Below are 115,343 nucleotides of genomic sequence, written 5' to 3' on the forward strand. Positions count from 1 at the left end.
TATCCGCGTGGGAGGCGAAAATCGCCTCGATATAGCCGGGAGTTATGGCTCCCTGGGCCAGCAGCGGACGCGCGCTCAGCTCGACGGCCTCGCGCCAATCGGCTACCCGTTCAACAATGGCAATCCTGTCGGTGGTTAACCATTTAGCCAGCATAAGGGACCTCGATTTGGTGAAGATGTCCGGAGTGTAGGCGAAAAAGTAAACTCAATTCTGTGACATAAATCCCAAAAGTTAGCGCTAACATTATCTGACGGCAAAATAGTGTTAACGCTAACATTACATATTCCTATACTGTTATTATGCCGCTGCTGTAGCGCAAGAAATCATCCACGATGTCGGCCCAGGGGGCAATTTCATTAGACGGTTATGGTAAAATCCGCGGCTGCGCCAACCCCCGCCCCGGCGCCAATGGGGAAGACATGGAGTACAGATGAAGGTAAAGCAGCAATGAAGGTGAAGCAGCGCCGCAACACCGGCAAAAGCACCCTGGCCGACGTGGCCGCCATGGCGGGGGTCAGCACCATGACCGCGTCGCGCGCGCTGCGCGAGCCGGAAAAGGTGTCGCCTAAACTACGCGAAAAAATCGAGGCGGCGGTGAGCGAACTGGGGTATGTCACCAATCTCGCGGCCAGCACCCTGGCGTCGGCGTCCTCCCGGTTGGTGACCATGGTGGTACCGTCGTTGACCACCCCCGGCTGCGCCATTATTTCCGAGTCGCTGCAATCGGTGCTGCGGCCCAGGGGGTATGATGTGATGCTCGCTGAAGATCATTATGCCGCCGCCCGCGGCGCCAATCTGATAGCCATGCTGCTGTCGTATAATCCGGCCGCCATGGTGCAGTATAATTTTGATAACTCGGTGGAGAGCCAGCGCCTGCTGGTGAATGCCGGCATTCCGGTGCTGGAAATCGGCGGCGTCATCCCCTCCCCGATCATGATGAGCGTCGGGGCGAACTACGGCCTGGCCATCAAGCAGTTGATCAACGCCCTCGCCATCCAGGGCTTTCGCCATATCGCCCTGCTGTGCGCCGCCCATGAGCATACCATCCACCAGCAAATCCTCAGCGGCTGGCACTCCGCCATGCTATCGCTCAATCAGTCGCCGCACCGGGTCATCAGTTCCTCGCTGCCGCCGGATTTCAGCACCGGCAAGAAATTATTACCCGAGATTTTATTGACCTGGCCAGAGCTGGATATGCTGATTTGCACCGCCGACGAAGTGGCCTGCGGCGCCATTGCCGCCTGCCACGCCAGCGGTATCTCCGTTCCCGCCCAGCTCGCCGTCGCGGGACTGGGCGGCAGCACCGTCGCCGAGATCTGTTCGCCGGCGTTGACCACCGTGGCCGTGCCCTACCGCGAGATGGGCACCCTGGCGGGCAAACACGTCTGGTCCGCCCTGGAAGGCAAAGACGTCGAAGAGTGCGTTACGCTGGAAACCCGGCTGATGATGCGGGCCAGCACCGCCCGCCGGTAATCATACCGGCCGGGGTCATGGTTTTTTTTCTGCGCCGGCGATAGGGTTAAGCGTATCGGCCAGGATACGATCGGCCAGTGCCGGCCGCGCCGCGCCCACGGCGCGGGCCAGGATCACCGCCCCCACCAGGCTGGACAGCAGCGCAAAGTCCGGCAAGTCCTGCTCTGCGGGCGCCGGCGGCGCGGCGGCGCCTTCGGCTGTCCGCCCCGCGATCTCATGTAATGCCCTGGCCATGGCGATAGCGCCCTTGGCGAACACCTCCTGCAGTTCCGGCGAACCGCGGCCCGCATCCGCCGCCAGAGCCGACAGCGTACAACCCGACCCCGCGCTGGTGCGGTGTTCGGCCGAAAGATAGGCCTCGGCCACCCGGCGCAGGGGGTTGGCCGGCGCCGCGGCCGCCGTGTCATATAACGCGCCGATACTCTGCGCCAGGCCGCGGGAGCACGCCTCGCGGGCCAATGCCTCTTTCGAGTCAAACTGCTTATAGAAGCCGCCGTGGGTCAGTTCGGCGGACTTCATCACATCCGCGATGCTCACGCTGTCGATGCCGTGCTCGCGAAACATTTCCGCCGCCTGATGAAGAACCCGCTCGCGGTTAATGGCCGCCTGTTCACGAGTAACGCGCACAACACACCTCCGTAAAAATCGGCACCGGCTATTGACAAGTTAGATGTCGATCATCATATAATTCAAATTAGATTATGACCAACATCTTAAATCACGGGGCCGGCGGGTGCAAGAGCCGTGCGGCGTTATTGCCGCCGCAGGACTCTCGCGTCCAGGCTTACACAACGCAACTCACTCAAAAGAGACATTCATCATGGGGCTGTTAGACAACAAAGTGATATTGGTTACCGGCGCAACGTCCGGTATCGGCCGGGCAAGCGCCCTCCTGTTCGCCCGCGAAGGCGCCAAGGTGGCGCTGACCGGACGGCAGGCGGACGCCGGGCGCGACGTGGCCGAGCAGATCGGGCAGGCCGGCGGCAGCGCGCTGTTTATCCAGGCGGACCTGACGCAAACCGCCGCCATCACGGGCGTCATCGAGCGGGTGGTGGCCAAATACGGCCGGCTGGACGGAGCATTCAACAATGCCGGCGTAGCCGGTGGCGGCCCCATTGAAACCCTGGATGAAGCCCTATGGGATAAGATAATCGATACCAACCTCAAGGCCGCCTTTTTCTGCCTGCAGGCGGAAGTGGCGCAGATCAAGCGCCAGGGCGGCGGCGGCGCCATTGTGTTCAACGGTTCGGTGCTGGCCAGGATTGCCCTGCCAGGCACCTCCATCTACAGCGCCAGCAAAGGCGGCATCGTCTCGCTGGCGCAGGCCGCGGCCGTCGAGTTCGGCCCCGCCGGCATCCGCGTCAATTCCATTAACCCCTCCATCACCCGCACCCCGATGACCAACTCACGGATCGTCACCGATGACCAGGGCAAGGCGTCGCATCCCTTTGGCGCGGGCATCCCGCTCGGCCGCCTGGCGGAGCCGGAAGAAATGGCCGAGGCGGCGCTGTTCCTGCTATCCGACCGGTCCTCGTATATCACCGGCCAGGCGCTGGTGGTGGACGGCGGCCAAAGCGCGATGTAAACGGGCTGCAGCCAATGCGCCTGGCTTCAGGGCCATTATTGCCTGGACGCCGCCGCGCCGCGCGCGGCCGTATCCCGATGGGGGCGGTAGACATTTACCGCCGCCGCCAGACGCACCGTGCTGTGGGACAGCTCTTCGGCGGATTCGGCATAGCGCTCCACCATTTCCGCATTTTGGTGGGTCATGGTGTCAAGTTGGCCGATGGATTGGCTAATCAGGGTCAGGGCCTTGGTTTGTTCACCGGTCGACGTGCTGATTTCACCGATAAGCGTGGCGACCTGCCCGGCCTGCTGCACGATATTATCCATGGTGGCGCCGGCGTTGCGCACCAATTTGCTACCGTCCGCGATGCGATCCACGCTGGTTTCAATCAAGTCTTTAATTTCTTTGGCCGCCACGGACGAGCGCTGGGCCAAAAGCCGCACCTCGCCGGCCACCACCGCGAATCCGCGCCCCTGCTCGCCCGCGCGGGCCGCTTCCACGGCGGCGTTTAGCGCCAGGATATTGGTCTGGAACGCAATGCCTTCGATCACGGCGATAATATCGACGATGCGGCGGCTGGAATCGCTGATATCGCCCATGGTGGCGATCACCTGGTGCATCCGCGCCAGACCTTCTTCGGCGGCGCTGCTGCTCATCGCGGCCAGCGTGCGGGTTTCATTGACGCTATCGGCGCTGTTGCGCACGGTGGCCACCAGTTCCTCGGTGGCGCTGATAATCTGTTGCAAATTGTCGCCGGCCAGTTCCGTACGCATTTTCAGCTGCCGGTTGCCTACCGCGATTTCACCGCTGGCGGTATTGATTTCATTAATCTGGCCGCTGACGTCATCGGTCAAAGAACGCAGATTCAGTCCCATCTGATTAACGCTGCGCAGCAAATAGCCGATCTCATCCACCCGATTGAAATGCACATAGTCGCCGGCCTGGCACGAAGAGAGTCTTTGCGCCTGCGTCAGGATGGTGGCGACGGGCTTTTCAACCTGCCGGTAAAGCCAAAGCGCGCTCGCCAAAAAACCGCCCAGGGCTACGCCGCCCTGCGCCACAGGTCCCAGACCGAACGCCGCGGCGCTGGCCGGCGGCAGGGCCGCGGCCACCAGCAGCCCGGCGCGCAAGCGCCAGCGCAGCGGTAGTTTTTGCAGCAGCGACAGCGGGGAAAGCAGGCCGGTGCGCACCAACAGGCCGCGATAGAGCGCCAAATGCCGCCGTTTGGCTTTACCGGAATTAATGTCGTTATACAGCGCCGCCGCCTGCTTGATCTCCCCGGGGGTCGGAGCAATGCGCACGGACAGGTAGCCGGTGGCCTGCCCGTTATGGCAGACGGGCGTGGCGTTGGCGCGCACCCAATAAAAATCGCCGTTCCGGCGGCGATTTTTTACCAGCGCCGACCATGAATGCCCGGCGCGCAGCGTTTGCCACATATCCGCAAAGGCCGCGGCGGGCATATCCGGGTGTCGCACAATATTATGGGGCTGATTAACTAAATCCTGATAGTGATAACCGGAGGCATCCACAAATGCCGCGTTGGCATAAAATATATTGCCCTGTAAATCGGTTGCGGATTGTAATGTTGTTTCACTGTCAATCGAATACTCTTTTAGAGTAACCGGATTGTTAATTCTCATCTGCACCTCAATAATTGGCGAAAGAATAACGCGTAGCTTCAGGTCAATCGGCGGGATGAGCGAAAACTTTATTATTATTTGCGCCAATTCGTTTCTTTTGCTGCGGCGCTGAAATAAAAAATTAACTTGTTATTTCTTATTACAAAATAACTACTTTATTACAATAAATAAATAATGACTTCTGGCGACAAATGTTATTGTCATACCTGGTAAAATATAATAAGAAAATACTGAGGCTGCGACCATTATTTTAATGGCTTTATTCTTTTCCCCGTCGGTTTAGCAATAAGCGCATATAGCGCCTTGGCGGCGCGCCCAATAGCCGGCTGAACATGGTGGAAAAATTATTGGCGCGTTGATATCCCAGTTCCAGCGCAATGGCGGTGACGTTATGGCCGCGGGCGAGACGGTCCGCCGCCGTCATCACCCGCACATGATCGCGCCAGCGGGTAAAGGTCATACCGGCTTCCTTGATAAACAGGCGCGCCAGCGTTCTGGCGCTGCATGCCGAAATGGCGGCCAGGGCCTCAAGGGAAGCGTCGCTGCCCGGCTCCCGCTACAATAAGCGGGTAATATGCACCAACCGCCGGTCGCGGCCGGTGGGGATATACAGTGGGAACGCCGCGCCGCCGGCGGTTGGCGCCGCCCGCGGCGATGCCGTGTTGATTGTTACCCCTGAATTCAATCACGGCATTCCAGGCGTCCTGAAAAATACCCTGGACTGGTTATCCCGGCCGGCTTTTACCAGCTGCATGCAAGGTAAACCGGTGCTGTTTATCACCCTTTCGCCGGGCGCCCCTGCCTGAAATCGTTATTCCGCTGGTGGCGGGGAAAATCCAGGATAACCGGCTGACCGATGAAACCATGCGCGTATTCATTAAACGGGTTATGGATCGGTTATCGAACAAATCGACGCGTAAAGACAGGTCCCGGGTTGTATGACAATGGCGGCCCGGTTGTGCCGGCGCGCGGACAGCGGCCCGCCCCGAGGATGATCTGTTCGTCCGGCGCACATAATCCGCGCTGATATCTTTTGCTGCCGGCTGGAAGATGTTATATATCGGCAATGTTGTATGACATCTGATAAGAGCAGGGACCATGGCGATTAAAACCATTCAAAAACAAAATGTCGTTAACGCCGTTTTTGAGCAAATGAAGGGAAAACTGCTGGACGGCAGCTGGCCGCCGGGCTGTAAACTGCCGTCGGAATTGGAACTGACCCGGTCGTTTAACGTCAGCCGCGTGAGTATCCGCAGCGCGGTCCAGCGCCTGCGCGATTTAGGCGTGGTGCTGACCCAGCAGGGTAAAGGCACCTTTGTCGCCCAGAATCTCAACCAGGACAGCCTGCTGGATGCGCAAAAACCGATTATGCATCTCAGTCAGGAAGAATTTCTCGATATGATGGTGTTCAGGCAAACGGTGGAATTCAAATGTATGGAGCTGGCGGTAGTGAACGCCACGGCGGAGGATATACTCGCCCTGGAACAGGCGCTCAACCGTATGCTGATTAATAAAGACGACTATAAAAAATACTCCCAGGCGGATTTCGATTTTCATTTGGCCATCGCCAAGGCCTCGCAAAATAAAGTCTTTTATAAGGTCATGAAGTCGATAAAAGATATTTATTATTATTATCTGGAAGAGCTGAACCGCGCGCTGGGCATTACCCTTGAGAGCGTGGAAGCGCATATCAAGGTGTATATGGCGATTAAAAATCGCGACTCGTCCAAGGCGGTGGCGGTGCTTAATGAAGCCATGTCGGAAAACACGCTGGCCATCGAAAAGCTCAAAAACCGGCCCAGGCCCGTGGGCGCCCAGTGACGGCCGCCAACTTCTCCGCGTTACGCGCCATCCCGTCAGCCGGCAAAGGGTCATTTGCCGGCAATAGTTTGAACTATCCCTCAATTTAGGTCCGATAGACCGACATCCGTTTGAAATGCCGACTAAAATGTCATAACCCAATATATTCAACGGCATAATGATGCTGTAGTCACACCCTCTTATCGACGCCCCGGTGGCGGTTAATAACGATAACCGGCAGCGATGCTGCCTGGACTGAAAGGAGATACCCATGCAGGCGCCTGTTTTTCGCGGATTAAGGAATATACTCTTGCCCCTGGGGCTGGCCCTCGCCGCCAGCCTGACCCTGCCCGCCGTCGCGGCCCCTTTTACCAACGCCCCGGCCGCCAAAGCGGCCGCCGCCGCGCCGCAGCCGCCTGATATTTTATTCGGCGCGCTGTTTGCCGACGTTCAGCAGGCAAAAATTTATCCGGATCAAAAAACGTTTGCCGATGCCGTTCCCCGGCGTGAACCGGCGGCCATCCTGGCGGCCTATCAGCAGCAAAAACAACAGGCCGGTTTTGACCTCAAACGCTTTACCGATGCGGAATTCACTTTGCCCGCGGAAGGCGCCCCCTATCATCCCCCCGCCGGGCAAACCCTGCGCCAGCATATCGACGGGCTGTGGCCGGTCCTGACCCGCAGGTCCGATAGCGTCAAGCCCAATGATTCCCTGCTGCCCCTGCCGCAAAGATATGTCGTGCCCGGCGGCCGGTTCCGCGAAATTTATTATTGGGATAGTTACTTCACCATGCTCGGCCTGGCCGAAAGCGGCAACTGGGCGCTGGTAAAAAATATGACCGATAATTTCGCCCATGAGATCGATACCTATGGCCATATTCCCAACGGCAACCGCACCTATTACCTGAGCCGCTCCCAGCCGCCGTTTTTCGCTTTTATGGTGGCGCTGCTGGCCACCCATGAAGGCGAAAGCACCTATGCCCGCTACCTGCCCCAGTTAACCCGCGAGTACGATTATTGGATGCGCGGCGCCGACGGACTGGCCAAGGGCGCGGCCGCCGAGCGCGTGGTGCGCCTGGACGACGGCGGCCTGCTCAACCGCTACTGGGACGATCGCGACGTGCCGCGCACCGAATCCTATATGGAAGATATCACCACCGCCCGCCGGGCCAAGGGGCGGCCCGCGGCGCAGGTGTATCGCGATCTGCGCGCCGGCGCGGCCTCCGGCTGGGACTTCAGTTCCCGCTGGTTAAAAGATCCGCACGATCTCGCCACTATCCATACCACCGATATCGTGCCGGTGGATCTTAACGCCCTGCTTTACCAGCTGGAGCAGACGCTGTCCCGGGCCAGCAGGGCCGCCAACCGGCCGCGGGAGGCCGATCGTTACAAACGCCTGGCCGATGCGCGCGCCCAGGCGATCAACCGCTATTTATGGAACGCCCAGGACGGCTATTACACCGACTATGATTGGCGGGCGAAAGCCATTACCCGGCCGATTACGGCCGCCGCGGTATTCCCGCTGTTCGTGCGCATCGCCCCGCGCGATCGCGCCGTCAGCACCGCCCAGGCGGTACGCAGCCAGTTGCTCAAAGAGGGCGGCCTGACCACCTCCACCATCAACACCGGGCAGCAGTGGGACGCGCCCAACGGCTGGGCGCCGCTGCAATGGGTGGCGGTGGCGGGCTTGCATAATTACGGCCAGGACGCCCTGGCGCAGTCCATCGGCACCCGTTTTTTGACCAACGTGCAGCGGCTGTATGACGCCCAGCAAAAGCTGGTGGAAAAATACGTGGTTGAAGGCCAGGGGCTGGGGGGCGGCGGCGGCGGCGAATATGCGCTGCAGGACGGCTTCGGCTGGACCAACGGCGTCACCCTCAAGCTGCTGGATCGCTATTGCGGCGCCATGCCGACCTGCAAAATCGCCGATAAAACGGCGGCGCAGCCGGCGGCCGCGCGCTGATAGACCCAGTGGCCGGGGTTACCCGGCCACTGGCGTCCCGGCGGATGCCATCGCCGGGACGCCAGGGCTGCCGCTGATTTTCCCCGCGTCATATTTCCCGGTTCTTCCCGATTATGCGCTAAGCTTCTTCTGGTCCACGATAAACGCGCCGACGCATCGCCGCCGCGGTTCATTCGCCTGGATTTCGCTTTTCGCCCGTATAAGGTTTAGCCATGACTTCACAGCGCCGCCCGCCTACCGTTCCACCCGCCCCCGCGCCGGATTCCGGCCTGCCCGACGCCTCGCCCGCGCCTACGTTCACAGGTTTCGTCAAGGTGCGCGGCGCCCGCGAGCACAACCTGCACAACGTCGACGTGGATATTCCCCGGGATGCGCTGGTGGTATTTACCGGCGTGTCCGGCTCGGGCAAGTCGTCGCTGGCGTTTTCAACCCTTTATGCCGAGGCGCAGCGGCGTTATTTCGAGTCGGTGGCGCCTTATGCGCGGCGGTTGATCGATCAGGCCGGCGCGCCGGACGTGGATTCCATTGACGGACTGCCTCCCGCCGTGGCGCTACAGCAACAGCGCGGCACGCCCAGCACCCGTTCGTCGGTGGGCAGCGTCACCACCTTATCGAGCCTGGTGCGCATGCTCTACTCGCGCGCCGGCCTATACCCGCCGGGCCAGCCGATGCTGTACGCGGAAGATTTTTCGCCGAATTTGCCCCAGGGAGCCTGCCCGCATTGCCACGGACTGGGGCGTATCTACGACGTCACCGAACGGCTGATGGTGCCCGACGATGCGCTGAGCATCCGCCAGCGCGCCGTGGCGGCCTGGCCGCCGGCGTGGCAGGGGCAGAACCTGCGCGATATTCTGGTCACCCTGGGGTATGACGTGGATAAGCCCTGGCGCGATCTGCCCAAACAACAGCGGGATTGGATTTTGTTTACCGAAGAAACCCCTACCGTGCCGGTTTATGCCGGCCTGACGCCGGCGCAAACACGGCGGGCGTTCAAGCAGAAACTGGAACCGAGTTATCAGGGCACCTTTACCGGCGCCCGGCGCTATGTGCTGCATACCTTCGCCAAATCCCAAAGCGCGCTGATGAAAAAGCGCGTATCGCGGTTTATGCGGGGCAGCCCGTGCCCGGAGTGCGACGGCAAACGCTTAAAGCGCGCGGCGCTGGCCGTCACGTTCGCCGGGTTGGATATCGGCGAGCTATCCCGGCTGCCGCTGCTGCGGCTGGCGCAGGTATTGCGGCCGGTGGCTGACGGCCTCCCCGCCGGCGATAACGCCGGGCGGAACCAAGGGGGCGATACGCTGGATCGGCAGCAAAGCCAGGCGGCGCGCCGGCAACGCGCGGCCCTGGGCGGTTCGGCGCATCGGGGCGCGCCGGACGTCAGGCTCACTCCCGCATTATCCATCGAGAAACGTCTCGCCGCCCAGCGCATCGCGCAAAATTTGCTGGCCCGCGTGGCGATCCTGACGGATCTCGGGCTGGGCTATCTGTCCCTGGAGCGCGGCACCCCCACCCTTTCCTCCGGCGAATTGCAGCGGCTGCGGCTGGCCACCCAGCTGGGGTCGCAGCTATTTGGGGTAATCTATGTCCTGGACGAACCGTCCGCCGGCCTGCATCCCGCGGACGGCGAAGCGCTGTTCGCCGCCCTGCAAGGGCTCAAGGCGGCGGGTAATTCCCTGTTTGTGGTCGAGCACGATCTCGATACCATGCGCCGGGCCGACTGGCTGGTGGATGTCGGCCCGGCGGCGGGGGAACACGGCGGCCATATCCTCTACAGCGGCCCCCCCGCCGGACTGGCGGCCATCGAAAACTCGCAAACCCGCCGCTATCTGTTTGCCGCGCCGGCGCCGTCCGCACGAGCGCGACGCACACCGGCCGGCTGGCTGAAGCTTGCCGCCGTGACCCGCAATAATCTGCATAACCTCAGCGCGGAATTTCCGCTGGGTTGTTTTACCGCCGTCACCGGCATTTCCGGGTCGGGCAAATCAAGCCTGGTCAGCCAGGCGCTGCTGGAACTGGTGGGCGAGCGGCTGGGCCGGCCCGTCGACGGCGCCGAGCTGGACGATCCGCTGCCGGATGCGGATTTACCGCCGGCCGCTACCGGTCATATTACCGCCGGGCTGGAATCCATCGCCCGGTTGGTGCAGGTGGATCAAAAACCCATCGGCCGCACCCCGCGCTCCAATCTGGCCACCTATACGGGGTTGTTCGACGGCGTGCGCAAGCTCTTCGCGGCCACGCCGGAGGCCAGGCGGCGGCGCTACGATGCCGGCCAGTTTTCGTTTAACGTCGCCAAAGGGCGCTGCCCCATCTGCGAAGGGGAAGGTTTCGTCAGCGTTGAACTGCTGTTTATGCCCAGCGTCTATGCCCCTTGCCCCACCTGCCACGGCGCGCGTTACCGCCCTGAAACCCTGGCGGTGACCTGGCAGGGACTGACCATTGCCCAGGTTCTGGCCCTTACGGTGGAGGATGCCGTCGAGGTATTTGGCGGCCAGCCGGGCATAATGCGATCCCTGCGGCTGCTGCACGATATCGGGCTGGGCTACCTGCGCCTGGGCCAGCCGGCCACCGAGCTGTCGGGGGGCGAAGCCCAGCGGATCAAACTGGCCACCGAGCTGCAGCGCGCCCAGCGCGGGGCGACGCTATACGTATTGGACGAACCGTCCACCGGTCTGCATCCGGCCGATGTCGATCGGTTGCTGACCCAGCTCAACGCCCTGGTGGACGCGGGCAATAGCGTGATCGTGGTGGAACACGACATGCGCATCGTCGCCCAGAGCGATTGGACCATCGATATCGGACCGGGCGCCGGCGACCAGGGCGGGTCGATTGTGGCCGCCGGCACGCCGGAAAGCGTGGCCCGGGTCCAAAAAAGCCGCACCGCGCCGTTTTTACGCAGGGAGCTGGGCGGCTGACGGCGGGCGCGCCGTATTTGCCAGGGCCGGCGATGCATGACGCGGTAAAAAATGGCCTTAATTTCGTCGCGCCACGGCTCGAAAAACGCTTATTCTGTAGGCCGGTCCCCACCATAAGCGAGCGCATCCATGCTGTTTGATCTACCCGATGACGAAACGCTGTACCACGCTTTACTCGCCCGCGACCCGGCCTATGACGGTTTCGCTTTCGTAGGCGTGACCAGCACCGGCGTATTTTGCCGCCTGACGTGCGCCGCGCGCAAACCCAAACGCGAGCACAGCGTGTTTTTCCCTTCCATCGCCGAAGCGCTGGCGGCGGGCTTCCGGCCCTGCAAACGCTGCCATCCGCTATTGCCCACCGGAGAAAAAGACCCGACGATCGTCAACCTGCTGGCCGCCCTGGATAACGATCCGGATAAGCGCTGGTCGGAAGAGACGCTGGTCGGGATGCAATACGACCCTTCTACGGTGCGCCGCCTGTTCAAGCGCCGCTTCGGCATCACTTTCCTGGATATGGCGCGGATGCGCAGATTGGGCAAGGGGCTGGAGGTCCTGACCGGCGGGGCGAAAATCATCGATGCGCAGCTGGAAGCCCATTATGAATCCGGCAGCGGGTTTCGCGAGGCCATCGCCCGGCATATCGGCATCAACCCCAGCCAGGCCAGATCGCACCGGTTCCTGCGCGCCGACTGGCTGGATACCCCCATTGGATCGATGCTGGCGGTGGCCGACGGCCATGCGCTATGCCTGCTGGAATTTTTTGACCGCAAGGCCCTGCCCGCCGAGCTGACCCGCCTGAAAAACGCCACCGCATCGGAAATCATCATGGGCCGCACGGCGCCCATCGATCGGGTGGAGGGGGAATTGCGCGACTATTTTGCCGGCCGGCGGCAACATTTCACCACGCCGCTGGCCGAATTCGGTTCGGCATTTACCCGCGGCGTCTGGGAAGCGCTCAGGGCCATCCCCTCCGGCGAGGTGCGCAGCTATTCGGCCATCGGCGCGGCGATAGGCCGGCCTACCGCGTCGCGGGCGGTGGCCCGGGCCAACGGCGCCAACCAGATTGCCATCCTGATCCCCTGCCACCGGGTGATTGGCGCCGACGGTTCCCTGACGGGCTACGGCGGCGGGTTATGGCGTAAACAATGGCTGATTGAACACGAGCGGCGCATGGCCGCCGGCGCCGGCGGATTATAACGGCTCCCGCGCATCGCTCCATTTCAGCAGGCTATCGAGCACCGGGCATAATGACTGGCCCCAATCGGTCAGGCGGTATTCCACTTTAGGGGGAACCTGCGGATAAACGGTGCGCATCACCACCCCCTCTTTTTCCAGCTGCCGCAGCTGCTGGATCAGCATTTTTTGCGATACCGCCGGGATCGCCTGTTCCAGTTGCGAAAACCGCAGGATCTTGCCGCCGAACAGCTGGAACAGAATCAATAGCTTCCAGCGCCCCTCCAGGATTTTTAAGGTTTGTTCCACCGCCGCGGCCGCCGCCTCGGGGGTGGAATACTTACTTTCGGGTATGTCGCCGACTTTTTGGTGCGTACTTGTCATTTTATGACCTCAAGATTAAGCTCTGCCCTATTCTAGCCCGGCCTCGGCGCAGGTCACCAAAATTCACCCGTCCGGTGCGGTTTTGCGCGTCCGGCGGCTCCGGCGCCCACCTTCAGGAGATAATCCCATGACATTTCACTTAGGGCTGACGGGCCGCCGCGCCGTGGTCACCGGCGGTACCAAAGGCATCGGCGCGGCGGTGGCGGCGCTTCTGCGCGACAACGGCGTCGACGTATTAACCACCGCCCGCGCGGCGCCCGCGGCCCCCCTGGACGGAGTGCGTTATGTCCCGGCCGATATGACCACGGCCCGGGGCTGCGCCGAAGCGGCGCAGGCGGCGCAACGGCAGCTCGGCGGCGTGGATATCATTGTTAACGTATTGGGGGGGTCGTCGGCGCCCGGGGGCGGATTCGCGGTGCTTGATGACGATATCTGGCAGCAGGAAATCAATCTTAATCTGCTGGCGGCGGTACGGCTCGACCGGGCGTTATTGCCGGCGATGATCGCCCAAGGCCGCGGGGTGATTATCCACGTTACCTCCATCCAGCACGATCTGCCGCTGCCGGAATCCACCACGGCCTATGCCGCGGCCAAAGCGGCGCTGTCCACCTACAGTAAAAGCCTGTCCAAAGAAGTCGCCGGCCAGGGGATACGGGTAGTGCGGGTGTCCCCCGGCTGGGTGGAGACCGAAGCCGCGGTCGCCATGGCGCGGCGGCTGGCGACCCAGGCGGGCACCGATTACGCCGGGGGCAAGAAAATCATTATGGACGCGCTGGGCGGCATCCCCCTGGGACGCCCGGCCAAACCGGCGGAAGTGGCCGATTTGATCGGGTTCCTGGTGTCGGATCGGGCCAGCGCCATTACCGGCACCGAATACATTATCGATGGCGGGACGATCCCGACCGCCTGAGGATCGCGGCGGCCGGCGGCGGCTATTGCCCGCGGCTCAAATAGCGATACACCACGGCGATATCCTGCTCGCCGAGGCCGACGTCCACGGCGCGCCGCCAGACGTCGGCTATGGCGCGCAGTCCCGGCATTTGGCTGGTGCGGGCGGCGTCGAGGGCCAGATTGGCGTCCTTCAGGGCCAACGCGAGCTGCATCTGCGGCTCATAATTATCCGCTTTAATCATCTCCAGCTTGTTTTTCACATACGGGGCCGCCAGCGGGCCGCCGTCCAGCACGTCCCAGAAATCGGCGGGAGAAAAGCCCAACTCCTGAGCCAGCTGAACGCTTTCGGACATGCCCTGCACCATTGAAATCAGCCAGGCGTTGACCACCAGCTTCATGCGCGAACCGCCGCCGGCCCCGCCAAACCATTTAGTGCCTTTGGCAATGGCGCCGAACACCGGCTCGATGGCGGCGGCGCGGGACCGATCGCCGCTGGCCAGCACCGTAATCAGCGCGTTTTCGGCCGGGGCCTTGGTGCCGGAGACCGGCGCGTCCAAAAACACGATATCGGCGCGGGCGGCGGTGATGGCCCCGGCCAGCCGGTCGGTGGCATCCAGGCCGATGGTGCCCATTTGCGCAATTATCGCCCCGCGGTCCAGCGCCGGCACAATACCCTGCGGGCCGGTTATCACCGCCTCGGTAACGGCGGCATCGGGCAGCATCACCAGCACCACCGCGGCGCCGGTTACCGCTTCATTAGGGGTATCGCATAAAATCAAACCGGCCGCGGCCAGGTCTTCGCCCCGCCGGCGGGTGCGGTTCCACCCCCGGACGGTAAAGCCTTTTTTAATCAGATTGGCCGCGAAAGCATGACCCATGGCGCCTAATCCAAGCACCGCGACGACGGGAAGCGTATTCATTAATGTGGTCCTTATATGTGACATATTTAAAGTCATGGGCAATGGGGGCGCCCGGCGTGACAACAGGCCGGACTTTAATTATGCTGCTGTCAACGGGGATAGTCCCCATTATCATGATGCCGAATGAAGCCGCCGCCGATGCCCGAACTGTCCGTACCGTTTATTAATACCTTACTGCTGGCCCTGCTGGGAATCCGCCTGGGTCTCCGGCACCGGCGCAACCTTAGCGACGTGCGCCGGGTGCTGGTATTTATTGCCGCCTGCGCCCTCTGCACGCTGCTGGTGGGATTGCGCTGGCGCGGCGGCGAAGCGCTGGCGGCGCACTGCCAGCCTCTGGCGGCCTCCCTGCTGCCCGTTATCTGCTGGCGCTGCTTCCAGCCGGGTCGCGCTGATACCCGCACATTGCCCGGCTTTAATTATGCGCATTATGCGCATCTGTTACCCCCCGCCATCGCTGGCGTGGTAATGATCGGCGGCAACGCGCTGCCCTGGCCGCTGCTGGATATAACCCTATGGGCCATCTATATGGGTTACGGCCTGGCTCTGCTGTTTCCCTGGCTGCGGCATCCCGCGTTGCGCAAGGGACGGTCCGCGGGCGGCGCAATCGGGCAACAAGCGGCCGCGGGCGGCATTCTGCTGCTGTGCGGATCGCTGGATGCCCTGGTGGCGCTGGATTTTGCCCTGGGCCAGGGCAAACATGCGGTTTACCTGGTGGCCTGCGCCAATCTGCTGTTATTGCTGGCTCTAGCCGCCGTCATAACCCGCGCCGGCGTTGGCGCGCCAGAAATAATCTCCCCCGGCGGGAACGCCGCAGCGCCAGGCCCCTCCCCGGATGCCGATGATTTGCAACGGGCCGGGCGCTTCGATCGGTTGATGCGCGAAGAGCGGCTGTTCGCCGTCCCCGATCTGGACATCATTACGCTGGCAAGACGCCTGGGTCTGCCGGTGCGCCAACTGTCGGCGGCGATCAATCTGGTGCATGGCCGCAATATCTCCCAGATCGTCAACGAATATCGCATTAACGAAGCGGCCAGGCTGCTCAGCACCACCGACGGCAGGATTACCGATATTATGTTCGCCAGCGGCTTCCAGACAAAATCCAACTTTAACCGCGAATTTCGCCGGGTGACCGGCGTCAATCCCAGTGAATACCGTAACACCGCCAGAACGCGGGTTCAACCCGGCCGGCAACCGGATATCAGCGCCATACCCCAGCCAGAAAATCCCTAATAAGCGTAGCCGTTTGCTTATGAATGATCTGCCGGTTACGTATTACCGGCCCGGATGGGGAGTCGGATGGAAGCCCGGAATAACGCGTGCCGCCATCGCGGCAGATTATGCCTTCTCCCGGTTCTTCACGCTCTATCATGTCCGCGCCGCCGGGTTTGCACACCGACATAAAACTGAAATGCGTGGCATCGCTGATTTCCACGTAGCGGGTGGTTGCCGCCGGCAGCCGCTGCGCCAAGGCATGGGATTCCAAAGCGGCAGGGAGGTCCGCCGACGGCGCGCCGGCAGCGATGATCAGCACCGGTAGCGTAATGCCGCCCAGGCTGGCGGCGCTGAACCCGCGGGTTAAGCCTGAATCCAGCGTCACGATCGCCCCTACCCGCTTATCTCGCCAATTCATGGCCAACCGCTGTGTTAGCGTCGCGGAGCCGCCGGCGGCGATTTGCTGATAAACCCGGCAGGAAGCCAGAATCGGATGTAACCGGCAATCTTGCGCGAATAAGCCGGGGTCGAAACGCGCCCCGGCAAGTTCCAGTGCCGTCCACCCCCCCATCGAATGTCCGATTACTGCAATTTTATCTACCGCCACCGCGCCAAAACGATCCGGACGGGTGGTGACCGCGTCGATAACCCGGCTGATATCCCCCGGCCTTCGCCATAATTGCGCGGCCAGCGCCGGGTCGCGATTGTCGGTGGTAGTGCCGGGATGGTTCGGGGCGGCGACGATATAGCCTTGGCTGGCCAGTTCGCCGGCCAGCCAGAGCTGGTTACGCCAGTTGCCGCCAAAGCCGTGGGAAATCACCGCCAGCGGATGTCGTCCGGGACGTGGCCGGGCATCCACCGCCACGGCCATGCCGACAAATACCGCATTATCCCCCACCAGCCGCGGCGTACCTTCGCCGTACGCGGGGTACCAGACCGCCATGTCGATGGCGGGATAACCGTCCTTGGCCGGAAGTACGGACAGATTGAATCCCACCGCGGCCGCGTCGGTTTGCGCCACCGCGCCTAAGGGAATCACGCACAGGGAAAGCGGGATAAGCATTGCATACAACCATCTCATTATTGGCCACTCCGGCAGATGAAAGAACTGCTTTTATAGCGCCAATTACCCGGGCGGGAGACCTATAACGCGATTGAGGTCCTGATTTTATAGCTTTATTTCCGGGGGCGATCCGGCATCGGGCCGCCCCGCGCGGATTAATCCAGGTTTTCGCCGTTGGAGGCGATCACCTTTTGATACCAATAAAAAGATTTCTTGCGGGTGCGGTTAAGGGTGCCGCCGCCCGCATCGTCGCGATCCACATAGATAAATCCGTAGCGTTTACCCATTTCGCCGGTGGACGCGGCCACCAGATCGATACAGCCCCAGGGGGTGTAGCCCATCAGCGGCACGCCGTCGCCGATGGCGTCTTTCATGGCCTTGATATGTTCCCTGAAATAGTCGATGCGGTAGTCGTCATTGATTGAGCCGTCCGACTCCACGGTATCCCTGGCTCCCAGGCCGTTTTCCACTAGGAACAGCGGTTTCTGGTAGCGGTCGTAAAGCGTATTCATGGCGATTCTCAGCCCCAGCGGATCGATGCCCCAGCCCCACTCGCTGGCTTTGATATAGGGATTTTTCAGGGATTTCACCACATTGGCGGCGCTGGTATTGTGCTCATTCATATCCGCCGCCGCGCAGCGGGAGGCATAATAGCTAAACGAAACAAAGTCCACGGTGTGCTTGAGGATCTCGCCGTCGCCCGCGTCCATTTGCACATCCACCCCTTTTTCGCGAAACACCCTGGCGGCATAGGAGGGATAAGCGCCCCTGGATTGCACATCGATAAAAAACAAATTTTCCCGATCTTTTTCCAGGGCGGTCCACACATCTTCCGGCTTGCAGGAGTAAGGATAAAAATTGCCGCCGGCCAGCATGCAGCCCACCTGGTTGGCGGGGTTGATCTCATGGGCCCGCTTGGTCACCAGCGCGCTGGCCACCAGCTCATGGTGGGCGGCCTGATATTTAACCTGGTCGGTATTTTCGCCGGCGCGAAATTGCAGTCCCGCGCCGGAAAACGGGCTGTGCAGCAGAATGTTGATCTCGTTGAAAGTCAGCCAATACTTCACCAGCCCGTCAAAGGCGCGAAAACAGGTAGTGGCGTAGCGTTCGAAAAAACCAATCATTTTACGGCTGCGCCAGGAACCATATTCGTTCACCAGATGCAGCGGAACATCGAAGTGGCACAGGGTCACCAGCGGCTCGATACCGTATTTTTTGCACTCGGTGAACAGATTGCGGTAGAAGCGGATACCCGCTTCGTTGGGCTGCGTTTCGTCGCCCCGGGGAAAAATGCGGCTCCAGGCAATGGAGGTGCGGAACACTTTAAACCCCATCTCCGCCAGCAGCGCGATATCTTCTTTATAACGATGGTAAAAATCGATGGCCTGGTGGCTGGGATAAAATTCGCTGTCATCCAGCCCGACATTGGCCACCAGCCCCAGTTTAACCGGCAGGCGGTTCTTGCCGTGGGGGATCACGTCAACGGTGGTCAGTCCCTTGCCGTCCGCCAGATAAGCGCCCTCGGCCTGATTGGCCGCAATGGCCCCGCCCCATAAAAAATCGGCGGGAAAAGTGATATCGGTCATCTGATCTCCTGACCATTCGGTGCTGAAATAATGGTGGCCGGCGCGGCGGGGGCCGCCATGGTCGCCGCTGCCGGCGCCGTGGCCGGTGTAGCGGCCGGCGCCGTGGCCGGTGTAGCGGCCGGTGTAGTATCCGGTGCGGTGTCCGCGTTCGCGGGCGCCACCGGCAGATCCTCGAACCCAAGCAGCAAGGTCAGGATAAAGGATAACACCACCGACAGGATCATCACCCCCACCACCCAAACGATACTCATGGGATTGCCGGCGTCAAAAAACTGCACGCTGGTAAACAGGCCCGGCGAGGCCATGGAATGGCTGGCCAGTCCGCCGACCCCGGCCACCGCGCCGCAGATGAACCCGCTGATCAAACAGGCAATCAGCGGCCGTTTTAACCGGATGGCCACCCCGTAAAGCGCCGGCTCCGAGATGCCGGCCACGATCGCCGACGCGGCGGCGGCCAGCGCCGTTTGCCGCAGTTCGCTGTTTTTGGTCCGGTACGCCACCGCCAGGGAGGCGCCGCCCAGGGATAAATTGGCCCCGATTTCCGAGGGCATTACCATACCCTCTTTACCGGTTTCGGCAATGGTTTGAATAATGGTGGGGGTAAATACCCGGTGCATGCCGGTCATTACCAGCAGCGGCCACAGCCCGCCCATAATGGCCACCGCCAGCCAGCCGAGGCTGTTATGAATGGTATAGACCAGGGTGGAAATGCCGGTACCGATCCAAATGCCCAGCGGGCCGATAATAATAATCGCCACCGGCGCCGCGATCAGCACGATCAGCATCGGTTTAAGGAAGTTCTTGGTGACCGCCGGCGTAATGCGATCGACCCCGCGCTCGATATACGACAAAATCCAGGTCATGCACAGCGCCGGAATTACCGTATAAGTGTATTTTACCGCCGCCACCGGGATCATGGCGAAGCTGACCGGCGTACCCTGCGCGGCCTTGGCCATCAAATCGATAAAGCTAGGGTGAATCAACACCCCGGCGATGGCGATCGCCAGCGACATATTGGTCTTGAATTTGATCGAGGCCGAGGCCGCCACCATCACCGGCAGGAAGAAAAACGCGCCATCGCCGATGGTATTTAAAATAATAAGCGTCGATGAGCCGGGCTCGAATACGCCCAGCATCGCCAGGATCATCGCCAGCAGTTTAACCATCGAACCGCCGATAATCGCCGGGATCAACGGCGACATCGTGCCGATCAGCGCGTCCAGAATGCCGGCGCCAATGCTTTTCAGGGTGATTTTCCGTTTCTTTTTACCTTGGGCAATCAAGCTTTCATCGCCAAAATTACCCAGTTTCAACACTTCCTGATACGCATATGAGACATTATTGCCGATTATCACCTGGCATTTATCGCCGTTACGCACCACGCCCATTACCCCGGAGATAGTCTTGATGGCGGGTTCGTCTATTTTGCTGTCATCTTTTACCACGAACCGCAGCCTGGTCATGCAGTGCGTGACCGCCGCGATATTGGCCACGCCCCCCAGATTGTCTACGATGGCACGTGAAATCGGCGCATAATCTTTTGCCATTTATCGTTTTCCTATCTCAATGTTTTAGTGCCGGCTTAACGGCGTCGTTTACCCGCGGCATTGCTTGAGGGCGCCAGATGTTACGGGTAACGTGGAAGAAGTAACATTCTGTGTATAAGCGCCGCCGCGAACAATACCGGCGCGAATAAGGAGATGGGAAATGCAGATGTGATCACAATAATTATGCTAATAATTAACATTTCGTACATTTTTAATGTGATCAATATCACTTTTTTAACGTAAAAATCCTCCGGTATCGTTTGCTCCGCGGCATGGCCCATGGGATGTGCGCGTCAAGCCGCCGTCTTGATGATAAGGTTAATCAATAAATCCGGGGTATTTTCGCCAGATTTTCCCCGGCCGGAATATTTTACCGCTGGCTTAATAACGACAATATTTCTCCACCGCTCGCTAGAGATAAATACCTTACTTATTGGCTTAAACGACCGGTCATTGGTTATTTAGCGGATAAATCATTACTGCGTCATTTTAACCAAACGGGCGGGATGAAAATTACAAAAATGCGGCTTCAGCCAGCTTTAACGTATAGAGCGGCGCCGGAAAATAATAAACACGGCGATGCTACTGCGCCATTGATAATATTCCGTATTAGGCGTAAAAATTATTTTTTCCTATTATCGGCCGTGATGATGGCTTACTTAAATTATTGCTAACCTACATCTCCAATTAATTACCCGCTAAAACAGCGCATACCGGTAAAGCGTTATATAACTAATTTTACAACGCTTTTTATGCTTTCACGCTCCTTCTTGCCGGTAAGCGCTATAGGATGACTCTATTAATCCGTCGGGCGGAGATCAAGTAATAACGTTGCGAAATCATTTTTTATGAAGTGCCTCGCAGTTTTTAGGGAAAATATATGAATCTTATTTTAGTTAATAACACTTTTCCTTTTTTCACCTATAACAATTAATTTTTTCATTTAACAATTGTGAAAAACATTTGCAACCCGAAAAAATTAATTGATAATACCCATACTAACAACAAGGCATAGACAAAATCACGTTCTGCCTCAATGAAAATAATAGCTAGCCCGGCCAGCCCCTTTATCGCGCCCGCCGGCTGAAAATACGTAAATTATGTGACTGATGTCGTATTCAGGAGTTTCCATGCAATTCACCAGAAGACAATTCTTCAAAGTTTGCGCGGGCGGAATGGCCGGCACCACGGCCGCCGCGCTGGGTTTCGCCCCCGACATCGCGCTGGCCGAAACCCGGCAATATAAGTTATTGCGCTCGCATGAAACCCGTAATAACTGCACCTACTGCTCGGTCGGCTGCGGCATCTTGATGTACAGCCTGGGCGACGGCGCCAAAAACGCGCGCTCGTCCATTTTCCATATCGAGGGCGACCCGGATCATCCGGTCAGCCGGGGATCGTTATGTCCCAAAGGGGCGGGATTAGTGGATTTTATTCACAGCGACCAGCGCCTGTTATACCCCGAATACCGCGCCCCCGGCTCGGATAAGTGGCAGCGTATCAGCTGGGAGGATGCCTATGAGCGTATCGCCCGCCTGATGAAAACCGACCGGGACGCCAATTTCGTCGAGAAAAACGCCGCGGGCGTCACGGTCAACCGCTGGGTGACCACCGGCATGCTCTGCTCGTCGGCCGCGAGCAACGAAACCGGCATGCTGGACCAGCGCGTCGCGCGCGCCCTGGGCATGCTGGCCATCGATACCCAGGCCAGGCTGTGCCACGCCCCCACCGTCTCGGCCCTGTCGCCCACCTTCGGGCGCGGCGCCATGACCAACAACTGGGTGGATATTAAAAACGCCAATGTGGTGATGGTCATGGGCGGCAACCCGGCCGAAGCGCACCCGGTGGGCTTTAAATGGGCGATGGAAGCCAAAGTGAAAAACGGCGCCAAGCTTATCGTGGTCGATCCGCGCTTTAACCGCACCGCGTCGGTGGCCGATCTGTACGCCCCTATCCGGGCCGGGGCGGATATCGCTTTCCTGCTGGGGGTAATCAACTACCTGCTCGGCCATGAAAAAGTGCAGATGGAATATGTTAAATCCTATACCAACGCCAGCCTGCTGGTAAGCCCCGAATACACCTTTGAAGAGGGGCTGTTCAGCGGCTACGACGCCGCCAAACATGCTTACGACAAGACTTCCTGGCACTATCAGCTGGATGAAAACGGCTTTGCCCGCCGGGACCCGACGCTGACCGACCCGTGGTGCGTATGGAATATGCTTAAGCAACACGTCAGCCGCTACACGCCGGAGATGGTAGCGCGCATCTGCGGTACCCCCCAGTCGGCGTTCCTGCAAATTTGCCAGATCCTGGGGGAAACCAGCGCGCCGGATAAAACCGCCACCTTCCTGTATGCCCTGGGCTGGACGCAGCATACCAGCGGCGCGCAGATTATCCGCTGCGCGGGCATGATCCAATTGCTGCTGGGCAATATCGGCATGGCCGGCGGCGGCGTCAACGCGCTGCGCGGCCACTCCAATATCCAGGGCTACACCGATTTAGGACTGCTCTCCCTGCGCCTGCCCGGTTACCTGGATTTGCCTTCGGAAAAACATACCACGCTGGAAGCGTACCTGGCGCAGGCCACGCCTAAAGCATTGCTGCCCGATCAGGTGAACTACTGGAAGAATACCCCCAAATTTTTTGTCAGCCTGATGAAAAGTTTCTACGGCGACCAGGCGACCCGGGACAATAGCTGGGGATACGACTGGTTGCCGAAGTGGGACCAAAGCTATGACGCGCTTAATGTCACCCAGATGATGAGCGAAGGCAAAATCAACGGCTATATAGCCCAGGGCTTTAACCCGGTGGCGGCGTTCGCCGATAAAAACAAGGCTTCCGCGGCGCTGTCGAAGCTCAAATTCCTGGTGATTATCGATCCGCTGGCGACGGAAACGTCCAGTTTCTGGCAACACCACGGCGAATTTAACGATGTCGACCCGGCGGCCATCCAAACCGAAGTGTTCCGCCTGCCCTCCAGCTGCTTTGCCGAGGAGAACGGCACCATCGTCAACTCGGGCCGCTGGCTGCAATGGCATCATAAAGGCGCCGAGCCGCCCGGAGAAGCCCGTAACGACGGGGTAATCCTGGCGGGCATATTCCTGCGCCTGCGGGAGATGTACGCCCGCGAAGGGGGCGCCAATCCGGCGCCGCTGATGAATATGGCCTGGGATTACCGGGTGCCCGAAGATCCGACGCCGGAAGAACTGGCGCAGGAAAGCAACGGCCGCGCCCTGGCGGACCTGCTGGACGACAAGGGGACGGTGATCCTCAAGAAAGGACAGCTGCTCGCCGATTTTTCCCAGTTGCGCGATGACGGCTCCACCGCCAGTTTTTGCTGGATCTTCGCCGGCAGCTGGACCGAGCAGGGCAACCAGATGGCCCGGCGCGACAATAGCGATCCGTCCGGGCTGGGCAGCACGCTGGGCTGGGCCTGGGCCTGGCCGCAAAACCGCCGTATTCTGTATAACCGCGCTTCGGCGGACGCCCAGGGCAATCCGTGGGACCCGAAGCGCGAGCTGATCCGCTGGGACGGCAGCAAATGGAAAGGCATCGATATTCCTGATTACGGCACCGCCGCGCCGGGCACCGATGTCGGCCCGTTTATCATGCAGGCGGAAGGCATGGGCCGCTTCTACGCCATCGATAAACTGGTGGACGGCCCGTTCCCCGAACATTACGAACCGGCGGAATCCCCCATCGGCACCAACCCGCTGCATCCCGGCGTAATCTTTAATCCGGCGGCGCGGCTATTTGAAGCCGATCGCCTGCGCCTGGGCGTCGCCGCCGATTTCCCGTATGTCGCGACCACCTATTCGATAACCGAACTGTTCCGCCACTGGACCAAACACGCCCGCCTCAATGCCATCGCCCAACCCGAGCAATTTATCGAGATAGGCGAACGGCTGGCGGCCAGCAAAGGCATCCGGGCCGGCGATAGCGTCAGGGTCAGCAGTAAACGCGGCTACATCAAAGCCAAGGCCGTGGTCACCAAGCGTATCCGCACCCTGCTGGTGGACGGCCATGAGATCGAGACTATCGGCATCCCCTGCCACTGGGGCTACGAAGGCACCACCAAAAAAGGATTCCTGGCCAATACCCTGACGCCGCACGTCGGCGAGGCCAATAGTCAGACGCCGGAGTACAAGGCGTTCCTGGTCAATGTGGAAAAGGCATAAGGAGCGCAAGCGATGGCCATGCAATCACAGGATATCATCCGTAAATCCGCCACCAATGGTTTCACCCCGGCGCCGCGCGCCCGCGATTTCCAGGAAGAGGTGGCCAAGCTTATCGACGTGACCACCTGCATCGGCTGCAAGGCCTGCCAGGTGGCCTGTTCGGAGTGGAACGATCTGCGCGACGAGGTGGGCATCAACGTGGGGGTCTATGACAATCCCCTCGATCTGAGCGCCAAGTCCTGGACGGTAATGCGCTTTTCCGAGGTGGAGCAGGACGACCGGCTCGAATGGCTGATCCGCAAGGACGGCTGTATGCACTGCGCCGATCCGGGCTGCCTGAAAGCCTGTCCGGCGGAAGGGGCCATTATCCAGTACGCCAACGGCATCGTCGATTTCCAGTCCGAGCACTGCATCGGCTGCGGCTATTGTATCGCCGGCTGTCCGTTCGACATACCGCGCATTAATAAACAGGATAACCGGGCCTATAAATGCACCCTGTGCGTCGATAGGGTCGGGGTCGGCCAGGAGCCGGCCTGCGTGAAAACCTGCCCCACCGGCGCCATTCATTTCGGCACCAAGGCGGAAATGAAGACGCTGGCGGCGGGGCGGGTGGACGAACTCAATAGCCGCGGGTTCAAGAATGCCGGGCTCTACGATCCCGCCGGCGTGGGCGGCACCCATGTGATGTATGTCTTGCAGCACGCGGATCGGCCGCAGCTCTATCACGGCCTGCCGGATAACCCGACCATCAGCCCGACGGTAACGTTTTGGAAGGGGGTATGGAAACCGCTGGCGGCCGTGGGGTTCGCGGCCATTTTCGCCGCCACGGTGTTCCACTATGTGGGCATCGGTCCCAACCGGGCCGATGACGACGATGACGATAGCGATATCGACCAGGGTCCGGATCATCAACAGGAGGATCGTAAATGAAACAGCGGCGGATTGTGCGTTACAGCGCGCCGGAACGAATCAACCACTGGATCGTGGCGTTCTGCTTTGTGCTGGTTTCCCTCAGCGGCCTGGGATTTTTCTTCCCCTCTTTTAACTGGCTAATGAATATCTTCGGCACCCCGCAGCTGGCGCGCATCCTGCACCCGTTTGCCGGAGTGGTGATGTTTTGCGCGTTTATGCTGATGTTCCTGCGCTATTGGCGGCACAACCTGATCGACCGCGACGATATTTATTGGGCCAAAAATATCTACAAAATCGCGCAAAACCAGGAAGTGGGCGACACCGGACGCTATAACTTCGGTCAAAAATGTGTCTTTTGGGCGGCGATTATTTGTTTGCTGTTATTGCTGGCCACCGGCGTCATGATCTGGCGGCCCTGGTTCGCCGGCTACTTCCCCATCCCGCTGATCCGCCTCGCCCTATTGGTGCATTCGGTGTCGGCGGTGGGGCTGATTATGGTGATCATGGTGCATATCTATGCGGCCCTGTGGGTCAAGGGCACCATTACCGCCATGGTTGAAGGCTGGGTGCCGGCGGCCTGGGCCAAAAAACACCATCCGCGCTGGTATCGCGAACTGTGCGAAAAAAACGCCCTGCCGGCGGAAAACCGTAAGGACAGGAGCTAATGGCGATCCGGATTATTCCCGAAGCGCAGCTGGCCGCATGGCCGCTAGACGCCGTATCGGCCATCCAGCCCCTGCTGCGGGCCGACTTGCCCCGGCTTTACCAGCGCCGGGCCGACCGGCTGCGGCAGTTGGCGGCGGGCCACCCGTTTGGGGACTATTTAACGTTTGCCGCCGGCGTGGTGAGCGCCCAGCTGCGGGTCTTGCATGCCATGCCGCTGGACGCGGATGCCGGCCTGCCGGCCGCCGAAGATGGCGCGCCGCCCCTGGCCGCCGCCGCGCTGCGCCGCGCCCCCCAGTGGCGGCGGATGCTGCGCCGATTGGTCGCCGAACTGCGCCCGGAAGCCTCCCCCACCGTGCGCCAGGCCCTTGATAGCCTGGCGGCGTTAACCGACGATGAGCTGGAGAACCGGGCGCAGTCGCTGCTGGACGGCGATTTGGCGGCGGTGGGCAGCGACCTGGCCGTGTTCTTGTGGGCGGCGCTGTCCTTGTACTGGGCTCAAATGGCGGCCCGGGTGCGCGGCCAGGCCCGCGCCGACGGCGGGCAGCGGCAATTTTGCCCGATTTGCGGCAGCGCGCCGGTGGCCAGCGTAATCCAGGGCAAAGGCACCGTGCCCGGACTGCGCTACCTGCACTGCGCGCTATGCGAAAGCGAATGGCATATGGTGCGGGCGGTATGCAGCAACTGCGAGCAAAGCGACGATCTGGTCTATTGGTCCCTGGACGATCGGCAGGCGGCGGTGAAAGCGGAGAGCTGCGGCCATTGCGACAGCTATCTTAAAATCCTGTTTCAGGACCGGGACGCGGCGGTGGATGCCGTGGCCGATGATTTGGCGTCGATTATCCTGGACGCCAAACTGGAGGCGCAGGGATTTAGCCGCAGCAGTATCAATCCGTTTTTATTCCCCGCCGGTTAAGCGCGCCGCCGCCGTCCCCCGCCGCGCCGTGGGGGCCGGCGGCGCCGGGTTGCGTACGCCACGCAACTGTCATATTGGTGCTATAAAACCGTCATTTTCCCTCCCTATGCTGATTCCAGTTGTTCATCGCCCGGTTTCGTATCGCCCGTTTCTTATCGTCCATGGATAGATAGCCGACATCATCATATGACCTATTTAGCGCTGCACTCGATTACCAAGGCCTGGGGCACTAAACGGGCTTTGGACGACATCAGCTTCACCGTCGCGGAAGGGGATTTCGTCGCCTTGCTGGGGCCGTCCGGGTGCGGCAAAACCACCCTGCTGCGCATTATCGCCGGCCTGGAACAGGCCGACAGCGGACTGCTGGAGATACAGCGGGCGGACGTAACCGACCTGCCGCCATCGCGGCGCCGCCTCGCCATGGTGTTTCAGTCCTATGCGCTGTTCCCCCATCTGAGCGTGCGGGAAAACCTGCTGTTCGGGCTGCGGGCCCGGGGGGAAGATAAACGCGGCTTCGCGGCGCGGCTGGCGGAAGTGAGCGCCCTGATGGAGCTTGATACGCTGCTCGATCGGCTGCCGGCCCTGCTGTCCGGCGGGCAGCAGCAGCGGGTGGCGTTGGGACGGGCGGTGATAGCCAATCACAAGCTGTGCCTGATGGACGAGCCGCTGTCCAACCTGGATGCCAAGCTGCGCCAGAGTATGCGGCGCGAGATTTGCGCGCTGCAAAAAAAACTCGGCCTGACCATGATCTATGTTACCCACGATCAAACCGAAGCCATGAGCATGGCGGACCGGATTATTTTGTTGCGGGACGGCCGCATCGTGCAGCAGGGCACGCCGGACAATTTATATAACTGCCCGGCGGATATTTTTACCGCGCAGTTTATCGGTTCACCGTCGATGAATATTATTCCGCTCTTCCAGCAGGGCGGATTTATCCCGGCGCCCGGCGATGCGCCGCACGCGCCGGCGCAGCTCTGCCTGGGCATCCGGGCCGAGGATATTACCATCACCCCCGCGGACCGGGGCATGCTGGCCTGCCAAATCGTCAATTATGAATATATGGGCGCGTATACCCTGATGATCTGCGCGCTACCGGGCATGGCGGACACCATCACCATCAAGGTGGCGGGCATGAAGCGCTTTACCCCGCGCGATACGATTGGCCTGAGCTGGCCCGCGGCGGCGCAGTACCTATTTTCGGCGTCCACCGGCAAACGATTGCCGGCCGGGGATCGGCCGGACCGGCAGGCTGGATACCTTGAACGTTTTTCGGCGGGTTAAGCGCGACTGCGCCGCCGCCCGGCATGGCGCGTTTACCCTTTCCATTACCTCTGATGTCAAAGGAAAAAACATGGCTCTCGTTATCCGTTTGTCCCGGCGGCTCACCGCCGCGGCCGTGGTGCTGGCGATCCTGTCCACGCAGGCCCTGGCCAATGATCCCGTGCGGCTGCAAATGTACTACCCCATCGCCGTCGGGGGAAAAGTGAGCCATACCGTCGAGGAATTGGTGGGCGATTTTGAGAAAGTATATCCCGATATCAGCATCCAGCCCGTCTATACCGGCGACTACGCCACGACGGTGACCAAGGCCCTGACCGCTTTTCGCGGCGGCAACGCGCCGCAGATCGCGGTGATTGGCGATATCGAAGTTTACTCCCTGATCGATGCCGGCGCGATTATGCCGGTAAGCGACCTGGTGAACGACGAGGCGGGTAAAACCTGGCTGAACGGTTTTTATCCGGCGTTTATCCGCAAGATCGACAATAAGATCTGGAGCATACCCTTCCAGCGTTCCACCGTGGTGCTGTACTGGAATAAACAGGCCTTCCAGGCCGCCGGCCTGGATGCGGACACCCCGCCGGCCAATTGGCAGCAAGTGGTGGATTTCGGCCAAAAACTGGTGGTGCGCGGCGGCGGCGAGGTGAAGCAATGGGGCATTGAAATCCCCTCCACTCCCAATGGCTACTGGAATTTCCAGGGCATCGCGGCCACGAACGGCAGCCGGCTGGATAATGGCCAGGGCACCGCGGTGAATTTTAATACCCCCGCCAATGTCGAAGCCCTGACCTGGTTGACCGATCTGGCGCAAAAATATGCCGTATCCCCCAAGGGCGCCATCGCCTGGGGCACCACGCCGCAGGATTTTATTGACGGCAAGACCGCCATGATGGTGACCACCACCGGCAACCTGGCGACGGTACGCGACAATGCCAAATTCCCGTTCGGCATCGCCATGCTGCCGGAAAAAACCCAGCGCGGCAGCCCCACCGGCGGCGGCAATCTCTATCTGTTTAAAAATACCACGCCGGAACAGCAGCAGGCGGCCATCACCTTTATGCGCTGGGTATCGGCGCCCGAACAGGCCGCCAGATGGAGCATTGCCACCGGTTATGTAGCCACCTCCCCCGCCGCCTGGGAAACTCCTGCAATGAAAGCCTATGCCGTTAAAGTGCCGCAGGCCCTGGTGGCGCGCGAGCAGCTTGACTACTCCCAGCCCGAACTCTCCACGTACAACAGCGTGCAAATCCAGGATCTGTTAAACCGCGCGGTGGAATCGGCGGTAACCGGGGGTAAAACCCCGCAAGAGGGCCTGGCTGCCGCCCAGCAGCAGGCCGATCGTCTGTTAAAACGCTACCAATAGGCGGACGGCGATGGCACTTTGGCCGATATCAGGCGGCGTAGCCGGCCGCGTTTCCCGGCGCGCCTGGCGTAATGGCGGCATCAACCGGCAGCTCTATGGTTATCTGCTACTGCTGCCGGCGGGGGCGTTTTTGCTGGCGTTTACCCATTATCCGGCCGTGGCGACCCTGTGGCAGAGCGTATTCAGCGCCGGGCGCAACGGCGCGCCGGACCCTTTCGCCGGCCTGGATAACTACCGGGCGCTGCTTGATGACGACACTTTTATGCTGGCCCTGCGCAACAACCTGCTCTACGCGGCCGTTACCATCCCCCTGGCGGTCGGCCTGGCCCTGCTGATGGCCCTGGCGGTTAATCGCCGCCTGCGCGGCGGCGCCATGGCGCGCGCCGCTTTTTTTATTCCCTCGCTGCTGCCCATGGTGGCCATCGCCAATTTATGGCTATTTTTCTATAGCCCGCAAATCGGCCTGCTTAATCAGTTTCTCGCCTGGTTTTCGCTGCCGGCGGTCAATTGGCTGGGGAACCCCGATACCGCGCTTTATTGTCTGATGGCGGTATCGGTCTGGCGCGAAGCGGGATTTTTTATGATTTTTTATTTGGCGGCGCTGCAACAAATCGACCCGCGCCTGGGGGAGGCCGCCGATATCGAAGGGGCATCGCGGTGCTACTTCTTCCGGCGGATTCAATGGCCGCTGTTGATGCCCACCACGCTGTTTATCTTAATCAATGCGTCGATGAACGCGTTTCGCATCGTCGATCAGGTAGTGACCATGACCAACGGCGGCCCGGACAACAGCACGCATTTATTGCTGTTTTATATTTACCGCACGGCGTTCAGCTATTGGGATCTGCATTATGCGGCCGCCATGACGTCGGTGTTGCTGGCGATCCTGGCGGCCATCGCGCTGATAAAATTCACCCTGCTGGACAAACGGACGTTTTATCAATGAATCCTACCCTGGATCTGACCGCCGTAACGCGTACCGCCAGGCGTGGCCGCTGGGTCTGGACCCTGGCGACCTGGGCCGGGGCGTTGGTATGGGTATTGCCGATCCTGGTATCCCTATGGGTCGCCGTCCACCCCGCCGCTGAGCAAGGCAGTTTCACCCTGTTCTCGCCGCTGACCGGCCGCAATTTTATCCAGGCCTGGCAGGCCGCGCCTTTCGGACGCTACTTTATCAATACCATCGCCCTGGTATTGATGATCGTGGTATGCCAGTTGATCCTGGCGACGCTGGCGGCCTATGCGCTGGTGCGCTTTCGCCTGAAGGGGGCGGGAGTGATTTTTTCGCTGATCCTGCTGCAACTGATGATTAGCCCGGACGTCCTGATCCTGAATAATTACCAGACCATCGGGGCGCTGGGACTGCGCGATACGCTTCTGGGCATCGCTTTGCCCTATTTCGCGTCAGCCTTTGCCATCTTCTTGCTGCGCCAGACCTTTAAAAGCATCCCGCTCGTGCTGGAAGAGGCGGCGATTATCGAGGGGGCCAGCCGCGCTTATATCCTGTGGCGGATCTATATACCGCTGGCGAAACCGGTTTATATTGCCTTTACCCTGGTCTCTATCAGCTTTCACTGGAACGACTTCCTGTGGCCGCTGGTGATTACCGATTCGGTGCGGGTTCGTCCGCTGACGGTAGGGTTGCAGCTGTTTTCCGCGCCGGAACAGGGCGTGCAGTGGGCATTGATCAGCGCCGCCACCCTGATGACCTCCCTGCCCTTGCTGGGCCTGTTCCTGCTTTTCCAGCGCCGGTTCGTGCAATCCTTTATGCGCGCCGGCATTCGTTAACGCCATTCGGAGCCCGATTAATGATCCCCTCACTGATGCCCGCGCAGCGGCTTGCGCTGGGCGAGGTAAGCGAATTTTACCGCGTACCGGCGATCGCCGGCGGCAACCAGCCCCGGCGGGTGCGTTTCGGGCTGCTGGCCGATCCGCAATATGCCGACGCCGAACCCGATGCGCGCAATAACCGCCACTATCGCCGCAGCCTGGACAAACTCGCCGACGCCGTGGCCGAGCTTAACCGGCGCGATCTGGATTTTGTCGTCACGCTCGGGGATCTGGTGGACCGGGATTGGTCGGCTTTCGCCGACATTTTGCCGCTGTATCGCCAACTGCGGCATCCCCATCTGACGGTAATGGGCAATCATGACGCGGATGTTGTCTCGCGCCATCTTTACGCCCAGCGGCCCCCGCTGGGCCTGCCCAAACACTATTTCCAGTTCGCCGTGGCCGGCTATCGCTTTATCGCCATCGACGGCAACGACCTCAGCTTGTACTGCAACCCGGCCAACGGCGACGAATACCAGCAGGCGCAGCGTATGCTGGCCGAGACGCTGGCCGCGGGCCAACCCCAGGCGCAGCCCTGGAACGGCGCGCTGGGCGCTGCGCAGCTGCGCTGGCTGGAGCAGGCGCTGCAAGGAGCCGCCGACCGGCAGGAGATCATTATCGTATTGGGGCATTATCCCCTGGCGCCGCGGAACAAACATAATCTGTGGAATAATGAGCCGGTGGTGCAGTTGCTGCGCCGCTATCGGGCGCGCGCGTATTTTGGCGGCCATCAGCACGGGGGAGGCTACCAGCGCATCGACCATACCGATTTCATCACGCTCAAAGGCATGGTGGACGGCGCCGACGGGGTACCGTTCGCGGTGGCGGAACTCAGCGGCGCCGAACTTATCCTCACCGGTTTCGGGCCGCAGGAGAGCCTGGCGCTGAAATAACCCGCGCGGGTTGGCGAAAGCGTGCTCTGGATTGATTTTTCCCTCTGGTTTATCCCTCCCCAGACGAGTAATGTTAAAACATTCAATTATTCGCACGGGAGAATACAAGACATGACGGGAAAAAAAGCCACGCTCACGCTCGACCAGCACCAAGCCGTGGAACTGGATCTGCATCCGGCGACGGTAGGCCCCGCCGCCGTGGATATCCGGCCGTTCGCCGCGCAAGAGCTGTATACCTTTGATCCGGGATTCGCCAATACCGCGAGCTGCGAATCCGCCATCACCTATATTGACGGGCGCAACAGCGTATTGCTGCACCGCGGCTTTCCGGTCGATCAACTGGCGGAGCGCTGCTCCTTCCCCGAGGTCTGTTATATCCTGCTGCACGGCGACGCCCCCTCCCGTGAAGAGTACGACCGTTTCACCGATGCGATCACCCGCCACACGCTGATTAACCAGCAAATGACCCGGATGCTCAGCGGATTTCGCCGCGACTCCCATCCCATGGCGCTGATGTGCGCGGTGGTGGGCGCCCTGGCGGCGTTTTATCACGATGCGCTGCACGTGGATAACGCCGAGCACCGGGAGCTGGCGGCGGTCAGGCTGCTATCAAAAATGCCCACCGTGGCGGCCATGTGTTATAAATACTCCATTGAGCAGCCGTCGGTCTATCCGCGCAATTCGCTCTCCTATGCCGGTAATTTCCTGCATATGCTGTTTGCGATCCCGGCGGAAAAATACGAAGTCAACCCGGTGCTGGAACGCGCCATGAATCGCATCCTGATTTTGCATGCCGATCACGGACAATGCCCGTCCACCACCACGGTCAGGACCGCCGGGTCCTCCGGCGCCAATCCGTTCGCCTGCATCGCCGCCGGCCTGGCGTCCATGTGGGGTCCGAAGCACGGCGGGGCCAACGAGGCCTGCATGCTGATGCTCGAAGAGATCAGCACCGTCGATCGCATCCCGGCCTTTGTCAACCGGGTCAAGGACCGCCACGACTCGTTCCGCCTGCTGGGGTTCGGCAATTCCGTGTACCATCATGTCGATCCGCGCGCGGCCATCCTGCGCAAGACCTGCCACGAGGTGCTCAACGAGCTGGGCATGGAAAACAACCTGCTGAAGGTGGCCCTGGAGCTGGAGCATATCGCGCTGACCGACCCGTATTTCCTGGAGAATAAGCTCTACCCCAGCGTGGATTTCTACACCGCGCTGATTCTCAAGGCCATGGGGTTGCCGCCGTCCATGTTTACGGTCATCTCCGCCGTCGGGCGCACCATCGGCTGGATCGCCCATTGGAACGAAATGCACACCCAGCAATTGAAGATTTGCCGCCCGCGCCAGGTCTATACCGGCAAGGCGCGGCGCGATTTCACCTCGAACCTTTAGCGCCGAACCTTTAGCGCCGGGCGCGCCGGCCCCCGGTCGATCGACGGCTACGGAGAACCATCAATCTGTCTGATATCATGAATACCGAGCAGCGGCAGGCGGTGTCCACCACCGAGGGACCGCTGCGCGTCATCGCCGGCGCGGGCACCGGAAAAACCCGCACGCTGACGCTGCGCTACTGCTATCTGGTCTCACAGTTGGGCATCGCGCCCAGAAATATTATGTGCGTGACCTTTACCAACCGGGCGGCCAATGAAATGAAGCGCCGCGTACGCGCCGTGCTGGGGGACCGGGATCTGGGCATGATTTGCACTTTCCATGCCTTTTGCGTGCAGTTGCTCAAGGAAGAGATTCATCTGCTGCATTATCCGCGCAATTTTATCATTCTGGATATGGAGGATTTAAAACAGATCCTGTTGAAAATATTTGGCGATATGGGCCTGACGCTGCGCGATACCACCATCAAACGCACCCTGGACGAGGTGCTCGAAGCCAAAAAGCTGCACGCCGCCACCTATATCGACGACATCTACCAGCTCGACAACGAACAGCTCAAAGCCCGCTTCGCCACCGCCCGCGACCGGGACGAGGAAATCTTTCTGCGCTATATCTACGAGCAGAAGAAATGTTTTGGCTGCGACTTCAACGATCTGATCAATTTCGCCACCTGGATTTTGACCAAATTTCCCGCGGTGCTGCAAAAATGGCAGGATCGCATGCAGTACGTGATGGTGGATGAATTCCAGGATGTCAGCAAAAAGCAGTATCAGCTGGCCCGCCTGCTGTCGGGCAAACACGGCAATTTGTTTATCGTCGGCGACCCCGATCAGACCATCTATTCCTGGCGCGGGTCCCACCTGCGGCTGTTTTTGGATTTCGATCGGGTTTACCCCGCCGCCAAGACCATCGCGTTGACCACCAACTACCGTTCCACCCCGGAAATCCTGATCGCATCCAATTGCCTGATAGAAAAAAACGAGGTACGGTTTCCCAAAACCCTCCAGGCGGTGAAACCGCCCGGCGGGAAACCGCGCTATTTCCATGCCAAAAACGATAAGCTGGAAGCGGACTGGATTGTCGACCAGATTGGCCGCCTGCGTGAAAGCGGCGTGCCGGCGGATCGTATCGCCGTGATTTACCGCGCGCATTACCTGACCCGCGCGCTGGAAGAGCGGTTTATCGAACGCGGCGTGCCCTATAAAATCTTCAGCGGCATCGAATTTTACGGCCGCCGGGAGATCAAGGATGTTATCTGCTATTTGCGCATGGTGACCGCCGGCGACGACGTGGCGTTTTTGCGCACCGTTAACGTGCCGGCGCGCAAATTCGGCAAAAAACGCCTGGATGCGCTGAGCGCTTATGCCGGGCAGCGCAATCTCCCGTTGTACCAGGCGCTGAAGGAAAACCTGGACTCCGATCTGCTCAAAGGCACCCAGGTCAGGCGTTACGTGGACGCCATAGAATATGTGCGCGGGCAGCGCGCCGGCATGACCCTGGGCAACGCCATGCAGAGCCTGCTGGATTTAAGCGGTTACGAAGCCTTTTTGCGCCTGCAGGGCGACCAGGAGCGCCTGGATAACGTGGCGGAACTTAAACGCACGGTACAAAACGAGGACGATGATGGGGACGCCACCCTGGAGGATTTTCTCGCCAGGATCGCCCTTTTCACCCGTTTGGACCATGACGAACCCGCCGCGGCGGTTAAACTATTGACCATCCACGGCGCCAAAGGCATGGAGTTTCCGTATGTGTTTATCTGCGGGATGAACGAAGGGGTATTTCCCAGCCGCAAAATCGGCTCCGCCGAAGAGATGGAAGAAGAACGCCGCCTGGCCTACGTGGCGATGACGCGCGCCATGGACGGGCTGTATCTCAGCGATTCCGAGGGCGTGGCCAACGACGGGCTGGTGAAATATCCGTCGCGCTTTATTTTCGATGCGGGCAGCGACCATATCGCGTTCGAGACGCCGCTGCCCGATGAGATGATCATGGGCGCCAGGCGGGCGGCCGCGGACCGCGATGCGGCCTTTACCGACATTGAATCACGGTTTCAGCCCGGGGATCGCGTGAGCCACCCGGTTTTTGGCAGCGGCACTATCCAGGCGGTGCATGGGCATGAAAGCGCGTATGCGGTGAAATTCGACGGGCTGCCCACCGAACGCAATATGCAGTTCAGCGCGCCCCTGAGCGCCATGGAATAACGCGCAGCAGGTTATTGCCGCGCCGGCCGCGTCCCGCGGCGGGCAAATGGTCTAGGCTATCTTGTTAGCCTTGAATTAGCCCTGGAACCCTCTTTAAGGAAGGAGATTTTTGTTGGAAAAATGTGCTGATATGTTTCCACAACGCCATATTCAACCGGTGGCGGACGACGAACGGGTCTGGAACTGGGCGCAAAATGCCACCCTCGGCGCGCGGCGGCAGGTGCGCAGGCCCGCGGAGCGGGCACAGCTGCAGGCGCTGGTGGCCGGGCATCCCGGTAAAATCACGATGATGGGCAGCCGGCTTTCGCCGGGCGAGCTGATGCGCACCGACGGCCCCGATGAACTCCTGCTGGACGTCGGCGCCCTGAGCGGCGTGATAACCTCCACCGCCGACACCGTGACCTTCGCCGCCGGCACCCCGCTCCAGCAGGTCTACCAGACCCTGACGGAAATGGGACGCATGTTGCCCGCCTCGCCCGGCGTCATCGCGCTGCAAACCCTGGCGGGCGCCATGGCCACCGGTACCCACGGCCAGGGGTTGGGGCAAAGTTCCATCGCCGACGAAGCGGTGCTGATCCGCATGATCCTGGCCGACGGCAGTACGGCGGAGTTCGATCGCCATCATCCCTGGTTCGGCGCCATCCAGCTGGCCCTGGGCACGCTGGGGATCTTAACCGAAGTGACGCTGAGAACCCTGCCCGCGCGCATTTTTACCTGCGTTAAAAGCGCCGTCAAGGATACGGATCTTGAGTCGTCCCTGTATGACTGGAACGAAAATTTCCCCTTCAGCAAGGCCTGGTGGTTTCCGGAAGAGCACCAGGTCCACGTCTGGTGCGCGGGGGAGGCCACGCCCGCCGAAGCCGAGCGATACCGCTTGAATAACCGGCAACCCCTGTCGCAGTCCGCCGGCGATAAGTCGATGAATGCCACGGTGGATCGCACCCTGGTGCATATGCAAAACGATATCCGCAGCGCCAAGGGGGACAAACCGTTTAAAACCGTCGAGCGCTTTAAAGATTTCTCCGACGTGACCGGGGATATCTACCAGCTGTTTTGCCGGGGTATCGCCACGCCGCAAATCAATATCGAAATCGGCATTCCCCTGCGGCGCGCCGGCGAGATGATCCGCAAGATAAAAACCTGGTATGCCGCTACCCATCCGCATATGCATTACCCCATTATTCTGCGCTGCACCGGCCCTTCGTCCGCCTGGCTCAGCCCGGCGTACGGCGAAGCCACCTGCTTTTTCGGTTTTGTGGTCTATTACGGCGCGGACGGCACGCTCTCTCCGGAGGGCGTGCGGTTCCTCGCCGATGTGGAGGCCATGCTGGCCAGTGAAGGGGGACGGCCGCACTGGGGGAAATATTTTAACCCCGACCTCTATCACTGGCGCGACATCTATCCGCAGTGGCAAGCCTTCGGGGATGCGCGCGCGGCCCTGGACCCCGCCGGCAAATTCGCCAACGCGTTCACCACGGCGCTATTTGGCTGAGACCTTCGCTGATACGCTCGCTGAAGCGGCGCCGACACAGGAGATACCCCATGCAAGCCTGGATCACCTTATTAACCCAACCGGCCTATCTGCTCGGGGTCAGGACGCTGCATCAATCGCTGCGGGAAGTGCAGAGCCGTTACCCGCTGGTGGTGATGGTCACCGACGATATCGATGCCCAAACGCGCGCGGCCCTGGCCGCCGAGGGATGCCTGGTGCGTACCGTCGCGCCGCTGCGGCCCGCGCCCGGAGTGACGGAAAATTATGCCTACGCCCGTTTCGCCGAGGTATGGACCAAACTGTGCGCCTGGAGCCTGACGGAATTTTCACGGCTGGTATTGCTGGACGCCGATATGCTGATCGTGAAAAACATGGATGAACTATTTGATCTGCCGCTGGCGCCGGATCGGATCGCCGCCTGCCATGCCTGCCGCTGCAACCCCAACCATATCGATACTTATCCGCAAGACTGGGTGCCCGGCAACTGTTATTACACCTACGGCGCCGGCGGCGATGCCCCCGACCTGCCGGACGGTTTTGTGCCCTATTTCAATTCCGGCACCATTGTGCTGACACCTGACGGAGACCTGTTCGCCGAACTGGCCGGCGGCCTGGCGGCGATTACCGACCTCGCCGCGTTCCCGTTCCCCGAACAGGACCTGCTGAACCGCTATTTCCAGGGACGCTGGCAGCCGCTCTCTTATCAATACAATGGGCTCAAAACCCTGTCGGTGCATCACCGCAATATTTGGCGTCCCGACCAGGTTAAAAATATTCATTTTATCCTGACCAAGCCGTGGCAATACGACCCGGCCCGGCCGGAAAACCGCCAAGACCCCTATTTCGGGCTGGTCAAACGCTGGTGGGATACCGCCGGCACGCTGGCCTGAGGGTCAGCCGGCCGCTTCCCGGCTGGCGGCGTTGATGGCAATGGTAATATCGATTTTATCGGCCGCGGCGCCGAGCAGCTTGGTCATGCCAAACGCCGAGCGGTAGATGGCGGTCACCGCGCTGAACGCCACGCGGCCCGACGCCGGTCCGGGAGAGGCCTGCGGCTTGAGCGTGGCCAGCAGGATCACCGGACGGACGACATCCCTGATTTGCAGGCTGCCGAACACCCGGTAATTCCCTCCGCCGGCGGGCACCACCCGACTGCTGGTAAAGGTCACCCGGGGATAGACCGGCTGGTTAAAAAAGCCGGCGCTTTTAAGCATCGTGGTCAGCAGCGGATTGTCCGCCTCCAGGCTGCTGACCGGGATATTCACCACGATCCGGTCGTGCAAGGCATTTTGCTCGTCAAGCTGGATATCGCCGGACACCTGGGAAAAACCGGCCTGGGACGTGGATATGCCCAGCATCCGCCACGACAGGTTGACGCTGGCGGCGGCGGGGTCGATGGCGTAATGCCGTGCCTGGGCGAATGCGCTTGGCCCGCCGAAGGCGCCGGACAATATAATGGCCATGATAAAGGCTCTGGCGCGTTGCATGGTTATCTCCCGTGAGGTGGCTTATGGAGATAACGTTTCAACCGGCTTTTTTATTCGACCGCGCTGTTTTATTCGACGCCGCCCTCCGTTTGTTCCATGGCGCCTCCGGCCGGTGATTCGCCCGCGGCGCGGTCGTTTCCCCGCGCCGCGGGCTCATCATCTTGCAGCGGCCGCTTGAACCACGGCGCCAAAAAAGTTTTCAGCCGGCCGCTCGCCGGCCGGCGAAACAGGCTCTCCGGCGCCCCGCTTTCCACAATCGATCCCCCGGCCATAAAAATCACCCGGGTGGAAATGGCGGCGGCAAAGCACATTTCATGGGTCGCCATCACCATGGTCATTCCCTGCCGGGCCAGCGCGTTAATCACGTCCAGCACCTCTTCCACCCGCTCGGGGTCCAGGGCGGAGGTGGGTTCGTCAAGCAGCAAAAGTTCCGGTTCCAGCGCCAGGGCGCGCGCAATGGCCACCCGTTGCTGCTGGCCGCCGGACAGCCGGCTGGGCCAGGCGGCGGCCCGGTCCGCCATGCCCACCTGCGCCAGGGCGGCGGCGGCGCGGCGCCTGGCCTCGTGACGGGGCAGCCGTTTCCCCAGGATCAGCGGCGCGGCGACATTTTCCAGCACCGATAGATGCGGCCAGAGGTTGAACTGCTGGAACACCATGGCCAGGGGGCGGCGCACCTCGGCGATATGCGCGGCGCGATCCCGGTCCCGCGGCTGCCGGCCCTGGCCGCGGTAGCCCAGCAGCCGCCCTTTAATCAGCACCTCCCCTTCGTCGTAGGCATCAAGGAAAGTCATGCAGCGCAGGACGGTGGTTTTGCCCGACCCCGACGGGCCGATCAGGGTAACCCTCTCGCCGACGCGCACCGCCAGATCCAGGCGGTTCAGCACGCGCTGGCCGCCAAACGACTTGCCGACCCCGCGCAACTCGATAATGGGTTGCCCGGTCATATTACTCTCCTCCCCGGAGGGAACGGCGGCCGATCCAGCCGATGCACAGGCTGACCCCCTGCGCCAACAGCCAGTAGCCCAGGATGAGCAGGCCATAGGGCACGATATAGCTATAGGTGTCGGCGACGATTTGCCCGGCGGTCATGGTCAGTTCGGGGACGGTGATCACGCACGCCGCGGCGCTCTCTTTGATGGTCGCGATAATCTGGTTGCCCAGCAGCGGCAGGCTGAAACGCAATGCCTGCGGGGTTTGGATAAACCAGAAGCTTTGCCAGGGCGGGATGGCGTGGACCAGGGCGGCCTCCAGCTGCCCGCGGCCGATGCTGTGCCAGGCGGCGCGGAATATTTCGCCGAAATAGGCGGCGCTGTAGAGCGCCAGGGACAAGATGGCGGCCTGCACCGCGCCGAGCATCACCCCCAGCGCGGGCAGGCCGAAATAAATCACCGCCAGCTGCGCCAGAAAAGGGGTGCCGCGAATCGCCCACACATAACACCGCCAGGATCGGCGCAGCAGCCGGTTGCGGCCGCATACGGCCTGCAGAACAAACCCCGCGAGCGCGCCGGCCCCTGCCGCGCACAGGCTGATACCGAGCGTGACGCCCATGGCGCGGGCAAAATCGGGCAGATACAGCGCCATATCGTTCACGATGCGTCCTGGCGCCAGCGCCGTTCAATATAACGCCCCAGCAGGGACAACAGGCTGGTCAACGCCAGATAGGCCAGGGCGGTGGCGCCATACGCCGCCAGCGGGCGGCAGGTGGCGGCGGCCATTTGCTGGCCTACCCGCATTACATCGGTGATGGCGATCACCGATACCACCGCCGAGGCCTTGACCACGTCGATCAGCTCGCTGACCAGCGACGGCAGGACCAGCCTGAGCACCTGCGGAATCTGGATATGCCAGAGCATGCGGCGCGGGCTGATACCGCTGACGACGGCGGCCTCCATTTGACCTGGGGGGATCGCCATGAAACCGCTGCGCAGGATTTGCGCCTGGTAGGCGGCGGTATTGAGGGTCAGCGCCAGCGCGGCGGCGATATGGCCGTTGAGGTCCAGCCCTAATTCACCGGGCGCATAGAAGCACAGCAGTACCTGGGCCAGCACCGGGGTACCGCGGAACAGGCTGATATAGGCCCCCGCGGCCCGGCGGCAGGGCGGCCAGCGGCTCGCCTGCAACCGGTAAACGGCCACCCCGACCCCAAAACCGGCGGCGATGGCCGCCGCGCACAGGGCGGCGGTGGTCATGGCCCCGTAGGCCAGCATGGGAAGCCAGGAGATCGGCAGCGGGATAAAATCGCGCATCGCTACCCCGTCTACAGGCCAGGGAGCGGCATGGCGTCGGCCGGCACGGCCATCTCGAAGCCAAACCATTTGCGCTGCAACCTGGCCATGGTGCCGTCGCGGTTGGCCTCGGCCAGGCCGTCGTTGAACAGCTCCACCAGGCTGGCGCTGTCCGCGTCCTTGCGCCCCATCCAGCCATAATAGCCGGTCGGGCCGAGCATCGGTTCAAGAACGGCGAACATGCCGGGCCGGCTGCTCATGACCGGTCCGAGATTGGAGAGGGACTGCGCGACGCCGTCCAGGCGCCGGTTGGCCAAATCCGCATAGGCTTCTTCAAAGCTGATATACTGTTTGACGGCTTTCAGGCCGGGTTTGCCGCTGGCGATTAGCCGCTGGTCGAAGTTCTGTAATATCCGCAACTGGCCCGATCCCGCCTGGGAGCCGATCGTTTTCCCGCTTAGGTCGTCCAGGGCCGCCAGGGAAGGATCATCCCGGCGTTTAAGCAGCGCCACGGTGGATTCGGCCACCGGCACGGTAATCGCGAAGCGCGCCATGCGCGGCTTGTTCACCGCGATCGCCGTCGCCGCGAAGTCGAATTTTTTGGCGTCCAGCCCCGGCAGCAGCCCCTGAAACGGTATATCGAGCTGTTTAACCCGTACGTCCGGCAGATGTTTCTCCATGACATAATTCAGCAGATCCACGTCATAACCGACGATTTTCCCGTCCCTGACAAACTCGAACGGCGCAAAGCGCGCTTCCGTCGCGATGGTCATGGTTTTGCCCGTTTTGATCCGCGCGAGCAGATCCGCATTCTGGGCCCGCGCGGCCGGGATGGCGGCGAACCCCATAACCGCCCAACAAAAGCAAAGAGTCTGTATGCGAAATTTCATAACCGCTCCGATTAACGTTGCCGCGCCGGCCACATCGGCGGACCTGGTCAGCAATATTAACCCGCTGTATTTCAACGGTTAATTAATTGAACGCCGAAAACCCCGCCGCGCGGCCAAGACGCCCGGTTTCAGGGGGGTTTACGGAAAATGCGCGATAACCGCGGCGGCGGGAGAATGCATCGGGTTGTGGAATGGTTTAACAGCAGCTACACTTTTTTAGTCTTTTTGCAACTAATGTTAGGCATTTGCATCTGTTCATTTTATTATCGACACCGTGCCAGCACCTCGTCTCGCAGCTAAGACTGTCGGATATTTTTCAACCTGATTGAACGTTAAACCAATCGATCGTAATTATATAGCCTGCTGATTTCCATGGATAATGTAGAAGTTTCCCGCTCGACCGCCTGGATGAGGGTCATTACCCTCGCTTTTGCCGCGTTTATCTTTAATACCTCCGAATTCGTCCCCGTCGGCCTGCTGACCGATATCGGCGAGAGTTTTTCGATGGCGACCGCCCAGGTCGGCCTGATGCTGACCATCTACGCCTGGATCGTGGCGCTGATGTCGCTGCCGTTCATGCTGCTGACCAGCAACGTTGAGCGGCGCGGGTTGCTGGTCAGTATTTTTATCCTGTTTATCGCCAGCCATATTCTGTCTTTCGTGGCCTGGAATTTCTGGGTGCTGGTTTTGTCGCGGATCGGCATCGCCATGGCCCACGCCATTTTCTGGTCGATTACCGCGTCCCTGGCGATCCGCGTGGCGCCCATGGGCAAAAAAACCCAGGCGCTCAGCATGCTGGCCACCGGCACCGCCCTGGCCATGGTGCTGGGATTGCCGCTGGGGCGGATTATCGGCCAGCTCTTGGGATGGCGGGTCACCTTCCTGATAATCGGCATCTTCGCCCTGGGTACGCTGATTTTCATCATGCGCCTGCTGCCCCGGCTGCCCAGCGAACATTCGGGTTCGCTGAAAAGCGTGCCGTTATTGCTCAAGCGCCCGGCGCTGGTGTCGCTCTATCTGCTGGCGGTGCTGATCGTGACGTCCCACTACAGCGTCTATAGCTATATCGAACCCTTTATCCGCAGCGCCGCGGCGATGGGGGATGATTACACCACCTTTTTACTGCTGGTGTTCGGCGGTTCCGGCATTATCGGCAGCGTGATATTCGGCATGTGCAGCAATAAATACCCCACCACGCTGCTGATAGCGTCCATTGTTTGCGTGGCGCTCTGCCTGCTGGTATTGCAGCTGGCGGCCGGCAGCAAACTGAGTTTTGCCCTGCTCAGCATTATCTGGGGCATGGCCTTTATGGCCATCGGCCTGAGCATGCAGGTGAAAGTCCTGTCCCTGGCGCCGGACGCCACGGACGTGGCCATGTCGCTGTTTTCGGGCATTTTCAATCTGGGCATCGGCGCCGGCGCGCTGCTGGGCAACCAATTTATCCTGCGTGCCGATATCGGCTATATCGGTTATATGGGCGCCGTGCTGGGCGCCCTCTCCCTGGGCTGGTGTCTGTTTATCTTCCGGCGCTACCAGCAACTGCGCCGCGAGTAATCCCCGCGCGGGCGGCTCCCCAGCCAGGCTCCCCGCGCGTCGGCCGATAGCAAAAAATCGTCAAGCCCGGCAGAGTGTGATGGGCTTCTCGTTTCGACGCAGCGTATTTTGTTAATTCTAAGCGCGGCAGCGGCGCGCAGTCGCCCTTTGCCATGGACGTGATTTGGCCATGGGACCGGCGGCGCGGCGACCGGAACAGACGTATTGGCAGCAGGGCGTGAGCGGGTATCATGAGCATTTTTGTGTCGAAAAAGCTGGTTAACTTTATCGTATTGGCCCAAACCAATAATATCGCCAAAGCCGCCGAAAAATTACATATGACCGCCTCCCCGTTTGGCAAAAGCATCGCCGCGCTGGAGGAGATGGTGGGGTACGAACTGTTCGCGCGCACCGACAACAGCATCAGCCTCAATAAAGCCGGCCAGGAGCTCTACCAGATGCTGTATCCCATCTACCAGCGGCTGGCGGGTATTGATACGGATATCATGCTGGCGGTCAACCATCACCAGAAAAACTGCGTTATCGGTATCGATACCGCCTACCCCACCATGATTTTCGATCAGCTGATAAGCTTTGGCGACAAGTTTGACGGTTTTACCACCAAACCTTTTGACTTCAACGAGAACGACCTGGTGTCCGGCCTGCTCGATCATGACGTGGATATGATTATTTCGCCCCAGCAGACGTCCACCCGCATCGCGGAAATCTCCAGTATGCTGATTACCGCGCTGCCGCCGCTGCGCCTGGGTTTCCTGGTATCGCGCATCCATGATAATGTGCCGGCCAGCGAGCTGTTGCACACCCTTCCCTGGCTGCAAATGCGCTTCCAGCACCGGGCCAATTTCGAATCCCTTATCGACTCCCACTTTCGTTATGCCGGCATTACGCCGACCATTATTTACCGTCCCTACAGCTTCCTGGCTAAAATCAGCGCCGTCAGCCGCGGGCAATTCCTGACGGTGGTGCCCCATTTCGCCTACCGGTTCGTGAATCCGGCCAGCCTGAAATATTTCGACGCCCCCAACCAGCCCATGTATATGCCGGAATACCTCTATTCGCTGAAAAACTGCAAAATGATCGGCCGGCTGGTGGAGGCCATCGAACATGACCGTAACGGCACCGCCGCCGGGCCGGACGCCTTATAACGCCAACATGCTGCCGTGTTCGAGCAGGTTTTGATGCAGGTCGAAGGCATGGGCCAGATCGTGATGGATATGGCCGCTTTTGCCCCGGGCCAGATACTGGTAGAGATACTCCTGGTACATCGGGTGCGCGCAGTTTTTAATTATGGTTTCCGCCCGCTGGAGCGGCGACAATCCGCGCAGGTCGGCCACGCCGTTTTCGGTGATAATCACCTTGACGCTGTGTTCGCTGTGGTCCACATGGGAACACATGGGCACAATGGTGGAAATTTTGCCGCCGCGGGCAATGGACGGCGCCATAAAGATCGACAGATACGCGTTGCGTTCAAAATCCCCGCTGCCGCCGATGCCGTTCATTAAATTGACCCCGGCCACGTGGGTGGAGTTGGCGTGGCCGTAGATATCGAACTCCAGGCCGACGTTGAGGGCTATCACGCCCAGCCGGCGAATAATTTCCGGATTATTGGAGATCTCCTGCGGCCGGAGCACGATGCGTTCGCTGAAAAAATCCATGTTGCCGTAAATATGTTGCAGCATGTCCGGCGGCACGGTCAGGCTGGACGCGCTGGCGCCGAGGATTTTACCCTGTTCAAGCAGGTCGATGACCGAGGACTGCAATACTTCCGAATACATCATAAACGGCGGGATTTCGGGGTTTTTCCCCAAGGCCTTGAGCACCGCGTTATTAATATTGCCCACCCCGCTTTGCAGGGGCAAAAAACCCGCCGGAATGCGCTGGGCGTGCAGCTCCGCCAGCAAAAACCGCTCCACGTTGCTGGCTATCGCCGTGCACAGCGGGTTTTCGACGCCGAACTCGGTAATTTGATCCGGCAGGTGGGTGTGCACCACCGCGACGATTTTCCGCGGGTCGATTTGCACAAAGTTTTCGCCGACCCGATCCAGGGTATGGAACACCGGCACCATGGTGCGCAGCGGCGGCGCGCCGAGGGAAACAATATCGCTCATCTCCCTGATGCGCGGGGAGTGGTAATCGTTTAATTCAATAATCACCCGCTGCGCCCGCTGCAAATAAACCGGCGCGTTGCCGATGCCGCTGGTCAGGTAAATCCGTCCTTCGGGGGTCACCGCCGACGCCTCGATGACGGCGATATCGATGGGGCCGAAAAAGCCGTAATTGACCATTTGCGCCACTTCGCTCAAGTGCAAATCAACGAAATTGACTTCGCCCTGATTGATCTTATCGCGCAGCACCGGCGCGGTCTGGTAAGGCGCGCGCCATTCAATGGCGTCGGCCTCGGCCAGCTGATTGTCCGCCAGCGCGCCGATGGACGCGCCGGTCAGCAATTTTATCTTGAAGGGCTGCTCCCGCCGGTGCAGGTCGGTGGCCCGCCGTGCCAGCGCCTCGGGCAGCGCCTTGGGCGCTCCGGCGGGAGTAAAGCCGCTGAACGCCACCATATTGCCGTGGGAAATCAATTGCGCGGCTTCGTCCGCCGTCATTACCGTATAATCCTGATTCATCTTGCACTCCCTTCGCCGGATCGCCGGGCTGCGTTAGTGGCCGAGAAAATTGGCTTTGCGTTTTTCCAGGAAAGCCGCCATCCCTTCCTGATAGTCCTGGCTGTCGTACACCACGCGCCGCAGGCCCTGGATGCGTTCGAACTCGTCGGAATTCAGCGTGTGCGCTTCGCCCAGCACCCGCAGTTCCTCTTTGATCACCGCCACCGCCAGCGGCGCCTTTTCAGCGATGGTGCAGGCCATCTTCATGGTGAAAGCTTCCAGCTCCTGCGGATCGACGATATGGTTGAGTATGCCGACGTTAAGCGCCCGCTGGGCGCTAATCGGCGCGGCGGTGAAAATCAGTTCCTTGACGATATGGAAGCCGGCGTCGCGGATCAGGTTGTGGATACCCACCAGGTTATAGGGCACCCCCAGATTGACCGGGGTCATGGAGAAGGTGGAAAGGTTGCTGGAGATAATAATGTCCGAACTCATGATCAGTTCAAACGCGCCGCCCCAGACGCTGCCCTCCACCATGGAGATAATCGGCTTGGGGAATTTCTGGATGGCGCGGGTAATCTGGCGCAGCGGATCGTCATAAGCCAGCGGATCGCGCCGGGTTTTCGGCAATTCATGAATATCATGCCCGGCGGAAAAAACCTTGGCCCCTTTTTGCGCGCGCAGAATCACGCAGCGGATATCGATATTATTCAAATCTTCCAGCGCCTGGAGGATATCGCGGATAAAAACCGCGCTCAGCGCATTGAGCTTTTTGGCATAATTAAATTCAATGATACCCACGCGGTTTTCTATCAGCACCTTAACAAATTCGTACGCCATAATTCATTTCCCTTAATGGTTTAACTTTTCGACGATAAATTGGGTGACGTTATTCACCCCGGCCCGCGGCGAGATGCGGTGGGTTTCCACCTGTTGCAGCGCTTGCCGGTATCGATCCTGGATATCATCGCGGGCAAACAGGGCCTGCAGGGTGTTTTCCTCTATTTGCTTGCGCATGGAATCCAGATGTTGTTGTTTACGCACCGCCGCCAGCCGATCGCCGCCCGCCATGTGCCGATAGAAGTCCCCGATGCCCTGCCAGATGGTATCGATACCCTGTTGATGCAGCGCGCTGCAGGTCAGCACCAGGGGCGCCCATTGCGGGTATTTTCGGCGCATGATATTGAGCGAGGACTGGTACATCTGGCGGGTGAGCATTACCTGGGGGCGGTTATCGCCATCATCTTTATTGATCACGATAATATCGGCCATTTCCATAATGCCTTTTTTAATGCCCTGCAGCTCATCGCCGGCGCCGGCCAGCTGCAGCGACAAAAAGCAGTCCACCAAATGGGCGATATCCACTTCGGATTGGCCGACGCCCACCGTTTCCACGATCACCACGTCATAACCCGCCGCCTCGCACAGCAACATCAGTTCGCGGGTACGGCGGCTGGTGCCCCCCAAATAACCCCCGGTGGGCACCGGGCGGATAAAGGCCCGCTCCGCCCGCGACAATAGCGACATGCGGGTTTTATCCCCCAGGATGCTGCCGCCGCTTAACGGACTGCTGGGGTCGATGGCAATCACCGCCACCTTCAGGCCCAGGGTCAGCAGATAGCTGCCCATGGCTTCCAGGAAGGTGCTTTTGCCGGCGCCCGGCACGCCGGTGATGCCCAATCGTTTCGCCCCGCCGGTGTGGGACATGATCCGATCCAGCAGGCGGGTCGCCGGCGCCTGGTGCGCCGGGTGGATGCTTTCAATCAGGGTCATCCCGCGCGCCAGCGCCACCCGATCGCCGGCCAGCAGGGGCGCCACCAGGCCGTCAACCTCGTCGGGGCTAATCATGGTAATCACTGATTTTGCTTAACACATCGCGCACGCTGGCCAGCATCGGCGTGCCCGGGCCGTAAATCGCCATCACGCCGCGGGCGTACAGGAAGTCGTAATCCTGCGGCGGGATCACCCCGCCCGCCACCACTTTGATATCTTGCCGGCCGTAACCGGCCAGCGCGTCGATCAGCGCCGGGATCAGCGTTTTGTGGCCCGCGGCCAGCGACGAGGCGCCGATCACGTGCACGTCATTTTCCACCGCCAGTTTGGCGATCTCTTCCGGGGTGGAAAACATCGGGCTGAGATCCACATCGAAACCAAGGTCGGAGTACGCGCTGGCAATCACTTTCACCCCGCGATCGTGGCCGTCCTGGCCCATCTTGGCCATTAATATCCGCGGCCGCCGGCCCTGCTGCGCCAGGAAACGATCGGTGGCCGCTTTGATATGCTCGAACTCCGCCGCCCCTTCCGCATTCTGGTGGTAGCTATTGGCGATAATGCCGGTGACGCAGTTGGTCTGCACCAGATAACGGCCGAAGGCCTGTTCAATGGCCGAGGAAATTTCCCCCAGGGTGGCGCGCAGCCGCGCGGCGTGAATCGCCGCGTCCAGCAGGTTGCCGCCGGCGGCGGCCGCGTGGCTGATTGCGGCCAGGGCGTCGGCCACCGCGGCGCTATCGCGGGTGGCGCGAATCTGCCGCAGGCGTTCCACCTGTTCCTGGCGCACCTTGACATTATCGATTTCCAGTACCGAGGTGGCGTCTTCGTGGGCCAGCTTATATTTATTGACGCCGACGATGACCCGCTGGCCCTGGTCAATCAGCGATTGCTGGCGGGCGGAAGCTTCCTCGATCATCCGTTTGGGCAGTCCCGCCTCGATAGCCTTGGCCATGCCGCCCACGTCGCCAATCCGGTGAATGATATCCCGCGCGTCTTTGACGATGCGATCGGTGAGATTTTCCACATAATAGGAGCCGGCCAGCGGATCGACGGTACGACAGACCGCGGATTCCTCCTGCAGGATGATTTGCGTATTGCGGGCGATGCGGGCGGAAAAGTCGGTGGGCAGGCCCAGGGCTTCGTCAAAGGCGTTGGTATGCAGCGACTGGGTGCCGCCCAGGGTGGCGGCCAGCGCCTCGATGGTGGTGCGGATCACGTTATTGTAGGGGTCCTGCTCGGTCAGGCTCCAGCCCGAAGTCTGGCAATGGGTACGCAGCGCCAGGGATTTCGGATTGGTGGACCCAAAGCTGCCGACCGCCTCGCTCCATAAAAAACGCGCGGCCCGCAGCATGGCGACATTCATAAATAAATCCATGCCGATGCCAAAGAAAAACGACAGGCGCGGCGCGAAGTCGTCTATATCCAGGCCGGCCGCCAGCGCCGCCTGAATATATTCGATACCGTCGGCAATGGTGAATGCCACCTGCTGGACGCAATTGGCCCCCGCTTCCCCCATATGGTAGCCGCTGATGCTGATGGTATTGAATTTCGGCATATTGCCGGAGCAATAGGCGATAATATCGGAAATAATGCGCATCGACGGTTTGGGGGGGTAAATATAGGTATTGCGGCACAGATACTCTTTAAGAATATCATTCTGGATGGTGCCGGTGAGTTGGGCGGTGGGCACCCCCTGCTCTTCGGCGGCCACGATATAAAACGCCATAATGGGGATCACCGCGCCGTTCATGGTCATGGAAACCGACATCTTATCCAGCGGGATCTGGTCGAACAGGATCTTCATATCTTCGACGCTATCGATGGCCACGCCGGCTTTGCCGACATCGCCGGACACCCGTTCATTATCCGAATCATAACCGCGGTGGGTGGGCAGATCGAACGCCACCGACAGCCCCTTTTGCCCCGCGGCCAGGTTGCGGCGATAAAAGGCGTTGGATTCCGTGGCGGTGGAAAACCCGGCGTATTGCCGGATGGTCCAGGGCTGGGCGGCGTACATGGTGGCGCGCGGGCCGCGAACGAACGGCGCCATACCCGGCAGCGAGCCGGTCACTTCCAGTCCCTCCAGGTCATCGGCGGTATACAGGGGTTTGATGGCGATTTCTTCCGCCGTCAGGGTGGTTAAATCGGCAACGCTTTTCCCTAGCCGCGCCAATTCCTTATTGGCAAGTTTTTCCCATGCCTCTAGCTGAGCCATTATTTTTCTCCGGGTAGAATATATAATTTTTTATTTTATCCAGACCTCTGCGGCGATACGTCAAGCGTCCTTGCCGAATAAAGGGAATCCGGCAATAACCTGTTTAATGTATTGGGATGTTCGCTGCTGGTCAGATTGAAATCTGTGGATGTAATATCGTTATGGTTATCCGCTTATGTCTGTATAAAATACCTGGAATTATAAATACCACCTTCCCCGGGGTTTTGCTCCCTCAAAAAATGCATGCTGAGCAATCATTATTTGCCGCATGGCGAAGAGCCGCCAAAGGTAGTGCTAAATCGATTAGGCCATAGCGGGATAAAGACGGGATATCGCCGGCGGACGCGGAGCGCGGCCGCCGGTTTCAGGAAGGCAACGGGTAGTTTATCCCGGTTAGAAATGGATCACGGTGCGAATGGATTTACCTTCATGCATCAAATCAAATGCGTCGTTGATCCGCTCAAGGGGCATGGTATGGGTAATAAAGGGATCGAGATTGATTTCACCGGTCATGGCCTGTTCCACCATGCCGGGCAATTGGGTGCGCCCCTTGACGCCGCCGAAGGCGGACCCGCGCCATACCCGGCCGGTAACCAGCTGGAAGGGACGGGTTTTGATCTCTTTGCCCGCGCCGGCCACGCCGATAATGATGCTTTCGCCCCAGCCTTTATGGCAGCATTCCAGCGCCGCGCGCATCACGTCCACATTGCCGATGCATTCAAAACTGAAATCCACCCCGCCGTCCGTCAATTCGACAATCACGTCCTGGATCGGCCGCTCGTGATCCTTGGGATTGATGCAATCGGTGGCGCCCATGGAGCGGGCCAGGTCGAATTTACCCGGATTGGTATCAATGGCGATAATCCGTCCCGCTTTGGCCTGCACCGCGCCCTGGATCGCCGCCAGTCCGATACCGCCCAGGCCGAAAATGGCCACCGTATCCCCCGCCTTGACCTTGGCGGTATTGTGCACCGCGCCGATGCCGGTGGTCACGCCGCAGCCCAGCAGGCACACCTTCTCCAGCGGGGCCTGGGGATTAACCACGGCCAGGGAAATTTCGGCCACCACGGTATATTCGCTAAAGGTGCTGGTGCCCATATAATGATAAATGGGCTGGCCGTTATAGGAAAAACGCGTGGTGCCGTCGGGCATCAGACCTTTGCCCTGGGTCGCCCGCACCGCCTGGCACAGATTGGTTTTACCGGATTTGCAAAATTTGCACACCCCGCATTCCGCGGTATACAGGGGAATCACATGATCGCCCGCTTTTACGCTGGTCACCCCTTCGCCCACTGCCACCACGATGCCGCCGCCCTCATGTCCCAGCACGGCGGGGAACACGCCCTCGGGGTCGTCCCCCGACAGGGTAAAGGCGTCGGTGTGGCATACGCCGGTATGGGTAATTTTCACCAGCACCTCCCCTTTTTGCGGCGGTGCGACATCAATCTCAACGATTTTAAGGGGCTGGCCCGGCGCAAAAGCAACGGCTGCACGAGATTTCATAGGGTTTCTCCAAAATAGATTGATACAAAAACCATTATTATCGCCAAAACGGATTTGCCGGCGGCGTTTTCACTTTAAATAGGCGCGCACCAGGCTGGCGACGCCGTTCACCCGCTCGGCTTTTTCCGCCTCGGACAACCCGTCCTGGCCCAGCTCATCGCGGATATGGATTTCCATGATTTCCGACATCAGGCCGTGGGACGCGCCGCGCACGGCGGCGATTTGCTGCAATAACGCACCGCAGTCCAGCCCGGCTTCCAGCCCGCGCTCCAGCGCTTCCACCTGGCCTTTAATGCGCCGCACCCGCAGCAGGATGCGCTGTTTATCGTCTAATGAACGCGGCATAACGCCACCTTATCCCAAACCATAGTATAGGGGGGTATAGTATAGCTATCACCAAAAAGATCAACCCCGCGCCGGGATGGCCTAATGATTATTTAACCAATGGCTACAATAGCTCCAGACGATAAGTATTACCCCACGGAAGGCCTATACTTGTCATACAAAACGCTTTACTTCCGTTTCATTACTAAATGTTTCATAAGGATATCATTTATCATGAGCGTTCAAACCGCCACAGCTTCGTCGATTAAAACCGTCAATCCGGCCACCAATAAAATTGAAAAACAATTTGACGCCATGTCCGACGAGCAAATTGAAACCATCCTGGCCCGGGCCGACGGCGCCTTTGCCCAGTGGAAAAAAGTGCCGTTCTCCCAGCGGGCCGAGCTGCTGCATAAAGTGGCGGCCATCATGCGCGAACAAAAAGAGGCGTTGGGCAAGCTTTGCACCATCGAGATGGGCAAACTGCTGTCCGAAGGCATCGGGGAAGTGCTGCTGTGCGCCGATATTTTTGATTACTACGCCGACAATGGCGAAGCGTTCCTGGCGGATAAACCCCTTGATACCCCGCTGGGCAGCGCCTTCCTGAGCTACGCGCCCATCGGCGTGCTGTTAAGCGTTCAGCCGTGGAATTTTCCGTTTTACCAAATCACCCGTTCCGCGGCGCCCAATATCATGGCCGGCAATACCATGGTATTAAAACATGCGTCCAACGTACCGCAATGCGCGGCGATTATGGAACAGATTTTCGCCCAGGCCGGCGTACCGGCCGGGGTTTATACCAACCTGTTTGTACCGGGGTCCAAAGTCTCGGCGTTGATCGGCGATAAGCGCATTAAAGGCGTCTCGCTCACCGGCAGCGAGTCCGCCGGTTCAAGCTTTGCCGCCGAAGCGGGCAAATACGTGAAAAAATCCACCCTGGAACTGGGCGGCAGCGATGCTTTTGTCGTTCTGGCGGATGCTGATCTGGATCTGGCGGTCAAAACCGCCGCCCTGGGGCGTTTATGGAATGCCGGCCAGGTGTGCGTTTCGCCCAAACGCATCATTGTCCTGGAAAGCGTGGCGCAAGCTTTTATCAGCAAGGCGCGGGCCATTTATGAAACCATCCGCATCGGCGATCCCCTGGACGCCGCCACCCAGTTGGCGCCCCTGAGCAGCGAAAAAGCGGCGCAGGAAATTATCGCCCAGGTGGAGACCGCGGTGAAACAAGGCGCGAAACTGGTATACGGCGGCCATCGCCTGGATCGTCCGGGCGCCTATATGGAACCGACGATTCTTACCGATATCAAACCCGGCACGGCGGCCTATGCCGAAGAAATTTTCGGGCCGGTACTGTGCATTTATGCGGTCAAGGATGAAGCGGCGGCCATTGCCTTGGCCAACGATTCGGTATTCGGACTGGGCGGCACCGTGTTTGGCACCGATACCGCCAAGGCCGTAGCGGTGGCGCGGCAAATCGATACCGGCATGGTATATATTAATCATACCACCGGTATTGCGCCTGAATTGCCGTTTGGCGGCACTAAAAATTCGGGTTATGGCCGTGAACAGTCCCCTGCCGGTATCCATGAATTCGTAAATGAAAAACTGATCCGGATCACCACGCCTGATGCCCCTTATTGATCGTCGGTGAGTCCCGATTAATTCTAATTGCCCTGCGGGCCGGATGCGTCAGCACCCGGCCCGTTCTTCATCTGCGAAACAAAATACCTGGTTACAATAACGGGTCAAAATAACTTTTTAAAATACCTTTCCAACATGCCTATCGCCTCTTTTGCCTTATTTTGTCAAAAAAATATTTTAAATTTTAAATAAAAGTTATATTGTTGTGTCATGGCAAAAATGTGACCTGCCGCTTAGGCATAAAAGGATATTTAGCTATAAAATCCGTTTTTTTATGGACAATTGCACAATACAGTGTGATGTTAGTCATATTTCTTAATGACATTTTAATTATCATACATAAACGTGATCTAACGCACAGTCACCGCTTTTCTCCAAAATAAACCCTATGTATCGCCATAATACTGGTCATTTGCATAATGACTTACCCCGCGCCCATTTTTATACTTCTGCTCACGGATACATTATGACGATTGGTATTTCGGTGTTTAATATCGCGTCCCTGAAGCGTCCCAAATACCCAAACCCTTATCTACAGACATAAATTTTAATTATGAGGCTTATGGTTGCCGCGGATTATTTTTCCGATCGGCGGGAGATGCCATAGGCCAAAAGCGTCAACGCGGAGATATATAATGGCGATTGAGACCACTTTGGAGAATAACGGCAAAACGCACGTGCGTTATTTTGTTCTGCTGTTTATTTTTATTATCACGGCGGTAAATTATGCCGATCGGGTAACGTTATCGATAGCCGGCGTCGCCGTCTCCCATGATTTGGGGTTGGACGTCGTCAACCTGGGGCAGATTTTCTCGGCTTTTGGCATTGCCTACCTGGTGATGCAGGTGCCCGGCGGATGGTTGCTGGATAAATTTGGTTCGATTAAAGTCTACAGCTATAGCCTGTTCTTCTGGTCGCTGTTTACCTTATTGCAGGGGTTTGTCGGCGTATTGTCGGTGCCCGCGGCCATCTTCTCGCTGTTTATGCTGCAATTTTTACTGGGTTTTGCCGAGGCGCCCGCGTTCCCGGCGAATGCGCGCATCGTCGCGGCCTGGTTTCCGGCCAAAGAACGCGCTACCGCGTCGTCGATTTTCAATGCGGCGCAATATTTCTCGCTGGCGATTTTCTCGCCGTTCCTGGGCTGGCTGGTCTATGCCTGGAGCTGGAAGCATGTGTTTACCGTAATGGGCGTCATCGGTTTCGTCCTGACCTTCCTGTGGATTAAATTTGTCCATAACCCGTTTGAATCCCCCTACGCCAACCGCGCCGAACTCGATTACATCGAGCAAGGGGGCGGCGTAGTGAACATGGATCAGAAAAAGTCGGCCAAAACCGGCCCGAAATGGAACTACGTTAAACAATTGCTGACCAGCCGCATGATGCTGGGGATCTTTTTTGGCCAGTATTTCCTCAACACCATTACCTGGTTCTTCCTGACCTGGTTCCCGATTTATTTGGTGCAGGAAAAAGGCATGAGCATCCTGAAGGTGGGTTTGATTGCCTCCATTCCGGCGCTGTGCGGTTTTGCCGGCGGCATATCGGGCGGCGTGGTATCCGACTTCCTGCTAAAACGCGGCTGCTCGCTGACCTTTGCGCGCAAAGCGCCTATCGTATTCGGCATGCTGCTGGCCTCCACCATGATCCTATGCAACTATACCGATAATACGGTGCTGGTGGTGGGGCTGATGGCGCTGGCGTTTTTCGGCAAGGGGTTCGGGGCGCTGGGCTGGCCGGTGATAGCAGATACCGCGCCCAAGGAGGTGATCGGGCTGTGCGGCGCCATCTTTAATGTGTTTGGCAACGTGGCGTCCATCGTCACCCCGCTGCTGATTGGTTATCTGGTGAAAAATCTGCATTCGTTCAACAGCGCGCTGATCTTCGTCGGCTGTTCGGCCATCATGTCCATGCTCTGCTATCTGCTGGTGGTAGGTAAAATCCAGCGGCTGGAGCTGAAAAAAGTGCCTGAATAGCCACGTTCGGCAGCCCGGACGCGCACGGCGCGGACCGCCGGCATAACTCATTATGCCAGGCCAGCGAGGCGCCCCGTAACGGGGCGCCTCGCTATTGCGGCCGGGATCAAAAATCGTAACCGACGGTCGCCACGATGGAGCGTTCCGCCCCCCAATAGCAATAGCCGATGCCGTAGCAGGCGGCGACATATTTCCGGTCGGTCAGATTATTGACATTCAACTGCACATACGCCCCCTTCAGTTCAGGGCCCCAGGCCGCCAGGTCCGCGCGCGCCGACAGATCCAGCAGCGTTACCGAGGGCACGCGCCGCGTGTTTTCATTATCCGCCCACTGCTTGCCGATATAGCGCACCCCGCCGCCCAGATTGATACCATAATCCGCCCGATATTGCGCCCACAGCGACGCCATGTGATCGGGGGTAATATAGGGCGTATTGCCGTTATTGCCGTCGATGGCATCCTTAAAGCGCAAATGGTTGTAAGTGTACCCGGCGATGCCGGTCAGACGATCGGTAAGCTGGGTGCGGGCTTCCAGCTCTACGCCCCGGGACTGCACTTTACCCGCCGGCTCATAATAGCTGCCCTGCACAATGCGGTTGGCCACATTCTTTTGCGTCAGGTCGTAAACCGCGGCGGTATATAGAGAGGATGTGCCCGGCGGCTGGTATTTCAGCCCCAGTTCATACTGTTCGCTGGTGGTGGGTTTGAGCAGGTTGCCGTCGGCCCCCGACAGCGCCTGGGGGGTAATGGCCTGGCTGTAGCTGGCGTAAGGCGAAATGCCGCTGTCAAAGGCATACAGCAGCGAGCCGCGTCCGCTGACATGGTCATCCTGGCGCCGGTAAGTCGTATCGCTATCGAGCAGGGAATTTTTGGCCACGATGCGATCGTAGCGACCGGAAACGTCCAAATGCCACTTATCCAGCACCATCTCATCCTGCAGATAGACCCCGCTTTGATAGTAGCGGCGCTTCGCATTGACCCGGGTGATCCCCGGCTGGGTCAGGGCATAATCCGTGTACAGCTGCGGCCCGCCGCTGACGCCGGTAAACGGATTAAGTTGGGTAGCGTAGGCGCTGTCGTCCCAAAGATCGTTAGTATATTCATGATATTCCCCACCCAGTACGACCTTGTGCCGTACGGCGCCGGTGGCGAAATCCGCCGCCAGCTGGTTATCGATGGCGTAGGCGGCCAGGGAAGAAAATTCACCGCTGTAATAGCGGTTAAGGGCGCTGCGGTCGGTGTTCCAGCCAATCTGGTAAACCTGCTGCTGGTCGACATTGGCATGGGTATAGCTGGCGTTGGAGCGGAAAGACCAGACCTCGTTGAATTGGTGATCAAATTCATAACTGTAGATTTGCTGGCGGCGTTTGAATTCATTGCGGCTGCTTTCGCCGTCAAAGAAGCTCCGGCCCAGCTTGGGCCCGCTGCTGGCATACAGGCTGCCGTCCGCCGGCACCGCGCTGTGATAACCCCCCGAGGGATCTTTTTGCAGATAGGCTCTTAGCAACAGCGAAGTATTTTCATCCGGCTGCCACAGCAGCGACGGCGCGATGGCATACCGCTCCTCGCGCTGGTGATCGTACATGGTATCGCTATTGCGGGTGATGCCGGTCAGGCGGAACGCCCATTGGTCGTTAAGGGCATCGGTATAATCGAACGCCGCGCCGGAAGTGGCATTATTGCCGGCGAGCAGTTTGACATGCCCTTCGCTGGCGAACTGCGGGCGCTTGGAGGTCATCATGACCAGGCCCCCGGGAATGGTTTGGCCATACAGCGCCGATGAAGGCCCGCGAATCACATCGATTCGCTCCAAAAACCAGGGGTCGATTTGCAAATTGTTATAACTGCCGCCGTCGCTCATCAGCCGCAGGCCGTCAAGGAAGGTGTTGGTGGTATCGCCGCCGTGAAAACCGCGCAGGGAAACGGTCTCATAACGCGTGGCCCCGCCGGCGAAATTGGTGAATACCCCGGGGGTATAATTCAGGGCGCTATTCACCGTCAATGCGCCCTGATCGTCCATTTGGCGGCGGGTGATCACCGACACGGACTGGCCGGTGGTTATCAGCGGTTTGTCGGTTTTCGTCGCCCCGCGGCTGGTTTGCGCCATGTACCCCCGGGTCGGGGCGTCGGCAGTATCCGCGGGCCCGGCGGCGGTAACGACCAGGGTATCGTCAGCGTAGGTGAACAACGGTGCCATAAACGCCAGAGAACAAAGCAGAGTGGAACGCTTTAAGCTAAAAACCCTTCTCATTTTATCTTTCCATTGACCAATAATGATAACATCCCACCGCCAGAAAAAACCTCGCCTTGCCAGCGGGGAATGATGGATGAACGGTTACAAATGCTAACAAAGTTGAAACGAAATGAGAATTATTATCTTTCTTAATTAACACACTAGCGGTGATTTATCGGTAAGATTAACCGGGGATTTTTTGGGGAATAGCGCTGACGGCGCCGTTGGCGGAAGGGATGCGCTTGCCCGCGAAGGAAGATAGCTGACGCCGGAGGTTGAACTGCCGCCAATCGCCGGACCGGCAACGGCGCTATCGCCGGGACGAATGGCGCCTAATCAATATTCCGCCCTGCGTTACGGGCGCCGGAGAGTTTACGGGCGCTATGTAATTGCAGCACCGCGACGGCAAAATCGTCATCGATGGTGTAGAAATAGCATTCCGGCACATCAAGGATTTTGGCGAATGCGCAGCAGGTTTCGAAGTTGGGACGGTAAATCCCATTTTCATACTGACTGATTCTGGAACGGGCGGTGGACTCATCGATACCTGCCATGACCGCCAGTTTCTCCTGTGTCAGTTTAGCCCGATGCCGGGCCTCTTTCAGGCGTTTTGGAATCATCATAATATATAAGTAATGTTAACTTGATTATCTGTTTAGCATCACTTAACATCACGGTTGTTTAGAATTGCTAAACACAGAAAAGAACAGTATCGACATCAGGGTTAGGGCCGGCATTTGCTGGCCCGATTTGGTTGCCTGCGTAATGTCATCATAACCAAGGCAAATTTTTCAGCTCCCGCGCATATTTCTCCAAATTTAAGAATTTTACCCACCATTTCCGCTCATTTCACGGCAAGGTGTCGTTTGATGGTTTTAGCCCATGGCGGGTTAACGCCTTATCAACCTGTCTATCCTGCGTACGTATTTCGCTCCCCCTCCCCCGCTGCCTGCGCCAAAAAAAAAGCACAAAAAATCCACGGCCGGCACGCCTTTTTAAAGGCAAACACCGCACTTGGTAATTTTGAACGGCCCGTCACAATGACCGGCGCCGATGGGGGCCATGATCGGATCGAAAACAAAGGAGGCGACGATGTATATTGAAGATATCGAAGTCATAACGGCGATTGCGGTAATCATGATTGTATTGTTTTGGAACCTCACCGCCTGACGGCAATATTTGTGCCTTTATTATTTCAAAACATTGTTTTATTAAATCTATAAAATACGACAAAAATTTTGAAATACATGATAACGATCACAGTTAGCCCGCCCATGTATCCGTTAGGATTGCCGCTCTTATGCCAGGGGCGGCGTGATACTCTTGATTTGCCCTGGCAATAATCCTGTCCGGAGAAGGGCTTATAATGAAAAAGATTTTGGGTGCGGCACTATTTTCGTTGTTGATGAGCGGTACATGTTTTGCGCAAAGCGCGGATACCACGGCGGTGACCAAGGCGGTGGAAACCATGCGCCAGGCGATGGTCAGCGCCAAAAAAGCTGATTTGGAAAAAGTCGGGGCGCCGACCCTGAGTTATGGTCATTCCAGCGGCAAAATTCAAAATAACGCGGAATTCGTTGATGCCATCGTAACCGGGCAATCGCAGTTCAAAACCCTGGATCTTAAAGACCAGACCGTGCAGGTTGACGGCGATGTAGCCATCGTGCGCCATATTTTGCAGGCCAAGACCAACGACGGCGGCAAACCGGGCGAAGTGAAAATCGGCGTCATGCAGGTATGGCAGAAGAATGCCTCGGGCGCCTGGAAACTGTTAGCGCGCCAGGCCTATACATTGCCTAAATAAGTATCAGCCGCGGCGGCTCGAAGGGATAAGGGCCGCTTCGCTCCCGCCGTCCCGGTCCCATGCCAGAAAAATAATGTAACTTTTTGTCAACAAAAACGCGCTCATACACCACGCGCCCCTTGCCTACCCCCCATTTTTCACTATTAATATCAATAAATTAAATGCTTTTTTGGCTTTCACCCGACGCTAAACTTCGTTTTCCCCGCGCTACCGGCCGGCCTGGCTGGCGCACGCTTGTCACATTACGGTAATGATCTCTCGCGCCGGCCCGGATTAATTGCTATATAGATAGTTATCATGAAGAGCTTACCGGAAGACTGCCTTGAAACGCTGCTGCTTTAACCGGGGGTTTTTCCCTTATTGTCTGCTGGAAGGGGAAGGATGCCTGTGGAAACATTATCGCTAGGATTATTTTTAGCGTCCGTTATTGTCTATTCAGCCAAAGCTAAAAAGAATAGATACTTATTTGCTTTGGTGCTGTTTTGTTTAGGCATCTATATCCTGCTTAATTTAATCCGGGTGGCCAGCAATTATTTTACCGGAGCCGGCATTAACGATTCGGTGCTTTATACCGTCACCAGCAGCCTGACCGGAGCGGGCTTGGGTAAATATATCCTGCCGTTTGCCGGTTTCCTGCTGGCGTCCCTGCTGGTGTTCGCCCTGATGTCATGGCTATTGTTATTACGTAAATCCGGCGGCGGTCAAACCGCATACAGCTTATTGGCCTTATTGCTGGCCGCCGCCGCCGTGATTGCCACCCCGGCCAGCAAGGAAATTACCGGCCTGGTTAAATCCCAATTGGCAAACGGCGATACGGACTTCAATACCTATTATAAAACCCCTAATAAATTATTAGCCGGCAACCGGCCCAATCTTATTTATATCTATGCGGAAAGCCTTGAGAGAACCTATTTTGATCAGGATACTTTTGCCGGTTTAACCACCGAGCTTAACGGCCAGAAAAACGATTCGATTGATTTTAGCAATACCGCCCAGCTGCCAGGCACCGGTTATACCATTGCCGGAATGGTAGCGTCGCAATGCGGCATTCCATTATTTGCGCCGTTTGATGGCAATGCCTCCAGTTCATTGTCCACCTTTTATCCCCACGATATTTGCCTCGGCGATATCCTGCGCGCCTCCGGTTATGATAACTATTTTTATCAGGGGGCCGACCTGGCCTTTGCGGGTAAGGGCCTGTTTCTTAAGTCCCATGGTTTCGATCATATCTATGGATTGCAGGAGTTGCAGGCAATGGTCAAGGACCCCGGCTACCGCAACGAGTGGGGCTGGTACGACGATACCGTGCTGGATCTGGTCTATGATAAGTTCCTTGAGTTGTCGCAAAACAACCAGCGTTTTGCTTTATTTGCGCTAACGGTGGATACCCATCATCCCGACGGCTATATTTCGCAGTCGTGCGTCAACCGGTCTTATCAGTATGGCAATGAGGAAAACCGGTCCTTAAGCGCCGTGGCCTGTAGCCAGGAGCATATCGCGCGATTAATCAAAAGAATTAAAGAATCCGGCTATTTTAAAAATACGGTCATCGTAGTGTCTTCCGATCATTTGGCCATGAACAATACCGCCTATGATATTTTAAACCAGCACGACCGGAAAGATTTGTTTTTTATTATTCGCGGCGATCGGGATGAACGGCAGGTCAGCAATGTTAAGAGAAGCACGCTGGATAATGGCGCCACCGTGTTGGATGTATTAGGCGGTGATAATTATATCGGTTTAGGCCGCAGCAGCTTATCCGCCACCTCATTATCGACCTATTTTTTAAATATCGACGACAAAATAACCGCCTGGATACCGGACGTGATACGGCAGTGGGATTTCCCCACAAAAATAAAAAAATACAAAATAGATGTTAATAATAAAACCATCGGCTTTTCTGGCGTTAAATTCAAGATTCCGCTGATTTTAAAAATTGACCATAACAATATCGAACCCATGTTTGATGTGTATTTATCCACGCCGCTAAAACAGCAGTTGGCCAAGCTCAATGCCAAAGACCGATTTTTATGGATAGATGACTGTAATAAAATGGCCGATGTGTGGGATGCCTCGCTCAGCCAGGCGTCAAATTACTGCGTCGCCGTCGGTAACCTGAGCACCCGTCCGCAAATCGTTAAAATAGACGGCGATGTCTACCGGGGTAAGGTCTCGTTTAAAAAATTACCCCAGGGGGACGATGCCCAGTTCCAGCAAACCGTCGGCCGGCTAAATTTAACCGATCCCCAGACCAATTAGCCGCGGGACACCGGCCGGCGATATTACCGGCCGGCCAGCGGCGCGGCCAGCCAGTCCAGCCACTGCTCCATGCCCTGCCCGGTTTTGGCCGACAGCGCCAGCACCTCGCCCCGGTTGCCCAGCCGGTTGATATGCTCGCGCACCCGGCGGGGTGAAAAATCATCAAAATAGGGCAGCAGATCGATTTTGGTCATCAGCACCTTATTTGCCATACGGAACATAACCGGATATTTTTCCGGTTTATCATCCCCTTCCGGCACCGATAGCAGCACCACGTCATAGCCTTGCCCGAGGGCAAAACTGGCGGGGCACACCAGATTGCCGACATTCTCGATAAACAGAATATCCAGCGGTTCATCCGGCAATTGCTTATACGCCGCATCAATCATGCGCGCATCCAGGTGGCATGCCATGCCGGTGGTAATCTGTACGACCGGTACGCCCTTGCGGCGCAGGCGCACGGCGTCGTTTTCGGTTTCCAGGTCGCCTTCTATCACGCCGATGCGCAGCCCGCGCGCCGCCAGCGCCTCGATAGTCGCCTCCAGCAGCGCGGTTTTGCCGCTGCCGGGAGAGGACATCAGGTTAAACACCACCGTGCCGCGCGCGGCAAACAGTTCGGCATTGGCCGCCGCTTGCCGGTCGTTTTCCTGCAGCAGGTTTTGCAATACCTTGACGGTATGCGGCAACGCCGGTTTTAGCGGCCTAATGGAGCGGATGGCCCCCCGTTTCAACAGCAGGCGAGCCCCGGTGGTGATATTGCAGCCGCAATTATTACACATAATTTACCTTCGTTTCGCGCGGCTAGCGGTGCGTCGCCGGGATAGCCAGGGTGGCGATCACCGTTTGCAAGGCGGCGCTCACGTCGTCCATGCGCGCGATAGCCTGGGCGAACGTCCGGGTGGTTTCGGTTTCCCCCTGCTGTTCCAGGGCGTCAAGATAGGTTTGCATAACGGCGATATGCTCCTGGTTGTGTTCCAGCCAATGGGGCAGCAATACGTTTATTTTCTCGGTTAGGGTGTGGTCTGGCATTAGAGAGTCCTCTTAGGGTTCTTACGCCGGCGCCAGCTGCTCTACTACGACGAGGCTGCGCAGGCAATCAATCTCGGTAACCTGAAAACCGATCAGGTCCCTGGGGGGGGCGAACAGGCTTGACAGGGTAATTTTGCCGGGCATAACCGCCATATGGGTTACCTCGGATACCCTCTCCTCCTGTTTATCGATAAATACCAACCTGACGTTTAGCTGGCACATGGCATGCTCCCGCGGAGTTTCCCGCCGTCTACGTGATTACACATCGAATGTTCCGTCCGCATAGGCGATCAGCCGCGCCTTGATGCCTTCCATTTCGGCCATGAAAGCGCCGCCGATATCATAAGGCGCGGCCCCGGTGCGATCCGCATCGCCAATCGCCTGGTTGAGCGACAAATAGCCCAATATTTTTTGTTCCGGCAGCGCGGCGCGCAGGAAGTCGAGATCGGCGGCGGATTTCATTTTGCTGCCGACATACGCCACCTGGCGAATACCGATATCCGCCGCCAGCTTTTCTATTTGCCGCGTGGTCTGTACGCTGCGCTGCCCGGGTTCCACCACCACAATCAGCACGTCCACCCCTTCGGCGGTGGATCTGCCGAGATGCTCGATGCCGGCTTCCATATCCATAATCACCAGATCGCGGCGCTCCAGCAGCAGATGTTTCATCAGGCTGCGCAGCAGGGTATGTTCGGGACAGACGCAGCCGGTGCCGCCATGCTCCACGGTGCCCATCAGCAGTAGACGCACTCCGGCGTGTTCCACGCTGAAGGCCTCGGGCAAATCGTCCACTTTGGGATTGAGAATAAATAGGCCGCCGTAGCCGCTATCGTGGCCCGTGCGCTCTTTTGCCAGGGTTTTCATCTGCGAAAAGGGCTGCAAACCGGCATAGCGTGGCGCAGGGATGCCCAGGGCCGACGCCAGATTGGCGTCGGGGTCCGCGTCGATGGCCAGAACCTTGTGCCCGTCATGGGCAAAGGACCGGGCCAGCAAACCGGCCAGGGTGGTTTTGCCCACGCCGCCTTTTCCCGCTATTGCAATTTTCATCATCACCTCTTGTTTTACCGCCTTGGCCGCGCAGCTCAAATGCCCAGGGCGCGGCGTTTATCGCGAATGATCGCCACCAGTTTTTGCGCCGCGAGCGCCGGGTCGGCTTCCACCAGGAAGTAGCCGCCGAACAGATCCCTGGCCCCTTCGGTCAGCAGGCCGGTAACCACCGCCGAGCCGGTCACCTGGGGCACGATGCCCAAATGGGTCGGCAAACCGATGGCCACGCTCCAGCTGGCGATGGCGATGGCCTTTTCGGACATGGCTTCCGGCGCGGACGCCACCAGCGGCAAATCGCTGAGATCCACGTTTAACCGGTTGGCCAGCGCCGTGGCTAATTGCACCGCCCGGCTGTTATCCACGCACGATCCCATATGCAGCACCAGCGGCAGCGGACCGCGCAGGCCGGCCGCGTCGCCGATGGTGGTCAATACCGCTTTAAGCGAGTCGCCCGCATAGGTTTCGGTAGCCTGCTGGTTCATCATGCCGTTTTTGGCAAAGGCGCCCGCGCCGCAGCCGGTGGCCAGCATCAGGATATTATTGCGGGCCAGATGTTTGGCGATGATCTGGAAGCTTTCATCCTGCACCGCGCGCGTACTGTTGCAGCCGGCAAACAGGGCTACGCCGAGGATATTGCCGTTGATAATATTATCCACCAGCGGCGCCAGCGGGTCCGCGGCGTTGACCGCGCTCAGGGCCGCCATAATGGCTTCGCTGCTAAACCCGACGATGGCGGTTTGTTTAATATCGGGGATATGAATGCGTTTGGCGTCTCGGCGCTGGAAGGCGTCGATGGCATATTGCACGATGGTGCGGGCGGTTTCTTTAGCCCGATCCTCATGGAAACTGACGTGCCGCGCGCCCGGCATTTTATTCTCATCCATGGTGGTGATGAATTCGGTGTGATAGCACTCGCTGATTTGCGGCAGCGACGGCATGATGCACTGCACGTCCACCACCATCGCGTCGAGCGCCCCGGTGAAGATGGCCATTTCCTGCGACAGGTAATTGGTCGCCAGCGGGATGCCGTGGCGCATCATGACCTCATTGCCGGTACAGCAAATCCCGACGATATTGATGCCTTCCGGCGCACCGGCATCCCTGGCGATACTGTTCATCTCGGCGGCGATATCGCAGATGACTTCGCTGAGCAGCGGATTATGGCCATTGACCGCGATATTCACCGCCTGGCGTTTGATTACGCCGATATTAGCCTGGGTTATCACCGGCGTCGGCGTGCCGAACATGGCATCGGACAGTTCGGTGGCCAGCGCCATGCCGTTAAAATCGGCCAGCGCGCCGCGTATCCCGCCGCGGATCAGGTTTTCCGGTTCGGCATCGCAGCCGATGTGGGTGCGGGACATAATCTGCGCGACGGTGGCGTCGATATTGTGCGGCAGCACGCCAAGCTTGCCGAGCAGCGCCAGGCGTTTGTCCGGCAGCGACAGGCTGATCCAGTGGCAAGGTTTTTTGCTGTCCTGGTTCTGGTAATCCTCCAGGGTTTTGGTGGCCACATCGTAGGCGATATCCCGTACCGGGCGATCCGCCACCGGGATATGCAAACGCCCGGCGATACCGTTAAGTTTCGCGGCGTCGCGGATTTGATAATCGGGCAGTTCGCCTTTGCCGATGCGCTGCATGGCCAGCGCAATATGACGCCCGTGCTCGGAGTGCGCCGCCGCGCCGGCGGCCATCATGCGGATTAAATTGCGCGCGACGATGGTGTCTTTATTGGCGCCGCAAATGCCCACTTGCGGCCCGTCGCCGAACGGGTCGACCCGGCAGGGGCCCTTCCAGCATATCCGGCAACACAGGCCCAGGGAACCAAATCCGCACTGGGGCTGCTGCATCTGGTGGCGATCGAATACGGTGGCGATGCCCTCTTTTTCCGCTACCGGACACAGCGCAATTACCGCCGGATCGCTCGACCTTACTTTGCTATCCATTACAGCCCCCTCAATGTCAGAGTGATATTTTTTTGCGACTGGGCCAATTCTTTGGCCCTGGCCTTGATAAGCGCGTCACGATAGGCGTGCATGTCGACCAGCCGTATGGCCTTGGTGGGGCACGCCTCCGCGCAGGCGGTGTCGGTTTTGCCCTGCTGCGCGCGCCAGTCGGCGCATAGATCGCATTTTTGCGCCACGCCCTGGTTGGTCACGCTGAAATGGTCTTTCAGGCCGGAGCGCCTGACGGTGATGGCGCCAAAGGGACAAACCATCACGCAAAGCTTGCAACCGACGCAGGTTTGTTCATTGATTTGCACCTGCCCGTCGGCCTGGCGGCAGGCTCCGGTGGGGCAGACCATAGCGCAGGGGGCGTTTTCACACTGCCGGCACTGCATCGGCATGGTGACGTCATCGCTGCCCACTACTTTCATGCGCGGGTGCAGCGGCAACTGCCGTAAAACCGCATCGAACAGCCCCGCGCTACCGCCGTGGGCCACCGCGCAGGCCATTTCACAACTATGGCAGCCGAGACACTTTTGCGCATCGGCGTAGATAATGACATTTTCCTTTTGGTTCATAGCGTCAACCCTTTGTTTCACGCGTCAAAACTCTCAATATAGAGTTCCTCGCCGGATAACAGCTCGACATCCTGGCTATGGCACCGGCTACATTGAAAGTGGAATTTGATAACCTGAAAGTCGTACCGGCACGCCCGGCATCTGGCTTGCGCCGCCACGCTCTCGATAATCAGTTCGGCGCCCTCGGCCAGGGTACCTTCGGTAAACAGCTCAAAACAAAAAACCAGCGCCTGCGGCTCGACGGCTTTCAGTTGCCCTACCTTGAGCCGAACCCGCGTAATGGCGCGCACCCCGTGGCGCTGCGCCTCGGCCAGTAAAATAGCGACCAATCCCTGGGTCAGCGCCGCTTCATGCATATCGCCTCCGGGGGATAACGGCGTTCATAAGGTCAGTTCGCCCATATCATTAAGCAAATCCAGCATCTGCGCCGCCTGCCGCTCGTCGATGCGCGACATGGCAAAGCCCACATGCACCAGGACCCAACTGCCGAGACAGCTTTCCAGCGGATGCCGGTCATCAACCATAAAGGCGATATTGATTTCGCGTTTCACCCCCGCGACCTCTACCGTGGCCAGACGGTTTGCCCCATCGGTGATAGCGATAATTTTTCCCGGGATGCCAAGGCACATAATGTTTTATTTCACTCCGGTTAATGTAAATCACGGCCCGCTGTCCGCAACGCGGTATATTTCTTTAAACGGCAATGATTATCATTTAATAAATTACGTCGCATCTATTTACTTACCGAAAAATATTACGCACAATGATTAAATTGATTTAGATCATATTTAATCATCACGGCTATTTTTATTTTACCGCCTCGCTTTTGGTCTTATCCATATTGTCAGCTTTACTTTGGGATATCTGTCAGCCAGCCGACAGACAATGCCGCCGCTTTTCAATAAATTTAATTCAGCTTCGATGACATATCGACTCTCATACCAATAGCGAGGAATAAATGGGAGTACCACTTTTGGGCATTCCATTGCTGGCATGGGCAGGAACTTTGCTGCTGCTGGCGGGCGAAATATTCGCATTAATGCATATCCGTAATCTGGCCAGGCTGCTGCTGTTCTCGACCATGGCGGAAGTGGGTTATGTATTGCTGGGTTTTGGCCTGGATAACCAGTCCGGCGCAACCGGCGCGTTGATGCACCTGGGTTTTCAGTTCACCATGCGCCTGCTGGTGTTTGTCACCGCTGGATATTTAATTAAAACAAAGGGTTCAAGCCAGATTGACAGTCTGGCGGGCAGCGGCGCGCGCCTGCCGGTCGCCGCGCTGCTATTTGGCTTCGGCATGTTTTCGGTGATGGGCCTGTCGCCGTTTAAAGGATCGTTCAGCAAGTTCCTGATCCTGTATGCGGCGGTGGAACAGGGCGAATGGCTATTGGCCGCCGTGGCGACGCTTGCCACTATTCTGGCCGCTTTTTATTATATTATTGTTATTCAGCGCATCTGTCTTGAGCGGCCGGAAAATCCATTACCGGCAACGCCGATAAAAGAACCGCTATTTTCCCCCATTTATATTTTAATGTATTTATTGACCGGCATCACAATTTATATGAGTTTGGTGCCCGAACCTTTTCTGCATTTAGCCGAACATTTTGCAAAACCGTCGATACGCGGCGAGGTGCCGATATTTGAGACTCCTTGGCGATTCTTGGTTGCGTTCCCTTATATCAGCGGCTTTGTGCTTTATTTATTAGGCCGCTTTAACGGGGTATTACGCGATCGCGCCGCGCTGGCAATCGCCGTCGCGACGTTATGGTTTGCCTGGCAAGAACCGGGGATCGATGGTTTATCACGGTTATTCACGCTGGTTTTTGCCGCCATGCTATTTATTGCGGTGATGTATTCCCAGGCTTACATGCGCGACGACGCCCATGCCAACCGCTACTACTTTTTCCTGTTCCTGATGGGCGGCTCGCTGCTGGGAGTGGCGACCGCCCATGACTTCGGCAACTTCTATCTGTTTTGGGAATTAATGACCTGGACCTCCTATATGCTGGTGATCCACGATCAAACGCCGGCGGCCTTGAAAGCCGGGCGGAAATATTTCCTGATGTGCGCGGCGGGCGCCTATGTGATGCATTTTGGCATCCTGCTGTGCCACGCCCGCTTCGGCAGCTTCGATATGGCCGCCATCTCGGCCCGGGCCGCGCAGCTCTCGCCGGCCGCCGGCGGGGTGATTGCCCTGTGCTTTCTGGCGGGGCTGGGGGTCAAAGCCGGTTTGTATCCCATGCATAGCTGGCTGCCCGCCGCTCATCCGGTGGCGCCTTCCCCGGTCTCCGCGCTGATGTCGGGTATCCTGACCAAGGCGGGAGTCTACGGTATTATCAAAGTGTTATTTGTGATTTTCGGTACCGGGATTATTAGCCGCGCGGTCGGCATTGACTCGTTTTCTGGCATCGGGCTGCTGGTCAGCGTCATGGGCTGCCTGACGGTCATCTACGGCGAGATTATGGCATTCCGGGAACAAAACCTGAAACGCATCCTGGCCTTTTCCACGCTGGCGCAGGTGGGGGAAATTCTGGCGATGGTGGGGCTGGCCACCTATTTAAGCCTGTCCGGGGCCTTGCTGCATGTGTTGAATCACGCCGTTTTCAAGAATCTGCTGTTCCTGGCGGCCGGGGCGCTGATCGCCCGGGCCGGCGGCAAACGCCTGGACGATCTCAAAGGGCTGGGCCGGGTCATGCCCTTTACCGCGCTGTGCTTTGCCGTCGGCGCCCTGGCGGTCATGGGACTGCCGCCGTTCAGCGGTTTTTTCAGTAAATTCCTGATGATTTACGCGGCCGCCCAGGCCGGCCATCTGACGGTGGCCATCCTGTTCCTACTGGGCAGCATTATCGGCGCCATGTACTATCTGCGTATCCTGCGCGTGCTGTTTTTCGCGCCATATCGGGGGAAGACGTCCGCCGAAGCGCCGGTAGCCATGCGCCTGGCCATGGGAATACTGGCCGCGCTGGTGATTGCCGGCGGCCTATGGCCCGATATCGGCCTGGATAATCTGGTGCGCCCGGCGGTGAATGTGATTGTCTTGCGCCAGGACTGGTCCGTGGTCGCCTTGCCGCACCTTAACCTTGCCTGGTCGCCGGCGGCCCTGATCGCGGTCTGCGGCGCGCTGCTGATCTTTTGCATCGGCAAAAGGGCCGGCGCCAAGGCCGGGCCGGTGGCGGTAGGCGTCATGGCGGCCTCGCTGGCCGCGGTGCTGCTGGATGCCGGCCGCTATGACCTGCTGTCCTATTGGTTTGCGCTGCTGATCGCCGGGGTCGGCGTGCTGAACCTGCTCTATGCCGTGGGGTATATGGCCCACGGCCATGCGCGGCACCGGTTCTTTTTCTTTTTTACCTTTATGATCGGCGGCCTGCTCGGGCTGGCGGGCAGTAAGGATATGTTCAACTTCTTCGCCTTCTGGGAGATCATGAGCAGCTGGACGCTCTATTTTGTCATTATCCACGACGAGACCGAAGAGGCGCTAAACGAAGGGTTTAAATACTTTATTTTTAACTTTGTCGGCGCCACCTGCATGTTTTTGGGCATTACCATGCTGACGGCCCGGGCCGGGGCATTTGACTTCGCGGCTATCGCGCGCGCCGCGCCGGACATGAGCCTGCCGTGGCTGGGAAGCGCCCTGATCCTGATCCTGGCGGGCCTGCTGATGAAAGCGGCCCAGCTACCCTGGCGCATCGACTACCAGATGCACCCGCCCACCGCCCCTACTCCGGTCAGCGGCTATATTTCCGCGGTCCTGCTCAAGAGCGGTATTTACGGCGTGCTGAAGCTGTTTACCCTGGGCGGGGCCGGCCTGCTGTTTAGCCGGCTGGGCATGCGCGACGGCATGACCCATATCATGTATGCCATCGCCGTCATCGCCGCGGTCACCCTGCTTTATGCCGGCGCGCTGGCGGTGATCCAAAACGGCATCAAGCGCCTGCTGATCTACAGCACCGTCAGCCAGCTGGGCTATATCCTGCTGGGGATTGCCCTCGGTTCGCCCCTCGGCGTGGCGGGTGGGTTAATGCACTTGGTCAATCATATGATGCTAAAGGATATTTTATTTCTGGCGGCTGGCTGCATTATGGCGCAGGTCCATGTCGCCGGTTTGGATGAGTTGGGCGGCCTGGGCCGCAGGATGCCCATCACCTTCGGCCTGTTCCTGTTCGCCGGCTTGTCGCTCTCGGGCATCCCGCCGTTAAACGGCTTCTCTTCTAAATGGTTAATTTATCAGGCGGCATTTCAGTCGGGACATTACCTGCTGGGGCTGGCCGCCATGATGTCCAGCCTGTTCACCCTGGCGGCGGTATTAAAATTCGCCCACGCCGCGTTTATGGGCCAGCCGCGTCCGGAACTGGTCCAGGTGCGGGAAGCGCCGGCGGTGATGCTGATCCCCATGTCGCTGCTGACCGCCGGCTGCGTTGCCGCGGGGATGTTCCCGGGACTGCTGCTGGTACCCATCAGCCATATTATGGATGCCCTGGCGCTGGGGCGTATCGCCGTCACCTGGACCGGGGGGCTGCCCGGCGCCGGTGGCTGGCAGCCCCTGGCGCTCTCGGTGCTGCTGCTGTCCACCGGCGCCGCTGGCTGGCTGTTTTACCGCTTGAGCAACCGGCAGATCCGTTGCGTCCATTTGCATCAGGGCGGCGTAACGGACCTGACCCCGGCCCAGGCCCATGTGCCGGCATCCGGCTTGTACGAAGCGCCCGCCCGGTTTATCCGACTGGCGCTGCGGCCGCACGATAACGCGCCGCAGCCCCGCAATGAGGAGTAGGCAGAGCATGATAACGGCATTGAACGGCCTCTTGGCTCCCCTGGTGATTCTCCCCCTGGGACTGGGGGCCCTGATGTTCGGCCTACTGCTCAAAGGGGTCGATCGCATCGTCGCGGCCCGTTTGCAGCGGCGCGTCGGACCTCCGCTGTTACAGCCCTGGTTCGATATTATTAAACTGATGCGTAAGCAATCCCTGGTGCCCGACGGCGCGCCGCGCGGGTTATTCCTGGCGCTGCCGGCCGTGGGGGCGGGCAGCATGCTGTTGGCCGCCACCCTGATCCCCATCGCCGGGGTCTATCAGCCCAGCGGCGCCCTGGGGGATCTGCTGGTTTTGCTTTATCTGCTGACCCTGCCGGCCGTGGTGCTGATGCTGGCCGGGTCGGTCTCCGGCTCGGTATACGGCGCCATCGGTTTTTCCCGGGAAATGGCGCTGGTGCTGGCCTATGAAGGACCGCTGCTGCTGGTGCTGGCCAGCGTCGCCATTAAAACCGGCCTGGCGCAGGGGGGCTGGGTAACGTTCTCCCTAACGGACATTGTGCATTATCAGCAAATTCATGGCGCCTATTTGCTTGATCCCTGGATGTGGCCGGCGGTGGCCGCCTACCTGCTGTTTTTCCCCGCCAACCTGGGCATACCGCCGTTTGATATCCCCGAGGCGGAGGCGGAAATACTGGAAGGTCCGCTGCTGGAATATTCCGGCCCCGCCCTGGCGCTGTTTAATATGATGTCGGCGCTGAAAACGGTAGTGGTGATCGGGCTTGGCATTACGCTGTTTTTCCCGGTCGGCCCGCAGGGGATCGCCGGATTGGCGGTGTTCCTGCTCAAAAGCCTGGTGCTGTTCATCCTCGGGAAAACGCTGTTACGTACCGCGGTGGGGAGAATGCGCATCGACCAGGCATTTATCTTCTATTTAAAGTGGCCGGAATTACTCGGGATCGTCAGTTTGGTCGCCGTCATTATTCGGGCATAAAGGGATCAGCCAATGGGTTTTCTTAGCAGGATAGCCAAACGTTCGCCGTGGTTATATCGCATCAATGCCGGCTCCTGTAATGGCTGCGACGTGGAGCTGGCCACCACTGCCTGCATTCCGCGTTATGACGTCGAGCGGCTGGGCTGCCAATACTGCGGCAGTCCGAAACACGCGGATATCGTGTTGATCACCGGGCCGCTTACCGCCAGGGTCAAAGACAATGTTCTGCGCGTATACCAGGAGATTCCCGACCCCAAAGTAACGGTGGCCATCGGTATTTGCCCGATTTCGGGAGGCGTATTTCGCGAGAGCTACGCCATCAGCGGCCCGATTGACCAATACATCCCCGTGGATGTCAACGTCCCCGGCTGTCCGCCGCGTCCGCAGGCCATTATCGAAGGCATCGCGCTGGCCATCGATATCTGGCAGCAACGGTTGTAGTGGGTTAGCGTAGGAAACCACGATGAACTTTATCAGGATTTTATTTCGTAATCTCATGCAGGGACCGTCCACCGATCCCTTTCCCTTCGGCGCCACCTATACGCCTAAGGGATTGCGCGGGCGCATCGCCTTCGACGCCGCGCGCTGCTCCGGCTGTCGCATGTGCGAGCATGTCTGCGCCGGCGGGGCCATCCGCTTCGACCCCACGCCCGAAGGCCTGCAGTTCACCCTGTGGCACAATACCTGCACATTCTGCGGCCTGTGCGAACACTACTGTATTCCCAAAGCCATCCGCCTGACCGAAGACTGGCATCTGGCGCACCGGCAGGAAGATAAATACCGGATGATTGAACAAGGCACCGTGGCCTATCAGCCCTGCCCGGAGTGCGGCGTCAGGTTTATTCCCATCAGCGCGGCGCTGGTAACCAAGGTCTATGGCGCCGGCGCCGCAGCGGCGGCACGCCTGGGCAGACTGTGTCCCGACTGCCGGCGCAAACGCTCCGCCGCCGGCCTGAATACGACAGGAGAGGCCAAATGACGGACCCCAAAATAACGGACGACATGCTAACCCGGATGGGACAAGTTCAATCCCGGTTCGCGGCCACCATGTCGGACGCCTTCACCTTTGCGATGCGCACCAACCGCAAAGGCGTGGTCACCGCCTGGAGCGAGCTGGGCAGCCCGGCCATGCTGCTGCCGGCCGCCCGGGCGGTAAAGCAGGCCGCTGGCCGCCTGAGTACCATTACCGCCTATCAGCTTGCCACGTCCCAGCCTTCCGGCGTGCATGAAATCGCCTATCACTTTGATATCAACGGCGCCACCCTCACCGTAACCGTGCATCTGCCCGAGAATGAGCGGGAAATTGATTCGATTACGCCGATTTTTCGCAATGCGGATTGGAATGAGCGCGAATTTATGGAGCTTTACGATCTGGTGGTTCGCGGTCATCCCAACCCGGTTGCGCTGTTTATCGACCCGACGATCGACCCCGCCGTGCTGCAACGCTTTATTCCTTTTTCCGAAATGGTTAATGCCGCCAGCACCAAATCCCTGTGGGAAAAGATTATGGCCCAGCGTGGAGAAAATACATGACCCATTACAAAGTACCGGTCGGCCCGCTGCATGTGGCGTTGGAAGAACCCATGTATTTTAAGCTCGACCTGGAGGGTGAAACCATCCGCGGGCTGGAAATTTCCGCCGGCCACGTGCACCGCGGCGTGGAATATCTGGTGATGAAACGCAATTTTTACCAGAATATCACCCTGACCGAGCGTATCTGCTCCCTGTGCTCCAATAGCCACCCCACCACCTTTTGCATGGCCCTGGAAGAGATTGCCGGGGTTGACGTTCCCGAGCGGGGGGAATATTTGCGGGTGATTGCCGATGAGATCAAGCGCGTGGCGTCCAACCTGTTTAACGTGGGCATCATGGCGCATATCATCGGCTTCACCTCGCTATTCATGCATGTCCTGGAAACCCGCGAAATCGTGCAGGATATCAAAGAGACGGTCTATGGCAACCGCATGGATCTGGGGGCCAACTGCATTGGCGGCGTCAAATACGATCTCAATGCGGATACCAGCGCCTACCTGCTGCGCCGGCTGGCCGAAGTGGAGCCGGCGGTGGAAGAGATACGCCGGATCTACGCCACCAACCGGTCTATATCGACCCGCACCCGGGGAGTGGGGATATTGCCCCATGGCGAGGCGCTGGAATATGGCCTGATTGGTCCGGTGGCGCGCGGATCGGGCGTGGCCTACGACGTCAGGCACAATTCCCCTTACGCCATTTACGACCGGCTGGATTTCGCCATCCAGACCCAGCCCGACGGCGATGTCTGGTCGCGGGCCATGGTGCGGCTGGACGAAGTGCGCATGGCGCTGAAACTGATCCGGCAATGTATGGCGCAGCTGCCCGCGGGACCGATTTGCATCGGCGGCACCCCGGACATTCCGCCGGGTGAAGCCATCGCCAAAACCGAAGCGCCGCGCGGCGAGCTGATTTACTACCTGCGCACCAACGGCACGGATATGCCGGAGCGTATGAAATGGCGGGTCCCGAGTTACCCAAATTGGGACGCCCTGGAGGTGATGATGCGGGACAATAAGATTTCCGACGTGGCGCTCATCGTCAATAGTATCGATCCCTGTATTTCCTGTACCGAACGGTAATGCCGGGGTTATATTGCCCCATCCGGGCAATATAACCCGGCCCGATACTATTTTTTATACACCGATAATCTGGTGGCCAAAGCGTCGATATCGCTGATGATAAATTTATTTTTGGCAATACGGGTTAAGTCTCCCTCCTTGATTAATATATTAAATAAGGATGAGGTGGTTTGACGGGTGGCGCCGATAACCAACGAAATATCTTCCATGGTTAAATCACATTCAAACTCAACGCCGGCGCCAATACGCTGCCCGCGTTCCCGGCCCAGTGAAACAATAAATGCCGTTAAGCGCGAAGTTGCGTCATGAAATATTAACCCTTCAATAACGTCCCAGGAACTACCCAAGACCTCACCCAGGATTCCGGTCATTAATAATGATATTTCCGGATGAGCCGCCAGTTGTTGACGAAACGCCTGGGCGCTGGTCAGCATAACCAGCGAATCCTTGGCCGCTTCGATAAAAGCCCGGGTATGGGTGCTGAAGATATCGCCCTCTTCCAGGTAGCATAGGGTAAACTCGCGCCCTTCATAAGAAAGATAAACCCGCAGGCGGCCGGCTGAGACAATAAAGACTTCATTACTCGAAACATCGGGAATGCTGATCATGCTGCCTTTTTTAAATGGCCGGGTATGGAAATTATCTAAAAAACCATCGTACTGCGGACTTTTCAGTAATTCGGATAGGTTTTGACTTGATAGCCGCATTTTCGATCGCATTCTTGGTCCTCCACTTCGGCTAAACGTCTAACCCATATTAATAATAATGATCATAATCAATTTTTATGTTTAATAATGCATGAACTGGCGCGAATAGCGTGGTGAAAACTCAAGGCTGCGGATCATAAAGGATTAATCGGCAAGAACAATGACATTATCATGCGCTATTATCCGGTTTCCAACGATAAAGTCTGCGCGGCGGGTCATGTATTTTTTGTCTATTTCAGGGTTTTTACCGGCATTGGCTATCGGGGACGGCCAGAAGCGAACCCCCGCGCGCAAATATCCCGCGGCGGGGGCAATACCCCTTGAACCCTCTCGTTAACGGTCGGCGCGACCGGTCTCGGCTACCCGCACGGCCAGCCGCACCAGGCCCAGATCGCTGCCCTGGGGCCCCATCAGGGAAATGCCCAGCGGCGCGCCCTGCTTTTGCCCCAGCGGCAAGTTCACCTGCGGCGTGCCGCACAGTACGGCGATGGCCAGCAGATGATGGGATACGCGCCGGGTTTCCTCAATGGCGGAATCGTCGGCGTCGAGCCGCGGCGCAATATCCGGCACCGTCGGCAACACCAGCACCCGGTTGCCCAATAACCGCCGCCAGGCGTCCCTGAACGCGGCGCGCAGCGCGCAGCTTTGCGCGTATTGTTCTCCGGTTACGGTGGCGGCCCAGGCGAAGCGCTCCGCCACATCCGGCCCCAGCACCAGCCCATGGCGCGTTATGGTTTCCCCCTGGGCCTGCCAGGCTTCCCACCCCTGGATATAACGAAAGGCCCAGTAAGCTTCCGCCATATCGGGCAACGCGCCGGTTAACGCCTCGGGCGTGCCGGCGCAGGCGCCCATCGCCGCCAGGGCCGGGGCCAGCGCGTCGCGGGCGTCGGCGGACAGCATGGCGAACAGCGCTTCGCTGGCCACCAGTTGCGGCCGCTCCGGCAGCGGCGCCGGATCGGCGTCAAGCAGGCACTCCCCCACCCGGCCAAATAATCGCGCATCGCGGGTAAAATAGCCGGCGGTATCCATACTGTGGCTCAGCGCCTGGCACTCCTCCAGGGAAATACGGCCATGGGTGGGCCGCAGGCCGAACAGTCCGCAATAGCTGGCCGGGGTGCGAACCGATCCGCCGGTATCGGTGCCCAGGGCGAAATCGCACAGGCCGTTGGACACCGCCGACGCCGACCCGGACGAGGACCCGCCGGGGATGCGATCGGGCGCCGCGCCGTTGCGCGGGGTGCCGTAGTGAATATTCTTGCCGGTCATGGAAAAGGCCAGTTCATTGGTATGGGTCTTGCCGATCAGGGCGGCCCCGGCATCCAGCAACCGCTGTACGGTGGGCGCGGTGCGGGTTTTAATGCCCGACATGGCCAGCACATGGGGATTGCCGCCGCCGGTGGGGTACCCCGCCACGTTGAATAAATCCTTGGCGGCAAACGTCAGGCCCGCCAGCGGACCGGTAGGCGCATGGGGCAGCGCTACGGGAGGATAAGGCATAAAAGCAAAAGCATCGTCGTGCATAACGGCTCCGGACTTGAATAGTGATTAAGGGTATTAACCGCTTAATACCTCAGATTGTCATCCAATGATGACAGTGGATGGGATGGCCGGGATTGACCAGTTCCTGCGCCGGCACCTGCTCCCGGCATAAATCGGTGGCGTGCGGGCAGCGCGGGGCAAAAGTGCAGCCGGCCGGCAGCCGCGACAAATCGGGCGGCGCGCCGGCGATGCTCACCAGCCGCTGCCCTTTGCTCAGGCCCGCTTTGGGCCGGGTGCCGAGCAGCACGCGGGTATAGGGATGCCGGGGGTTATTCAATAACTCGGCCAGCGGGGCTTGCTCCACAATGCGCCCGCCGTACATCACCGCCACCCGATCGGCCACCTCCACCGCGGCGCCGATATCATGGGTGACGAAAATAATCGCCAGGCCCAGCGCCTGTTGCAGTTCGCGCAATAAAATCAGGATCTGGATCTGCACCGTGGCGTCCAGCGCCGTGGTCGGCTCGTCGGCCAGCAGCAACTGCGGCCGGCAGGACAACGCCAGGGCGATCATGGCGCGCTGGCGCATGCCCCCCGACATTTCATGGGGATAGGCGTCGAGGCGCTGCTCGGCGCTGGGAATATGCACGCTGCGCAACGCCTCCAGCGCCATAATCCGCGCGTCGGCGTGGGAGAGCGTCTGGTGCTGGCGCAGCGCTTCGATAATTTGCTGGCCGACGGTATAAACCGGGTCCATGGCCAGCAGGGGTTCCTGGAAAATCATGGCGGCCACCGGGCCGCGCAGCGCCCGCAGCTGGCGCTTGGAGAGCGCCATCACGTCCTGGCCGGCGATGTGGATTTGGCCCGCAATGGTGGTGGTCCGTTCGGCATGCAGACGCATCAGGGCGCGCAGGGTGACGCTTTTGCCGGACCCGGACTCGCCGATCAGCGCCAGCACTTCCCCCCGGGCCACTTCCAGGCTGACGCCGTTGACCGCCGAAACCGTCTGCCGGCCGTGGCGAAAACGCACGTTGAGATCTTTCACCGTAATCATGGGTGACATTAGCGGCTGCACGCTCATTCAAGCCTCCTGGCGGGCAACGCCCCGGGATGGGAAACGGCGGGACTGGCGGAATGTCCCGCGCCGGGTTCAATCATCAGACAGGCGGCCAGATGGCCCGGCGCGGCGGCGGCGAGCCGCGGCTTGCGCCGGGCGCACACGTCCTCGGCATAGGGGCAGCGGGTATGAAAGCGGCAGCCGGCGGGGGGCGCTATGGGACTGGGCGGATCGCCGGACAGCGGCGGGGTCAAAGTACGCCGGGACGGGTCCATGGACGGCATGGAGCTGAGCAGCGCCCGCGTATAAGGATGCCGGGCCTGGGAAAACAGCGCCTCCGCGGGCCCTACTTCCGCCACTTCGCCCAGGTACATCACCATGATGCGATCGGACAGATAGCGCACCACGTGCAAATCGTGGCTGATGAACACATAGGTCAACTGCAGGCTCTCTTTGAGATCCAGCAGCAGGTTAATCACCTGGGCCTCCACGGATTTATCCAGGGCCGACACCGCTTCGTCGAGGATCAGCAGGCGCGGGTCCACCGCCAGCGCCCGGGCAATATTCACCCGCTGGCGCTGGCCGCCGGATAATTCATGGGCATAGCGGCCGGCAAAACGCCCCGGCTCCAGCCCGACCCGGTCCAGCAGGTCCCGGGCCCGTTCCCGGGCCGCGCCCTGCCCCATGCCGTGCACCGCCGGACCGAAGGCCACCGACTGCTCCATGGTCAGGCGGGGATTCAGGGACGAATAACTGTCCTGAAATACCATCTGTACCTGCCGGCGATAGTCGCGCAGCGCTAACCGCTGGCTGCCCACCGCGATCCCGTCGAAAATCAGCTCGCCGCTGTCTTGCTCAATTAACTGCATCAATACCCGCGCGGTGGTGGATTTGCCGCAACCGGATTCGCCCACCACTCCCAGGGTCTCGCCCTTGAGCACCGTGAAATCGATACCGTCCACCGCCCTGACCACCGCGCGTTTGCCCAAGGCCCCCTTGACCGGAAAATATTTAACCAGACGCTGCCCCATCAGCAACGGCTGGGCCGGTCCGCCAATATCGCGATCGCTCATAATCAGCTCCTCACCGCCATGGCCGATCGCAGGCGATCGGCCAGGATATTAAAGGAAATCGAAGTGATAAAAATCATCGCGCCGGGCAGCGCGGACACCCAGGGCTGGGTATAGATGGCGGTGCGCAGGGTATTGAGCATCAATCCCCACTCCGGCTCGGGCGGCGTCACGCCCAGGCCGAGAAACGACAGTCCCGAGGCCAGGATCATAGAGACCGAAATCAGCCCGGTGGTAAAGACGAAAATCGGCCCCAGCACGTTGCCCAGGACCTGGGTGCGGATAATGGTCAGCGCGCCGGCGCCGGAGGCGCGCGCCGCTTCGATATAATCGCGGCTGCGCACCTGGGTGGTCACGCTTTCGGCAATTCTGGCCACCTGCGGCACAAACACCAGCGTTAGGGAAATCAGCGCATTGCCGACCCCGGCCCCCATGGCGCCGGACAGCGCAATAGCCAGCAGCACGGAAGGGAACGCATAAAAAATGTCCACGGTGCGCATAATCAGGCTATTAAGCCATCCGCCGGCATAGCCGGCCACCACGCCGATGGCGGAACCGATAAAAAAAGCGATCACCACCGGCGTGATGCCCATAAACAGCGACAGCCGGGTGCCCAGGATCAGCCGCGCCAGCATATCGCGCCCCAATTCGTCCGACCCCAGCGGCAAGCCCGGCGCGCCGATGGGTTTTAACCGTTTAAACATCGACGTGGCATAGGGGTCCAGATGCACCCATTGCACCAGCCAGGGGCCGGACAGCGCCATAACCAGCAGCACTAAAATCAGCGAGCCCACCGCCAGCGCCACCGGATCGCGCAGGGCGCGACCCAGCACCACCCGCCAGTAGCCGGGTGAACGTTCCGTGGGCTGCGGCCAGGATTTGGCCGGGCGAACCAGGTTCAGCATCATGGTCAGGTCCTCTTGATGCGGGGATCAAACAGGGTTTGCAGAATATCCACCAGCAGGTTGAGCAGCACGAAGAACAGCGCCAGTACCCAAATGGTGCCCTGGAGCAGCGGCAGGTCGCGCTGAAAAATGGCCGAATTGAGCAGCAGGCCGGTGCCCGGCCAGGCGAACACCGTTTCCACCAGAATGGAGCCGCCCATCAGATACCCGATTTGCAGGCCCATTACCGCCATGGCGGTGGGCGCCGCATTTTTGGCCACGTGGCGAAACAGCAAAAATTCGCCCATGCCCTTGGCGCGCAGGCCGACGATAAATTCCTGCGCCAGCGTTTCGGCCACCTGGGCACGCACGGTGCGGGCGATAATGCCGGTGGGGATCACCGACAGGGTGATGGCGGGCAACAGCATAAATTGCAGATGCGCCCAGTCCCAGGCCCAGTTTGCGGCGCCCATCGGCCCGCCGCCGGTGGCCGGCAGCCAGTTCAACTGCGAGGAAAAGATGATCACCAGCAGCATGCCGAGCCAATAGTGCGGCACGCTGACCCCGAACACCGAAAACGCCGACGCCAGCCGATCCAGCCAGCTGTCCTGAAAATAGCCGGCGACAAAACCGAACAGGCTGCCCAGGGCAAAGCCTATCAGCGACGCCAGCAGCGCCAGGCGCAGGGAGTAGCCCACCGCGTTCAGCACCTCGCTGCTCACCGGCCGGCCGCTGGCGATGGACATACCCAGATCGCCATGCAGCGCATGCCATAACCACAATCCGAACTGAACCGGCAGCGGCTTATCGAAGCCATACGCCTGGATCAGTTGCAGGCGCAGCGCCTGCGAGGCATCCGGCGGCATCACCGATACCAGCGGGTCCCCGGGCGTCATATGCACCAGCATAAAACACACCAGCGCCACCCCCAACAGGATCGGCGTCGCCAATAACAAACGACGCAGGATATAAGCCAGCATCATGTCCCTCCGCGGGTCAGGTAGGAAAAACGGCGCCGGCCCTCGGGCGATACGGCGCCGGAACGCGGCGAATCAGGGTTGCTTGGTTACCAGGGTCAAGTCGATAAGCCAGCTCTGCGCCTGCACTACCCCGCTCACCTTCGGCGATATCGCCCGGGGGGCCATATCATGGGCGACGTAGAGAAAAGGCACTTCGTCCACCACCGCTTGGTGCAGCTCGGCGGTGGCCGCGTCCAGGGCCTTGGGATCAAAGGCGTTGCGGGTTTTGGTAATCAGCGCCTCGATTTTCGGGTCGGTAAAATAGCCCCAGTTGGTGGACGTGGGCGGAAACGCCTTATTGCTGGCAAAGCGCATCAGGCCGAAATAAGGGTCCATAACGGCCGAACTGACATTAATGGCGTCGGCCCCCTGGGCCGCCGGATCTTTGGCCCCCAGGCGCCAGCTGCTAAACAGGGTATTCCATTCGTTAACCACGATATTGACATCGAAATAACAGCTTTTCAGGCTCTGCTGGATGTATTCATTCATCGGCAGCGGCTGCATTTGGCCGGAACCGGACGCGGACGTGAGCACCTTCACTTTTACCGGCTTGGCGGCGCTATATCCCGCTTCGGTCATCAGCTTGCGGGCGGCATCGGCGTCAAAACGGATTTTAAAGGTGGGGTTGCCGTACCACGGCGAGTCCTTTTCATAGGTGCCGGTGGCTTCTTGCATATAACCGCCCAGATACGATTTCAGCTCGCTGCGATCGAGGCATAAATTGGCCGCCTGGCGCACGCGCTTATCCTGCCAGGGCGAACCGGGCAGAAACGAGAACTGCCAGGGCCAGAGATGGGGCTCGGCGTTGGCGTAAATTTTAAAACCGCGGCTTTTGATTTGATCCATGGCGTCCGGCGCCGGCGCCTCAATCCAGTCCACCTGGCCGGAGAGCAGCGCGGCGGTGCGGGCATTGGCTTCAGGCAAAGGAATCAGCATGATGCTATCCACTTTGGGGATGCGCTGCGGATTCCAATACTGCGGATTTTTGTCCAGGGTCAACTGCTGGCGCGGCACCAGCTGGCGCATTTTAAACGGCCCGGTGCCCACCGCATGGGCGGCAAAGGCCGTCCAGGCCGTTTTGGCCCGCGCCGCGGCATCGCCGCCGGCCGGCGCCGCGTCGAAATCCTTCTGCCAGGCGGTGGGCGAGACGATAAACAGATTGGTCAGGTTATAAGGCAGTACGGCATCCGGTTCGGAGGTGGCCAGCTCCACGGTCAAATCATCGATTTTCTTCGCCGATACCAGCGTCGGCATGCGCGACGCCGTATTGCCGATTTGCGCCGGGGCATATTGCGGCGCGGCTTTATTCAGCACTTTATCCACGTTCCATACCACCGCGTCGGCGTTAAAAGGGGTGCCGTCATGAAAGGCCACCCCCGGACGCAGCTTAAAGGTCCATTTGGTATGATCCTGCGGATTAACCGCCCATTCGGTGGCCAAGCCGGGCACCAGTTCGCTGGGTTTTTGCCCCTGCGACAGATCCCACTCCACCAGCGAGTCGTATAGCGTAATGCCGGTAAAGCGGTTGCCTTCATAGCCTTGATCCGGTTGTCCCAGCGTCAGGGGAATATCGGCGGCGGTCATGGCAATGCGCAGCGTGGAATCGGCCCAGGCGCCAAACGGCAGCAGCGAGCCGGCGGCCAGCGTGCAGGCTAACGACCACCGGGTAAAGCGCAGGGAACGTAGAATGGAGTGATTTGGCATCTTGGCATTTTCCTTGCTGTACTGGTTGATAGAGGACGGCGTAGCAAACCCTCGATAAACCCATACAATGGCTATACCAACTTTTTTTTAAGCACGGCGGCTTTTGCAGCCAATAGGCGGCAACTTGTTGATTATCATTAGTTTTAACTATTAAAAAAATTTTAATTAATTTTAGCCAAACGTTTGGGTAACCCTCCCGCCCGCGGAATGAAACATTCTGGCGCGTTTTGCCCCAAAGCGGTGCGGCAAATTGCCCGATAAGGGATACCCCTCCCCGCCGGCACCGGAAACCGATCATTATTTTAAAGGCTATCCATGAGCACACGTCCCGCGACCTTACGCAGCATCGCCCAGCAGTTGGATATACATGTTTCGACGGTTTCCCGGGTGCTTAACGGCGATATCGCCCGGGCGGGGCGCGCCGCCTCGAAAGAAACCATCGACCGGATACGGGCGCTGGCGGCCAGTCTCGACTACCGGCCAAATACCCATGCCACCACCTTGAAAACCCAGCGCAGCCACGAGATAGCGGTACTGGTGCCGCGCTTGTCGGATATCGTGCTGGCGACCATTTATGAGGGTATCGATCGGGCGGCCAGCGACCTGGGTTATACCGCTTTTGTCGCCAATACCCTGGATCGGCCGGAACGCCAGCGCGCCCTGGCCGAACGTGCGCTGGCGCGCAATGTCGATGGGTTGATCATCAGCGATGCCCATTGCACCCCGGAGCCGGATTTTATCGACGTGCTGGCGCAGCGCGAGATCCCTTTTGTCCTGGTGAGCCGGCGCAAGGGCCATTTCTGCTCGGTCACTTCGGATGATATGCAGGGCGGGCGCCTGGCCGCCCGGCATCTCTACCAGCAGGGGCACCGGCGGGTGGCGATTATTGCCGGCCAGGCCTATACCGGCAATGCCCTTGAGCGTACCCGGGGCTTCTGCCAGTATTATCGGGAACAGGGAATCGACATCCCCGCGTCGCACATTATCCACGGCCCCTTTGATAGCGAAACGGGTTTCCTTATCGGCGGGCGGCTGTTGGCGCTCAATCCCCGGCCCACGGCTATTTTTGCCGTTAACGACTTTCTGGCCATCGGCCTGATGGGCGCCATGCGCGACCGCGGCCTGGCGGCCGGGCGGGATATGGCGGTAGTGGGCTATAACGACACGCCGCTGGCCGCGCATTTACAAACGCCGCTGACCAGTATCAGCACCTGTATGGAGCAGCAAGGCTACCGGGCGGTGGAAATGCTGCTGCGGCGCATCAATGGCGAAACCGTCGAGCCGTTCCGCTTCCCGCCGGTGCTCACGGTGCGGGCCAGCAGCCGGTGCGGGCCGCGTTAAGGGGGAAACCTGCTGGACCTGGGCAGCGCGCGTTGCGGCACGTGCCGGGCTATTCTACCGCGCGCCATTTAGGGAATAAGCCTGGCTTTATTTAACCGGCGGCCAACATTTATTTGAATGACTACTATCTTTATTGCTTAATATGATTAACCCCTTAATTTACTCCCCCTGCCGATAAATATCGGCCGTTATCCGCGCCGCAGTCGGAAATGATTATTATTCAGTATTAATCCTGATTATTTTCGCCCGGCTGAAATTTTACTTTTTTCTCATAATCTAAGCGCCCCGCGGCTCCGGCAGGGTCATAAGTTATTCTTATGCTTAGCCGTGATAAACATATGCTTTTTTATACGTGGTTAATTATCTTGGCCTATGTAATATTCCTTGCCATAAAGCCGACTTCAATGGATAACCTATTGAAGCAGCTCACTTATCCACCAATTATTTCAAGGAATAGCATATGGCTGTGTTCATTAATAAGCGCCCTTCTGTTTTATCGCTGCTGACGTTGTTGGCCATGGGCGGTATTTCTTCTTTCGCGGCCCATGCCGATCAATTGGCCGATATTAAACAGGCCGGCGTTATTCGCGTCGCTACTTTTGATTCCAACCCGCCGTTTGGTTCCGTGGACGCCAAAACCCATAATATCGTCGGTTATGACGTGGACTTTGCCAAGGCGCTGGCTTCGGCGCTGGGCGTAAAATTGGAACTGGTGCCCACCAACCCCGCCAACCGCATACCGTTATTGCAGTCGGGCAAAGCCGATATCATCGTGGCGGATATCACCATCACGCCGGAACGGGCCAAGGTCATCGATTTCTCCGTGCCCTATTTCGTGACCGGACAGCAATTCCTGGTGCCGGTAAAATCGCCGGACAAACTCAGTGAGTATGCCAAGGCCCGCATCGGCGCGGTCAAGGGCACCACCGGCGAACAGGAATTGCACAACCGCTTCCCTGATTCGCGCGTCTTGTCCTATGACGATATTCCGCTGGCCCTGTCGGCCCTGCGCAACGGCAACGTCCAGGCGATTACCCAGGACAGCACCATTCTGGCCGGTTTGCTCGACGGCGCGCCGGATAAAGCGAAATATAAAGTATTGCCGGAATTATTGAGCAAAGAAGAGATTGGCGTCGGGGTTAAAAAAGGCGAAACCGCCCTGCTGGCGTTCGTGAATAACGAATTGCTGCAACTGGAGAAAAACGGCCAGGCCACCTCCATCTATAATAACTGGTTCGGGCCGCAGACCAAGTCGCCTCAGCCGCGTTTGTTTAAAATAGAAGCAAAATAATCAGGCTGAATCAATGCACTTCCAGCACCACAATTCTGACGTATCCGCCACCCCGGTGGCGGATAATACCGCTATTTCTCCCGCCGTTGAATTTCGCCAGGTCGACAAATATTTCGGGCCGCATCATGTTATCCGCCAGGTGGATTTCAGCGTCGCACGCGGGGAAGTAGTGGCCATCTGCGGCCCGTCCGGGTCGGGAAAATCCACTCTGATACGCTTAATCAACCAGCTCGAAACCGTTAGCGGCGGCGAAATATTCATCGATGGCCGGCCCACCTCCGCCTTAAAAGGCAAAGCGCTGCGGGAATTACGCACCCATATCGGTTTTGTCTTCCAACAATTTAATCTCTATGCCCATCTCAGCGCGCTGGACAACGTCAGCCTGGCGTTGATCAAGGTGCATGGCTGGACGCAGGCCCAGGCCCGTGCCAAGGCGCAAACCCTGCTCGATCGGGTCGGCCTGGCGGATAAAGCGCCCTTTTTCCCGGCGCAGCTCTCCGGCGGGCAGCAGCAGCGCGTGGCCATCGCCCGCGCCCTGGTGACCGATCCCAGCCTGATCCTGTTCGACGAACCCACCTCGGCGCTGGACCCGGAAATGATCGGCGAAGTGCTGCAGGTCATGCAGGAACTGGCGCACAGCGGCATCACCATGATCGTGGTAACCCACGAGATGAGTTTTGCCCGCGAAATCGCCGATCGGGTGGTATTTATGGACGGCGGGGTCATTCTGGAACAGGCCGATCCGGAGACCTTTTTTACCGCCCCGGCGCATCCCCGCGCGCAGCGCTTTTTGCAAAAAGTCTTGAATCCGCTCCATGCGCGGGTGGAGGACGCCTGATGGCCTGGCATCTGGATTGGGCCGGGGTACTGACCGGTCAGCCGTGGCAATGGATTGTTTCCGGATTCATGGCAACCCTGTATGTCACCCTGATAGGCAGCCTGCTGGCTACCCTTATCACCGTGCTGATGCTCAGCCTGCGCCTGGCTCCGGGCCGGTTGGGCCGCGGCCTGGCGGCGGCGTATGTTTCGGTGTTTCGCAATACGCCGCTGCTGGTGCAACTGCTGTTTTGGTATTTCGCCGCCTGGGGCATGCTGCCGCAAAGCCTGCGGTTTTATATCGGCGATATGCATCCCTGGGCCAACCTGCCGGGGAACGTCGCCTGGCTGACGCCGGAGTTTCTTTGCGCCTGCTGGGGCCTGGCGCTGTTCAGCGCGGCGTTTTTAATCGAAGAGATCCAGGCCGGGCTGAATTCGGTGCCCGCGGGCCAAACGGAAGCCGCGCTTTCCCAGGGGTTCAGCCAGTGGCATATCCTGCGCAATGTGCTGCTGCCGCAGGGATTGATTAACGCCTGGCAGCCCTTGGTCGGGCAATATCTCAACCTGATGAAACTCTCCTCCCTGGCCAGCGGGATCAGTTTTGCCGAACTCACCTATCAGGTGGGCCGCGTGGAGAGCTATAACGCCCACGCGCTGGAAGGCTTCGCCGTCGGCACCGGGTTATATCTGTTATTGGGAGTGCTGATGGGTGGGCTGATGCTGCTGCTTGGACCCAAACGCCGCGACCGGCGCCAGCCCCTGCTGGCGGTTCTGGACGCCGATGGGCTGATGGAACCGCCGTCGGACGCCGCCCTTAAGGGGACACGCCATGACGTTTAATTTTGATGTGATCCTCAATAACCTGACCTACCTGTTATGGGGACGGATGGCCGACGGCCAGCCGGGCGGCGTGCTGCTGACGCTGATCATGGCGATCTCCAGCGGCGTGCTGGCCTGGGGGGTGGGCGTCCTGCTGGCCTGCCTGGCCTGGCGCTATAAAGGCTGGGTGCGCTGGACGCTGTTTATCTGGGCGGAGTTTATTCGCGGCATTCCGCTGATTTTCGTGATTTTCTGGATGTTTTTCCTGCTGCCGATCGTGTTTGGCGGTTCGATACCCGGTCCGCTGACGGTGATCCTGGCGCTGGCCTGGTTTACCTCGGCGGCGGTAATGCATACCACCCTGGCCGGGCTTAACGCCCTGCCCGCCGGGCAAATCGAAGCCGGCATCGCGTCCGGTCTGGGTGAATGGCAGATCCTGCGCGCCATCCTGCTGCCCCAGGCCATACCCAACTTATTGCCGTCCTATATCGGCCTGATGGTGGCGCTGATTAAAGACACCTCCCTGGCCTTTATCGTCAACGTGCCCGAGTTGACCACCGTGGCCGGCCAGGTGAATAATCGCGAGCAGATTTATCCCACCGAGATCTTTGTCTTTATCGGCGTGATTTATTATTTGCTCTGTTACGGCCTGTCGGCCCTGGCTACCCGCCTTGGGGCGGCCAAACCCGCGTGAACCCTGGGCGGCCGCCCGCCGGCCGCCCTATTTATCCCCCGCCTTGCCGCCCGCTTGACTCGCCCGCCGCGCCTCGGCGCGCACCCGGTGCAGCACATGCTGCTTGATATCGCTATAGCCCGCCGCCTGCGCCAGGGTCTCGATATCCCGCTCTGGCCCGAAAGGCAGCACCACCTCATCCACGATAGTGCCCGGCCGCGCCGACATGACCAGAATACGATCGGCCAGGAACAGCGCCTCTTCCACATCGTGGGTCACAAACAAAATCGTGGTGCCCGTTTGCCGCCAGGCGGCCCGCAGCAATTCCTGCATCATCATGCGGGTTTGCGCGTCCAGCGCGCCAAACGGCTCGTCCATCAGCAGCACATCGGGGTCCGGCAGCCAGGCCCGCGCCAGCGCCACCCGCTGCTTCATCCCGCCGGACAGTTGCCAGGGGGCGTGGTGCTCGAAGCCTTCCAGCCCTACCCGCCGCAACCAGGCATTGGCTTCGCTATTCGCCGCGGCCCGTTTTTTGCCGGCCATGCGCGGGCCAAAAGTGACATTATCCAATACCGATAGCCAGGGAAATAAATTGGGCTGCTGAAACACCATGCCGCGGCTCGGATGAGGGCCGCTGACCGGTTGCCCCGCGCACAGGATGCGCCCTTGCCGGGCGCCGGTAAAACCGGCGATCGCGTTGAGAATGGTGGATTTCCCGCAGCCGGAGGGCCCCAGCAGCACCACGAATTCCCCCTGGGTCAACGATAGCGACACATCCTCCAGCACCGTCAGCCGCTGATGCTTGCCCGGAAAATCCAAAGTGACGTGTTCAAGCCGGATATGATCGGTCATGCGTCCTTCCCCGCCCAGGGCACCAGCCATTTCTGCAATCCCACCAGCAGCAAATCCAGCGCGTAGCCGATGGCCCCCAGCAGCAGAATGCCGATCATCACAATATCGGTGCGCAAGTAGGCGCTGGCGTTAATTACCATCCAGCCCAGGCCCGAGGTCGCCGCCACCAGTTCGGCGGCAATCAGCGACGTCCAGCCCACGCCGATGGACAAACGCACGCTGGTAAACAGCTCCGGCAGCGTATCCGGCAAGACCACCCGCCAGAAAATCTGCCGGCGGGAAGCGCCCAGGGTTTGCGCCACGCGGATACGCGAACGGCCGATGCGCTCCACCGCCGCGGTCGCCCCCACCACCACGCTCAAAAACGTGGCGATAAAAATCAAAAAGAATTTCGACGATTCGCCAATCCCCAGCCAGACCACCGCCAGCGGAATGAGCGCGATTTTGGGCAGCGGACGTAAAAATTGCACAAAGGGATTGAGGGCGGCGGCCACCGGCTGCGACAACCCCATCACCAGGCCCAGCGGAATGCCCAGGGCGATGGCCACGGTAAACGCGCTTAACGCCCGCGCCAGGCTGATGGCGATATGCTCCCACAGCGGTACCTGGCGATAGCCGTCGTGCAATAATTCCACCGTGGTCTCGCCGATATCGGTTAACGGCGGCAATAATAGCGGGTCGACCCAGTGACGTTCTCCGGCCACCTGCCAGAGTAAGAAAAACAGCGTCACCGATGCGACGCTGATGGCTACATGATGAACAGCTTTCATAAAGGCGATTATTTTCCCGCGGCCTGGCGGATGTAGCTGGAATCAATGGCATCTTTCCAGGTGGCCGGAATATCCCGCTGACGCACTTCGCCGATACTTTGCAGGAAATGGGCGGTTTTATTCACCGCCTGGCCGATGCCGCTATGATCGGTATCGGTGCCGTCGCCCAACCAGGCGGCGGTGCCCTGCTCGGCCAGGGAAGGATATTCCAGCCCGGCCAGGGTATTGGTGGCGGTGGTCACCGGCGCGCCGACCTCTTTGGCGACAATGGCGGCGGCGGCCTCGGGGTTGCGGCGGAATTCATCTACTTTTTGCTGATGGACCCGCAGGAATTGCGTCACTACCTCGGGGTAGCGTTTGGCAAACGCTTTACGCACCACATAGTTGTTATAAATCAGGTAACCATCGGCCTGCAAATCCTTGGTGGCGAAGACCTGATGGCCCCCCGAGGCTTCCAGCTCCTGGGCGAAGGGCGCCCAGACATAACCGGCATCGATATCGCCGCGTTTCCAGGCGGCGACCATTTCCGCCGGGCGCAGCGGGATAAGGGTAATTTTGCTGCGATCGAGTTTATGCACGGCAATCGCCGCTTCCAGCGCGTATTGAGCGGTGGAGTTAGGCGGATAACCTACCCGTTTGCCTTCGATGCCTTTAAGGTCGTCGATACCCTGTTTGCCGATTAAACGCTCATAGGTGGCGATCACTCCGGAGACCCCGATAATCTCCACCGGCAGTTTGCGCACGATGCCGGCGGTGGCCGGGCTGGAACCAAAGTTGGCGATATCTATGGCGTCGCTGGCGAAATAATTCAGCGCATCGGCGCCGGAGGCGAATTGCACCCATTTGACCTTGGCGCCCAACGCTTTTTCCAGCGAACCGTCCACTTTGGACAACAATAAAACCTGCGAGCCGCCGCTATAGGCGACCCGCACTTCATCGGGCACCGCTGCCGCCTGGGCGGCGGATAGCGTCATCATTAAACCTGCGGCGCCGAGCATGGCTGTCATTATTTTAAGCATAAATTACCCTTAAGGAAGAGAGATATTGAAATTACCATTTAGGTATTATTAAGCAGCACAGTATAAAGGCCGACGGTCAAGATCGCTTAGTTAATAACTGAATATTCAAAGTGAATAAGTGGCAATGCGCGTTTCTTGACGATAATATTTTTCTTTCTGGTTACAATTCCATCATTTAATGTATTAGACTCGATTAAAATAGACCCATGACTGGTTTAAAAACGTTCAATATGGCAACCTGTATTTAATAATTTATTGAAATTTATGCTTTTATTTTTTTAATCTTGGTTATAGCAAAATAACTTAACCATCTAACCAGCCGCTAAAATAATATATGCCGGCGGCTGTTATTTGCGGTTATAGTCATGCGAAAAATCACTATGGTTATGTGCTATTTTCATTTTAAGTTCAAATCTTTTTTGGTGTATGGTGGCGACCACGCGTATGGCTATAGCGATCTCATTATGAGGGTAAAATGACGACAAATAATACAATAAAGCTGATTGATGAGTCCATCGATCGGCAACAGGATAACTATCTCGCCATCAGTAAAGATATCCATGCTCATCCGGAAACCGGTAATAATGAATATTATGCCAACGCCCGGCTGACCGAGCTGCTGGCGCGGGCGGGATTTGACGTCACATCCAACGTGGCCGGCCATGAAACCGCTTTTTACGCCAGCAAAGACAGCGGCAAACCCGGCCCGACCATTGCCTATCTGGCGGAATACGACGCCTTGATCGAAATAGGCCATGCCTGCGGCCACAATATTATCGGCGTGACCAGCGTCGCCGCCGCCATAGCCCTGGCGGAAACCCTGCCGGCCACCGGCGGTAAAGTGGTGGTATTGGGCACCCCGGCGGAAGAAGGCGGCCTCAAAGGCCCCGGCGGGTTAAACGGCAATGTCAAAGCCCGGTTCGTACAGCACGGTTTTTTGCAGGGTGTGGATGCGGCCCTGATGATTCATCCCGCGGGCAAGACCCGGCTGTCCGGCCCCTCGCTGGCCAATAACCATCTTTATTTTAATTTTTACGGCAAACCTTCCCATGCAGGCAGTTCCCCCCATAAAGGCGTTAACGCGCTGGATGCGGTAGTGCTGCTGTATAACGGCATCAGCGTGCTGCGCCAGCAATTGCCCGACGGCATTCGGGTGCACGGCATTATTACCAACGGCGGCCAGGCGCCGAATGTGATTCCCGAGTTCGCCTCGGCGCACTATTACATCCGCGCCGATACCCGCGAAGAGGTGATTGCGCTGGAGCCGCGCATCCGGGCCATCGCCGAGGGCGCGGCCCTGGCCACCGGCACCCGGGTCGAGATCGAACATCAGGTCGGTCCGCGGGATTTTCGCATTAATCACGCCCTCAACGAGGTATTGCTCGACGAGCTGACCGCCCATGGCGAACAGGTGGACCTGACGCCGAAAACGGGCAAAGGCTCCACCGATGCCGGGGATATCAGCCACGCCGTCCCCACCGCCCATCCCTATATTAAAATCGGCCCGGATGACCTGATCGGCCATACGGTGGAGTTTCGCGAGGCGGCCAATTCAGAGGCCGGCTACCTGGCGCTGCTCACCGGCGCCCGGGTGCTGGCGAAAACCGGTTATCGCTTATTAACGGACGCGGAATTATTACGCCGGGTGCGCGATGAATTCACATCAACGACCCAGGGAGGAGCGCAGTGATGAAAACCAAACGCGTTAACGCCGCCGCGCTATTGCTGTGCGCCGCCCTGCCCTGGTACGCCGCCGCGACCCGGGCCGCCGAACCGGGCAACGATACGTTAAATATCGCTTATGGCAACCGGCCGGGCACCCTGGACCCGTATCTCACCACCAATAACGCCACCTCGGATGTGGATCGCCATATTTTCGAAGAGCTATTTACCATCAACGATAAATTCGAGCCGGTGCCCGAATTGGTGGACCACTATGAGATCAGCGCCGATCGCCTGGTCTATACCTTTACCCTGCGCGATCATATTGCATTTCAAAACGGCCAGCCGCTTACCGCGGACGACGTGGTGGCGTCAATGAATCGCTGGCTGGCGTTGTCCACCCAGGGCAAAGCCAATTTACCCGGCGCGCGGTTTACCAAAACCGGCCCGCTCAGCGTACAGCTAACGCTGAAAACGCCTTCGCTGATCGCGCTCAATATCCTGGCGGACCTTAAAAACATCGCCGCCATTATGCCCAAGACCATTATCGATCGGGCCAACGAGTCCAAAGGCCCGGTCACCGAGCTGATCGGCACCGGCCCCTATAAACTGGCCGAGTTCAAGCAAGGGGAGTATCTGCATCTGACCCGCTACGACGGTTATACGTCCCGCACGGAACCGGCCAGCGGCCTGTCGGGACAAAAACACGCCTGGGTGAAAGATATTTTTTTCCGCTACGTTACCGATGAATCCACGCGTTTGGCGGGCGCGCTGACCGGCGAGTACGATTTAGTCTTTAATCTGCCCAAAGATAATATCGACACCCTTAAGCAATCGGCCGGCGTGCATTTATATGCGCCGGAATCAGGCGGCTCCCTGATTACCTATCTGTTTAATAAAAAAACCGGCCCCTTCGCCGATGCCAAGCTGCGCGAAGCCTTTAACACCGCCCTGGACGTCAACAGCGTATTGCTGGCCGGCTACAGCGATGCGCGCTTTTTTACCGCGGACTCCTCGCTGGGATTCCCACAGCAGGCGGATTGGTATAGCGAGGCCGGCAAACCTTTCTATAACCAGCATAAGCTCGACGCGGCCAAAAAGCTGGTACAGGCGTCCGGCTATAAAGGCGAGGAAGTGGTGATTATCGCCACCAAGGAGTACGCCGAACTTTATAACCTGGCCATCGTCGCCCAGCAGGTACTCAAACAAATCGGCGTGAAATCCCGGCTGGATGTGTATGACTGGCCGACGGTGCTGCAACGGCGCCAGGACCCGAAGAATTTTGATCTTTGCGCCCTGGAATTCTCCATGCGCCAGGTGCTGCACCAATACCCCTTCCTGGACTCGCGGGCCAATTTCCCCGGCTGGTCGAACAGCCCCGAGATCGACGGCGTATTGGATCAAATCAAGCTGGCGCCGTCGCTCAAAGAGGCCAGGCCGCTGGTGGATAAATTGCAAACCCTGACCTGGCGGTATTTGCCGGTGATTGTGCTGGGCCACACCACCCCCGAACCTATCGCCATCAAGGACGGCGTCAGCGGTTATGCGGATTTAATCGGGCCCATTTTGTGGAATGTGCAAATAGCCCATTGATAACCTCCGGGGCGAGGGTAACCCGGGCCCGGCCCGGAAGGATTAACCGATGTTATGGTACGCATTGCACCGTTTACTGGCGCTGATCCCGGTCTTGCTGGTGGTGGCGGTAGTGGTATTTTGCCTGGTACACCTGGCGCCGGGCGATCCGGTGCTGGTGGTGCTGGGCAATGACGCCCGGCCGGAAGATATACTGGCGATGCGCGAGCGGCTCGGCCTGAATCAAAGCCTGCCGGTCCAGTTCTGGCAATGGTTTTACCATATTCTGCGCGGCGATTTGGGCCGCTCCCTGTTTATGGGGGAGAGCGTGGTCTCGCTGTTCGTACAGCATCTTAAACCCACCCTGGCCCTGGCGCTGCTGGCGCAGGCCATCGCCATGACGCTCGGTATCGCCGGGGGCATCGCGGCGGCCTACCGCCGCGGCCGCCTGACCGATCGCCTGATTATGGCGTTATCCACCCTCGGGTTATCGATTCCGGGTTTTTTGCTGGGGCTGTTTTTGATCTTCTTTTTTGCCGTTCATCTGCGCTGGTTCCCGGTTATCGGTTATAAATCCGGCAACCTGGACCTGTGGCAAAATCTGTATTATTTGTTCCTGCCGGCGATGGCGCTGGCTATCCGTATCGCCGCACTGCTGGCGCGGATGACCCGGGCGGTGATGCTCGATGTACTTAACGAAAATTATATTAAAACCGCCCGCGCCAAGGGGGTGCCCGAACGGCTGGTGCTCCTGCGCCACGCGTTTAAAAACGCCTGGGTCCCGGTGTTGAATATTTGCGGCGAATCTTTTGGTTCCCTCGTGACCGGGGCGATCGTCATAGAAAGCGTGTTCGGCATTCCCGGCGTCGGTTTATTGATCGTCGATTCCATCGAGCGGCGCGATTTTACCGTGATCCAGGGGTCGGTGCTGTTGATCACCACCAGCTATGTGTTGATTAACCTGGCGGTGGACCTGCTGTTCGGGTTTATCGATCCGCGGATCAATGTCAAACCAGCATAAAGGAGCCGCGACGTGTCGAAGTTATACGGCAATACACTAATGCTGACCGGGGGGATCATGCTGCTGGGAATGGTGGTCTTCTCCGTGGCCATCGGTTATTTCAGCCCTTACGATCTCTATGCCCTCGACCCGCTGAGCCGGCTGAAAGGTCCATCGGCCCTGCACTGGCTCGGCACCGATAATTTTGGCCGCGACCTATTGGTGCGCGTGGCGTTCGCCATTCGTATTTCGCTGCTGGTAGGGGCGGCGGTTGGCGTCGCCGCCGGCGCGATCGGCATGGCCGTCGGCCTGCTGTCGGCCTGGTACCGGCCGGTGGATCTGATCGCCATGCGTATCTGCGACGGCCTGTTCGCATTCCCTTCCCTGCTGCTGGCGATTTCAATCGTGGGCATTTTGGGACCGAACACCCTTAACGTGGTGCTGGCGTTATCGCTGGTCTATATTCCGTCCATCGCGCGGGTGGTGCGCTCCGCGGCGCTGGTCATCAGGGAAAAAAATTATATCGAGGGGCTGAGGGCGCAGGGCGCGGGCAATGCGCGCATTATTTGGCTGCATATCATGCCCAACGTAATGTCGCCGTTTATCGTGCAGATCACCTTTATTTTCTCCGTGGCCATTCTCACCGAGGCGGCGCTGAGTTTTCTGGGTTCCGGCGTGCCGGCGCCGATGCCCAGCCTGGGCAATCTGTTATTGGAAGGCAAAAAAGTGATCTTCACGTCCTGGTGGATGACCTTTTTCCCCGGGCTGTCGATCATCTTCCTGATCTTTGCCCTGAACATGCTCGGCGACGGCCTGCGCGATCTGCTGGACCCCAATGTCCGTCCCCTGTCCCGGCGGATTATAAAGCAGCTCAAAGCCCGGTTTTAAGCTTTATAGGATAATGTCATGACCCAGTTTCCAGTTCAGGCCGCCCCACCCCCGCCGCTATTGACCGTGGAGAACCTCTCGGTAAAATTCGCCACCGAACAGGGCATTGTCCGGCCGGTGCGCGGCGTATCCTTCGTGGTCAATGCCAACGAGACCCTGGGCATCATCGGCGAGTCGGGCTGCGGCAAAAGCGTGACCGCCGAGTCGATCATGGGATTATTGGACCCGCGTATTGCCAACGTGCAGGGCGGTGTGATATTTAGTCAGCAGGACCTGCTGGGGTTAACGGCCAGCGCGCGCCGCGCGATCCGGGGCAATCGCTTGTCGATGATCTTCCAGGACCCGCTGTCGAGTTTAAATCCGCTGTTTACCATCGGCAGGCAGATCGAGGAAAGCCTGCGCTTGCATCTCGGCCTGGCTAAAGCGGCGCGGCGCGCGCGGGTAATAACGCTGCTGGAACAGGTGGGCATCGCCGATCCGCCGCGCTGCGCCGCGGCCTATCCCCATGAAATTTCCGGCGGCATGCGCCAGCGGGTGATGATTGCCATGGCCATCGCCTGCCACCCGGCGCTGCTGATCGCCGATGAGCCGACCACCGCCCTGGATGTGACCATCCAGGCGCAGATCCTGGCGTTGCTGGAATCGTTGAAAGCAGCCAACGGCATGGGCATTATCCTGATCACCCACGACTTATCCGTCGTCGCCCAAATGTGCCAGCGGGTGATAGTCATGTACCTGGGGGAAGTGGTTGAGGAAGCCGATGTGATGACCCTGTTCGACCGGCCCCGGCATCCTTATACTTTGGGATTGCTGGCGTCGACCCCTACGCTGGACCGGGAGCGTAAATCCACGCTGCCGGAAATCAAAGGCAGCGTCCCGTCATTAACCCGGAGTCCGCAGGGCTGCGGTTTTGCGCCGCGCTGTCCGTTTGCCGGCGAGATTTGCCGCCGGCATCCGCCGCTGGCCCCCGTCGCCGGATCGGACGGTTCCCCGAACGCCGGCGGGGCGCATCATGTGCGCTGCTGGAAAGCGGACGAAATACCCGGCGGGGCGTGGCGATGACATCGGCGCAAAATAATCCGCCGCCGCTGCTCAGCGTGCATAATCTCACTAAAAGGTTTAAGGCCAGGCAGGGGTTTCGCAGCCGGTGGATCACCGCGGTGGAAAATGTCAGTTTTCATATCTGCCCCCGGGAAACCTACGCCCTGGTCGGCGAATCCGGCAGCGGCAAAAGCACCACCGGCAGAGCGCTGTTAAGGCTTACCGAGGCGACGTCTGGGCAGGCCCATTTCGCCGGCCAGGATATATTCAGCCTGCCGGCCAAGGCCTTGCGCGAACTGCGCAAAGATATCCAGATGATATTCCAGGACCCGCTTTCTTCCCTGGACCCGAAGCGCAGTATCGGCTACAGCGTCGCGGAGCCGCTGATTATTCACGGTCTGGACGACCCCGCAGGGCGGCGGGCCAAGGTGGCGGGCTTATTGGCGCGGCTGGGCTTTAGTCCGGGGGATGCCGACCGTTATCCCCATGAGTTCTCGGGCGGCCAGCGCCAGCGCATCGGCATCGCCAAGGCGCTGATCCTCGACCCGCGGCTTATCGTCTGCGACGAGCCGGTATCGGCGCTGGATGTGTCCATCCAATCGCAAATCCTCAATTTATTGCTGGAGTTGCAGCGCGAGCGCGGGTTTTCCTATTTATTTATCGCGCACGATCTCGGCGTGGTGCGCCATATCGCCGATCGCATCGGCGTGATGTACCGGGGGCGCATCGTGGAGGAAGCGCCCACGCAAACGCTGTTTTCATCCGCCCGTCATCCCTATACCCGGTTTTTGCTGGCTTCCATACTCCCGGCCCATCCCCGGCAGAAAAAAAATCTCGTCCTTCCCGTGCGATCCGGCCCCGACGCCGGTTCGGTCCCGGGAGCCGGATGCGTGTACAGCAGCAAATGCCCTTTTGCCATTTCACTGTGCTTTGAGCATGCCCCGGTCGACCGAATCATCGGCGACCAGCACCGGATTGCCTGCCATGTTTGCGATTAAACGCCGTTCCACCCCCCACAGCCTCCCTGAACGTAAAGTTCTGGGCGCCACCAGCCTGGCGCATTTATATCATGATGGCGTCACCGACATGCATTACCTGCTGTTTACCCTTTGGCAGCAGCAGTTCGGCCTGACGATGACGCAGATCGGCTTACTCAAAGCGCTGTTCTCCGGCTCGCTGGCGATTTGGCAGATTCCGGCGGGTGAGCTGGGCAAACGCTTTGGCGAACGCAAGCTGCTGATTGCCGGCACCCTGCTGCTTTCGTCCGCCCTGTTCCTATATGGGTTTTCCAGCGGCATCATGCAGCTCATGGCGCTGATTATCGTGGGCGGAATGGGGGCCAGCGTACAGCATCCGCTGGCGTCCAGCTATATTTCCCATACTTTTACCACCCGGCAAACCCGGATGGCCCTGAGCACCTATAATTTTTTTGGCGATGTTGGTAAAAGCCTGATTCCCACGGCGATTTCCGGCCTGCTATTGATTCTCGCGTGGGGGACGTCGGTGCAGGTCATCGCGCTGGCGGGTTTTTTGGTGGCCGCCGGTTTGCGCTGGCTGCTGCCGAAGCAGCCGATGGAGCGGACGGCCATCTCCCGCGCTTCCCCGGCCGAACCCCACGCGCCCCCGGGCGAGAGCTTTCGCGCCGCGCCGGCGCTGGCCGAAGGCAAACGTAAACTCGCCTTCTCTTCATTGTGCCTGATCGGCAGCCTGGATAACGCTACGCGTTCGGGCACCCTGACTTTTCTGCCTTTTTTACTGGCGGCCAAGGGGGCGACGGCGGCGAATGTCGGCATGGCGTTAACCACCATTTTTATCGGCGGCGCCTGCGGTAAACTGGTTTGCGGCGCGCTGGCGCCGCGGCTCGGGATATTGCGCACCGTGGCCATCAGCGAATTGATCACCGCCGGAATTATTATCGCGCTGTTATTCACCCCGTTATCGGTGAGTTTTTTGCTGTTTATCCCCTTGGGCATCGTTTTGAACGGCACGTCGTCCATTCTCTACGGCACCGTGGCGGAGCTGGCCAAACCGGGCCAGCAAACGCGCGCCTTCGCCATCTTCTATACCCTGTCGCTGGGCTGCGGGGCGGTAATGCCTATCTTCTATGGCGCCTTGAGCGATCATATCGGCATCATGCCGGCGCTGCTGTTCGTGGCGCTACTGCTGATGTGCGTTTTGCCGCTGCTGCTGCCGCTGCGGGTAATCAGCCGCTAAATAGCCTATGATTATCGGTTTTTATTACGCTATTGATCCATTATTGACCCCATGACCACGGGACGCGCCGCCAGGAAACTGCCGATCGGCGGGCTGCGTCCTTGAAGAGAGGTAGCATGACGGCGGCAGTACTTATTTTTATCCTGACGATGGTATTGGTCATCTGGCAGCCCAGGGGGCTGGGGATTGGCTGGAGCGCCGCGCTCGGAGCCGCGCTCGCCCTGCTGTCCGGGGTAGTGCATCCGGCGGACATTCCCGTGGTCTGGCAAATCGTCTGGAATGCCACCGCCACCTTTATCGCCATCATTATCATCAGCCTGCTGCTCGATGAATCCGGTTTTTTTGCGTGGGCCGCGCTGCACGTGGCCCGCTGGGGAAACGGCCGGGGGCGGCGGTTGTTCAGCTATATCATCTTGCTGGGCGCCATTGTGGCGGCGCTATTCGCCAATGACGGCGCCGCGCTTATCCTGACCCCTATCGTCATGTCCATGCTGCTGGCCCTCGGGTTCAGCCGCGGCGCCACCCTGGCCTTTGTCATGGCGGCGGGCTTTATCGCCGATACCGCCAGCCTGCCGCTGGTGGTATCCAATCTGGTGAATATCGTCTCCGCCGACTACTTCAAGCTGGGGTTCAACGCCTATGCGTCGGTGATGGTGCCGGTGAACATCGCCGCGGTAGCCGCCACCCTATTGACCCTGCACCTGTATTTACGCCGGCAAATACCGGTGATGTATGACCTGGCGCGCCTGCCGCAGCCGAAAGACGCCATTCGCGATCCGGCGACCTTTAAAACCGGGTGGGGGGTGTTATTGCTGTTACTGGCCGGTTTTTTCGGCCTGGAACCGCTGGGCGTGCCGGTCAGCCTGATTTCGGCCATCGGGGCGGCGATCTTGTTTGCCGTGGCCAAAAAAGGCCATGCCATCAACACCGGCAAGGTCTTGCGCGGGGCGCCGTGGCAAATCGTGATCTTTTCGCTGGGCATGTATCTGGTGGTATATGGCCTGCGCAACGCCGGACTGACCCATTTATTGTCCGCGCTGCTAAACCGGGTCGCCACGCACGGCCTATGGGCGGCCACCCTGGGCACGGGCTTTCTCACGGCGTTTTTATCATCGGTGATGAATAACTTGCCCAGCGTATTGGTGGGGGCGTTATCGATTGAAGGCAGTACGGCTACGGGAGTGATTAAAGAGGCGATGATTTATGCCAATGTCATCGGCTGCGATCTGGGTCCCAAGATCACGCCCATCGGCAGCCTGGCGACGCTGCTGTGGCTGCATGTGCTGGCGCAAAAGGATTTGACCATCACCTGGGGATATTATTTTCGCGTCGGGATTATCCTGACCCTGCCGGTCCTGTTAATCACGCTGGCGGCATTGGCCCTGCGGCTGTCAGTCCCGATATAGGCGGAGGGATAGCGGGTATGCCGCTATCTCCGGCCAAAAAAACCGGCGGTCAGTTTTTCATTACCGCATATTTTCCCGGACCGACCAGCATGATGATCAGGCCGCCGAAAAAATAAAGCGCTTCGGTTTCCAGCGCCCAGGCACCCACTTCCGTGAGTGTATAAAAATGTCCCATGCCGACCAGTAAAGTGGCTACCAGCAAATTAAAGGCAAAAATAAATCCCGCCAGGCGGGTTAGAAATCCCACAATAATCATAATCGGTGCGATAATTTCACCGATAAAAGCGCCATAGGCAATAAAACCCGGCAAGCCATGGCTTTGTAATAAGTCGGCAATCCAGCCCACTCCATGTTGGGTTTTTGCGTAGCCATGGAATAACATTAATATACCAAAAGTCAGGCGTAACAGCAGCTTACCCGCATCTGGCCCGTCCACGAATCGCGCAAATCCATTGTTAATTGCAGTAAGCATTAAGAACCTTCGTTCATATTAATTAGTGTGTAGCGCTAATCTACCCGACATTTTCTCCGGCATCTAATCAAATAAACTGAAAGATATAGTCAAAAAAGTACCTTGGCGAAAATAATAGGCAGCCAGGTTTTATTATTGCCGCAATTACGGCGGGCGGTTCGCCGGAGGGATTATTCTCAGCCGATCCCGGCCTGGTGCAGATCGTGCAAATTAAGCGCTCCCACCAGCCGGCCCGCCGTATCCACCACGGGCGCGGCGGTAATATGCTGCTGGTGCAAGGCCTCCAGCGCGGCGCCGGCGCGCCACTGCGCCGGCAACAGATAGCCGGGCCGGGTCATGGCGTCCAGGATAGGTTCGCCCAGCCCGCGGCCTTTTACCAGCCAGCGGCGCAGGTCGCCGTCGGTAAATACCCCCGCCACCCGATCGTCGCCGTCGCAGACCGCGACCAGGCCTAAACCGGTGCGGCTGAGTTCCAGCATGGCCGCCATTACGCTATCCTCCTGGCCGATCCTTGGCAGTTGTTGCGCGGTGCGCATCAGATGATGAACCCGGTTTAATAAGCGGGCGCCCAGGCTGCCGCCCGGATGAGAGCGGGCAAATTGCTCGGCGTCGAACCCCCGGTAGCGCATCAGCGCCATGGCCAGGGCGTCGCCCATCATCAGGGTATTTACCGCGCTGGCGGTCGGCGCCAGCCCCATCGGGCACGCTTCGCGCCCGACCCCGACGTCAAGGACGCATTCGGCGGCGCGCGCCAGCGGCGAATCGGCATCGCCGGTAAGGGCGATAACCGGTATGCAGCTCTCCGCCAACAGCGGCAAAATCAGGCGTAATTCCTGGGCGCGGCCGGAATAGGAGATAAACATCACCACATCCTGCCGGTCTATCATGCCCAAGTCCCCATGCAGCGCCTCGGCGGGATGTACAAAAAACGCCGGGGTGCCGGTGCTGGCGAGGGACGCCGCGATTTTTTTGCCGATATGCCCCGATTTTCCCATGCCGGAAACCACCACTTTTCCCCGGCAGTCGAGCAGCAGGCGGCAGGCGCGCGCTACGCTGCCGTCCAGGCGATCGCGCATGCGCTGCGCTTCGGCGATTTCGATATCCAGCGTTTCCAGGGCATAACCGAGCAGGTCTTCACTCATCTCGTTCTCCAACCAGGATGACATTGATGCCCATGGCCGTTAACGCATCGAGATACACGGGATTGATATCCCGATCGGTAATCAAGATGTGTACCGCGCCCAGGTCGCAGACCACATTGGGACTTTTACGGCCGAATTTCGACGAGTCCACCAGCAGAATCAGCTGCTGGGCCGCCCGGCACATCGCCTGGCTCACGGTATGGACCTCATTGAAGGTCGTGACGCCGGCATTGAGATCGACCCCGTCCGCGCCGATAAATAACTTATCAAAACTGAAATGGGAAAATGCCGCCTCGGCCAGGCTGCCATGAAAGGAGGCGGAATTTTTACGATAGGTGCCGCCCGGCATTAAAATGGTTTGATCGTTATCCAGTTCCACCAGCTCATTGACAATCGTCAGGCTGTTGGTCATGACGGTAATATTATTGAACTGCGCCAGGTAGGGCACCATTTGCAGCACGGTGCTGCCGGCATCGAAGATCAGCGAGTCGCCGTCATTGATCAGGCCTGCGGCCCGGTGGGCAATCTGCTTTTTCTTGGCGGTATTGATGTGGGTTTTGCGGTCGATGGGCTGGTCGCCCTCTTCCCGGCTGAGCACCACTCCGCCATAGGTGCGGATCACCGCGCCTTCGTCTTCCAGCAAGGTTAAATCCTTGCGTATCGTGGTACCGGTGGTGGCAAACCGGCTGGCAAGTTCATCCACGGATGTTTTGCCGTGGGTTTGCAAATGTTCAAGAATAGCCGCGTGGCGCTGCTTTGGTTTCATAACGATTTCCGAGCCGACGAGTGAGATAATACCCTGTTGGTTATTATACGCTCATTATGATTTCAAATAAAAGGAGTTATCTTTTAAAATGAAAATATCATAATTTCGGTTTAATCGCTAATTCCAGCGCGGTTTGACAGGCCGCATCGTTCGGAAACAGCAGGGCCGGGATTAATTGCGCTTTTGGCAGGCCGATAAGCGCCGTCAGCCGCCGCGGCCGGGCAAACACCGTGACGCCGCGCAGGACAAAACCATCGCATACCCGCTGCTCGCTATCAAAGGCCACCGCCAGCACCACGCGCGCCTTGAACCGCCCGGCGGAACGCCCTACCCCCACCGCCCCCTGGCGGCATAACGCATCAAATGCATGGTTAAAACGCCTGATTTGCCAGCCGCCCAAGATAATCTGCCCCAGCCAGGCCATTACCGCAATCGACACCAACAGTGATGCTGCGCTCATGGGTTGTTCTCCGTTTGTGGCGTGATGCCCTGCCGGCTCGCGCCAGGCAAGGCTCGTCGGGTTAAAACATCACCTGTCCGCCGGTAATATTAATGGATTGCCCGGTGCAGTACGAAGCGCGATCGCTGGCATAAAACAGCAGCGTATCGAGAACATCCTGATAATCGCAGCCGCGTTTGAGCGGAACTTTATCAATATAATATTGCTCGACTTCTTCCGGGCGCAGGCCCAGCTTTTGCGCGTACTGCGGCAACAGCGACTGAAACATCGGCGACTTCAGCAGATTGCCGAGCATCAGCGAATGCACGGTGATACCGTACTCGGCCAAATCCAACGCCAGCGACTGGGTCAGGCCGACCCCGCCGAACTTGGCGGCGCTATAACCGGAATTATGCTTACTGCCCACTTTGCCGGATTTGGAGTTGATCTGGATAATCCGCCCGGCGATGCCGTCGCGAATCATTAATTTGGTATATTCCCGGGCGCAAAGAAAATAGCCCACCAGATTAACCTGCAGCGACAAATCAAAATCGGCCAATTTAAACTGGGTGATAGGCGCCGCCCTGGCCATTCCGGCGCTATAAACCAGCAGGTTTACCTGGCCGAAATACTGGTCTACGCGCTGCGCCGACTGAATCACGCTTGATTCATCGGTGGCGTCCACCTCTATCGCATAAGCCGTTTGCTCACCGACACGGTTATTAATAGCGGACGCCACTTCACCGGCATGCTGCGCATTTAAATCGGCCACCGCCACCCGGTATCCGGCTTGCGCCAGACCTTCGCATAAAAATGCGCCCAGGGTTTGACCACCACCAATGACTACCGCAACCTGCTTCATAGACTTCTCCTGCATTATCATAATTAGGCCGATATCGTTAACGCGCTACCGATGGGAATATCGGCGGGTGTCTGGCCGGCGACGTGGACGGTGCCGGGATATTCCGCCTGGCTGGCGCCGTCGAAACGAATGGTGATATGGCCCAGTTCGCGCAAATTGGCGCCCGCCACATCGCCCACCGCCGTAATGGGAAATACCGTATCGGCCAGGGTCAGCGTCGCTCCGGCCCGCAGTTCCCCGCAGGTGTCGCCATGGCGGTGGATAAAACAATAGGATTCGATATCCTCCGGCGCCCCTTCGCGAAACGTGATCAGCATATTGTCGGCCAGCGATTCCCGGGCGTAATCACCGACCCGGGTGAAGGTGGTCTGGTAAATCGTGTTCATACGCACTCCTCGACATAATCAATTATTGATAAATAAAGCCCGAAACCGCCCAGGCCAGCAGCACGGTGGGCGCGCCGGTCAGGAACCGTCCTACCAGCACCGACGGGACCCCGACCCGCACCGTATCCTGCTTGGATTCGGCCAGCGACAATCCGACCGGGATGAAATCACAGGACGCCTGGGCGTTAATCGCAAACAGCGCCGGCAGCGCCAGATGGGGAGGAATATGTCCCTGGCCGATTTGCACGCCGACCAATACGCCAATCACTTGCGCGATAACCGCCCCTGGGCCGAGAAACGGCGAAAGCAGCGGAAAAGAGCAAATCAACGCCAGCGTCACCAGGCCAATCGGGCTGTTTGCCAGCGGCGTCAGGCCATGGGCGATAAAGTCCCCCAGCCCCGAGGCGATAATGATGCCGATAAGCGCGGAGACAAAAGCCATAAACGGCAGGATGGTTTTTAATACGGTATCGATGGTTTCACGCCCGGCTTGAAAGAACACCGCCACCACCGATCCCATGCCCATGCCCACCTTGGCCAGCAGCCCGTCGCTTTGTTCGGTGATTTTTTTGCCGGTGTCGTAGTCACGGCCGCGGGATGGACCGGCCGGTTCGGCGGCCGGCCGCGCGGTTTCGTCCCGGCATGCGGGCGGAAGGACCTCTTCAGCGGGAGACTCATTATCTTCCAGCAACCGGATATTTTTTTCCCTTACGCCCGAGACATAGATATCTGCCGAAATAAACTGCGCCAGCGGGCCTGAACGCCCGGTAGCGTGGATATTGACCGTAGGGATGCGCCGTTTGGGATAAATACCGCAACGCAGCGTGCCGCCGCAGTCGATAACCACCACGCCAATCTCAGCCTCGTCCGGCTCGCCTTCCTTAAATCCATCGACCGCCGGCCATCCCGTAAGCTCGCTTAAGCGATCCACGATCGCCGGGCGGGTGCCCGCCGTGATATAGACCACTTTTTTGCCCGGTATCGCTTCAATAACCAGGGGGCCGCCCCAGCCGCTTTCGCCTTTTTCGATACGAATAAACCTGTTCATCGCGTTCTCCTGGTATTACAACCGGACATGTTGATCGAGTTGGATATGCATTTTGCGTTCAAAAATCGAAGTGGTCAGATCGGTGACCCAGCCGCGGAAAAAATTGGTGAACATCCCCACCAGCAAATAGCTGACCGCCAGCGGCCCTAACGGTAAATTCAGCGTGGTCAATCCGTTGGCGATACCCAGATAAACAAACAACTCCCCGGGATTGATATGGGGAAACAGGCCGTTCATGGAGTGACAGCTATACGACGCGGCGGCGTAGTAGCTGGGTTTATATTTCTCCGGCATAAAACGCCCCAGGCTCAGGGTCATCGGATTACAAAATACAAAGGTGCCGATGATCGGCAGGAAAAAATAACGCGCCACCGGATTACCGGGAGCATTCATAATTCTGTGTCACGTTAAAAAATCACTACAACGTAATCACTTTATCGAGGCGACCCTCAAAATAAATCGCCAACTGGGACAATGTCAAATTCCAGCTCTGTATCGGCATTGTCCATTTTTCCTGTGCGTTCATTAACCCCAAATAAAGCAACTTCAACAGACTGTTTTCATTAGGGAATGCGCCTTTGGTTTTCGTCAGCTTTCTGAACTGACGGTGCACCGATTCAATTGCGTTTGTCGTGTATATCACCTTGCGGATCGTCGCCGGATACCGGAAGTAATGCGACAGATTATCCCATTTCCTTCGCCACGACTGGAGCACCACCGGGTACTGCTGACCCCATTTCGCCTCCAGCTCATCCAGCGCCGTTTCTGCCGCCTCCTTTGATACCGCCCGATACACCGGCTTCAGGTCAGCCATAAACGCCTTATGATGTTTTGATGCGACGTATTTTATCGAGTTACGGATCTGATGGATAACGCAGAGCTGGACTTCGGTATCCGGGTAAATGCTGTTTATCGCTTCCGGGAACCCCGTCAGGCCATCCACACAGGCAATCAGAATATCGTCCACGCCACGGTTTTGCAGATCGGTCAGCACCGATAGCCAGAAATTAGCGCCTTCATTTTCAGACAGATACAGGCCCAGGATCTCTTTTTTGCCTTCCAGATTCAGCGCGAGAACCGTGTAAACCGCTTTGCTTTGATAACGTCCGTCTTCGCGGATTTTATAGTGGATCGCATCCAGCCAGACGAAGGGGTATACCGCCTCCAGTGGGCGCTGTTGCCATTGTTTTAACTCAGGAATAACTTTATCGGTGACAGCACTAATCGTGGCGCTGGATACGCTAAAAGCGTATAAATCTTCGATTTCCTGGCTGATATCTTTGTAGCTCATGCCGAGTGCGAACATGCGGATGATCTTGCGTTCGATCTCATCGGACAGCGTGGTCTGATGCTTCTTCACCAGTTGAGGTTCAAAAGAGCCGTTACGGTCGCGGGGAGTGGCGAGTTCAAAAGCACCGGTTGGCGATTTAACTGTCTTTTTGGTCGAACCGTTTTTACGGTTAGCGGCAATATCCTGAGCGAGATGAGAATCCAGCTCAGCAGCCAGCGCTGCTTCCGTTAACTGTTTGATTAATGGAGTTAATATTCCATCTTTTCCCGTTAGGGCTTGGCCATCCTGAAGTGCTTTCAGGGCTTTATCAAAATCGAAGGGCTGGGACATGTATCATTCCTTTTTGTCGGTATTTTACTGGAATGACACAGAATTTCTAACACTCCCGGATTACCCGCGCAGCGCTGGGCCAAACGTTCGATTCTGCTCTGCCCTACAAATACGATCAGGGCATTCATTATGACCAACAGGCTGATAAGCAGCGGAAGAATACCGGTGACCATGCCGACAAACACCGTTCCTCCTTTTTGAAATAAGCCGATAAACCATTCGGCTCCGTGGGCTATCACATCAATCATTTTTATCTCCATTCAATGCGTATAAGTGGATAAGTGCCCTTGTCGTCACGCGTTTCGCGTTCTTTCGCTACTTAAGATATCCGGGATGAAGTCGGCTTTATTAGATGCACATCACATTATGAAAGATTTATCTTTTGAAATAAACGTAAACTTATTATTTTTCTTTCTAAATGAAATAAATTTATTTCATATTTAATACTGACAACCCAGGAAGAGTAGTGGGAATGGCGATCGAGGAAAGCAGGACAGGGAGAGCGGCCCAGGGGCAACGCCGCGCTGGCCGGGAGATCGTAATCGGCGGGTATGGCGCGCGCCGCCGGCAGCGTTTTGTGACCGTCTTCATTTAAGGCTTTGCTTATGCCGCAAATTCTTAGCCACGGCTCGTGCACATGCCAGAAGAAGCCCCCGGGGCGACGCCTTATACTGCGTAGAAGGCATGTTATTCGTTACATTACTGTGGAAAAACCATGAAAACCAAAGACATTCAAATCCTCATCGTGAGCTCGCTACCCCCGGCCATGCTCGATCAATTTGAACAATTATTTCATGTGCATAAATTATGGCTGCACGACGATAAACCAGCCTATCTGGCCGAACACGGGCCGTTTATACGCGGCGCCGTGACCCGGGGGGGCAGCGGCATTGCCAGCGAGGTCATCAACGCGCTGCCGGCCCTGGAAATCATCTCCAGTTTCGGCGTGGGGGTGGACGCCATCGATCTTGAGCTGGCCAGGCAGCGGGGCATCCACGTGGCCAATACCCCGATGGTGCTCAATGAATGCGTGGCCGATACCGCGCTGGCGTTAATGCTGTGCGTATCCCGCCGGATTTGCGAAGCGGATCGGTATGCCCGCGCCGGCGCCTGGCTTAAATCCCCCTTCCCCGGGGCCATGCGTATGAGCGGCAAAATCTGCGGTATCGCCGGACTGGGCAATATCGGTCATGAAGTGGCAAAGCGGGCGCAAGGTTTTGGCATGACCATCCATTATTACGATCCCAAACTCGCCGCCGATCCGGATTTCATACGTTTCGATACGCTTACGGCGCTGGCTGAATCCTGCGATTTTCTGGTATTAACCCTGCCCGGCGGCGAAAAAACGCTGCATATCGTTAATGCCGAAGTGCTCGCCGCCCTCGGGGAAAACGGCATTTTGATTAATATCGCCCGCGGATCGGTGGTGGACACCCAAGCGCTGATCGACGCCCTGGCCAATAAGCAAATTTACGGTGCCGGCCTGGATGTCTTTGAGCATGAGCCCGAGATCCCGCCGGAACTGTTCGCTTATGACAATGTGGTGTTATTGCCCCATGTCGCCAGCAATACCGTGGAGACGCGCAACGATATGGCCAACTTGACCATCAACAATATAAAAAATTATTTTACCGACGGTTCCGTTGTCACGCGGGTAAAACTGCATAGATAATTAAGGTTTTTTTAAAATTAAGATATAACTCATGGAGGCCGCCAGAACCCGCGCCCACGCCCTGCGGGCGGGCTTGTTCGCGGCAACGCGGCCCGATCGATGTAACGATACCCCAGAAATCCTTCCGCGCCCGCGGAAGGGTTCTTCCCAAGTCCGTCATTACATGTAAAACTGAACTTGTAACATTGAACTTGTCAAGTTCAACTAGCTAACTTGGTCATGTCGGCCCCGTCCCAGGTTTTGCCGCCCGCCGGAGCCATCGATAATTACTATTGGCTGCGTTATGCCTGTCCAATTGTTTGGCGCGATCGATAATGAAAACTTCCAGCATCAAGGTTCTACTGGTTGAAGACGACGAGTCCATGCGCTTGGAGTTTGAATCCATGATAATGAGCCATCCCAAGCTTACCCTGGCGGGAAGCGTGGCGACGCTGGCCGACGCATGGGTGCTGCTAAGCCATACCTCTCCGGATGTCGCGATTATCGATTTGGGCCTGCATGACGGCGACGGTATCGAATTGATCAAGTCATTGCAGCAACGCGGCTCAGCCACCGCGGTTCTGGTAGCCACTATTTTCGGCGACGAGGCCCATGTGATCCGCGCCATCGAGGCCGGCGCCCGGGGTTATCTGCTCAAAGATACCTCCATTGACGATTTTGCGCGGGCGGTGGAATTGGTGCACGACGGCGGCGCGCCTTTATCGCCGCAAATAGCCCGCCATCTGCTTAAACGGTTCGAACCGGTGGGAAAATCGCCGGCCCCTCCCCGGCCCGATACGCTCACCGCGCGCGAAGTGGATATTCTGCGCCATATATCCCAAGGCTTTACCGTCGCGGAATCGGCACGCATGATGAATATATCCAACCATACCGTGGCCACTCATATTAAAAATATCTACAGCAAACTGGCGGTGCATAACCGGGTTGAAGCCATTATCCAGGCCCGGAACCAGGGCCTGATTTAATGGACCCGGTCTTGCGGCGGCAATGGGCCTGGACGATCCTGTGTTGCGCGCTGGTGCTCTGGGGAATACTCTGGGGCATAGCCCCGCCCAGCGCGGCGGCCCCCCTGCGTCCCGACGAAACGCGGCTACTGACCGCCGCGGATTTTATTATCTCCAGCCAGCAGACCCCGCCCGCCTTGGCGGGCACGCAGGTGGCGCTGCCGGACAACTGGCGCCTGCGCGTCCCCGCCCTGGGCGGTTTCGCCTGGTATCGTATGCGCTTCCAACTGGCCGAACTTCCACAAGAGCCGCTGGCGCTCTATTTGCCCCATTTATCGGTGGCCGGCGAGGTGTGGCTTAACGGTTCGCTGCTCAATCCGGGCGTGCGTTTCGGCAGCCCCGGCGGCGGGCGCGGTCGTGAACGAATAGCGCCGATGAACGATAAGCCGCTGTATCTCGTGCTGCCGGCCGGTTTATTCCATATCGGCGACAATCAGCTCGCCGTGTTGCTGCGGGGCGATCCCGCGCTGCGCAGCGGGCTGTCAGCCATCCGCCTCGGACCCGCGCTGCCCTTGCAGCAGCAGTGGTTCAAGCGCTATCTCGTCCAGGAAATCACCCCCTATATTATCCTGGTGCTGATCGCCGGCTCGCTGTGTTTCCTGGTGGCCTATACCTGGCGGCAGCGCCGGCTGTTTATCATTCAGTTCGCGCTGCTGATCTCGCTTGCCGCCTGCTTGTCCTATATGGCCAATCTGGCCATCTCGCTGGGAGCCCAGGAAGCCCTGCGGGTGCTGATCACCACCACGATGTATTGGGCGCTGTGCGTGGCCGGCTACCGGCTTTCCGGCGCGCGGCTGCCGTGGTTTCCGCCCCTGCTCCATGGCCTGACCCTGGCAACCCTGGCCACCACCCTTATCGTGATGGGCCTGGGCATGGCCACCGACCGCATCTGGCTGTTTACCTGGCCCCACGTGCTGTTGCGCCTGGTTCCCATTGCCCTGCTGCTGCGCCTGGGCTGGCGCCAGCGCTCGTTGAAATACTCCGCCCTGGCCCTGACGGCGCTGCTCTGGACCATCACGGTGGCCCAGTCGTATCTGATTATCATGGAGGCGCTGCCATGGGATAGTTTTCGCTGGAGCTTCGCCGGCGCGCTGCCTTTTTGCATTGTTTTAATTTATTTTTTTGCCGAGCGGTTTATTATCGATCGCGAAGTCAGCCAGTTGGAGAAGCGGGCGGCCATCGTGGCCGAACGATCGCGAATCTTGCAGGATATGCACGACGGCATGGGCGCGCAGCTGATTACCGCCCTGCGCCTGGCGCGGCGGGCGGGCGCCGACCCCGCTGAGCTGGCGCGCCATATTGAAGAATCACTCCAGGACCTGCGTTTAATCATCGACTCGCTGGATTTGACCGAACAGGATTTATTGCCGCTGCTGGGCAATTTGCGTTTTCGGCTCGAACCCCGCCTGCGGGCGCTGGGCATCGAGCTGGTGTGGGATGTCGCCCCCATTCCGCCCCTGCCGTATCTGACGCCGGAATCCGCCTTGTCCATCCTGCGGATCGTGCAGGAAGCCATCAATAATGCGCTGCAACACGCCCAGCCCTCCCGCATTCTGATTGCGGTCAAACCCGCCGGCGAAGAGGTCGTCATCAGGGTGGCGGACGATGGCAGCGGCGGCATTCCCCTGGACGTCAGGCCCGGGTCCCGCGGCCTGGCGGGCATGCATAACCGCGCCAGCAAGCTGGGCGTGGCGCTAACGGTGCGCGACAGCGCGCAAGGTACCGAAGTGATGCTGCAACTTCCGCGCCGTATGTGATGTTCCCCCCCGCAGAATACCGTAAACAGGGTATGTATCACCCGCTTGAATTCCGTACACTCTTTGGCAACAGCGTAGGATTTCCCAGCTATGACTGGTAAACACTGTTATACCAACTTTTGACACACAGCGATTGAAATAACGTAATTATTCCAGGGGAATAAAATGCAAATCATATTACCTGTTGTAGGTTTAATCTTGCTGATTGCGTTAATGGTTTTTTCATTACTGATGCATCAGAAAAATAAAAGCAAAACAAGATTGCCTAATAGATATTCAGAAATACGCGCCAAAAAAAGGCTGCGGCTTTTCCATTAAACTAGCGGCAATGGCATCTGCGATTAAACTGTCACGCTTGACCCCGGCGCTGGCGTGATAGTTTGTATTGCCGCCCGGCTTTTTATTTCCCCGCGGTTTATCCCCCGGCTTGGCCATTCGGCCGCCGGCCCGCCAAGACTTATTAACCACCCCGACGTTCCCGACGGAATCTTTGCGGCCCGGCAGGATAGCCGGCCGGTTCGGCCCTTGGAAACGCCCCTATCCGGTATCATCGATCGCGCCCATTTACGCTTACAGCAGCGCCCCGGCCCGCAAGGGTCGATATCATCCGTGTAAAATGCAATGATTTGCAGGGTAGCGTTCCGGCTTCAGTTTCCTTAAGATGAAGCCTGGGCAAACCGTCGGTTATATCTTCTGCGGCGCATTTGCGGTGCGCGCGGGTGACCGGCGGGCCGGATAGGGGTCGCGTCCGGCGGCAAAATAATTTGGTGATGGCAAAAAGGTTTGGCCCGCATTGGCGATCAAAGGTATCGCGGTGCCGGGTGATGGAACATTTTGCGGTATATTTTTCTTATAGGGCTCACATTAATGGAAACGATTCTCAGGCATCTCCCGGTTAACCAACGAGTGGGTATCGCCTTTTCCGGCGGTCTTGACACCAGCGCCGCGCTGCTTTGGATGCGCCAGAAAGGGGCGGTGCCTTATGCCTATACCGCCAATCTGGGGCAGCCGGATGAAGAGGATTACGACGCGATCCCCCGTAAAGCCTTGGCCTACGGCGCGGAAAAAGCCCGGTTGATCGACTGCCGCAAGCAGTTGGTGGCGGAAGGCATCGCCGCGCTGCAATGCGGCGCGTTTCATAATAGCACCGCCGGAGTGACTTATTTCAACACCACGCCCCTGGGCCGCGCCGTAACCGGCACCATGCTGGTCGCCGCCATGAAAGAAGACGGCGTCAATATCTGGGGCGACGGCAGCACCTATAAAGGTAACGACATTGAGCGTTTTTACCGCTACGGCCTGCTGACCAACGCCGACCTGAAAATCTACAAGCCCTGGCTGGACACCGATTTCATCGACGAACTGGGCGGACGCCATGAAATGTCCGAGTTTATGGCCCAGGCCGGGTTCGATTACAAAATGTCGGCGGAAAAAGCCTACTCCACCGACTCCAACATCCTGGGGGCGACCCACGAAGCCAAGGAACTCGAATTCCTGAACTCCAGCGTTAAAATCGTCAATCCCATCATGGGCGTCAAATTCTGGGACGACAACGTGCGCGTGCCGGCGGAAGAAGTTACGCTGCGATTCGAGCGCGGCCTGCCCGTGGCCATCAACGGCGTCGCGTTCGGCGATCAGGTAGAACTGATGCTGGAAGCCAACCGGGTCGGCGGCCGCCACGGCCTGGGCATGAGCGACCAGATTGAAAACCGCATCATCGAAGCCAAAAGCCGCGGGATCTATGAAGCCCCGGGAATGGCGTTGCTGCACATCGCCTACGAACGTTTGGTGACCGGCATCCATAACGAAGACACCATCGCCCAGTACCATGCCAATGGCCGCCAACTGGGCCGTTTGCTGTATCAGGGTCGCTGGTTCGACTCCCAGGCGCTGATGCTGCGCGACTCGTCGCAGCGCTGGATCGCCAGTGAAATTACCGGCGAGGTTACCCTTGAGCTGCGCCGCGGCAATGATTATTCCATACTGAACACCGTATCGGATAACCTGACCTATATGCCGGAGCGCCTGACCATGGAAAAAGGCGATTCCGTTTTCTCGCCGGAAGACCGTATCGGCCAGTTAACCATGCGCAACCTGGATATCGCCGATACCCGGGAAAAGCTGATTAACTATATGAGCACCGGCCTGCTGTCCCCCGCCGACAACAGCGGTTTGCCGCAGTTGCAGGATAAAAGCGGCAAATAAGCCCATGATATTTACTGATAGCGGGTGCTGGATTATCAGCGCTCGTTATCAGCCGCGCCGCCTGGCCGGCCAGCCCGTCTTTCCAGACCTCCGCTATTATCGCCCGCATTTCCCCCGGCCAAATACCTTTACCTGAAACCCGATTTATTTTACTCGGCCCCTCTTTCACGGTATTAAGATAATAAATTTTCACTACCCTGAACGGACAACATGACGATTAATACAACAACGCCGGTTATAACGGCGGCACCCAGACTCCTGGCCACTTTCAGCGCGGCTATCGGCAATGCCGTAAGCAATAATATTTCCATGGTTCGCCCCGGTACCTGGCTGAATAAACTTTATAATATATCTAATAGTAATATTACCTCATCGTGTATCTCTGCAATTAATTCAAACAGCGGCCAACACTCCGGATTGATAACCATCCCGGCCCGGCTGTCGCCGGCCGCGCCGAATGCCGGATTCCCTGCACCGGCGGAGGTGTTCCCGGACCTTCTGCCCGTACGTGCGATGACCCCGCGGGGCGGCGCCGCGGTTGATGCAGACGCGGGGCCGGAATCCGGTCGTTTCAGCCTGTGCGACGGCTTTGACGATCTGGGCGACATCGACATTGCGGATTGGCCGGCGGCCCCGGCGCGCGCGTCGGCGACATACGTTAACCTGCGGCAGCCGGATAAATCGCCGCCGCCGGTTTATCCTGGCGCGGCCGCGCCCAAAGCACAATACGCCCAGGCGCTGAAAACGTTTATTACCGGTTCGCTGCTCAATGAGGTCAACCGCGCCGGCCGCGCGCCGCTGTGGCTAAGGCCCTTCGCCGCCGTCTGCGGCTGGCTGGGGGTGCACGGCGTAGGCCAGACCAACTGCATGTCTTGCGCTACGGCGGTAGCCGATACCGTTAAACAGGGCATGGTGCATTACGCCCATCCGGCTCTGCGCGGCGGCACCCATAGCCAATTCGCGACCTTGCGGGACGCGGCAGGGACGCTGCTGTCCTCCAGCGGGGAGCTGGCGGCCAGGCTGCTGGCCGAGCGCGGCGATCTCAACGGCGTATTGACCATCACCCGCCCGCGGTCGTGGTGGCGCCGGGTGTTCAGTCCGGTGGACGGCCATGCCTGCAACCTTATCAAGACCGGGCGCACCCTGCATTTGCTTGATACCCAGAAAAAAATCTACGTCACCGTGGATATCCCGGCGGGAGCCGCGGCGCTGGAGCTTGCCCTGGGCCGGTTTATCGGCGCCGCGGCGCGCCATGACGGCAGCCTGCGACTGGATAATGTCGGTTTTTGATCGGATGCCGCAGGCTAACGACTGCGGCTGGGATTTCGCCCCCGGCGCGAGTCTCTTGCAATTCAGCCAATGAGAAGTACTATCAATAACATCGCTACTCCATTCCCTGACTGGTGTTTATGGCTGAACAATCCGCCCATCCTGAGATCGCCACCGGCTGCTGCATTGTCGGCGGCGGTCCCGCGGGCCTCATGCTGGGGTATCTGCTCGCGCGGGCGGGCGTCAAGGTCACGGTGCTGGAGAAGCACCCGGACTTTCTGCGGGATTTCCGCGGCGATACCATCCATCCCTCGACGCTGCAAATCATGCATCACCTCGGGCTGTTGGAGGACTTTCTCACCCTCCCCCACCAGCGGGTGGAGCAACTGCGCGGCGAATTTCACGGAGAAACCGTTACCCTGGCGGATTTTTCCCGCCTGCCGACCCGCTGTAAATTTATGGCGCTGATGCCGCAGTGGGATTTCCTGGCGTTTTTGGCGCAAAAAGCCGAAGCCCTGCCCCATTTCACCCTGCTGCGCGCCACTACCGCCGTGCGGCTGCTCAGCGCCGGCGGTACGGTGCGCGGCGTGGTGGCGCAGCGTCCGGACGGCTTAGCGCTGCATATCCACGCCGCGCTGGTGGTGGGCACCGACGGCCGGCAGTCCATGGTGCGCACGGCGGCCAATCTGCCCCGCCGCGAGTTCGGCGCGCCCAGGGACGTGGCGTGGTTCAAACTGCCGA

General features: G+C 58.8%; 103 protein-coding genes and 3 pseudogenes (2 of these 106 cut by a window edge). 54 read left to right on the plus strand and 52 right to left on the minus strand.

Annotated elements, in window-relative coordinates:
* A protein-coding gene (locus ACL2XP_RS16885) for a PTS sugar transporter subunit IIA (protein ID WP_413734042.1) crosses the window boundary here: on the minus strand, nt 1-154 show its 5' portion. The gene continues 296 nt to the left of window position 1, outside the view; 154 of the gene's 450 nt are visible here — the first part of the coding sequence; it begins with the start codon at nt 152-154; its stop codon lies beyond the left edge, outside the window.
* 294 nt (nt 155-448) lie between these two features.
* On the opposite strand from ACL2XP_RS16885, the gene ACL2XP_RS16890 reads away from it, so the two are divergent.
* The gene (locus ACL2XP_RS16890; protein ID WP_413734044.1) at nt 449-1,474 is read left to right on the plus strand and encodes a LacI family DNA-binding transcriptional regulator; all 1,026 of its coding nucleotides are present in this window, start codon (nt 449-451) and stop codon (nt 1,472-1,474) included.
* A 15-nt stretch (nt 1,475-1,489) separates the two neighbouring features.
* Here ACL2XP_RS16890 and ACL2XP_RS16895 read toward each other — a convergent pair whose 3' ends face one another.
* Nucleotides 1,490-2,101, minus strand: coding sequence for a TetR/AcrR family transcriptional regulator (locus ACL2XP_RS16895; RefSeq protein WP_413734045.1), 612 nt, complete (start codon nt 2,099-2,101; stop codon nt 1,490-1,492).
* Between the two features lie 193 nt (nt 2,102-2,294).
* On the opposite strand from ACL2XP_RS16895, the gene ACL2XP_RS16900 reads away from it, so the two are divergent.
* Nucleotides 2,295-3,059, plus strand: a complete 765-nt coding sequence (locus ACL2XP_RS16900; protein WP_413734046.1) for an SDR family NAD(P)-dependent oxidoreductase — start codon at nt 2,295-2,297, stop codon at nt 3,057-3,059.
* Between the two features lie 35 nt (nt 3,060-3,094).
* On the opposite strand, the gene ACL2XP_RS16905 is transcribed toward ACL2XP_RS16900, so the two are convergent.
* Both ACL2XP_RS16905 and ACL2XP_RS16910 read right to left on the minus strand, forming a co-directional pair.
* Nucleotides 3,095-4,681: a methyl-accepting chemotaxis protein gene (locus ACL2XP_RS16905; RefSeq protein WP_413734048.1), complete on the minus strand. Its 1,587-nt coding sequence runs from the start codon at nt 4,679-4,681 to the stop codon at nt 3,095-3,097.
* Nucleotides 4,682-4,940: 259 nt separating this feature from the next.
* Complete coding sequence (locus ACL2XP_RS16910; RefSeq protein ID WP_413739198.1) at nt 4,941-5,204, minus strand: helix-turn-helix domain-containing protein; 264 nt, start codon at nt 5,202-5,204, stop codon at nt 4,941-4,943.
* On the opposite strand from ACL2XP_RS16910, the gene ACL2XP_RS16915 reads away from it, so the two are divergent.
* The 5 genes from ACL2XP_RS16915 (at nt 5,152) to ACL2XP_RS16935 (ending at nt 12,553) form a co-directional block, all read left to right on the plus strand.
* Entirely contained in the window at nt 5,152-5,487 is a 336-nt protein-coding gene (locus ACL2XP_RS16915) for an NADPH-dependent FMN reductase (protein WP_413734050.1), read from the plus strand. The genes ACL2XP_RS16910 and ACL2XP_RS16915 overlap by 53 nt on opposite strands.
* A gap of 292 nt (nt 5,488-5,779) precedes the next feature.
* A complete protein-coding gene (locus tag ACL2XP_RS16920) occupies nt 5,780-6,502 on the plus strand; it encodes a FadR/GntR family transcriptional regulator (RefSeq protein WP_413734052.1) in 723 nt (240 codons plus the stop codon).
* Nucleotides 6,503-6,752: 250 nt separating this feature from the next.
* Nucleotides 6,753-8,444, plus strand: coding sequence for an alpha,alpha-trehalase TreA (gene treA / locus ACL2XP_RS16925; protein ID WP_413734054.1), 1,692 nt, complete (start codon nt 6,753-6,755; stop codon nt 8,442-8,444).
* Nucleotides 8,445-8,656: 212 nt separating this feature from the next.
* Nucleotides 8,657-11,356 carry an excinuclease ABC subunit A gene (locus ACL2XP_RS16930; RefSeq protein WP_413734055.1) on the plus strand — a complete coding sequence of 900 codons (2,700 nt, stop codon included), beginning with the start codon at nt 8,657-8,659 and terminating at the stop codon, nt 11,354-11,356.
* 129 nt (nt 11,357-11,485) lie between these two features.
* Entirely contained in the window at nt 11,486-12,553 is a 1,068-nt protein-coding gene (locus tag ACL2XP_RS16935; protein ID WP_413734057.1) for a bifunctional transcriptional activator/DNA repair enzyme AdaA, read from the plus strand.
* On the opposite strand, the gene ACL2XP_RS16940 is transcribed toward ACL2XP_RS16935, so the two are convergent.
* On the minus strand, nt 12,548-12,913 hold the full coding sequence (locus tag ACL2XP_RS16940; protein ID WP_413734058.1) for a winged helix-turn-helix transcriptional regulator: 366 nt from the start codon (nt 12,911-12,913) through the stop codon (nt 12,548-12,550). The genes ACL2XP_RS16935 and ACL2XP_RS16940 overlap by 6 nt on opposite strands.
* Nucleotides 12,914-13,040: 127 nt before the next feature.
* Between ACL2XP_RS16940 and ACL2XP_RS16945 the strand changes: the two genes are divergently transcribed.
* On the plus strand, nt 13,041-13,823 hold the full coding sequence (locus ACL2XP_RS16945) for an SDR family oxidoreductase (RefSeq protein ID WP_413734059.1): 783 nt from the start codon (nt 13,041-13,043) through the stop codon (nt 13,821-13,823).
* 22 nt (nt 13,824-13,845) lie between these two features.
* Here the strand turns inward: ACL2XP_RS16945 and ACL2XP_RS16950 are convergent, their stop codons facing one another.
* Entirely contained in the window at nt 13,846-14,724 is an 879-nt protein-coding gene (locus tag ACL2XP_RS16950) for an NAD(P)-dependent oxidoreductase (protein WP_413734060.1), read from the minus strand.
* A 123-nt stretch (nt 14,725-14,847) separates the two neighbouring features.
* Here ACL2XP_RS16950 and ACL2XP_RS16955 point away from each other — a divergent pair, with 123 nt between their 5' ends.
* Nucleotides 14,848-15,954: a helix-turn-helix domain-containing protein gene (locus ACL2XP_RS16955; RefSeq protein WP_413734061.1), complete on the plus strand. Its 1,107-nt coding sequence runs from the start codon at nt 14,848-14,850 to the stop codon at nt 15,952-15,954.
* Here ACL2XP_RS16955 and ACL2XP_RS16960 read toward each other — a convergent pair.
* From ACL2XP_RS16960 to ascF, 3 genes are all read right to left on the minus strand, one after another.
* A complete protein-coding gene (locus ACL2XP_RS16960; protein WP_413734063.1) occupies nt 15,923-17,017 on the minus strand; it encodes an alpha/beta hydrolase family protein in 1,095 nt (364 codons plus the stop codon). The genes ACL2XP_RS16955 and ACL2XP_RS16960 overlap by 32 nt on opposite strands.
* 137 nt (nt 17,018-17,154) lie before the next feature.
* Nucleotides 17,155-18,585 carry a 6-phospho-beta-glucosidase gene (locus ACL2XP_RS16965; protein ID WP_413734064.1) on the minus strand — a complete coding sequence of 477 codons (1,431 nt, stop codon included), beginning with the start codon at nt 18,583-18,585 and terminating at the stop codon, nt 17,155-17,157.
* Entirely contained in the window at nt 18,582-20,132 is a 1,551-nt protein-coding gene (ascF, locus tag ACL2XP_RS16970; protein WP_413734066.1) for a PTS cellobiose/arbutin/salicin transporter subunit IIBC, read from the minus strand. Before ascF ends, ACL2XP_RS16965 begins: the two co-directional genes overlap by 4 nt.
* Nucleotides 20,133-21,262: 1,130 nt before the next feature.
* Between ascF and fdnG the strand changes: the two genes are divergently transcribed.
* The 13 genes from fdnG to ACL2XP_RS17035 all read left to right on the plus strand — a co-directional run bounded on the left by fdnG (nt 21,263) and on the right by ACL2XP_RS17035 (nt 38,140).
* Nucleotides 21,263-24,310, plus strand: a complete 3,048-nt coding sequence (gene fdnG / locus ACL2XP_RS16975; RefSeq protein ID WP_413734067.1) for a formate dehydrogenase-N subunit alpha — start codon at nt 21,263-21,265, stop codon at nt 24,308-24,310.
* A 12-nt stretch (nt 24,311-24,322) separates the two neighbouring features.
* The gene (gene fdxH, locus ACL2XP_RS16980; RefSeq protein ID WP_413734069.1) at nt 24,323-25,240 is read left to right on the plus strand and encodes a formate dehydrogenase subunit beta; all 918 of its coding nucleotides are present in this window, start codon (nt 24,323-24,325) and stop codon (nt 25,238-25,240) included.
* Complete coding sequence (gene fdoI / locus ACL2XP_RS16985) at nt 25,237-25,887, plus strand: formate dehydrogenase cytochrome b556 subunit (RefSeq protein ID WP_413734070.1); 651 nt, start codon at nt 25,237-25,239, stop codon at nt 25,885-25,887. Before fdxH ends, fdoI begins: the two co-directional genes overlap by 4 nt.
* Nucleotides 25,887-26,801 carry a formate dehydrogenase accessory protein FdhE gene (fdhE, locus tag ACL2XP_RS16990; RefSeq protein WP_413734071.1) on the plus strand — a complete coding sequence of 305 codons (915 nt, stop codon included), beginning with the start codon at nt 25,887-25,889 and terminating at the stop codon, nt 26,799-26,801. Before fdoI ends, fdhE begins: the two co-directional genes overlap by 1 nt.
* A 186-nt stretch (nt 26,802-26,987) precedes the next feature.
* Complete coding sequence (locus ACL2XP_RS16995) at nt 26,988-28,085, plus strand: ABC transporter ATP-binding protein (RefSeq protein ID WP_413734072.1); 1,098 nt, start codon at nt 26,988-26,990, stop codon at nt 28,083-28,085.
* 70 nt (nt 28,086-28,155) lie between these two features.
* Complete coding sequence (locus tag ACL2XP_RS17000; RefSeq protein ID WP_413734073.1) at nt 28,156-29,445, plus strand: ABC transporter substrate-binding protein; 1,290 nt, start codon at nt 28,156-28,158, stop codon at nt 29,443-29,445.
* A 10-nt stretch (nt 29,446-29,455) separates the two neighbouring features.
* Entirely contained in the window at nt 29,456-30,391 is a 936-nt protein-coding gene (locus tag ACL2XP_RS17005; protein WP_413734074.1) for a carbohydrate ABC transporter permease, read from the plus strand.
* Nucleotides 30,388-31,233 (plus strand): carbohydrate ABC transporter permease, encoded by an 846-nt coding sequence (locus ACL2XP_RS17010; protein WP_413734075.1) that lies wholly within the window; start codon nt 30,388-30,390, stop codon nt 31,231-31,233. The genes ACL2XP_RS17005 and ACL2XP_RS17010 overlap by 4 nt, the downstream gene beginning before the upstream one ends.
* A gap of 20 nt (nt 31,234-31,253) precedes the next feature.
* The gene (locus ACL2XP_RS17015) at nt 31,254-32,168 is read left to right on the plus strand and encodes a metallophosphoesterase (RefSeq protein ID WP_413734076.1); all 915 of its coding nucleotides are present in this window, start codon (nt 31,254-31,256) and stop codon (nt 32,166-32,168) included.
* A 111-nt stretch (nt 32,169-32,279) separates the two neighbouring features.
* A complete protein-coding gene (locus ACL2XP_RS17020; protein WP_413734077.1) occupies nt 32,280-33,557 on the plus strand; it encodes a citrate synthase in 1,278 nt (425 codons plus the stop codon).
* A 77-nt stretch (nt 33,558-33,634) separates the two neighbouring features.
* Nucleotides 33,635-35,758, plus strand: coding sequence for an ATP-dependent helicase (locus tag ACL2XP_RS17025; RefSeq protein ID WP_413734078.1), 2,124 nt, complete (start codon nt 33,635-33,637; stop codon nt 35,756-35,758).
* Between the two features lie 112 nt (nt 35,759-35,870).
* Entirely contained in the window at nt 35,871-37,250 is a 1,380-nt protein-coding gene (locus tag ACL2XP_RS17030) for a D-arabinono-1,4-lactone oxidase (protein ID WP_413734079.1), read from the plus strand.
* 50 nt (nt 37,251-37,300) lie between these two features.
* Nucleotides 37,301-38,140, plus strand: a complete 840-nt coding sequence (locus tag ACL2XP_RS17035; RefSeq protein ID WP_413734081.1) for a glycosyltransferase family 8 protein — start codon at nt 37,301-37,303, stop codon at nt 38,138-38,140.
* A 3-nt stretch (nt 38,141-38,143) separates the two neighbouring features.
* Here ACL2XP_RS17035 and ACL2XP_RS17040 read toward each other — a convergent pair whose 3' ends face one another.
* From ACL2XP_RS17040 to ACL2XP_RS17060, 5 genes are all read right to left on the minus strand, one after another.
* Nucleotides 38,144-38,737: a YceI family protein gene (locus tag ACL2XP_RS17040; protein WP_413734083.1), complete on the minus strand. Its 594-nt coding sequence runs from the start codon at nt 38,735-38,737 to the stop codon at nt 38,144-38,146.
* Between the two features lie 68 nt (nt 38,738-38,805).
* Nucleotides 38,806-39,681 (minus strand): amino acid ABC transporter ATP-binding protein, encoded by an 876-nt coding sequence (locus tag ACL2XP_RS17045; protein ID WP_413734085.1) that lies wholly within the window; start codon nt 39,679-39,681, stop codon nt 38,806-38,808.
* 1 nt (nt 39,682) lies between these two features.
* Entirely contained in the window at nt 39,683-40,318 is a 636-nt protein-coding gene (locus tag ACL2XP_RS17050) for an amino acid ABC transporter permease (protein ID WP_413739200.1), read from the minus strand.
* Between the two features lie 5 nt (nt 40,319-40,323).
* Entirely contained in the window at nt 40,324-40,983 is a 660-nt protein-coding gene (locus ACL2XP_RS17055; protein ID WP_413734087.1) for an amino acid ABC transporter permease, read from the minus strand.
* A gap of 11 nt (nt 40,984-40,994) precedes the next feature.
* Nucleotides 40,995-41,852, minus strand: a complete 858-nt coding sequence (locus ACL2XP_RS17060) for a transporter substrate-binding domain-containing protein (RefSeq protein WP_413734089.1) — start codon at nt 41,850-41,852, stop codon at nt 40,995-40,997.
* A 372-nt stretch (nt 41,853-42,224) separates the two neighbouring features.
* Here ACL2XP_RS17060 and ACL2XP_RS17065 point away from each other — a divergent pair, with 372 nt between their 5' ends.
* Together ACL2XP_RS17065 and srsR are read left to right on the plus strand one after the other, a co-directional pair.
* Complete coding sequence (locus tag ACL2XP_RS17065) at nt 42,225-43,406, plus strand: sugar transporter (RefSeq protein WP_413734090.1); 1,182 nt, start codon at nt 42,225-42,227, stop codon at nt 43,404-43,406.
* A gap of 230 nt (nt 43,407-43,636) precedes the next feature.
* A complete protein-coding gene (gene srsR / locus ACL2XP_RS17070; protein ID WP_413734092.1) occupies nt 43,637-44,551 on the plus strand; it encodes a LysR family transcriptional regulator SrsR in 915 nt (304 codons plus the stop codon).
* Here srsR and ACL2XP_RS17075 read toward each other — a convergent pair.
* From ACL2XP_RS17075 to ACL2XP_RS17100, 6 genes are all read right to left on the minus strand, one after another.
* Entirely contained in the window at nt 44,546-46,027 is a 1,482-nt protein-coding gene (locus ACL2XP_RS17075) for a succinate CoA transferase (RefSeq protein WP_413734094.1), read from the minus strand. The two genes, srsR and ACL2XP_RS17075, sit on opposite strands and share 6 nt — an antisense overlap.
* A 33-nt stretch (nt 46,028-46,060) precedes the next feature.
* Complete coding sequence (gene scpB, locus ACL2XP_RS17080; RefSeq protein ID WP_413734095.1) at nt 46,061-46,846, minus strand: methylmalonyl-CoA decarboxylase; 786 nt, start codon at nt 46,844-46,846, stop codon at nt 46,061-46,063.
* 12 nt (nt 46,847-46,858) lie between these two features.
* Entirely contained in the window at nt 46,859-47,854 is a 996-nt protein-coding gene (meaB, locus tag ACL2XP_RS17085) for a methylmalonyl Co-A mutase-associated GTPase MeaB (protein ID WP_413739201.1), read from the minus strand.
* Nucleotides 47,847-49,991 (minus strand): methylmalonyl-CoA mutase, encoded by a 2,145-nt coding sequence (gene scpA, locus ACL2XP_RS17090; RefSeq protein ID WP_413734097.1) that lies wholly within the window; start codon nt 49,989-49,991, stop codon nt 47,847-47,849. Before scpA ends, meaB begins: the two co-directional genes overlap by 8 nt.
* A gap of 393 nt (nt 49,992-50,384) precedes the next feature.
* Nucleotides 50,385-51,494 carry an S-(hydroxymethyl)glutathione dehydrogenase/class III alcohol dehydrogenase gene (locus tag ACL2XP_RS17095; protein ID WP_413734098.1) on the minus strand — a complete coding sequence of 370 codons (1,110 nt, stop codon included), beginning with the start codon at nt 51,492-51,494 and terminating at the stop codon, nt 50,385-50,387.
* Nucleotides 51,495-51,563: 69 nt separating this feature from the next.
* Nucleotides 51,564-51,839, minus strand: a complete 276-nt coding sequence (locus tag ACL2XP_RS17100; protein ID WP_413734100.1) for a metal/formaldehyde-sensitive transcriptional repressor — start codon at nt 51,837-51,839, stop codon at nt 51,564-51,566.
* Nucleotides 51,840-52,052: 213 nt separating this feature from the next.
* Here ACL2XP_RS17100 and ACL2XP_RS17105 point away from each other — a divergent pair, with 213 nt between their 5' ends.
* Nucleotides 52,053-53,459: an NAD-dependent succinate-semialdehyde dehydrogenase gene (locus ACL2XP_RS17105; protein WP_413734102.1), complete on the plus strand. Its 1,407-nt coding sequence runs from the start codon at nt 52,053-52,055 to the stop codon at nt 53,457-53,459.
* A 635-nt stretch (nt 53,460-54,094) separates the two neighbouring features.
* Complete coding sequence (locus tag ACL2XP_RS17110; RefSeq protein ID WP_413734104.1) at nt 54,095-55,429, plus strand: MFS transporter; 1,335 nt, start codon at nt 54,095-54,097, stop codon at nt 55,427-55,429.
* A gap of 106 nt (nt 55,430-55,535) precedes the next feature.
* Here ACL2XP_RS17110 and ACL2XP_RS17115 read toward each other — a convergent pair whose 3' ends face one another.
* Together ACL2XP_RS17115 and ACL2XP_RS17120 are read right to left on the minus strand one after the other, a co-directional pair.
* Complete coding sequence (locus tag ACL2XP_RS17115) at nt 55,536-57,680, minus strand: TonB-dependent siderophore receptor (protein WP_413734106.1); 2,145 nt, start codon at nt 57,678-57,680, stop codon at nt 55,536-55,538.
* A 314-nt stretch (nt 57,681-57,994) separates the two neighbouring features.
* Nucleotides 57,995-58,282, minus strand: coding sequence for a helix-turn-helix transcriptional regulator (locus tag ACL2XP_RS17120; protein WP_413739203.1), 288 nt, complete (start codon nt 58,280-58,282; stop codon nt 57,995-57,997).
* Between the two features lie 117 nt (nt 58,283-58,399).
* Between ACL2XP_RS17120 and ACL2XP_RS17125 the strand changes: the two genes are divergently transcribed.
* The 3 genes and pseudogenes from ACL2XP_RS17125 to opgB all read left to right on the plus strand — a co-directional run.
* Nucleotides 58,400-58,765, plus strand: a complete 366-nt coding sequence (locus ACL2XP_RS17125) for a hypothetical protein (RefSeq protein WP_413734107.1) — start codon at nt 58,400-58,402, stop codon at nt 58,763-58,765.
* A gap of 263 nt (nt 58,766-59,028) precedes the next feature.
* On the plus strand, nt 59,029-59,466 hold the full coding sequence (locus ACL2XP_RS17130; protein WP_413734109.1) for a nuclear transport factor 2 family protein: 438 nt from the start codon (nt 59,029-59,031) through the stop codon (nt 59,464-59,466).
* A 381-nt stretch (nt 59,467-59,847) separates the two neighbouring features.
* A pseudogene (opgB, locus tag ACL2XP_RS17135) lies at nt 59,848-61,710 on the plus strand (phosphatidylglycerol--membrane-oligosaccharide glycerophosphotransferase); the annotation flags it as partial.
* 38 nt (nt 61,711-61,748) lie between these two features.
* Here the strand turns inward: opgB and hypB are convergent.
* From hypB to ACL2XP_RS17175, 8 genes are read right to left on the minus strand one after another with little or no spacing between them, the layout of a single operon-like run.
* Nucleotides 61,749-62,504: a hydrogenase nickel incorporation protein HypB gene (gene hypB / locus ACL2XP_RS17140; protein ID WP_413734111.1), complete on the minus strand. Its 756-nt coding sequence runs from the start codon at nt 62,502-62,504 to the stop codon at nt 61,749-61,751.
* A 22-nt stretch (nt 62,505-62,526) separates the two neighbouring features.
* Nucleotides 62,527-62,754, minus strand: a complete 228-nt coding sequence (locus ACL2XP_RS17145) for a hypothetical protein (protein ID WP_413734113.1) — start codon at nt 62,752-62,754, stop codon at nt 62,527-62,529.
* A gap of 21 nt (nt 62,755-62,775) precedes the next feature.
* Nucleotides 62,776-62,976 (minus strand): hypothetical protein, encoded by a 201-nt coding sequence (locus ACL2XP_RS17150; protein WP_413734114.1) that lies wholly within the window; start codon nt 62,974-62,976, stop codon nt 62,776-62,778.
* A gap of 36 nt (nt 62,977-63,012) precedes the next feature.
* Nucleotides 63,013-63,801: an AAA family ATPase gene (locus ACL2XP_RS17155; protein WP_413734116.1), complete on the minus strand. Its 789-nt coding sequence runs from the start codon at nt 63,799-63,801 to the stop codon at nt 63,013-63,015.
* A gap of 35 nt (nt 63,802-63,836) precedes the next feature.
* A complete protein-coding gene (gene cooS, locus ACL2XP_RS17160; protein WP_413734117.1) occupies nt 63,837-65,747 on the minus strand; it encodes an anaerobic carbon-monoxide dehydrogenase catalytic subunit in 1,911 nt (636 codons plus the stop codon).
* Entirely contained in the window at nt 65,747-66,325 is a 579-nt protein-coding gene (locus ACL2XP_RS17165) for a 4Fe-4S dicluster domain-containing protein (RefSeq protein ID WP_413734118.1), read from the minus strand. The genes cooS and ACL2XP_RS17165 overlap by 1 nt, the downstream gene beginning before the upstream one ends.
* A gap of 17 nt (nt 66,326-66,342) precedes the next feature.
* Nucleotides 66,343-66,681: a hydrogenase maturation nickel metallochaperone HypA gene (hypA, locus tag ACL2XP_RS17170; protein WP_413734119.1), complete on the minus strand. Its 339-nt coding sequence runs from the start codon at nt 66,679-66,681 to the stop codon at nt 66,343-66,345.
* Between the two features lie 24 nt (nt 66,682-66,705).
* Nucleotides 66,706-66,954, minus strand: coding sequence for a HypC/HybG/HupF family hydrogenase formation chaperone (locus ACL2XP_RS17175; protein WP_413734121.1), 249 nt, complete (start codon nt 66,952-66,954; stop codon nt 66,706-66,708).
* A gap of 329 nt (nt 66,955-67,283) precedes the next feature.
* Here ACL2XP_RS17175 and ACL2XP_RS17180 point away from each other — a divergent pair, with 329 nt between their 5' ends.
* From ACL2XP_RS17180 to ACL2XP_RS17205, 6 genes are read left to right on the plus strand one after another with little or no spacing between them, the layout of a single operon-like run.
* Nucleotides 67,284-71,093, plus strand: coding sequence for a proton-conducting transporter membrane subunit (locus ACL2XP_RS17180; RefSeq protein WP_413734122.1), 3,810 nt, complete (start codon nt 67,284-67,286; stop codon nt 71,091-71,093).
* A gap of 7 nt (nt 71,094-71,100) precedes the next feature.
* Complete coding sequence (locus tag ACL2XP_RS17185) at nt 71,101-72,063, plus strand: respiratory chain complex I subunit 1 family protein (RefSeq protein WP_413734123.1); 963 nt, start codon at nt 71,101-71,103, stop codon at nt 72,061-72,063.
* Nucleotides 72,064-72,075: 12 nt separating this feature from the next.
* The gene (locus tag ACL2XP_RS17190; protein ID WP_413734125.1) at nt 72,076-72,504 is read left to right on the plus strand and encodes an NADH-quinone oxidoreductase subunit B family protein; all 429 of its coding nucleotides are present in this window, start codon (nt 72,076-72,078) and stop codon (nt 72,502-72,504) included.
* Nucleotides 72,505-72,526: 22 nt separating this feature from the next.
* The gene (locus ACL2XP_RS17195; protein WP_413734126.1) at nt 72,527-73,042 is read left to right on the plus strand and encodes a 4Fe-4S dicluster domain-containing protein; all 516 of its coding nucleotides are present in this window, start codon (nt 72,527-72,529) and stop codon (nt 73,040-73,042) included.
* Nucleotides 73,039-73,596 carry an NADH-quinone oxidoreductase subunit C gene (locus ACL2XP_RS17200; RefSeq protein ID WP_413734128.1) on the plus strand — a complete coding sequence of 186 codons (558 nt, stop codon included), beginning with the start codon at nt 73,039-73,041 and terminating at the stop codon, nt 73,594-73,596. The genes ACL2XP_RS17195 and ACL2XP_RS17200 overlap by 4 nt, the downstream gene beginning before the upstream one ends.
* The gene (locus ACL2XP_RS17205; protein ID WP_413734129.1) at nt 73,593-74,675 is read left to right on the plus strand and encodes a nickel-dependent hydrogenase large subunit; all 1,083 of its coding nucleotides are present in this window, start codon (nt 73,593-73,595) and stop codon (nt 74,673-74,675) included. Before ACL2XP_RS17200 ends, ACL2XP_RS17205 begins: the two co-directional genes overlap by 4 nt.
* Before the next feature lie 47 nt (nt 74,676-74,722).
* On the opposite strand, the gene ACL2XP_RS17210 is transcribed toward ACL2XP_RS17205, so the two are convergent.
* The 7 genes from ACL2XP_RS17210 to ACL2XP_RS17240 all read right to left on the minus strand — a co-directional run bounded on the left by ACL2XP_RS17210 (nt 74,723) and on the right by ACL2XP_RS17240 (nt 82,475).
* On the minus strand, nt 74,723-75,394 hold the full coding sequence (locus ACL2XP_RS17210; protein WP_413734131.1) for a Crp/Fnr family transcriptional regulator: 672 nt from the start codon (nt 75,392-75,394) through the stop codon (nt 74,723-74,725).
* Between the two features lie 321 nt (nt 75,395-75,715).
* Complete coding sequence (locus ACL2XP_RS17215; protein WP_413734132.1) at nt 75,716-76,903, minus strand: amidase; 1,188 nt, start codon at nt 76,901-76,903, stop codon at nt 75,716-75,718.
* 49 nt (nt 76,904-76,952) lie between these two features.
* Complete coding sequence (locus ACL2XP_RS17220; RefSeq protein ID WP_413734134.1) at nt 76,953-77,942, minus strand: ABC transporter ATP-binding protein; 990 nt, start codon at nt 77,940-77,942, stop codon at nt 76,953-76,955.
* Nucleotides 77,939-78,991 carry an ABC transporter ATP-binding protein gene (locus ACL2XP_RS17225; RefSeq protein WP_413734136.1) on the minus strand — a complete coding sequence of 351 codons (1,053 nt, stop codon included), beginning with the start codon at nt 78,989-78,991 and terminating at the stop codon, nt 77,939-77,941. The genes ACL2XP_RS17220 and ACL2XP_RS17225 overlap by 4 nt, the downstream gene beginning before the upstream one ends.
* Nucleotides 78,992-78,993: 2 nt before the next feature.
* Nucleotides 78,994-79,896: an ABC transporter permease gene (locus ACL2XP_RS17230; RefSeq protein ID WP_413734138.1), complete on the minus strand. Its 903-nt coding sequence runs from the start codon at nt 79,894-79,896 to the stop codon at nt 78,994-78,996.
* A gap of 2 nt (nt 79,897-79,898) precedes the next feature.
* Nucleotides 79,899-80,852: an ABC transporter permease gene (locus tag ACL2XP_RS17235; RefSeq protein WP_413739204.1), complete on the minus strand. Its 954-nt coding sequence runs from the start codon at nt 80,850-80,852 to the stop codon at nt 79,899-79,901.
* Nucleotides 80,853-80,924: 72 nt separating this feature from the next.
* Complete coding sequence (locus ACL2XP_RS17240) at nt 80,925-82,475, minus strand: ABC transporter substrate-binding protein (RefSeq protein WP_413739205.1); 1,551 nt, start codon at nt 82,473-82,475, stop codon at nt 80,925-80,927.
* 435 nt (nt 82,476-82,910) lie between these two features.
* On the opposite strand from ACL2XP_RS17240, the gene ACL2XP_RS17245 reads away from it, so the two are divergent.
* The 5 genes from ACL2XP_RS17245 to ACL2XP_RS17265 all read left to right on the plus strand — a co-directional run bounded on the left by ACL2XP_RS17245 (nt 82,911) and on the right by ACL2XP_RS17265 (nt 87,556).
* Complete coding sequence (locus ACL2XP_RS17245) at nt 82,911-83,936, plus strand: LacI family DNA-binding transcriptional regulator (protein ID WP_413734140.1); 1,026 nt, start codon at nt 82,911-82,913, stop codon at nt 83,934-83,936.
* A 517-nt stretch (nt 83,937-84,453) separates the two neighbouring features.
* Nucleotides 84,454-85,227: an ABC transporter substrate-binding protein gene (locus ACL2XP_RS17250; RefSeq protein WP_413739207.1), complete on the plus strand. Its 774-nt coding sequence runs from the start codon at nt 84,454-84,456 to the stop codon at nt 85,225-85,227.
* Nucleotides 85,228-85,240: 13 nt separating this feature from the next.
* Nucleotides 85,241-86,065 (plus strand): amino acid ABC transporter ATP-binding protein, encoded by an 825-nt coding sequence (locus tag ACL2XP_RS17255; RefSeq protein ID WP_413734141.1) that lies wholly within the window; start codon nt 85,241-85,243, stop codon nt 86,063-86,065.
* Nucleotides 86,065-86,883, plus strand: a complete 819-nt coding sequence (locus tag ACL2XP_RS17260) for an amino acid ABC transporter permease (protein WP_413734142.1) — start codon at nt 86,065-86,067, stop codon at nt 86,881-86,883. The genes ACL2XP_RS17255 and ACL2XP_RS17260 overlap by 1 nt, the downstream gene beginning before the upstream one ends.
* Nucleotides 86,873-87,556, plus strand: coding sequence for an amino acid ABC transporter permease (locus tag ACL2XP_RS17265; RefSeq protein WP_413734143.1), 684 nt, complete (start codon nt 86,873-86,875; stop codon nt 87,554-87,556). Before ACL2XP_RS17260 ends, ACL2XP_RS17265 begins: the two co-directional genes overlap by 11 nt.
* A 27-nt stretch (nt 87,557-87,583) precedes the next feature.
* Here ACL2XP_RS17265 and ACL2XP_RS17270 read toward each other — a convergent pair whose 3' ends face one another.
* The 3 genes from ACL2XP_RS17270 to ACL2XP_RS17280 are packed head-to-tail and all read right to left on the minus strand — an operon-like array spanning nt 87,584 to nt 90,176.
* On the minus strand, nt 87,584-88,417 hold the full coding sequence (locus ACL2XP_RS17270) for an ABC transporter ATP-binding protein (protein ID WP_413734145.1): 834 nt from the start codon (nt 88,415-88,417) through the stop codon (nt 87,584-87,586).
* Nucleotides 88,384-89,157, minus strand: coding sequence for an ABC transporter permease (locus tag ACL2XP_RS17275; RefSeq protein ID WP_413734147.1), 774 nt, complete (start codon nt 89,155-89,157; stop codon nt 88,384-88,386). The genes ACL2XP_RS17270 and ACL2XP_RS17275 overlap by 34 nt, the downstream gene beginning before the upstream one ends.
* Nucleotides 89,158-89,165: 8 nt before the next feature.
* A complete protein-coding gene (locus ACL2XP_RS17280) occupies nt 89,166-90,176 on the minus strand; it encodes a glycine betaine ABC transporter substrate-binding protein (protein ID WP_413734148.1) in 1,011 nt (336 codons plus the stop codon).
* A gap of 475 nt (nt 90,177-90,651) precedes the next feature.
* On the opposite strand from ACL2XP_RS17280, the gene ACL2XP_RS17285 reads away from it, so the two are divergent.
* The 8 genes from ACL2XP_RS17285 (at nt 90,652) to ACL2XP_RS17320 (ending at nt 99,959) form a co-directional block, all read left to right on the plus strand.
* Entirely contained in the window at nt 90,652-91,866 is a 1,215-nt protein-coding gene (locus tag ACL2XP_RS17285) for a M20 family metallopeptidase (protein ID WP_413734149.1), read from the plus strand.
* A complete protein-coding gene (locus ACL2XP_RS17290; RefSeq protein ID WP_413734150.1) occupies nt 91,866-93,431 on the plus strand; it encodes an ABC transporter substrate-binding protein in 1,566 nt (521 codons plus the stop codon). The genes ACL2XP_RS17285 and ACL2XP_RS17290 overlap by 1 nt, the downstream gene beginning before the upstream one ends.
* Before the next feature lie 49 nt (nt 93,432-93,480).
* On the plus strand, nt 93,481-94,431 hold the full coding sequence (locus ACL2XP_RS17295) for an ABC transporter permease (RefSeq protein WP_413734152.1): 951 nt from the start codon (nt 93,481-93,483) through the stop codon (nt 94,429-94,431).
* A gap of 12 nt (nt 94,432-94,443) precedes the next feature.
* Nucleotides 94,444-95,298, plus strand: a complete 855-nt coding sequence (locus ACL2XP_RS17300) for an ABC transporter permease (protein WP_413734154.1) — start codon at nt 94,444-94,446, stop codon at nt 95,296-95,298.
* A gap of 18 nt (nt 95,299-95,316) precedes the next feature.
* Nucleotides 95,317-96,360 (plus strand): ABC transporter ATP-binding protein, encoded by a 1,044-nt coding sequence (locus ACL2XP_RS17305; protein WP_413734157.1) that lies wholly within the window; start codon nt 95,317-95,319, stop codon nt 96,358-96,360.
* The gene (locus ACL2XP_RS17310; protein ID WP_413734159.1) at nt 96,357-97,337 is read left to right on the plus strand and encodes an ABC transporter ATP-binding protein; all 981 of its coding nucleotides are present in this window, start codon (nt 96,357-96,359) and stop codon (nt 97,335-97,337) included. Before ACL2XP_RS17305 ends, ACL2XP_RS17310 begins: the two co-directional genes overlap by 4 nt.
* Nucleotides 97,324-98,553 (plus strand): MFS transporter, encoded by a 1,230-nt coding sequence (locus tag ACL2XP_RS17315; RefSeq protein WP_413734161.1) that lies wholly within the window; start codon nt 97,324-97,326, stop codon nt 98,551-98,553. The genes ACL2XP_RS17310 and ACL2XP_RS17315 overlap by 14 nt, the downstream gene beginning before the upstream one ends.
* A 116-nt stretch (nt 98,554-98,669) precedes the next feature.
* A complete protein-coding gene (locus ACL2XP_RS17320) occupies nt 98,670-99,959 on the plus strand; it encodes an arsenic transporter (RefSeq protein WP_413734163.1) in 1,290 nt (429 codons plus the stop codon).
* A gap of 49 nt (nt 99,960-100,008) precedes the next feature.
* Here the strand turns inward: ACL2XP_RS17320 and ACL2XP_RS17325 are convergent, their stop codons facing one another.
* From ACL2XP_RS17325 to ACL2XP_RS17370, 10 genes and pseudogenes are all read right to left on the minus strand, one after another.
* Nucleotides 100,009-100,431 carry a DoxX family protein gene (locus tag ACL2XP_RS17325; protein ID WP_413734165.1) on the minus strand — a complete coding sequence of 141 codons (423 nt, stop codon included), beginning with the start codon at nt 100,429-100,431 and terminating at the stop codon, nt 100,009-100,011.
* A 176-nt stretch (nt 100,432-100,607) separates the two neighbouring features.
* On the minus strand, nt 100,608-101,573 hold the full coding sequence (gene gutQ, locus ACL2XP_RS17330) for an arabinose-5-phosphate isomerase GutQ (protein WP_413734167.1): 966 nt from the start codon (nt 101,571-101,573) through the stop codon (nt 100,608-100,610).
* Nucleotides 101,566-102,339 carry a glucitol operon DNA-binding transcriptional repressor SrlR gene (gene srlR / locus ACL2XP_RS17335; protein ID WP_413734169.1) on the minus strand — a complete coding sequence of 258 codons (774 nt, stop codon included), beginning with the start codon at nt 102,337-102,339 and terminating at the stop codon, nt 101,566-101,568. Before srlR ends, gutQ begins: the two co-directional genes overlap by 8 nt.
* Before the next feature lie 97 nt (nt 102,340-102,436).
* The gene (gene gutM, locus ACL2XP_RS17340; protein WP_413734171.1) at nt 102,437-102,799 is read right to left on the minus strand and encodes a transcriptional regulator GutM; all 363 of its coding nucleotides are present in this window, start codon (nt 102,797-102,799) and stop codon (nt 102,437-102,439) included.
* Nucleotides 102,800-102,860: 61 nt separating this feature from the next.
* On the minus strand, nt 102,861-103,640 hold the full coding sequence (gene srlD / locus ACL2XP_RS17345) for a sorbitol-6-phosphate dehydrogenase (protein WP_413734173.1): 780 nt from the start codon (nt 103,638-103,640) through the stop codon (nt 102,861-102,863).
* A gap of 23 nt (nt 103,641-103,663) precedes the next feature.
* Nucleotides 103,664-104,026 carry a PTS glucitol/sorbitol transporter subunit IIA gene (gene srlB / locus ACL2XP_RS17350; RefSeq protein ID WP_413734175.1) on the minus strand — a complete coding sequence of 121 codons (363 nt, stop codon included), beginning with the start codon at nt 104,024-104,026 and terminating at the stop codon, nt 103,664-103,666.
* A gap of 22 nt (nt 104,027-104,048) precedes the next feature.
* Nucleotides 104,049-105,074, minus strand: coding sequence for a PTS glucitol/sorbitol transporter subunit IIB (locus ACL2XP_RS17355; protein ID WP_413734176.1), 1,026 nt, complete (start codon nt 105,072-105,074; stop codon nt 104,049-104,051).
* A gap of 15 nt (nt 105,075-105,089) precedes the next feature.
* Nucleotides 105,090-105,458 (minus strand): annotated as a pseudogene (gene srlA / locus ACL2XP_RS17360) (glucitol/sorbitol-specific PTS transporter subunit IIC); the annotation flags it as partial.
* Nucleotides 105,459-105,492: 34 nt separating this feature from the next.
* Nucleotides 105,493-106,695, minus strand: coding sequence for an IS256 family transposase (locus ACL2XP_RS17365; RefSeq protein WP_413734178.1), 1,203 nt, complete (start codon nt 106,693-106,695; stop codon nt 105,493-105,495).
* A gap of 56 nt (nt 106,696-106,751) precedes the next feature.
* Nucleotides 106,752-106,943: pseudogene (locus tag ACL2XP_RS17370) on the minus strand (PTS glucitol/sorbitol transporter subunit IIC); the annotation flags it as partial.
* Between the two features lie 467 nt (nt 106,944-107,410).
* Here ACL2XP_RS17370 and ACL2XP_RS17375 point away from each other — a divergent pair.
* The 3 genes from ACL2XP_RS17375 (at nt 107,411) to ACL2XP_RS17385 (ending at nt 111,128) form a co-directional block, all read left to right on the plus strand.
* The gene (locus ACL2XP_RS17375; RefSeq protein ID WP_413734180.1) at nt 107,411-108,367 is read left to right on the plus strand and encodes a 2-hydroxyacid dehydrogenase; all 957 of its coding nucleotides are present in this window, start codon (nt 107,411-107,413) and stop codon (nt 108,365-108,367) included.
* 314 nt (nt 108,368-108,681) lie between these two features.
* A complete protein-coding gene (locus ACL2XP_RS17380; protein ID WP_413734181.1) occupies nt 108,682-109,332 on the plus strand; it encodes a response regulator in 651 nt (216 codons plus the stop codon).
* Nucleotides 109,332-111,128, plus strand: a complete 1,797-nt coding sequence (locus ACL2XP_RS17385) for a sensor histidine kinase (RefSeq protein WP_413734182.1) — start codon at nt 109,332-109,334, stop codon at nt 111,126-111,128. Before ACL2XP_RS17380 ends, ACL2XP_RS17385 begins: the two co-directional genes overlap by 1 nt.
* 276 nt (nt 111,129-111,404) lie before the next feature.
* Here ACL2XP_RS17385 and ACL2XP_RS17390 read toward each other — a convergent pair whose 3' ends face one another.
* Entirely contained in the window at nt 111,405-111,563 is a 159-nt protein-coding gene (locus tag ACL2XP_RS17390) for a hypothetical protein (RefSeq protein WP_413734183.1), read from the minus strand.
* A gap of 432 nt (nt 111,564-111,995) precedes the next feature.
* Here ACL2XP_RS17390 and argG point away from each other — a divergent pair, with 432 nt between their 5' ends.
* Nucleotides 111,996-113,333, plus strand: coding sequence for an argininosuccinate synthase (argG, locus tag ACL2XP_RS17395; RefSeq protein WP_413734184.1), 1,338 nt, complete (start codon nt 111,996-111,998; stop codon nt 113,331-113,333).
* Between the two features lie 173 nt (nt 113,334-113,506).
* On the opposite strand, the gene ACL2XP_RS17400 is transcribed toward argG, so the two are convergent.
* Nucleotides 113,507-113,644: a hypothetical protein gene (locus ACL2XP_RS17400; protein WP_413734186.1), complete on the minus strand. Its 138-nt coding sequence runs from the start codon at nt 113,642-113,644 to the stop codon at nt 113,507-113,509.
* Nucleotides 113,645-113,750: 106 nt separating this feature from the next.
* Here ACL2XP_RS17400 and ACL2XP_RS17405 point away from each other — a divergent pair, with 106 nt between their 5' ends.
* Both ACL2XP_RS17405 and ACL2XP_RS17410 read left to right on the plus strand, forming a co-directional pair.
* A complete protein-coding gene (locus ACL2XP_RS17405) occupies nt 113,751-114,623 on the plus strand; it encodes a hypothetical protein (RefSeq protein ID WP_413734187.1) in 873 nt (290 codons plus the stop codon).
* Between the two features lie 119 nt (nt 114,624-114,742).
* Nucleotides 114,743-115,343 carry the beginning of an FAD-dependent oxidoreductase gene (locus tag ACL2XP_RS17410; RefSeq protein WP_413734188.1) on the plus strand. 626 nt of this gene lie beyond the right edge of the window, so only the first 601 of its 1,227 coding nucleotides appear in the window; its start codon is at nt 114,743-114,745; its stop codon lies beyond the right edge, outside the window.

The sequence above is a fragment of the Sodalis sp. RH21 genome (genome assembly GCF_047324175.1).
In the GTDB taxonomy this organism is placed as follows: domain Bacteria; phylum Pseudomonadota; class Gammaproteobacteria; order Enterobacterales; family Enterobacteriaceae; genus Acerihabitans.

Coding starts and splice junctions, on each gene's coding strand:
- ACL2XP_RS17190 (WP_413734125.1), top strand. CDS start 72,076: ATGGGTTTTCTTAGCAGGATAGCCAAACGTTCGCCGTGGTTATATCGC.
- argG (WP_413734184.1), top strand. CDS start 111,996: ATGGAAACGATTCTCAGGCATCTCCCGGTTAACCAACGAGTGGGTATC.
- hypA (WP_413734119.1), bottom strand. CDS start 66,681: ATGCATGAAGCGGCGCTGACCCAGGGATTGGTCGCTATTTTACTGGCC.
- ACL2XP_RS17215 (WP_413734132.1), bottom strand. CDS start 76,903: ATGCACGACGATGCTTTTGCTTTTATGCCTTATCCTCCCGTAGCGCTG.
- ACL2XP_RS17095 (WP_413734098.1), bottom strand. CDS start 51,494: ATGAAATCTCGTGCAGCCGTTGCTTTTGCGCCGGGCCAGCCCCTTAAA.
- scpB (WP_413734095.1), bottom strand. CDS start 46,846: ATGGCGTACGAATTTGTTAAGGTGCTGATAGAAAACCGCGTGGGTATC.
- ACL2XP_RS17315 (WP_413734161.1), top strand. CDS start 97,324: ATGTTTGCGATTAAACGCCGTTCCACCCCCCACAGCCTCCCTGAACGT.
- ACL2XP_RS17110 (WP_413734104.1), top strand. CDS start 54,095: ATGGCGATTGAGACCACTTTGGAGAATAACGGCAAAACGCACGTGCGT.
- ACL2XP_RS17280 (WP_413734148.1), bottom strand. CDS start 90,176: ATGCTTAAAATAATGACAGCCATGCTCGGCGCCGCAGGTTTAATGATG.
- ACL2XP_RS17200 (WP_413734128.1), top strand. CDS start 73,039: ATGACGGACCCCAAAATAACGGACGACATGCTAACCCGGATGGGACAA.
- ACL2XP_RS17175 (WP_413734121.1), bottom strand. CDS start 66,954: ATGTGCCTTGGCATCCCGGGAAAAATTATCGCTATCACCGATGGGGCA.
- meaB (WP_413739201.1), bottom strand. CDS start 47,854: ATGATTAGCCCCGACGAGGTTGACGGCCTGGTGGCGCCCCTGCTGGCC.
- hypB (WP_413734111.1), bottom strand. CDS start 62,504: ATGTGTAATAATTGCGGCTGCAATATCACCACCGGGGCTCGCCTGCTG.
- fdoI (WP_413734070.1), top strand. CDS start 25,237: ATGAAACAGCGGCGGATTGTGCGTTACAGCGCGCCGGAACGAATCAAC.
- ACL2XP_RS17320 (WP_413734163.1), top strand. CDS start 98,670: ATGACGGCGGCAGTACTTATTTTTATCCTGACGATGGTATTGGTCATC.
- ACL2XP_RS17225 (WP_413734136.1), bottom strand. CDS start 78,991: ATGAGCGATCGCGATATTGGCGGACCGGCCCAGCCGTTGCTGATGGGG.
- ACL2XP_RS17325 (WP_413734165.1), bottom strand. CDS start 100,431: ATGCTTACTGCAATTAACAATGGATTTGCGCGATTCGTGGACGGGCCA.
- ACL2XP_RS17020 (WP_413734077.1), top strand. CDS start 32,280: ATGACGGGAAAAAAAGCCACGCTCACGCTCGACCAGCACCAAGCCGTG.
- ACL2XP_RS16965 (WP_413734064.1), bottom strand. CDS start 18,585: ATGACCGATATCACTTTTCCCGCCGATTTTTTATGGGGCGGGGCCATT.
- ACL2XP_RS17045 (WP_413734085.1), bottom strand. CDS start 39,681: ATGACCGGGCAACCCATTATCGAGTTGCGCGGGGTCGGCAAGTCGTTT.
- ACL2XP_RS17130 (WP_413734109.1), top strand. CDS start 59,029: ATGAAAAAGATTTTGGGTGCGGCACTATTTTCGTTGTTGATGAGCGGT.
- ACL2XP_RS17010 (WP_413734075.1), top strand. CDS start 30,388: ATGAATCCTACCCTGGATCTGACCGCCGTAACGCGTACCGCCAGGCGT.
- ACL2XP_RS17385 (WP_413734182.1), top strand. CDS start 109,332: ATGGACCCGGTCTTGCGGCGGCAATGGGCCTGGACGATCCTGTGTTGC.
- ACL2XP_RS17240 (WP_413739205.1), bottom strand. CDS start 82,475: ATGACCGCCGCCGATATTCCCCTGACGCTGGGACAACCGGATCAAGGC.
- ACL2XP_RS16950 (WP_413734060.1), bottom strand. CDS start 14,724: ATGAATACGCTTCCCGTCGTCGCGGTGCTTGGATTAGGCGCCATGGGT.
- ACL2XP_RS17155 (WP_413734116.1), bottom strand. CDS start 63,801: ATGAAAATTGCAATAGCGGGAAAAGGCGGCGTGGGCAAAACCACCCTG.
- ACL2XP_RS17165 (WP_413734118.1), bottom strand. CDS start 66,325: ATGAACCAAAAGGAAAATGTCATTATCTACGCCGATGCGCAAAAGTGT.
- ACL2XP_RS17275 (WP_413734147.1), bottom strand. CDS start 89,157: ATGAAAGCTGTTCATCATGTAGCCATCAGCGTCGCATCGGTGACGCTG.
- ACL2XP_RS17060 (WP_413734089.1), bottom strand. CDS start 41,852: ATGAAATTTCGCATACAGACTCTTTGCTTTTGTTGGGCGGTTATGGGG.
- ACL2XP_RS16935 (WP_413734057.1), top strand. CDS start 11,486: ATGCTGTTTGATCTACCCGATGACGAAACGCTGTACCACGCTTTACTC.
- ACL2XP_RS17305 (WP_413734157.1), top strand. CDS start 95,317: ATGACCCAGTTTCCAGTTCAGGCCGCCCCACCCCCGCCGCTATTGACC.
- fdhE (WP_413734071.1), top strand. CDS start 25,887: ATGGCGATCCGGATTATTCCCGAAGCGCAGCTGGCCGCATGGCCGCTA.
- ACL2XP_RS16940 (WP_413734058.1), bottom strand. CDS start 12,913: ATGACAAGTACGCACCAAAAAGTCGGCGACATACCCGAAAGTAAGTAT.
- ACL2XP_RS17180 (WP_413734122.1), top strand. CDS start 67,284: ATGGGAGTACCACTTTTGGGCATTCCATTGCTGGCATGGGCAGGAACT.
- ACL2XP_RS17210 (WP_413734131.1), bottom strand. CDS start 75,394: ATGCGATCGAAAATGCGGCTATCAAGTCAAAACCTATCCGAATTACTG.
- treA (WP_413734054.1), top strand. CDS start 6,753: ATGCAGGCGCCTGTTTTTCGCGGATTAAGGAATATACTCTTGCCCCTG.
- ACL2XP_RS17115 (WP_413734106.1), bottom strand. CDS start 57,680: ATGAGAAGGGTTTTTAGCTTAAAGCGTTCCACTCTGCTTTGTTCTCTG.
- srlR (WP_413734169.1), bottom strand. CDS start 102,339: ATGAAACCAAAGCAGCGCCACGCGGCTATTCTTGAACATTTGCAAACC.
- ACL2XP_RS17250 (WP_413739207.1), top strand. CDS start 84,454: ATGGGCGGTATTTCTTCTTTCGCGGCCCATGCCGATCAATTGGCCGAT.
- ACL2XP_RS17295 (WP_413734152.1), top strand. CDS start 93,481: ATGTTATGGTACGCATTGCACCGTTTACTGGCGCTGATCCCGGTCTTG.
- ACL2XP_RS17285 (WP_413734149.1), top strand. CDS start 90,652: ATGACGACAAATAATACAATAAAGCTGATTGATGAGTCCATCGATCGG.
- ACL2XP_RS17065 (WP_413734090.1), top strand. CDS start 42,225: ATGGATAATGTAGAAGTTTCCCGCTCGACCGCCTGGATGAGGGTCATT.
- ACL2XP_RS17015 (WP_413734076.1), top strand. CDS start 31,254: ATGATCCCCTCACTGATGCCCGCGCAGCGGCTTGCGCTGGGCGAGGTA.
- ACL2XP_RS17120 (WP_413739203.1), bottom strand. CDS start 58,282: ATGATTCCAAAACGCCTGAAAGAGGCCCGGCATCGGGCTAAACTGACA.
- ACL2XP_RS17355 (WP_413734176.1), bottom strand. CDS start 105,074: ATGAACAGGTTTATTCGTATCGAAAAAGGCGAAAGCGGCTGGGGCGGC.
- ACL2XP_RS17310 (WP_413734159.1), top strand. CDS start 96,357: ATGACATCGGCGCAAAATAATCCGCCGCCGCTGCTCAGCGTGCATAAT.
- ACL2XP_RS17400 (WP_413734186.1), bottom strand. CDS start 113,644: ATGGAAATATTATTGCTTACGGCATTGCCGATAGCCGCGCTGAAAGTG.
- ACL2XP_RS16955 (WP_413734061.1), top strand. CDS start 14,848: ATGAAGCCGCCGCCGATGCCCGAACTGTCCGTACCGTTTATTAATACC.
- ACL2XP_RS17000 (WP_413734073.1), top strand. CDS start 28,156: ATGGCTCTCGTTATCCGTTTGTCCCGGCGGCTCACCGCCGCGGCCGTG.
- srlD (WP_413734173.1), bottom strand. CDS start 103,640: ATGAAGCAGGTTGCGGTAGTCATTGGTGGTGGTCAAACCCTGGGCGCA.
- scpA (WP_413734097.1), bottom strand. CDS start 49,991: ATGGCTCAGCTAGAGGCATGGGAAAAACTTGCCAATAAGGAATTGGCG.
- srsR (WP_413734092.1), top strand. CDS start 43,637: ATGAGCATTTTTGTGTCGAAAAAGCTGGTTAACTTTATCGTATTGGCC.
- gutM (WP_413734171.1), bottom strand. CDS start 102,799: ATGAGCGCAGCATCACTGTTGGTGTCGATTGCGGTAATGGCCTGGCTG.
- ACL2XP_RS17235 (WP_413739204.1), bottom strand. CDS start 80,852: ATGCTGGCTTATATCCTGCGTCGTTTGTTATTGGCGACGCCGATCCTG.
- ACL2XP_RS17375 (WP_413734180.1), top strand. CDS start 107,411: ATGAAAACCAAAGACATTCAAATCCTCATCGTGAGCTCGCTACCCCCG.
- ACL2XP_RS17150 (WP_413734114.1), bottom strand. CDS start 62,976: ATGTGCCAGCTAAACGTCAGGTTGGTATTTATCGATAAACAGGAGGAG.
- ACL2XP_RS17185 (WP_413734123.1), top strand. CDS start 71,101: ATGATAACGGCATTGAACGGCCTCTTGGCTCCCCTGGTGATTCTCCCC.
- ACL2XP_RS17050 (WP_413739200.1), bottom strand. CDS start 40,318: ATGGCGCTGTATCTGCCCGATTTTGCCCGCGCCATGGGCGTCACGCTC.
- ACL2XP_RS17245 (WP_413734140.1), top strand. CDS start 82,911: ATGAGCACACGTCCCGCGACCTTACGCAGCATCGCCCAGCAGTTGGAT.
- ACL2XP_RS17365 (WP_413734178.1), bottom strand. CDS start 106,695: ATGTCCCAGCCCTTCGATTTTGATAAAGCCCTGAAAGCACTTCAGGAT.
- ACL2XP_RS17055 (WP_413734087.1), bottom strand. CDS start 40,983: ATGCGCGATTTTATCCCGCTGCCGATCTCCTGGCTTCCCATGCTGGCC.
- fdnG (WP_413734067.1), top strand. CDS start 21,263: ATGCAATTCACCAGAAGACAATTCTTCAAAGTTTGCGCGGGCGGAATG.
- ACL2XP_RS17075 (WP_413734094.1), bottom strand. CDS start 46,027: ATGAATCAGGATTATACGGTAATGACGGCGGACGAAGCCGCGCAATTG.
- ACL2XP_RS17005 (WP_413734074.1), top strand. CDS start 29,456: ATGGCACTTTGGCCGATATCAGGCGGCGTAGCCGGCCGCGTTTCCCGG.
- cooS (WP_413734117.1), bottom strand. CDS start 65,747: ATGGATAGCAAAGTAAGGTCGAGCGATCCGGCGGTAATTGCGCTGTGT.
- ACL2XP_RS17100 (WP_413734100.1), bottom strand. CDS start 51,839: ATGCCGCGTTCATTAGACGATAAACAGCGCATCCTGCTGCGGGTGCGG.
- ACL2XP_RS17145 (WP_413734113.1), bottom strand. CDS start 62,754: ATGCCAGACCACACCCTAACCGAGAAAATAAACGTATTGCTGCCCCAT.
- ACL2XP_RS16920 (WP_413734052.1), top strand. CDS start 5,780: ATGGCGATTAAAACCATTCAAAAACAAAATGTCGTTAACGCCGTTTTT.
- ACL2XP_RS16945 (WP_413734059.1), top strand. CDS start 13,041: ATGACATTTCACTTAGGGCTGACGGGCCGCCGCGCCGTGGTCACCGGC.
- ACL2XP_RS17220 (WP_413734134.1), bottom strand. CDS start 77,942: ATGAGCGTGCAGCCGCTAATGTCACCCATGATTACGGTGAAAGATCTC.
- ACL2XP_RS17105 (WP_413734102.1), top strand. CDS start 52,053: ATGAGCGTTCAAACCGCCACAGCTTCGTCGATTAAAACCGTCAATCCG.
- ACL2XP_RS17265 (WP_413734143.1), top strand. CDS start 86,873: ATGACGTTTAATTTTGATGTGATCCTCAATAACCTGACCTACCTGTTA.
- ACL2XP_RS17290 (WP_413734150.1), top strand. CDS start 91,866: ATGAAAACCAAACGCGTTAACGCCGCCGCGCTATTGCTGTGCGCCGCC.
- ACL2XP_RS17380 (WP_413734181.1), top strand. CDS start 108,682: ATGAAAACTTCCAGCATCAAGGTTCTACTGGTTGAAGACGACGAGTCC.
- ACL2XP_RS17230 (WP_413734138.1), bottom strand. CDS start 79,896: ATGATGCTGAACCTGGTTCGCCCGGCCAAATCCTGGCCGCAGCCCACG.
- ACL2XP_RS16960 (WP_413734063.1), bottom strand. CDS start 17,017: ATGAGATGGTTGTATGCAATGCTTATCCCGCTTTCCCTGTGCGTGATT.
- ACL2XP_RS17390 (WP_413734183.1), bottom strand. CDS start 111,563: ATGGCCAAGCCGGGGGATAAACCGCGGGGAAATAAAAAGCCGGGCGGC.
- ACL2XP_RS17255 (WP_413734141.1), top strand. CDS start 85,241: ATGCACTTCCAGCACCACAATTCTGACGTATCCGCCACCCCGGTGGCG.
- ascF (WP_413734066.1), bottom strand. CDS start 20,132: ATGGCAAAAGATTATGCGCCGATTTCACGTGCCATCGTAGACAATCTG.
- srlB (WP_413734175.1), bottom strand. CDS start 104,026: ATGAACACGATTTACCAGACCACCTTCACCCGGGTCGGTGATTACGCC.
- ACL2XP_RS17035 (WP_413734081.1), top strand. CDS start 37,301: ATGCAAGCCTGGATCACCTTATTAACCCAACCGGCCTATCTGCTCGGG.
- ACL2XP_RS17040 (WP_413734083.1), bottom strand. CDS start 38,737: ATGCAACGCGCCAGAGCCTTTATCATGGCCATTATATTGTCCGGCGCC.
- ACL2XP_RS17270 (WP_413734145.1), bottom strand. CDS start 88,417: ATGGCTGGTGCCCTGGGCGGGGAAGGACGCATGACCGATCATATCCGG.
- ACL2XP_RS16890 (WP_413734044.1), top strand. CDS start 449: ATGAAGGTGAAGCAGCGCCGCAACACCGGCAAAAGCACCCTGGCCGAC.
- ACL2XP_RS16995 (WP_413734072.1), top strand. CDS start 26,988: ATGACCTATTTAGCGCTGCACTCGATTACCAAGGCCTGGGGCACTAAA.
- ACL2XP_RS16930 (WP_413734055.1), top strand. CDS start 8,657: ATGACTTCACAGCGCCGCCCGCCTACCGTTCCACCCGCCCCCGCGCCG.
- gutQ (WP_413734167.1), bottom strand. CDS start 101,573: ATGAGTGAAGACCTGCTCGGTTATGCCCTGGAAACGCTGGATATCGAA.
- ACL2XP_RS16905 (WP_413734048.1), bottom strand. CDS start 4,681: ATGAGAATTAACAATCCGGTTACTCTAAAAGAGTATTCGATTGACAGT.
- ACL2XP_RS17025 (WP_413734078.1), top strand. CDS start 33,635: ATGAATACCGAGCAGCGGCAGGCGGTGTCCACCACCGAGGGACCGCTG.
- fdxH (WP_413734069.1), top strand. CDS start 24,323: ATGGCCATGCAATCACAGGATATCATCCGTAAATCCGCCACCAATGGT.
- ACL2XP_RS17205 (WP_413734129.1), top strand. CDS start 73,593: ATGACCCATTACAAAGTACCGGTCGGCCCGCTGCATGTGGCGTTGGAA.
- ACL2XP_RS17260 (WP_413734142.1), top strand. CDS start 86,065: ATGGCCTGGCATCTGGATTGGGCCGGGGTACTGACCGGTCAGCCGTGG.
- ACL2XP_RS16900 (WP_413734046.1), top strand. CDS start 2,295: ATGGGGCTGTTAGACAACAAAGTGATATTGGTTACCGGCGCAACGTCC.
- ACL2XP_RS17195 (WP_413734126.1), top strand. CDS start 72,527: ATGAACTTTATCAGGATTTTATTTCGTAATCTCATGCAGGGACCGTCC.